The organism is uncultured Roseibium sp. (genome assembly GCF_947496995.1).
Taxonomy (GTDB): domain Bacteria; phylum Pseudomonadota; class Alphaproteobacteria; order Rhizobiales; family Stappiaceae; genus Roseibium.
This window is the reverse complement of record NZ_CANMFD010000002.1, coordinates 172,318-287,660: the sequence shown is the minus strand read 5'-3', so window position 1 is coordinate 287,660 and position 115,343 is coordinate 172,318. Positions and strand designations below refer to the sequence as shown.

The following is a 115,343-nucleotide window of genomic DNA, read 5'->3' as shown; positions in this document are numbered from 1 at the left end:
CCGACAAAGGAAGGTGAAGGCTCGGCGGCGACGGCCGTGGCCATTGTGCAACCAAGCCCTAAGAGAACCGCCAGCCCCCGTCCCAACCACTCCATTCCACCTCCCGTCCGCCAGACTTTCATTGGCAATAGCCCGTGGTTGTCACCGGCTGGTTCGCAAAAGACCTATGTTCCCGGCCGGATGTCACCTCTGTTTTTTCAAGACGTCCAGGTCGGCGCGCAGTGTTTCCAGTTCCCGGGCAAGATGCGTTTGTTCCGGTTGTGCAGTGTCGGGCTTGGCAGAAGCAGTATCGGAGATTGCAGCGTCCGCGGTGGCCTCCTCGGCAAGTCCACGTGTGCGAAGGGACTGTTCGAACACGGCCCAGACCGTCAGGAACAGACCTGCTATCACGGGACCGACCACCAGCCCGACAGCTCCGAAGGTTGCAAGGCCGCCAAAGGTGCTGATCAGAACAAGAAGGTCGGGCATCCGCGTGTCGCGCCCGACCAGGATGGGCCGCAACAGATTGTCGACGGTCGTCACCACCAGCCCCGTCCAAATGGCGAGTCCTGCAGCCGCGACCAGGTGCCCGTTCGCCACCAGCACGATTATGCCCGGGATCAGAACCAGCGTCGGGCCGATGCCGGGGATCACGGAAAACACCGCCATGACGCATCCCCAGAACGCCGCGCCCGGCAACCCGGCGATCCAGAAGCCGAGACCGCCCAGAACGCCCTGGGCGACACCGATCAGGAATGTTCCCTTGATGGTCGCCCGGCTGATCGAGACAACCCTGTCGGCCAGTTTATGCTGGACGTCCGATGGCAGTCCGGAATGGATCAGCATCTGCTGGAACATGTTCGATGTCTGTGGCAGGAAAAACACCATCGCATAGAGCATGATGAAGATGTTCAGAAAGAATGTGACAGTGCCCCTGGTCACCTGAGACAGGGCCGTTACGAAAAAATCGGCGATCTGGCCTGCCGCTTGCCCGACCTTTTGAGCAATCGTCGCACCAAGCCCGGCGACATCGACCTCGAAGGGGAGCCAGCCCGGCAGGGCCTTCTCGATTGCTCCGATATCGACGGTCTCGAGCCAGACAGATGTTGTCTGGGCAACGCCTGCCGCTTGCTGCACCCCCAGGACGATCACCGCGCCGAGCGGCAAAAGCACACCAACCGACAGGAGAATGAGCGTGATGCCGACCGCTACGCCCTTGCTGTGTCCGGTGCGCTCATAAATCCAGCGATAAAGCGGCGCTGACATTGCGCTGAAAACGGCTGCCAGAAAAAGAGCGATCAGATAGTCCCAGATCAAGCCCAGAAAGGCAGCGCCTGTCGCCAGGGCGAGCAACCCGATCAGGAACAGCTGGAAGTGTGCCTTGTCGCCCTGTTTTGCGTCCGGCATGACGCGCTCACTTTCCATCGTGCAGTGTTCCCCCTCGCGTCCGAACACACGGAATATTCTGAAGTTTAACCTTTTTTCGCCAGGAACCCTAAGGTAATGTCGACGCTTGATTGCGAAGGAAATTATCCATGCCCCGCGCTTCCGTTCTGAGGGACGAAATTTCACAATTGAAGGTGGACTCCGAGACAAAGCGCAAGCCGCGTCGCCAGCGCGCGAAAAAACCGTCGGCTGAAATTCCCGAAACTCCGCACGAACCTGAACCGGACGAAATGCCCGGGAAGGACGAACTCGGAGAACTCGCGCATAAACTGTCGGATCTCGTCGAAAACGCGGGTGAGGAAATCAGGGAACGCCCGGTCACCGCCGTTCTGGGAGCGCTCGCTCTCGGGGTCGTGATCGGCGCGCTTCTTAAACGATAGGAGGGCTTCATGGACAGTTTCGTTCGCACCATGCGGATCATCTGGCGCGCGGAGCTTCTGATTATCGAAGCGAAGATCAGCGTCGCCACCAAGCGGATCGGAGCCACGGCTTTTGCCGGTCTGATCTGCGTCTTCGGCCTCGGAATGCTCAATGTCGCCGGTTTCTTCGCGCTGGAAGAAAAATGGGGGCCGGTCTATGCCGCCCTAGGTGTCGCGGTTGCCGATTTCCTGATCGCCGCCCTTCTTGTTCTGTGGGCTTCGCGGTTGTCGACCGGACCCGAACTTGATCTGGCCCGGGAGGTCCGGGACGCAGGCCTGCAGGAACTGGAGGCCAGGGCAGGTGACATTCAGGACGAGGTTGAGGCCGTCCGGGACGAATTGCTGGCGGTAAAGAACAGCCTGGTGAATTTTTCCCGCAATCCGCTCGATGGAACAATTCACGCTCTGCTGACCCCGATCCTGACGTTGTTGATCAAGTCGCTCACCAAGGGAAAAGACTGAGCCGGGCAACGCCCTTGCTGTGAGCTTTCAGATGCGCGCTTACGCACCGAACGCCTGTTATCGTCCTGAAAGGCCGGAGCCGCGTCGGGAGAGAAGGACGAAAGCCACGCTGGTCCGCGGAGAACTGTCACGGTTCAACGGTGCTCTGATCCTTGAAAACAGAAAACCCGAGGGCTCCTGAGACTAGGCTCACCGCTTTCCTTGCCAAATCTCAGTTCAGTAAAGTGTTCGCTTGTAATCGGTTTCCAGATTGTCCTCTATCCTGCGCATCTCATGATCATCATCGGGAGCGCCTGTCGTCTGATCGAGAATGATCCTTGCAAGCGACGGCAATTCGCTTCGGTCCTGGAATTGTTTCGGATCCCACAACTGAGAGCGCCGGAATGCCTTGGCGCAATGCAGGAAGACCTCCTTCACCTCGACCACGATCGCAAGTTTGGGAAGCCGGTCCTGGACGCTCATGCTCTTGAGCAACTCCGGGTCAGTCACCAGACTGGCTTGCCCATTGACGCGCAGCGTGTCGTCAAACCCCGGCACGATGAACAGCAGTCCCACGCTGGGGTTGGCGACAATATTCACCAGACTGTCGAGGCGATTGTTGCCGGGTCGCTCCGGTATCGCCAGCGTGTTCGGCCCAAGAATTTGAACAAATCCCACAGGATCGCCGCGCGGACTGACATCGGCTCTCCCGTCCGCATTCTGGGTACCGAGACATATGAACGGCGACCGCCTGATGAAGGCTTGCGCATGCTCATCGAGAGAGGTCTGGCACTTTATGGCAGCGAGGGGAGAGACTTCCGGAAACAGGCTTCGGAGCGATTCCTCATCCGAAATGACAAACTCGGGATCACCCTTGAACTTCTTCACGATGCTGCCTTTCGAAACTCTGGACCCGGACGGCTCAACTCCATCAGCATGGCACAATTTGAACGCAGCTGCGTTCCGGGTGCGCAAACAATTTTCAAATGCCACTCAGCCCAAGAATGAGGAGCGTACCTCATATTATGAACTACAGGCATTTCATGGGGGCAATCAAGTCGTTGAGCAAAGAAAACGAGAGCTGTGCAATAGGCTGATGCACACGTACACAGCTACCAGGAATAACGCGTTCGCCAGTCACTGGCGATCTATGGACCTGATTTGATTCATCAGATGATGGAAGCAAGTGAGTTCAAAATGCAGAAAGCCTGTACTTCTCTTCTACGTATCAATGTCTTATGGAAAAGTTTGGCTGGGGAACCTGGAATCTCAAAGAGAAAATAAGATGGTGTAAAAATTTCAATAAGTTAGGCTAGGTCGCCTTCCCAGAGTGGGGGAAGACTGTGGGGTTGTCAACATTTCGTCGATAGCAAGGGCTAATAGGAGACAACACCCCACTGGAGCATCATTTCGATCGGCGTTGTCGACATTACTCAACCAAAGCGTTTATTGGGTCTTCTGTTGACCTATTTCAAATTCTGTCGCAAACATCGGCCGAAATCTCCCCACCTCGTGGTAATCTGAGCGAAAATTGTCCGATTTGCACGTTGATGAAAGAAATAATCACACTCGAGCAGGTTATCGTTTTTAGTTGGAGGGAGAGCGCCGAGGCGCATTCTATGCCGATGAGGTGAGTGCCTTGCTCCGGAAAAAACACGCACCTTTTCCGGCGCAGCGTAGAAGATGCAGGCATTGGTGACCCAACTACGCGCCTGATCGGTTTTCAGCAGTTTTCCGTGGAAGAATCAGACACAGCCGAAACTTCCTAGTGTCGCCTGGGACGAATCGTCTTTAGCTAACTACGTCCAGTTGAGTATTCAAAAATTACCATTAGGCACCCCAGTTGAAGGTTGACATTATGCAACCAGCAAGAAATTGTCAGAAATTTATGACAGCGATGTTGGGGGCAACGTTCGAATGAATGCATTAGCAGTATTTCCAATCGCCGACGCGACACATCAGATCATTCAACTGGGCGAAAGCACGAACTATCTAATCACGTCTTCACACTCCGAACCACTCGAAATCAGTGCAAAGTCCGATCAGGTCAAATCACTAAGTAGTCTGTTGCGAGGATCTCTAGCGGACATTTGCAGACGCGGCTACGACTTCGTCGATGAGCCGCTCCCAGATCGAGAAGCGGCTTTGCTTGAAGTGGCACAGATTGGACGAAGCCTTTTCAAGGCGCTAATGCCGGAACCTGCTCACCGGGATTGGTTTCGAAATGAGATTAAGGATGGAGATACCATAATCCAGGTCATGAGTACGGCAGTCTCAGTACCTTGGGAAGCGCTATATTTGGCAGAAGAGCTTAGCGGCATCGCGCACGTTGAAGAGTTTCTTGGGTACAAATCGCGTCTAATCCGAAATGCGTTCAACAAGGGCCAGCAGCCATTTGCTCCCGGCGACTCCGTGCTGAGTAATGGTCAGATCGGAATGGGGATCGTCGAGGACGATCAGCTCGACAGTGTCGGGGTAAACAACGATTCTCAGATACTGAATGTGGCGCGAAAGGGCACTGCGATCAAAGAATTGCACCTTGGAAAGCTAGAGCAGAGTAATTGTATTTTGCCTATGGCAAACTTTTTGGCGAGCGAGGATCAACCTAAGCAGATCGTTCACTTTGATTGCCATCTTGAAGTCAGAGTCCATGCTGACACTCCTGTCATCCAACACTCGAAGGTTCGTGTCACAGAAAAGGTACTTATTCACTACAACGACTTTGCGTCAATGCCGCTGACGAACGGCCCTTTTGTCTTCTTCAATGTTTGCTATGGGGGCTCCGTCCAGTCAGTGTCGCTTGAGAGCTACGCTTCACTATTCCGACAAAACGGCGCAAGCTGTGTTGTGACCAGCGAGACAAAAATAGGCGACGGTTTTGCTGCGATGTTCGCGGGAGCGTTTTACGCTTGTGCGTCAACCGGAAAATCCGTCGCGGCCGCGTTGATGGAGGCGCGGAAATGGGTGCTCAACCACCATCGCAATCCATCGGCTCTCTTTTATACGATGTACGCCTTTCGAGACCGACTCCTTCCGGTAACCAGTGTGCCCGCTGGAGAAAGGCAAGAGTTCTCATCCAAATGTGGGTTTCGGGCTGAAATGGAGCAACCCGCAGCATGAATGTGCATTTCAACACTGCCTGCAACTTACCTGTTTTCGATGTCGCAGCTGGAGAGGCGGCGGGTCGCGTTCAACTCGACGAACACGTGTTTGGAGAAACACCAAGGACGGACATCATCCACCGAGTTGTTCGATGGCAGATGGCCAAACGTTTTAACGCGTCTAAAGAAATACTTGGCAGATCGGACGTCGCCGGTACTGGCAAGAAGATGCATAAGCAGAAGGGTACCGGGAAGGCACGTCACTCTTCAGCAAAAGCACCACAGTTCCGAGGTGGCGGCAGAGCGTTCGGTGGTGTTGTAGTGCAAGCTGAGAGCGGCCTACCCAAGAAAATTCGCGCGGCCGGCCTGCGCCATGCCCTCTCGTCTAAGGCGCTAGAAGGCGAACTCATAATCGTGCAGAATCTCGCTATCTCAGAGCATAAGACGAAGGTAGGCAAGGAAGCGCTCCGACGATTGGGTGTCGAAGGGAAGCGCTGCTTGATCGTATTTGGAAATCATGTCGATCTTAATTTCGCGTTAGCCACTCGAAACATTCATAACGTCGATTTGCTTCCTGTCGGCGGTCTCAATGTCTACGATATATTGAACCATGAACGCTTGTTGCTATCGCGAGAGGCAGTGGAACATTTGGATGAGAGGTTTTGGGGTACTAGTGCCTGGAGTTCGCGCCCAGCCGAGCTTCCTGATTCTGTACGTGTACCAAAAGTACCAAGCAAGGGGAGCGGCACAGAGCAAAAACCTCGGGAGAGTCGTTCCACAGTCAAACGTGAGCACAGCCGAGATAAACGCAAATCCGCTGAAGTTGGCAGGAAATCTCCTGCCAAGGTTCTATTGGACCTCGCTAGTGAGGAAATTTCAGCACGGAGGGAAGCCATGAAAACGTTGGTCGCCAGTCCGAGTAAATTCAACAAGTCCGATCTAAAGGCGCGTCTTCTGCCGGTTCTGCTATCAGACAATTTTGCAGAGGCAAAGGAGGCTGCAGTCACGCTAGCCAGGGTAGTTTACCCCCATCACTATACCAATTTCAGCGAAGATGCCGTCAGCTTAGAGGATGCATATCTTTACAAAGTCAGGATCGATGTTGAGCAGGTTCTACGAGAAGAAGGTGTCCTTTGCTTCACTTATGCGGACACGGTTCAGCGCAAAGGCGAGGATGTTGTCATCGAGTTACGCCTGAGCCCGGAGTTGCCGTTCGAATTGGATGGCAAACCTGCACGCGTCGATAACCCGGCTTGGCTAATCCGGGAACCCAAGTTCAACGTAGTTGTTACCGGGGCGCAGGATACTAAGATCGACTGGTCTGAGGAAAAGGGCACAGATCATGCCAAGGCCTTGCTCAAATGCAATGTCCCTGAATTCGGAGTAAACAAGCTATTTTTTGATTTCTTCGTCGACAACAGATGGATCAGTCGACAAGAACTCGTGGTCTAGTCGTCCACGAAGGAAATGAACGCATTCCCTGTGGACTCGGCCTCTTCGAGGAAGATAGTGCGCGGACCTTTCTTGCCGATTTCATCATCACCTCGGACATCGACCCATCCGCTCGGCAGGTTGAGACGCCAATAGTCTCCATCAGCGACAAGCTCGTGAAGCTCCACTCCAATAGTGAGTAATTCCTTGGACTTGTAAATGATGGAAGTGCCCACGGATTTCTTGGTTGAAAGTGTTGCTGAGGCGTCGGCCAGCTCGGTCGAAGATACATCGACCTCAATGTTGTTGTTATCGGCGTTCGTCGCAACAACCTCTAGTTTGTTGGACTTTACAAGTGCTGTGACGAGGTAGAGCTTGTCTCCCTCTCTCATCAACGATTGTTGTGGATCCACGGTACTAGATTTAAGCCATTCCGAAACGGCTTTCAGTTTGCCCGACGTTTTTCTACCACCCTTCACTTTCACCTTGGCGGAACTAGCAGTCGCGTAAGCCGACTTAAGTTTCCCCGATGCCTTCATGCCCAATCTAGAAGCAAGCCCCTCAATAAATGAGACAACTGTGCCAATTTTCACGGCAGATGAAAACGAGGTGTCAAAGGGAGCGAGGTCAACCTGCTTCTTTTCCACGTCGAACGGACGGTCTGATGCGAAAATTTCCTCAATATTCACGGGAGAAAATGTCCGGTCATTTCTTGAGATCACCAAATCTCCGATTTGAATCCCCGTGCGTGGCCACTTCAATAGGTTGAGGCTATGCTCCTGAACAAATACTCTTAGGACAGGGTCGGCAGAATTCCTGTTGCATTCAAACATGCATTACCTCCAGAAAACATTGCAATTTACTACCAGAAGGAGAATTCGATTGAAAGACCATTCGCGACAGGATTGGGCCAAGTGGCTGATTGGCGAACACTCAAACTCAGATGGCCACCGATGGGATCGGCTACGAAACCTCGGTGAGGTGCGGCGGATACCGAGATCTTCCGATAAGTATTGCGAGGCACTTTGGGCTTTTATTTCACGTATTTTCCAAAGAATTCGCAGTGACCTACATCCCGAATTTCAAACACCGCCTACCCAGCAGGTCGTATGAAAGTTTTTTCGTCTTTTGTTACATTTATGTAGTCGCCATCATCAATCGGCCGATAGTTCTAGTATGTTGACGAACCATTGCCCATATTCCTTTTGCCGGACGGCGCTCTTGGGCACCAGTTCCAGGGACCAGTTTTGGCATCAGTTGGTCGAATCGACTGAGAATGTGGATCTATTGATTCGATTATCTCAATGATATCAATGACTTGAGAAAAAGTTTGGCTGGGGAACCTGGATTCGAACCAGGACTAACGGAGTCAGAGTCCGTGGGTCTACCGTTAACCTATTCCCCAACGCGGCCCGGGAACCGGGCGAGCTGTTACGGCAGTTGTCAGGCTGGAAGCCCTCTGCAGCAACGAGTGTGCCGCATATACATCCATCATATTCCCGATTGCAAGGGCCGGTTTCGACTTTTTTGTGAAATTGCAGCCCTCAGGCCAGTTTCGCAAAAGCCAGGATCTTTCGTCGGCTGTTATGTGCTTTTCCATCGGCGGCCAACCTGTTACAGTTTTGTCAACGAAAGACATGGTCCCCGGCAGCGCCCCGTTTACGGCCGGTACGCCGGGACCTGAAAGGCACAAAGTGACTCAGTCAGGTCAGGAACCGCCCGAGAACGGGCGTCGTACCGCTGACGTGTCCGGCAACAGCGGAACTCCGCAGGAGTTCAAGGGACCGGGCAGACGGCGCCGCAAGCGTCGCTCAGGCCAGGGCCCCAAGGGCAAGGCGGCAGCGCAGGAAAATGCCGCCGCAACGGGAACGCCCCAGGGGGCAGGACCTGTTCAGGCCCAAGCTGTATCCGGAACCGTCGAAACCACCAGCCAGCCGCCGGCGCAGCCTGTCGCGGACGGCGGAACCGCGTCCAATCCGGGAAAACGCCGCAAGAAACGCCGTCGCGGGCGCAATCCCGCGCATGCCGGAAATGACGGCGCGGTCAACCGGCGTCCGCTGTCAGCGAGCGATGATGGAGACGCGGCACAAGGCACTGACGCTGCGACCAGCCTGAAAGGCAAGAAAGCGGCGCGGCGCAGGGGGCGGCGCAGACGGCAATCCGTGAACGGCGCTGCGGACGGTGCTCCTTCCGAGGCCCGCGCCACGCCGGACACCGGATCTTTGCGTGACAAACCTTCCCATGCTGGAGGCCCGGCAAATGCAGTGCGTGAGCCGTCCGCCCGGGACGCCGATATCCGCCTGGCGAAAAGCCAGGAAAAACAACCTCGCACGAACTGGAATGGCGTTGCGAAAGACCGAGCCAGAAACGGGCATCACCGTGGATCGCTTTATGCGGCGCTGGATCTTGGAACCAACAATTGCCGGCTGCTGATTGCCCGTCCTGAAGAACGCGGATTTAGGGTCGTGGACGCCTATTCCCGCATCGTCCGGCTGGGCGAGGGGGTCGGGTCCAACAAACGCCTCGGTGAGGCCGCCATGGACAGGGCAATCGATGCGCTGGCGAATTGTCATCGCAAACTGGCGGACAGGGGAGTTTCCCGCTCGCGCCTGATTGCGACGGAAGCCTGCCGGGCCGCAGAGAACGGGGCCGAATTCATCGAGCGCGTCCAGTCCGAAACAGGGCTCGCACTGGAGGTAGTCAACCGCGAAACGGAGGCTCGTCTGGCGGTTGCCGGCTGTGCGTCGCTGGTCGATCACGACGCGGACGGTGTCATCCTATTCGATATCGGCGGCGGCTCCTCGGAAATCGTCTGGCTGGACCTGCGCAATCGCTGCGGCGCGCGCGGCTACGCCCTGACGCGCTTTATCCGTTCCTGGATTTCGCTGCCGGTCGGTGTGGTCAATCTTGCCGAACGCCACGGCGGTGTGCATGTCACGCCGGATGTTTTCGAAGACATGGTCGAGGATGCCGCCGGGCATCTGGCGTCCTTCAACCTCGCCAGCAGTCTCACGGAAGCCATTTCCTCCGGAAAGGTGCATATGCTCGGCACTTCTGGGACCGTCACGACCCTTGCCGGCGTGCATCTCGGACTGAAGCGCTATGACCGGCGCCGGGTGGACGGAACCTGGCTCGAGGACGGCGATGTCGGCAGAATGATTGATCAGCTTCGCGATATGCCCTATGAGGCGCGCGTCGAGAACCCGTGCATCGGCGCGGATCGTGCCGATCTCGTATTGGCCGGCTGCGCCATCCTGGAAGCCATCCGCCGCCGCTGGAGCTGCTCGCGGCTGCGCGTCGCCGACAGGGGATTGCGCGAGGGAATTTTAACGGAATTGATGTCGGCCGACGGCGTCTGGACCCACAGGAAGTGCGGCAACCGTCAGGATCGCGGCCGTCAAAGGAACAGAGCATGAGCGGGTCTAAAAAAGGCACCGGTGACCGGGGGCTGCACGTCAAGGTGAAGACATCGGCCGGCCGGCGCGAATCGTCCACCCGCTGGCTGTCGCGCCAGTTGAACGACCCCTATGTGCGGCGTGCGAAAATTGACGGCTACAGGTCAAGGGCAGCCTACAAGCTCATCGAAATCGACGACCGGCACAAGGTTCTGAAGCCCGGTTACAGGGTTGTCGATCTCGGCTGCGCGCCAGGCGGCTGGTGCCAGGTGGCCGCGCATCGGGTGCAATCCAGCCTCGACGCGCCCAAGGTGGTCGGCATTGATTATCTCGACATGGATCACGTGCGCGGTGTCACCTTTCTGAAAAAGGACTTTCTCGACGACGACGCACCGGCGGCGCTGATGGAAGCTCTGGGCGGCAAACCGGACGTGGTCCTGTCGGACATGGCGGCCCCCACGACCGGGCACAAGCAGACGGATCATCTGCGCACGACTCACCTGTTTGAAATCGCCATCGATTTCGCCCGCCGAAACCTGGTGCCCGGCGGGTCCTTTCTGGCGAAGGTCTTCCGAGGCGGGACCGAAAATTCCCTGCTGCTGGATCTCAAGCGCGAGTTCAAGACCGTTTCGCACCTCAAGCCCCCGGCCAGCCGCAAGGAAAGTCCGGAGCTTTATGTGATCGCCAAGGGGTTCCGCGGCAGCGACCTTGAACAGGATTGAACGGCAGCACTTTGCCTGGATGCAATCCAGCTGATTTGTGTTCATGGCAAGCAAACCGAATGAAAAGCAAGGCCAGGGCTCTTTTCATTCTGTCACCTGCGTGTTATTGACCCGCGCCAACTTCTCCGGCACAGCCGAAGCGACTCGAAAGATGCAGGCTTTATAGACAGGCCGGCGTCGCTATCATTTTTTTAAAAGGGGAATTGGCAATGGCATCCTTCTTTGTCCCACCGACCGGACAGCAAGCCCTGACCTTCGACGATGTCCTGCTCATCCCCGGCCATTCGGAAGTCATGCCGGGCCAGGTTGATCTGCGCACCAGGGTCACCAGGGAGCTGGAACTCAATATTCCGATCCTTTCTTCCGCCATGGATACCGTCACCGAAGGCCGCCTCGCCATCGCGATGGCACAGGCCGGCGGCATCGGCGTCATTCACCGCAATCTTTCTCTGGACCAGCAGGCCGAGGAAGTCCGCATGGTCAAGAAGTTCGAATCCGGCATGGTCGTCAATCCGCTGGTGATCGGACCGGAGGCGACCCTGCAGGACGCCCTGAACCTGATGAAGCATTTCGGCATCTCGGGCGTGCCGGTTGTTGAAAACGGCGGCTCCGGCGGGCAGGCAGTGGGAAAACTGGTCGGCATTCTGACCAACCGCGACGTGCGCTTTGCGTCCAACCCGGATCAGAAAATACACGAGTTGATGACCCGCGATAATCTGATCACGGTCAGCGACAATGTCAGTCAGGAAGACGCCAAGCGGCTTCTGCACCAGAACCGCATCGAAAAGCTTGTCGTTGTCGACGAAAACCGGAACTGCATCGGCCTGATCACCGTGAAAGACATGGAAAAGGCGCAGCTCAACCCGAATGCGTCCAAGGACGCGCAAGGCCGTCTGAGGGTCGCTGCGGCGACCAGCGTCGGCGAGGAAGGGTTTGCCCGGGCGGAACGTCTGGTCGATGCCGGTGTCGACATGGTTGTGGTCGATACTGCCCACGGCCATTCCCAGAAGGTTCTGGATATGGTCGAACGGGTGAAGAAACTCTCCAATTCCGTTCAGGTTCTGGCAGGCAACGTCGCGACGTCGGAAGGCACAAAGGCCTTGATCGATGCAGGCGCAGATGCCGTCAAGGTGGGCATCGGGCCCGGATCGATCTGCACCACGCGGATCGTCGCCGGTGTCGGCATGCCCCAGCTCACGGCCATCATGGAAGCGGTCAATGAAGCCGGCAAGCACGGGGTTCCCGTGGTCGCCGATGGCGGCATCAAGTTTTCCGGCGATCTGGCCAAGGCGATTGCTGCCGGAGCCGCATCGGTCATGGTCGGCTCGCTGCTCGCCGGCACGGAGGAAAGCCCCGGCGAGGTCTACCTGCATCAGGGCCGTTCGTACAAATCCTATCGCGGCATGGGCTCGGTCGGCGCCATGGCGCGCGGTTCTGCGGACAGGTACTTCCAGGCCGAAGTACGCGACAGCCTGAAACTCGTTCCTGAAGGAATCGAAGGCCAGGTCCCCTACAAGGGAGCGCTCAGCAGTGTGCTGCACCAACTGGCCGGCGGTCTTCGCGCCGCCATGGGCTATGTCGGCGGCAAGGATATTACCGATTTTCAGGAAAGGGCGCGTTTCGTGCAGATATCCGGCGCGGGTCTTCGCGAGAGCCATGCTCATGACGTGACGATCACGCGGGAAAGCCCGAACTATCCTTCCAACGTTTGATAGCATTATATTCGGTGCGGACCGATTGCGGTCCAACCCCAAGGGATCAGTATGAAAGATGGCGGACGCCTCGCGGCGGCAATAGAAGTCTTAACCGAGGTCGAAACCCGCCACAGGCCGGTTCAGATTGCCCTGCGCGACTGGGGAGCGGCACACCGTTTCGCCGGTTCCGGCGACAGAACCGCCATCGGCAATCTCGTCTTCGATGCCCTGCGCAACAAGGCGTCGCTCGCGGCCGCCGTCGAGGACGGCACACCGCGCTCCCTCATTCTGGCAACCTATGCCCTCACGTGGGAAAAAGGTGTTGCGGCTCTTGCCGAGGCGCTGGCGCAGGACCAGCACGCGCCGGACGCCCTGACGGATGAAGAACAGGGCAGGCTCGCAGCTCCCGGAAACGGTGTACCGGCGGAGCATGCACAAGCTGACGTCCCCGAATGGCTTTGGCCTGGCTTTCAGTCCGTATTCGGTGACCGGGCCGTCGAGGAGGGCAGAGCGCTTGCACAGCGCGCGCCGGTCGACCTCAGGACCAACACCCTGAAATCCGATCGCGAGAAGCTTCTCAAACGCCTCGCGCATACGGGCGCCCAGGCGACGGCCCTGTCACCTGTCGGCATGCGCATAGAAGCCAAACCCGGATCCGGCCGCGTGCCGCATGTTCAGGCCGAGGAAGGATATCGCAAGGGCTGGTTCGAACTTCAGGACGAGGCCAGCCAGCTTGCCGCCCTCCTTGCGCAGGCAAAACCGGGCGAACAGGTGCTGGACTACTGCGCCGGCGGCGGGGGCAAGACGCTCGCGCTCGCGGCTGCCATGCAGAACAAGGGGCAGCTCTACGCCTATGACGCCGACAGGCTGCGCCTGGCACCGATCCATGAACGCCTTCAACGGGCCGGCGCCCGCAATATTCAGGTGCGCGATCCGGCAAGCACCAATCTGGAAGACCTCGTGGGTCAGATGGATCTTGTCTTCATGGACGCGCCTTGCACGGGAACCGGCGTCTGGCGCCGCAGGCCCGATTCGAAATGGCGTCTGGCCGAAAAGGCTCTGGCAGACCGCATCGAGGATCAGCGCCACGTCCTGGAAAATGCCAGCCGTTATGTAAAACCGGGTGGCCGCCTCGTTTATGTGACCTGTTCCGTATTACCGGCGGAGAATGAGGACCAGGCTGAATGGTTCCTGGAAACCACGCCCGACTTCAAACCGGTGTCGGCGCTGGAAGCCTGGAAAGCAGTGCTGCCGAAGGCGCCGGAACCGCGCTACGTCACCGAGCGCGGAGACCTGCTGATGACACCGGCATCCACGGGAACGGATGGGTTCTTCGTGGCGATCTTTGAACGCAGCCACTGACCGCAGCTTCATTAAAGCGGGCTTACGACCGGTCCTGACGTTGAAGGCCGAGCACATTCGGAACCTGGTCATCTGCGCCAGTCAGGCCTTCCACAGCGGGTGCCTCGATCTTGTTCGACCGGAGCGTGGTTTTCCCTTTAGGAGGGCTCGGATCTTTTGATCCGGGCTCGTCGAGCTCGGTCTCATTGGAGGCCGCTGTCAGCGGTGCCTTCGCAAGCTTTCCGCCGTTTTCCTGAGCCGTGTCGGAAGATTGCGCGGCCTCTTCTGACAATCGGGCCGCTTCATTTTCAATCAGAGCTTCGACGAAGCGTTTTATATCAGGCTCAAGACCCTTGCCCGCCGATAGCGCCGTCAGGACGGATCGAGCCTGGTTGGAATATTTAAGGGCTGCAAGACCCGCGCCCAATGCGTTGAGCGGTCCCTGGGCTGTCTCGTCCAGGTCATGCGCGGTGACCGCATGTTTCAGTGCAGTAACGGGACGTCCCAGTTTGCGCGACAGCACGCTGAGCCGGACCAGTACCGCTACGGAGCGGGGGCTGAGCCTGAGCGCTTCTTCTGCCGCTTCGCGGGCATCCTCAAGGTCACCCTTTCCCGCGAGCGCATCCGACAGCATTTCCATGGGGAGCGGATCTGCTGGTATCAGGCTGTTTGCCCTGATGGTCAGCTCGATGACTTCATCGAAGCGCTTGCGGCGCAGCAGGGTTTCCGACAAGCCCAGCAGAGCGGGGACATGATCGGGCGCGGATTTGAGCGCCTTGCGATAGGCGGCGATCGCCGCAGAGGTCTGGCCGGATTTGTCTTGTGTTTCCGCAAACAGCGTCAAAACCGGTGCCGAGTCCGGCAGCAGGCTCAGCAGATGCCTGGCGTGAGCTTCGGCTTCGGCAGGTTTGTCGTCCTTGAGAAGAACACTCGCCAGCCCGAAGAGCGCATTTCGGTTGTCGGGCGCCTGGTCAAGAACTTCCGTGAAGTTCTGCCTGGCATTGGCGATGTCGCCGAGAAGAAGATGGCAATTGCCGAGGCTCGCACGGGCGCTCAGGTGATCGGGTTCTGCGAAGACGATCCGGCGCAATTGTGACTGGGCTTCTTCCAGATAACCTGCCTGGAGAAGCGCACTGGCGGTCCGGTAGGCAATTTCCATGTCCTGGGGCGAGAGTTCCTGCGCCTTGAGGTAGGAAACCAGCGCTTTGTCGAGGTCGCCGGCATTTTCCAGCGCCTGGGCTTCTTCAAACGCTTGTCGGGCAGCTGCTGTCATTCGATATTCGGTTCCTAGAGCACCTGCTCCCGTCTCGTCCCAAGGTATGAGACGCAGGGCAAAGGTCAGCCTAGGGAGCGCGGCCGCACGGGTCAAAAGCGAAATTCGATCGTGCACAGCTTGTCCGCCGATTTATTTGCCGGACAGGCAATTCGCCGACGAACCACGCGCTGGCCCGCAGTGCTCAAAAAATGCTGTGAGAGACCGGCAACAGCGTGAATTTGAGGTTCAATTTGACGGAAAGACCGGTTAGAAGCTGGCCATGACCCAGCATGATCGTCTTCTCATCATCGATTTCGGTTCTCAGGTGACCCAACTGATCGCGCGTCGCCTGCGCGAGTTGAACGTCTATTGCGAGATACATCCCTATCAGAATGTCACGGACGCGTTTTTGAGCGAATTCGCGCCAAAGGCCGTGATTTTCTCCGGTGGCCCCGACACCGTCACCAGGAAGGACGCGCCGCGGCCACCTGCTTCCGTCTATGATCTGGGCGTTCCCGTTCTGGGTATCTGCTACGGCCAACAGGTCATGATGCAACAGCTTGGCGGACAGGTCGAAGGCGGCAAGATTTCCGGCGGCGGCGGGACGGCCGAGTTCGGCCGGGCCTTTGTGACCCCGGCCGGCCAGCCGCTAGATATTCTCAAGGGCTGGTTTTCCGAGGGCCGGGAACAGGTGTGGATGAGCCACGGCGACCATGTGAGCCGGCTTGCTCCGGGGTTTGAGGTCTTCGGAACCTCGCCGAACGCACCTTTCGCCATAACCGCCGACACGAGCCGCAACTTCTACGCGGTCCAGTTCCACCCCGAAGTGCATCACACCCCCAACGGCAAGACCATCTACGAGAACTTCGTCAGGTTGGCCGGTTTCACCGGCGACTGGACCATGGGCGCCTATCGGGAGGACGCAATCGCGAAGATCCGCGAACAGGTCGGCGACAAGAAGGTCATCTGCGGGCTTTCCGGTGGTGTCGACAGTTCGGTGGCGGCCGTCCTGATACACGAGGCAATCGGAGACCAGCTCACCTGCGTTTTCGTCGACCACGGACTGCTGCGTTTGAACGAGGCGGACGAAGTCGTCTCCATGTTCCGGGATCACTACAACATCCCGCTGATCCACGCCGATGAAAAGGACCTGTTCCTTGGGGAACTGGACGGCCAGTCCGACCCGGAAACCAAGCGCAAGATCATCGGCCGGCTGTTCATCGACGTCTTCCAGAAACACGCCAACGCGATCGAGGGCGCTGAATTCCTCGCCCAGGGAACGCTCTATCCGGATGTGATCGAAAGCGTCAGTTTCTCCGGTGGACCGTCCGTAACCATCAAGTCGCACCACAACGTCGGTGGCCTGCCGGAAAAGATGGGCCTGAAGCTGGTCGAGCCGCTGCGTGAACTTTTCAAGGACGAGGTGAGGGCGCTTGGCCGGGAACTCGGCCTGCCGGATCATTTCATCGGACGCCACCCGTTCCCCGGACCGGGTCTCGCCATCCGCTGCCCGGGTGAAATCACACGTGAGAAGCTGGAAATTTTGCGCAAGGCGGATGCGGTCTATATCGATCAGATCCGCAAGCATGGTCTGTATGACGACATCTGGCAGGCCTTCGTTGCCATTCTGCCGGTGCGCACCGTTGGCGTCATGGGTGACGGCCGTACCTATGATTACGCCTGCGCACTGCGGGCGGTAACGTCAGTGGACGGAATGACCGCCGATTATTTCCCCTTCTCTCATGAGTTTCTCGGCGAGACCGCGACCCGCATCATCAACGAGGTGCAAGGGATCAACAGGGTGACCTACGACATAACCTCCAAACCTCCGGGCACCATCGAGTGGGAATGACCCGACTGGGCTCACGGTCCCTCCTGATTTCGAAACGGGCGAGTGTCTTTGCGGAGAAGACCTTCAGTGAGCGCGCCCGAACGCGGGACGGCGCGAACGAATGCGCTGTCCGGACCACGACGAGACATTGATCGGCAATGTTGTTGATCTGACCAAGCACGGCCGCTACCAATTCTCTATGACATCGAATCCAGCTGCCATCAAAAACAACCGCTGCCTTCGTAGCTCGAGCGGATTGCGCAAGTTCACCTATGTTCTCGCTGTCGCTGTGGTTGGATTGATCATCGCGACCTTCGCGCCACGTGAAGCCGAGGCCACGGAAGCAGAGTGCATGAAGCAGGGCTTCAGTTGTGCCAATCTGGTCTATCGGGGCTTCACCTATCCATACGCGCGGGAAGACGGCTCCTATCTTTATGTGAATGATGGCATTTATCCGTATGTGGATGTGACCGACGATCTGCTTGGCGACTCGACAGTCAGGCTGCCGGACAATTCGGTCATGGCCGCCTCCGCGCTGTTGGAAGCGCTCGGCATTCCGGTCAAGGCGGATGACAAGATCACACCGGTGATCGGTTTCGGTTCCAATCCCGCTCCGAGCCAGTTGGCAAGGAAATTCGAAGCGAAGAACTTCGAGGCAGATGTCGTGATCCCGGTCATGAAGGGAACGCTGCAGGATTTCGATGTCGTCTGGACGCCGGCGTTCGTTTCCTACGGATCCATGCCCTCGACGATTACCCCGTCTCCCGGGACTGTCGTCGATGTATGGGTTACGTGGCTGAACAGCGAAGAACTCAAGATCATGGGAGATTCGGAGCATTCGAACGTCACCGAACGGCCGCTCTATGTGCAAACGACGATTGCCGGTGCGAAATATGCTTTCGAGGGTCCGGACCCGGAGGCGATGCAGGTCTATATTTCCTGCTTCGGTCCGTTGAAAGTCGACGGAAAAATCTATTCGGTGAGCGCGGTTCCGGCAAAGGGCAGACATCTTCCCGAGGCGACGTCCTCCGGAGCGATCGAGAAAGTCCTTCCCGCGCTCGGGTGGAAGGAAGGCGTCCTCGAACTGCTCTACGACAACATCGTCTCGCCTGAAAACCGCGCCGAACGCACGACAGTGCTGAAACCCTATGGTTCCTTGCCACATATTCCAGGCGCCAAGGGGCTTGAAGCATGCAAGGCCAGCCGAACCGGTCGAGCGGACCCCTATTGAGAATTGGACACCTTCTGGATGTACGCTGAGAAATGGTCAAACAAGCGCTGACGCCGGATTGTTCGAACTGTGCCGCACTGTGCTGCGTCGTCTTCGCTTTCGACAAATCGGAATCCTTCGCGCTCGACAAGGCCGCAGGAGAAATCTGCGTCAATCTTGATGACTGTGGACAGTGCCGGGTCTTTGCAAAGCGGCAGGAGCTCGGTTTCAAGGGCTGCATCGCCTATGACTGCTATGGGGCCGGGCAGCGTGTTACCCAGGAAGTCTTCGGTGGCAGAAGCTGGCGGGACGATGCCGGGCTGACGGTGAGAATGGGCGCGGCCCTGTCGGTCATGCGCCGAATTCACGAGCAACTTGTGATGCTCAGGACGGCAGGCAATTTCCCGCTGGAGCCGGAGGAACGCAAATCCGCCCGCTCCCTTGAAGAGCGCCTGTCTCCCGCAGAGGGCTGGACGGAAGAAAGTCTGAGGGGGTTCGAAATCGATGCGGTCTCCCGTGCAATCGCGACGTTCCTGCGCAGTCTCCGACACCATGTGGATGGTGCGGCAGGATCCGGAAACTGATCAATTTTAAAGCGCTTGAACACCTTGCCCGCAATCAATTGCACACACGAGACCCTAACGAGCGCAATTGATGCAGAACGCAGCGGCGGGATCGGCTTTCAGGCGTTTCTCGGCAATGACTTCGCCGCATTGGGCGCAATATCCGTATTCGCCGTTTTCGAGACGCTGCAAAGCAGAGTCGATACGTTGGATGTGGGTGCGGCGTTGTCGCTCCGCGGCTTGCGCCATGGCCTGACCCTGAAGGGCGTCCATGCGCGACAGTCTTCCGACCGATTGCTGATCGAGCGTCACCGTTGCCCGGGCCTCTTCGGAAATCTCGCTCAGAGACATCAGTTCGGCCTTAAGCTTCAAAAGCTCCGCTCGTACCGTCTTCTCATCCATCGCTCGTCACCTCCGATGAAGGAGAATGACGGCGGAGGTATGCCAGTGCAAGCGGGGCTGTCGGAGGCGCGCGTTTCGCAGAGCGTTACTTTGTGAGAGGTTCGATCGCCGCCTTTTCCTCTTCCAGCATTTCTTCATGGTGTTCCTGGGCCTGAACCTCGATGAACAGCCGTGTCACCTCCGGCATTTCCATCTTTATTGTCCGCTCCAGCGAATAGATGGTTTCCTCGACGGTTCCCGCCGTCACTTCGTCGATGAAATCCACCGACAGGGCAAGCAGAACATCCTTCGGGCCCCGGTGGAGCGTGCGGATTTCGTTGAGGTTCTTGATGGCCGGCGTTGCGCCGATGATGGCCTCGATCTTCGCAAGAACTTCCGGAGCGGCTCCTTCTCCGATCAGCAGCCCCTTGGTTTCATAGGCAAGCAGGGCCGCGGTGGCCGCAAGGATAACACCAATGGTGATCGACGCTGCCCCGTCAAGCCATGCAAGGCCGAGATACTGCACGCCCAGCAGCCCGAGGAATGCCACCACAAGCCCGAGCATGGCGGCGCTGTCCTCGAACAGCACCGTAAAGACCGTAGGGTCCTTGCTGTCGCGCACAGCGGCCATGATCGACTTCTTGCCGCGTACCTGATCGAATTCCTTGTAGGCGATCCACCAGGCCACAGCCTCGAAGCACATCGCCAGCGAGAGCACGATATAGGCGACATAAGGGCTGGAGACCGGGTGAGGGTGAAGAACCTTCTGAATCCCCTCGTAGATCGACACTCCGGAGCCGACCGCAAAGATCAGGATCGCAACGACGAAAGACCAGAAATACAGCTCGGCCCCATAGCCGAAGGGGTGTCTCTGGTCGGCAGGCTGCTTCGCTTTTTTCAAGCCGTAGAGCAGCAGTCCCTGGTTGCCGGTATCGACGAGAGAGTGAATACCTTCCGAGAGCATTGCGGACGAACCGGTATAGGCGGCCGCGGCAAATTTGGTGACGGCAATCAGGGAATTACCGACAAGCGCAGCGTAGATCACCTTTTTAGACCCATGTCCGGCCATTAACGTCTCCCGAGAATTGAATGTTTCAATACAACTGTTGCGCCGAAGCCTATGACGCATTCGTGACTTTGATCAAGCTGGTATCCTTCGCAAACTCTTCAAGCACCCATCAGTTCAATAAAAAGGGGATGAATTTCAAATGTATCGCAAGGCCGTTTTGCCGTTCACGCTTCTCGCGATTGTTTTCAGCTGGCAGCCGGTTCTCGCCGACGAGGTCGAAATTGTCGGAGCAACCGCGAAGAAGTCAGGAAGTGGCTGGACCTTTTCGGTAACCCTCAGACACGCAGACACCGGCTGGGATCACTATGCCGATCTTTGGCAGGTCGTGTCTCCCGAAGGCGACCTTCTGGGAGAACGCGTGCTCCTGCATCCCCATGTCGATGAGCAACCCTTCACGCGGTCCCTGTCAGGCGTAGAGGTTCCCGAAGGTATCGACGAAGTTGTCATCCGGGCGCGCGATAGCGTTCACGGCGTGTCGCCACAGGAATTCACGCTGCAACTGCGCTGAACAGCCACCTTGTCAGGATACGTTTGGAAGCACGCGAAATGTCTCTGTTTACCGGGCCATGAAGGCCAGCACGCCGTCGGCGACAAACTGGACGGATAGCGCGGCCAGGAGAACGCCGAGAAGGCGTGTGATGACCAGTTGGGCCGTATCGCCGAGCAGCCGTTCGATCTTGTCTGCCAGCAGGAACGCTCCGAGACAACTGGCAAGAATGACCGCGATGACACCGCCGAGACCGGCATAGGCAAGGGTATCAGGAGCTTCGCCGGACAGAAGTATGATTGCTGAAATTGCCGCCGGACCGGAGATCAGCGGGATGGCAAGCGGGAAGATCGCCAGTTCATTGATCGTGCGGTGATGCGCATCCGTGGTTTCGACGGCCTTTTCGGCTGTCTCGGCCTTGCGTTCCTGCCGTTTGCCGAAAATCATTTCGATCGCGATCAGGAACAGCAGAATACCCCCGGACACCCGGAACGCGGTGACGGAAATGCCCAGAACGGTGAGAACCGTCTGGCCGGTGGCGTAAAAAACCAGAAGGATTGCCGCTGCGGTGAACACCGCGCGGATTGCAACACGCCGCCTGTCGGCGCGGTTCATTCCCGCGGTCACGGCCAGGAACATCGGAGCAAGCCCGACCGGGTCTATGGTGACGAAAAGCGTCGCGAAGGCATTGATGAAATAGTCGAGCATTTCGTATCCTCTGGGCCGGTTTTCAGGCGCGATTCTTGCTTTTCTATAGGGGTTTTCACAGCACAGCGACCCACGCGGCGAAAAACATTTTCACGCCCTGTGCATACTCCTTGTAGGGCATTGATTCATAAGACTTATAAGTTAGGCGGAAAAGCGCTCCAAATTTGGAGCGGCACGTTGAATCGGATATAAAAGAGCAAGCAATAACAATGAAATGAGTGTCTTCCTTGGCTGACCAGGACAACAGCACCCCTTCCGACGGTCTTCCGTCCGATATCAAACCGATTTCCATCGTCGATGAAATGAAGCGCAGCTATCTCGATTACGCCATGAGCGTGATCGTATCCCGCGCGCTTCCCGACGTGCGGGACGGCCTGAAACCGGTTCACCGGCGCATCCTCTATTCGATGCATGAAAACGGCTACGAGTGGAACAAGCCCTACAGGAAATCGGCCCGCGTGGTCGGTGACGTCATGGGTAAATACCACCCGCACGGTGACAGCGCCATTTATGACGCCCTGGTCCGCATGGCGCAGACCTTCTCCCTGCGTCTGCCGCTGATCGACGGTCAGGGCAACTTCGGGTCCGTCGACGGCGACCCGGCTGCAGCCATGCGCTACACGGAGTGCCGTCTGCAAAAGGTTGCGCACAGGCTTCTGGATGACATCGACAAGGACACGGTCGACTTTCAGGAGAACTACGACAACTCCGAGAGCGAACCTGTCGTTCTGCCCTCCAAATTCCCCAATCTTCTGGTGAATGGCGCTGGCGGTATCGCCGTCGGCATGGCAACCAACATTCCTCCACACAATCTGGGCGAAGTGATCGACGCAGCCATAGCGATCATGGAAAACCCGAATATGACCCTGGAGGAACTGCTCGAGATCGTTCCGGGTCCGGATTTCCCGACCGGCGGCATGATCCTCGGCCGGTCCGGCATACGCAGCGCATATGAAACCGGCCGCGGTTCGATCATGATGCGTGCCAAGGTCGACGTGGAGGAAGTCCGCAAGGATCGGACCGCGCTGATCGTTACGGAAATCCCGTATCAGGTCAACAAGTCGAGCATGATCGAGAAGATCGCCGAACTGGTGCGTGACAAGCGCGTCGAGGGCATCTCCGATATTCGTGACGAGAGCGACCGTTCCGGCATGCGGGTGGTGATCGAACTGAAGCGTGACGCGGTGCCGGATGTCATCCTGAACCAGCTTTACCGCTTCAGTCAGCTTCAGACATCGTTTGGTGCCAACATCGTTGCCCTGAACAGCGGCAAGCCGGAACAGATGAACCTGTCCTATATGCTGCAGGCATTCGTATCGTTCCGCGAGGAGGTCATTCAGCGCCGGACGCGGTTCCTTTTGAAGAAGTCGCGTGACCGGGCTCACATTTTGGTCGGTCTGGGTATCGCGGTCGCCAATATTGACGAAGTGATCAAGCTGATCCGCAGTGCGCCCGATCCGGCGACCGCCCGGTCTCAGCTGATGGAACGCAACTGGCCCGCCCATGATGTGGAAGCCCTGATCCTGTTGATCGACGATCCGCGCCACATGGTCCGGGAAGACGGCACCTACAAGCTTTCCGAAGAACAGGCGCGTGCCATCCTCGAACTGCGGCTGCAGCGCCTCACGGCCATGGGCCGCGACGAAATCGAGGAAGAACTGAACAAGATCGGTGCGGAAATCTCCGATTTTCTCGACATTCTCAGTTCCCGTGCCCGCATCCAGGAAATCGTCCGCAACGAGATGCTGGAGATCAAGGAAGAATTTGCAACACCGCGCCGGACCGAGATCATCGAGGGCGGCCCGGATTTCGATGAAGAAGATCTGATCCAGCGCGAAGACATGGTCGTGACCTTCTCCCATGGCGGTTACATCAAGCGGGTTCCGCTTGCGACCTATCGTGCCCAGAGGCGCGGCGGCAAGGGCCGGTCGGGAATGGCGACCAAGGACGAGGATTTCGTCACCCGTCTCTTCGTGGCCAACACCCATACGCCCGTACTGTTCTTCTCCTCTCGTGGCATCTGCTACAAGATGAAGGTCTGGCGCCTGCCGCTTGGCGGCCCGACCTCGCGCGGCAAGGCCCTTATCAACATGCTGCCGCTTGAACAGGGCGAACAGATCACCTCCATTCTTCCGTTGCCCGAAGACGAGGACAGCTGGGCAAATCTCGATGTGATGTTCGCGACCGTGCGTGGCACGGTGCGGCGGAACAAGCTGTCCGACTTCGTCAACATCAACCGGAACGGCAAGATTGCCATGAAGCTGGAAGAAGGTGACGGGATCGTCGGCGTGGATACCTGCTCCGAACATTCCGACATCATGCTGACCACCAATTTCGGTCAGTGCATCCGCTTCCCGGCCACGGATGTCCGTGTCTTTGCAGGGCGGAACTCGGTTGGCGTGCGCGGCATCAGGCTTGCTGATGGCGACAATGTCATCTCCATGCAGATCCTGCACCATATCGATGTCGACGCGGAGGAGCGGGCCGCCTATCTGAAGCTTTCAAGAGCGATGCGCGGCGAAGCCGACGACGGTGCGACTGGATCCGACGAAGAAGGCGTGGTTGCCGGGGATCTGCCTCAGGAGCGCTATGCGCAGATGAGTGCGGCGGAACAGGTGATCCTCACCATTTCCGAAAACGGCTACGGCAAGCGCACGTCATCCTTCGAATACCGGGTGACGGGCCGAGGCGGGAAGGGCATCACGGCCATGGCTGTGAACGACCGCAACGGCGGACTGGTCGCATCTTTCCCGGTTGAGGACAGTGATCAGATCATGCTGGTTACCGATGGCGGCCAGTTGATCAGATGTCCCGTCCACGGCATCCGGATCGCCGGCCGCGCGACGCAAGGCGTGATCGTCTTCAAGACGGCGGAAGGTGAAAAGGTCGTCGCGGTCGAGGGCCTTTCCGAGGTCGATGAAGAAGACGATCTCGACGAAGACGGCGCTGCAACTGCAGAAGGTGGCGAAGCCTCTGAAGCGGGTGGTACTTCCGACGCAGGCGAAGACCCGAAAGGGGAAGAGGGTGAAGCTCCGGAAAGCTGATTTCCGGTAACTCCCCCATACTGAAACGACAACAGCGGCCAGGAGAACCTGAGCCGCTGTTTGCCGTTTTGGGATTGGGAAAAGCTGTCAGTTCGTTGACGGATACCGCGCGAGGATCGTTTCATTCACGGTCAGAGCCCGTTTTTCAACGGTCACGAAGGACACGTTGCGAACCTTGCCAGCCCCACTCAGAGCGGCAGCGCAATCTTCACTCCAGGCGCCCCAGGTCTGCGATTTGCAGCTCGTCTCAACGGCAGCACTGGCAACACGATCCGTCTTGGTTGCCGACAGTCCCTGTGTCGCATGGCTGTTCAGGCCCTCCGCCTGGGAAGCGTTGCCCGGATGCATGGTGATCATCCCGGCAGCTATCATCGTGAGCAGGGCCAGGACAAACACCATGGCCACCTTCAGATGTGCGGACGGGTCGGTTGCGTTGACCGCGATTGAAAACGGTTGGAACCCGCTCCTGTTGCCGGTCGGGTCGATTGTATCATAGCCTTTCATCGTACTGGCTCCTGCTCACGCCATCTATTTTCGATGACGCCACTCTGTCCCATTGATGAAAAGCCCGATGTGACGACCGTCACACAATGTCAGTTGGTGGGAAATGGCCGTTTCCGACCGGCTTTTCCTTGTGAGCTTGCGGAAGGCGGAGTAAGGAAGGGGCCATGAATCGTATCGCTCTCTATCCTGGGTCCTTTGATCCGGTTACCAACGGCCACATGGACATTCTGCGCCAGGCGCTGGCCCTGGCCGACAAGGTTGTGGTTGCCATAGGCATTCATCCGGGCAAATCCCCCCTGTTTTCCTTCGAGGAACGGGTGGAACTGATCCATGCTTCCGCCAATGCGGAATACAACCCGCAAGAGGCTTCGCGGATCGAGGTCATTTCGTTTTCAAATCTCGTCATTGAGACCGCCCGCGAGCAGGGGGCGACGTGTCTCGTCCGCGGCCTCAGGGACGGGACGGATCTCGATTACGAAATGCAGATGGCCGGAATGAACGGAACTCTTGCGCCGGACATAAAGACGGTATTCCTGCCCGCGTCTCCGAACGTCCGCCACATCACGGCCACCTTGGTGCGTCAAATCGCAAGGATGGGCGGGGAAATTTCCGCGTTCGTACCTGAGCCGGTCACGGAACCCTTGCGCCGCCGGGCAACCGCCGGCACCTGACAGGAACTTCAATCTCTGACCTGAATCGTAGGAGTAACCAGTGTCACGCCTTTTTAGACTGTTTGCCGTTCTGGCGTCCCTGATCGTTCTTCCCGTTGCTGCGGGCGCGCAGGGAACCGATCTGGAAAATACCCTTTATCTGGATCTCAAGGATGGCCGGGTTGTCATTGAACTGCGTCCGGATCTGGCACCCAACCATGTGGAACGGATCAAGAAACTCACCCGTGAGGGGTTTTATGACGGCATCGTCTTCCACCGCGTGATTGATGGCTTCATGGCACAGACCGGCGATCCCACCGGAACAGGCATGGGCGGTTCCGAAGAGCCGGACCTGAAGGCGGAATTCAGCCAGGCGCCTTTCAAACGGGGCACCCTCGGCATGGCACGGGCAGCCAGTCCCGACAGCGCCAATTCACAGTTTTTCATCATGTTCTCCGATGGCGACTGGCTGAACGGCCAGTACACCGTTTTCGGGGAAATCACCGACGGCATGGAATATGTCGACAAGATTGCTAAGGGCGAACCGCCCGCGAATCCCGACAAGATCGTCAAGATGCAGGTTGCCGCGGACGCGCAGTAATACCGGCTGAAACAAGCCCGTTGTTCAAGAATTCAAGGAGACTGAATATGGCCGACATCAAGGATGCGGAAAACACTTTGCTCATGGACACCAGCCAGGGCCAGGTTGTCATTGAAATGAAACCGGACCTCGCACCGGCCCATGTCGCGCGCATCAAGGAACTTGTCCGCGATGGCTTTTATGACGGCATCGTCTTTCACCGGGTGATCGACGGCTTCATGGCACAGACGGGCTGCCCGCAGGGCGTTGGCACCGGCGGTTCCGGGCAGAAGCTGAAAGCCGAATTCAGCAAGGAAAAACACACCCGCGGCACCTGCTCCATGGCCAGGTCCTCTGATCCCAATTCCGGCGACAGCCAGTTCTTCATCTGCTTCAACGAAGCTCCTTGGCTTGACGGTCAGTACACCGTCTGGGGCCAGGTGATCGAGGGAATGGACAATGTCGACAAGATCAAGCGCGGCGAACCGGTCGCCGATCCGGACAATATCGTCTCGGTGAAGGTTGCTGCTGACGCAGCCTGAGGCATAAAAGACGGAAGATCCGGCGATGACCGGACCAGGCAGCGCGGATCCGGTATCCGCGCTGTTTTTTGTCTTCATGTCCGCGCCGGTTGACCTTGACCTGATCGCCCTTTATGAGCCGCTGACACTTGAATGCGGTGATCCGGAAGGCACTCTTTCCGATTGGAAGCCGCTCACCTCACGAAGATACGGCTTGAGCAGAAGCGCCATGCGCGTCGAACAGTTCGATTTTGACCTCCCCAACGAACGGATCGCGCTCCGGCCCGCCCGGCCGCGTGACGCTGCGCGCATGCTTGTCGTGCGTCCCGGAAGCCAAGATCTTCTGACTGACGGAGGGGTGCGCGACCTGCCGGCGCTCCTGAATCCGGGTGATGCGCTGGTCTTCAATGACACACGGGTCATTCCCGCCCAGCTCGAAGGCAAGCGCTTGCGCGGCGAAGTCGTTGCCGGCATCAGCGTGACTCTGCATCTGCGCACTGATCCTGGCAGTTGGCGGGCTTTCGTGCGCCCGGCCAAAAAGCTCCAGGCGGAAGATACCCTCGTTTTTGAAAACGAAAATGTCGTCCTGACGGCCAGGGTCGCGGAGAAGGTCGACGGCGGGGAGGTCCTGCTGGCTTTTGATCGCGCGGGACCGGAACTCGATACCGCGATCGCCGCGGTCGGACATATTCCCTTGCCTCCTTACATCGCCCACAAGCGCGCCGAAGACGAACAGGATCGGCAGGACTACCAGACGATATATGCAGAAAAAGACGGGGCGGTGGCCGCCCCGACGGCGGGCCTGCATTTCACGCCGCAGCTCATGAAGGCTCTTGATGAGCGCGGCATCGAGCAGCACCGCGTCACGCTGCATGTGGGGGCGGGAACGTTTCTGCCGGTCAAGGCCGACGACACGCAGGATCACAAGATGCACGCGGAATGGGGCGAGGTGTCGGAAGAAACGGCGCTTGCGCTTGCCGCAGTCAGGAAACGTGGCAACAGGGTCGTCAGTGTCGGGACCACGTCGCTGCGCATTCTTGAAAGCGCAGCGCAGGAAACCGGCTCGATAGCACCATTTTCCGGAGAGACATCGATCTTCATCACCCCCGGATACCGTTTCAGGGCCATCGATGCCCTGATGACCAATTTTCACCTGCCGCGCTCGACCCTCTTCATGCTGGTTTCCGCGTTTTCCGGCCTGGACAACATGCGCGCCGCCTATGCCCATGCCATCGCCGAGGGCTACAGGTTCTACAGCTACGGAGACGCCTCTCTGCTGTTTCCGCAAGACGGCGCGCTATAGGAAATTCCGCTATGTCCGAGAACGAAAAGACCTTCGGTTTCAAGCTGCTCGCCACGGACGGGAACGCCCGGCGCGGTGAAATCACCACGCCTCACGGCATCGTGCGGACACCTGCTTTCATGCCGGTCGGGACCCAGGCGACGGTCAAGGCGATGTATCCGGGGCAGGTGCGCGAGACCGGCGCGGATGTGGTTCTCGGCAATACCTATCACCTGATGCTGCGGCCGACCGCAGAGCGGGTGGCAAGGCTGGGCGGTTTGCATACTTTCATGAACTGGCCGCACACCATCCTGACCGACAGCGGCGGGTTTCAGGTGATGTCACTGGCCCAGTTGCGCAAACTGGACGAGGACGGTGTCCGCTTCCAGAGCCATATCGATGGCAGCAAACACCATCTGACACCGGAACGGTCTGTCGAAATTCAGGGATTGCTCGGATCTGACATCCAGATGCAGCTCGACGAATGCATCCGCCTGCCCAGTCCGAAGGAAGAGGTTCAGCGGGCCATGGAGCTGTCGCTGCGATGGGCCGAGCGGTCAAGAGCACAGTTCGAACGCATGGGCGGCCCCGGCAAGGGGCAGGGGCTCTACGGCATTGTCCAGGGCGGCGATCAGCCCGACCTGCGCATCCGCTCTGCGCAGGAACTCGGCAAAATGCCGTTTGAGGGCTATTCGGTGGGCGGTCTTGCTGTCGGGGAACCTCAGGACGTCATGCTGGCGATGCTGGACATCACGACGCCGGTCATGCCGGTGGACAAGCCGCGCTATCTGATGGGCGTGGGAACGCCCGACGATCTGCTGGAAAGCGTGAAGCGCGGCATCGACCAGTTTGACTGCGTCATGCCGACCCGCGCCGGACGGCACGGGCTGGCCTATACCCGTTTCGGCAAGGTGAACCTGAAAAACGCCCGACACCAGGACGATCCTCGTCCTTTGGACGAGCAAAACAGCTGCCCCGCGGCCAGTATCTACAGCCGTGCCTACCTGCATCATCTCGTGCGGTCAGGCGAAGGCCTTGCCGGCATGCTGCTGACCTGGAACAACATCGCTTATTATCAGCAGCTCATGCAGGGCATGCGCGATGCGATCGATGCCGGAAGCTTCGAGGATTTCTACGCCCGGACGAAGGAAGACTGGGCCCGAGGCGATATTCCGGCTCTCTGAACGCTATCGATTCAGGCAGAAAAGCCGTCGGATGCAGTGAGATAACAGCCTGAAATTCGCCAGGAGCCATCGGACTGCTCCTCAAAGCTGTAGAGCGCCAGCCAGTTTTTGCCCTTCGGTCCCGTCACATAGACTTCCTGCGTCGGTCCGATCTTGGTCATCAAGGATCGCCCGAATGTAACGCTTTGGGGTTTGTAGACAGGCTGGTAGCCTTGTCGGACCATCTCCATGAAGAATTCCGGGGTCTGGAACCGCTGCTTCAGGGAATTGGCGGCAAAGGAGAATGCCGCCCCGGCATCGTCCGTCGCGAAGGCATTCATCTGGTTCTTGATGATTTGCTGAAACGCGCCGCTATCGAGCCCGTCTTCACTGTGTGCCGCACCGGTCAGCAAAAACGTGCCGACAGCTGCTGCGGCAGCCAACTTCCGGAAATGAGCCTGAGCCATGATCGGTATCTCCTTTCTCGAAACACCGATACTATACGGCCGAATTCAATTTCCGGTTTTCCGATTTCGCAATAATCCCCCAAATCGACCACTCGAAAGATTGAATGTATTCTTCGAAATACACAGAGGAAAACTGATTTCCCAGCTTACCTTTGAGGCTTGGGGACGAAATTACCCAGTAAAGTCAAAGCCTCCAGAGCCGGATCCCGTCGGGCACGGAAGTGCGGTCCAGAAGCGCGGGAATGTCGGCAACAAGGCCGGCTCCGTTTTTCATCATTCCTGTCAGGTACCGCCAGACAGGTTCGTCCTGTAAGAATTGCCGATGCGGAACCGCCAGAACAACAGCATCGGCGCCTGTCAGAGCATCCGGTCCGGAAAGAGTGATTCCATATTCGCGCGACACATCTTCGGGATCTGCCAACGGATCGTGTACCAGAACCTCGGCACCGAATTTCCGCAGCTCATCGATCAGGTCGACCACCTTGGAATTGCGGGTGTCGGGCACATCGGCCTTGTAGGTGAGGCCCAGAACCACGATCTTCGCCGGCACCGGCAATCCCAGCTTGACGCATTCCTGAATGATCTTGCCCGCAACAAAGGCCGGCATCGCTTCATTGGTGCCGCGTCCGGCCAGAATGACCTGCGGGGTCATGCCGATCTCGTTGGCCTTGTGGGTGAGGTAGTAGGGGTCGACCCCGATACAGTGTCCACCGACCAGGCCCGGTTGAAACGGGAGGAAGTTCCATTTCGTTCCGGCGCCCTCAAGCACGTCACGGGTATCGATCCCCATCTGGTGGAACAACATGGCCAGTTCGTTCATCAGGGCAATGTTGAGGTCCCGCTGGGTGTTCTCGATCACTTTGGCCGCTTCCGCGACCTTGATCGACGGGGCGAGATGAATGCCCGCTGTTACGACCGCGCCGTAAAGATCGGAAAGTGTCCGCGCAGCCTCGCCGGATGATGCGGAGACGATCTTGGTGATGTCCGAAAACCCGCGCTGAGTATCGCCAGGGTTGATGCGTTCGGGGGAATAGCCGACTTCAAAGCCCTGGCCAAGTGTCAGGCCCGACTGCTGTTCCAGGATCGGGACGGCGATATCTTCCGTCGCGCCGGGAAACACAGTCGATTCAAAAACGACGATCGCGCCGTGTTTCAGGTTGCGGCCGGCAATTGCCGCTGCATTTCTGAAGGGTGTCAGGTCCGGGCGTTTCGCCTGATCGACAGGCGTGGGAACCGCAACGATCAGGATATCGCGGTCCTTGAGATCTACCTCGTTCGCGGAAAAAGCGAGGGTCGCTTGGGAAAGATCATCTGAAGTCACCGAAGCCGTGCTGTCGTGGCCGTCTTTCAGTGCCTTCAGCCGGTTCTCGTTGATGTCGAAACCAAGAACGTCGAAACCCTTGGCCGCGAAGGCGGTCGCCACGGGCAGTCCGACATAGCCGAGGCCGACCACGGCGATCTTTTTGGACAGGAGAGAGGTTTCGGACATGGAGCTTCCTGAAAAGGAGTGGGCCGGATCGCAGCACAGGATCCGGCCCACTCCTAATCGGTTCTACAGACTGATTTCAAGGGCTCAGGCTTCGTAGAGGTGCTTATTCGGCGGCCAGTGGCTGCTTGATCATCTCTTCCATGAACGGAACGAGCTGCTCGGCCAGTTTCGGATCGTCCATGCCGAAGGCAATGTTCGCACTCAGGAAACCGGCCTTGTTGCCGCAGTCGTAGCTGCGTCCCTCGAACTTGAGCGACGCGAAGTGTTGCTCCTTCATCATGGAGAGCATGCTGTCGGTCAGCTGGATCTCGCCACCGGCACCGGTGTCCTGGCTTGACAGAAGATCGAAAATCTCCGGCTGAAGAATATACCGGCCGGTAATCATCAGATTGGATGGAGCCGTTCCGGGCGCCGGCTTCTCGACCATGTTTGAAATCTTGCTGGCATTCGCCGAGATCCGGTCGGAAAGCTCGACAATGCCGTAGTTTTGCGTCTGGTCTTCCGGAACTTCTTCAACGGCAATGATGTTGCCGCCGGTGTGTTCATACAGATCCACCATCTGTTTCAGACAGCTGACTTGTGACTTGATGATCACGTCGGGAAGAAGAATGGCAAAAGGCTCGTCGCCGATGATATCGCGCGCACACCAGATGGCGTGCCCGAGGCCGAGCGGTGCCTGCTGACGGGTAAAACTTGTGGAACCGGGCTGCGGTCGGTGTTTTTCCAGGAGTTCCAGCGCGGCAGTCTTGTTTCGTGTTCTCAACGTGTCTTCGAGTTCGTAAGCGATATCGAAGTGGTCTTCGATCACATGCTTGTTGCGGCCGGTCACGAAAACGATGTGCTCGATGCCGCCGGCACGCGCTTCATCGACGACGTATTGAATGATCGGACGGTCGACAATCGTCAGCATTTCCTTAGGAACAGCTTTCGTCGCTGGCAGAAACCGGGTGCCAAGTCCTGCGACAGGGAGCACCGCCTTGCGGATGGGTTTGTTCATGTGACGCCTTCCAAATTCGAACCTAACGGCTTCTATACCCAATTGGCCTTAAATTGCAGACCCGTATCATGAATTTACATTCATGCATCCGGAATGCGGCGGCCGACAGGCAATTTGCGCACTCTCAAAAAAATATTACCCGCAAAATAAGACTGTTTAAAAAGCCATATAAAAATATGTCCAGCGACAGACTTCGATTTTGCCGGTAATTCATTTGTGCAACGCAATAAAATCATCAAACCCATGGCAAAACAATGGTCAGGAGTAAAAATGTGGCAAATCGGCATTTAAATCGATTTAACGGCTATGCGACAAACACAGGCGGGATGTTGCGGGCGGGCGAAAAGAACGCTATGGAACACGCAACTTCATTCAGGCACCCGGTCGCATGCTGAAAGGCTGTTGTCCGGACGAAATCCGCCCAGAAAACATTGGTGAAAAATGACCCAGGCAAACCGCGTTGTTTCCGTTGGAAATGTGACATTTGACAATGGAGCTGCGTTCAGCCTCATAGCGGGTCCGTGCCAGATGGAAAGCCGCGAACACGCCATGGAATGCGCTGCGGCCATCAGGGAAATCACCGACAGGCTCGGCATCAGCACGGTATTCAAGACGTCCTACGACAAGGCGAACCGGACGTCCCTCTCGGGAAAGCGCGGGATGGGCATGAAGGAGGCGCTGCCGATATTCGCCGAAATCCGTGAAACCTATGGCATGCCCGTTCTGACCGATGTCCACGCCCCGGACCAGTGCGCACCGGTAGGCGAAGTTGTCGACATCCTGCAGATACCGGCTTTTCTCTGCCGCCAGACGGACCTCCTGATTGCCGCTGCGAATACCGGAAACGTCGTCAACGTGAAAAAAGGTCAATTCCTGGCCCCGTGGGACATGAAGAACGTTCTCGCCAAAGTGACCGAGTCCGGCAACCCGAACGTTCTTCTGACCGAACGCGGCGCCAGTTTCGGTTACAACACGCTCGTCAGCGACATGCGGTCGCTGCCGATCATGGCTGCGACCGGTGCCCCGGTTGTCTTCGACGCAACCCATTCCGTCCAGCAGCCCGGCGGGCAGGGGGCTTCCACGGGCGGTGACCGCACCATGGTTCCCGTGCTTGCCCGCGCCGCGGTCGCGGTCGGTGTTGCAGGCCTGTTTATCGAGACCCATCCGGATCCGGACAATGCGCCGTCGGACGGGCCGAACATGGTTCCGCTGAAAGACCTTGAAGCCCTTTTGAAGCGTCTGAAGGCGCTTGATGATGTTACAAAGGCTCCGGAGGGTGCGGCCGGGTAGTTATTTGAAGCCGCGCATTTGGGCGGCATTCTCATGTGGTGCAGCCGCTCCGGCGGATAGGAAAAGCGCCGGGCGACCGTCCGGCAGATTGTCAGTTCAGGTACATGCGATAGGGAGTTCTTTCCATGACCGCCATTATTGATGTTATCGGCCGTCAGATCTTTGACAGCCGCGGTAATCCGACCGTCGAAGTCGATGTCTTCCTCGAGGATGGCTCCTTCGGCCGCGCGGCTGTGCCTTCTGGCGCATCCACCGGCGCGCATGAGGCCGTTGAGCTGCGCGACGGCGGCGATCGATTCATGGGCAAGGGCGTTCAGAAGGCCGTCGATGCGGTCAATGGCGAGATCTTCGAGACGGTTGGCGGTCTTGAGGCCGAAGACCAGTTGCAGATCGACCAGGCGATGATTGATCTCGACGGCACCCCGAACAAGGCACGTCTCGGCGCCAACGCCATCCTGGGCGTTTCCCTTGCAGTGGCCCGCGCTGCCGCGCAAGCTTCCGGTCTGCCACTCTACCGGTATGTCGGCGGGACATCCGCCCGCACCCTGCCGGTTCCGATGATGAACATCATCAACGGTGGCGCACATGCCGACAACCCGATCGATTTCCAGGAATTCATGATCATGCCTGTTGGCGCTGACAGCTTCAGCGAGGCAATGCGCATGGGAACGGAAATCTTCCACACGCTGAAAAAGGCCCTTGGCGCCGCCGGCCATAACACCAATGTCGGCGACGAAGGCGGGTTCGCGCCCAACCTGGATTCGACCGACACCGCGATCGGATTCGTCATGAAGGCAATCGAGACCGCCGGCTACAAGCCGGGCGAAGATGTCTATCTCGCACTCGACGCCGCTTCGACGGAATTCTTCAAGGACGGCAAATACGCCCTGGATGGCGAAGGCAAGTCGCTGGCACCGGACGAAATGGCCGGTTACCTGGCCGATCTCGTCGCCCGCTACCCGATCATCTCCATCGAAGACGGCCTGGCCGAGGACGACTGGGACGGCTGGAAAGCCACCACGGACCTGATTGGCGACAAGTGCCAGCTCGTCGGCGACGACCTGTTCGTGACCAATTCGGAGCGTCTGCGCAAGGGCATCAATATGGGTGTCGCCAACTCGATCCTGATCAAGGTCAATCAGATCGGCACCTTGTCCGAAACCCTTGATGCGGTGGAAACCGCTCACAAGGCAGCCTATAGCGCGGTCATGTCCCACCGCTCCGGCGAAACCGAAGATGCCACCATCGCCGATCTTGCCGTCGCCACCAATTGCGGACAGATCAAAACCGGATCACTTGCGCGCTCCGACCGGTTGGCGAAATACAATCAGTTGCTCCGTATCGAGGAAGAGCTTGGCCTGCAGGCCATCTATGCCGGCAGGTCCATCCTGAAGGGCTGATCGCTCCAGGGAGTTCAAAACGAAAAAGCCCCGGACAATCCGGGGCTTTTTTTGTGCCGTAGCGTTTCGGAAAATCAGACCGCAGATTGCGCGTCCTGGTCTGTCCGGGTTTCTTCCGCATGCAGCAGTGCGGCAGCAATGGTCTCTGCCTTTTCCGCACCGGCAAGAACGAAACGCCCGTCGATGATGAAACAGGGAACTCCTGTGATGCCGGCTGCCTGCGCATTGGCGATCTCTGCCTCGGCCTTGTCGAGGTCGGTATCGGTTTCCAGAAGCTGTTCCACAAGATCGGATTGCATGCCGGCTTCTTCGGAAATCCGGACCAGCGTCTCCGATTTCGTCAGATCCTCTCCCTTGAGGAAGTAGGCATCGAACAGACGCTCGACGATTTCGTCCTGAAGATCGTCGGCGCGTGACCACAGGATCAGTCGGTGGCAATCGAGCGTATTCGGCGAAAGCCTGATGGCGTCGAAGGCAAAGTCGATACCTTCTTCCAGACCCGCAGCCTTGATCTGACTGTAGAAGCTGTTCGCCTTTTCAATGACTCCGAACTTGTCACTGAGATATTTCTTCCTGTCCTTGCCCGTTTTAGGCAGGGACGAATCCAGCTGGAATGGATGCCAGCGAACCGTGACGTTCAGTTGAGGAACTGATCTCAGGGCCGTTTCCAGGCGTCTCTTGCCGATAAAGCACCACGGGCACATGACATCGGAAACAACGTCAACGGTCAAAGGAGGAAATTCGGTCATTCATGATCCCGTGTCTGAGCTGGCGCTTATGCATATCCATCGATCTTTCATGCACAATTACATGAAAGATCGATTCAATCCAAATATCGGGGCGAAATCAGGGCAAGACACATGGCGGTTCATGTGCGGCATTTGCCGCAGAAGCCACGGCACCGGGATGCAGATATCAAGATCAACTACTGGAGCACCGTATGAGCGAGGATCGCGTTGATCCTTTTCTGCAGCCGGGCGATGCCTGCCTCGTTCTTGAGAACGGCCACCGGCCCGAAGTCGCGCACCAGACATACCAGATCCTCGTCGCGGCTCGTCGCGTCGGCAATCGACAGCAAGGTGGCGTTGAATTCTTCGAGCTCCTGAGAAGTGTTGATAGAGAGGCCGAAGTTTTCCGGTTCCAGACGCATTTCCCAAAGGTCCAGACCGCGCACGGCAAGCGCATCGCTGCAGGATTCAAGATACGCGGTGTAATCCGTCACGCCGAGACCACCTTCATGGATCCGTTGCCGGAGCCACAAGTGGCTTTCCGCCAGAATTCTGTCCGCCAGACGACGGCGTTTGCCAAAGCGGATGGCGGACTTCAGCCGACGGGACAGTGTTTCCTTGCGGTTCTCGCCCACCAGAACATCCGATGCGCCGTTGCGGAACAGCTGCACCAGATCCTCTTCCCGCTCGCAGACGGCCAGTACCGGAAGCCCTGCAAACCGTGCGTCCCGGCGGATCTGCTGCATGTAGTCGATTGCATCGTCAAACGCCGCATCGACCACGACAGCATCGAAGGCCCGCTTCGACATGAACTCCACGGCCATGTTTCCGTCAAAGGCACCGACGACTTCGACCTTCTGATCACTTGCGTCCTGCCATTCCAGAAAACGGCCGCTCAACCCAACAACCAGAAGGCTGCTCGACCCTGAATGATGGGGTGCGGTCCCAAAACCCGGAATCCGGCCGAAAATCCTGCGGCGAAGCTGCGCCTCTTCCGAACGCAGGAGCGCGCGCTGGTGAATGCAGATCAGCATCAAAAGAATGTCGTCGGGGACGATACGGTCGATTATGGCTGTCGCGCGCAATCCTTCCGGCAGCGCACTGTCGCTGCCGGTGAGCACGTAGAACGGAACCTCGCAGACGAGTGTCTGTATCTGTGCCTGCAGCCAATCGAAAAATTCGTCTTCCTGACCGGGTTCCAGGCAGGTCACATCGACGACGATCGCTGCCGGCAGAGCGGTCGGAAGCGGACTGCGCCGTTCGAACATCTTTAAAAGGGCGACATCCAGATCTTCCGGTTCGTCGCCAGTACTGTTCCGTTTCGGTCGCCTTCCTGCATACCAATATGGCCCACGCCAGGAAAGCGAGGTTTCAACATCCATTCCAGTTCCCCACCTATGCCACAGCGGAAGCAGGCAGCCGCTGCGTACGCATGGTCAATCGCTCTCGGGAAATCGACCCATCCGCATTCCTTGGCAACGATTGTAAAATCAGCACACGATGCGGGATCTTGGCAAGGTCAACACCTTCCGCATCGAGATAAGCAAAGAAGGCACCGGCATCCGGCACCTGACCCTGCTCAGGTACCAGGGCCGCGTACATCCTGGCGCCAAGGATCGAATCCTCGACGACAAAGGCGGCAGCTTCCTTCACTCCCTCGTACTCGGCGTAAATGAGATCGACCGCGTCGAGATTGCCCGTACCCAACGCGTATTTTCCGGGAATGCCGAACCCGGAAATGCCCCCTTCAACCAGTTCCACGCTGATGTTCGTGTTCAGGAAGCCGGTCTCATTCCATTGAACGCTGCGATTTTCTCCGTTGATAGTATGCCAGCCGACATCGGGAACCATTGGTCCCTTGACAAGAAGAGCCGGCCCGAGGCCCTCCGCCGCGTCGGTAACTGAAATTTCCAGAAGGGTTGGCCCGCTTTCACACCCGTTCGGCCCGCAATGCTTTCCCAGCGCCATCGCTTTCATCTTGGCGGAAGGTCCGCGCGCCTTCGCCAAAAGGGCAAATTCATCGGCGATATGAAGGTCGACAAGCCTCCGGCGGGCAACGAAGGCTGTCGGATGTGGCGCAGCTATGTTCCAGGCCGCCAGTATCGTGGTCTTGTGGTCGCTCAGCTTCCGGTCAAGTGTCTGGGCAAGCGGGCCGGGCGTTATCACCACGTCCGCCTTCACGTCGTTGGCATGGGTAGCCAGGTTTGCAAGAGACGTGGGGTGATGCAGATGCAACGTCCCTCCGGTCCGCAGCCAGGGGACCAGCCCACCGCCAAGTCCAGTCAGACCGCTGAGGGAATAAGGGACCAGAAAGCTGCTCCCTTCGCCGATATGCGCCTCATCGATGACCATCTGCGCGGCCGAAATCCAGTGATTGTGGCACCGGGTGACAGGAACATTTTCCTCGCCGCTCCGGCTCCAGCAGATTGTCGCCGTGTGATTGGCGGGCTCGGGTCGTTGACTCGGTTCGAATTCGAGCCCATCACCCATTTCCGCCAGCATCGGCCCGAGTTCGATCAGACCATCGGGAATGTTCTTGCCGAGGCCAAAGACGAAGCGCAGCGAAAACAGGTCCCCCGCCACGTCCCGCGCAGCGACACCAACGTCTCTGGTCTCGACGCGATCGGCGGCAATGAACCCCTTCGCACCGATGGAATTGAGCGCCTCAAGCACATTTTTCTGGCGCCAGTGGAGCGGCAGGGGGGAGATGATCAGATCCGCGCGCAAAGCCGCGAGAATTGCAATCACGGCGTCCACGGTGTTGGGAGCCTGCACCCCTATGACATGATCGGTGGCAAGACCCACTGTCCTGTAGAAGGCCGCAAGGCGGTCGATTTCACGATCCGCCTCTTCATAGGTCACCTGGCGCGGGGCTCCCCCGGTCCAGACCTCACGGTCCGGCGCATCCGCAATCGCAAGGCGTGTCGGGTGTTCCGCCGCCGTTTGCCGAAAGAGTTCGTCCAGCGGCAAATCGGACCAGGCTCCGCTGTCATGATGCTCTTTGGAAAGACTTTCTTGGGTGACTTTCATTTTTTCTTTCGTCCATTGGTCCGATTAACGTGCCGTGGAAGACCACCACGTGTCGTATTCGTGTCCATAGAGGGAATGCGTCGGGGGCGGTGAAACCTGGGTCCAATAGGCGACCCAGTCGTCGGATACGTGATACAGGGGAACGGCATAAGCACCTGAAATCAGAACACGATCGAAGGCGCGCACGGCGTCCACGAACTCCTCGCGGCTGCGGGCTCCGACAATCGCATCGATGAGGGCGTCGATGGCCGGGTCCTTGGCGCCCACGAAATTGAAGGACCCTTCGGCATCCGCGGCCTTTGACGACCAGCGTCCATACTGTTCCGCCCCGGGAGAAAGCGATGCGGTCCATGTGTTGAACACCATGTCGAAATCGCGCTTCGTTCTGCGATCTTCGAATTGGGAAGGATCGACACTGCGGACATTCGCGTCGATCCCCAGAAGTTCCAGCGTGCGGATATAGGTGAGCGCAAGTTTCTCCTCGTCCTCGTTTTTGGCAAGGATTTCGAAGGCCAGCGGCTCACCGGTTTCTTGGTGAACCAGCTTCCGGTCTTTCAAGCCGTATCCGGCCTTGTTGAATTCAGCCAGTGCCGCCCGCAGCACCTTCCTGTCCCGTCCGGAGCCATCTGCATCGGCCGGACGCCACGTTCCGGCCATGACCTCCGGATCGACAGCCTCGGGAAACGGCGCAAGCAGCTCTTTTTCCCGCGCGCTGGCAGGACGGCCAATCGACGACAGCTCTGAATTGTCCCAATAGCCGGCCGTGCGCGTATAGAGTCCATGATAGAGATTGCGGTTGACCCATTCGAAATCGAACAGCATACGCAAAGCCTTGCGCACGTTCGGGTCGCTCAGCTGCTCCCGCCGTGTGTTGAAGGCGATGCCTTGCATCGCCGCAGGGACACCGAGCGGCACGTCGAGTTTCACGACATCACCATTCTCGGCGGCGGGAAAATTGAACCCGGTCGCCCAGCGAGCCGGATCGCGAAATTGCAGCGCCTGGACGAGACCTTTCTTGAACGCCTCCTGCAGCGTGGTCTGATCGCGGAAATACTCGACGCGGATCTCATCGAAATTGTCGAACCCGGCTTTGACAGGGAGGTCTTTCGCCCAGTAATCGGGATTTTTCTCGTAGACGACCACCCGGCCTGGCTCAATTGTCTTGAACGTGTAGGGACCGGAGCCGACCGGCGGGTTCAGGGAGGACTTGTCGAAAGTCTCTGCGTCGGTGTGTTTGCTGGAATAGATCGGCGCCAGAGAGATCAGCAACGGCAATTCCCTGTTGTCGCCGTTTTCGAACACCAGCTTGAGCCGATTGGGTCCGGTTATCTGCTTGTCGACAATAGACGCATACCAGTTCCGGAAAGGCGGGCGGCCCTTGTCGCGAATGACATCGAGAGAAAAGATAACGTCTTCAACGGTCACGGGAGACCCGTCCGAGAACTTCGCATCCGGATTGAGCTCGAACTCGATCCATTCGCGGCTATCGGGCATGCGCACCCGTTGAGCCAGCAGTCCGTAAAGCGAAAAGGGCTCCGCGTGGGAGCGTACCATCAGGCTTTCCAGGATGTTGTTGCCCATTTCCCGTTCGCGCATGCCGCGCGCCGAGGTCCAGCCTCCCTGAACGATGAAGGAATTCAGACTGTCGAAAGTGCCTTGCACACCGAGGGTGATGGATCCACCCTTCGGGGCTTCTGTGTTGGCGTATGGGAACGGCTCGTCGGGACCGAGGGCAGGGGAACCATGCATTGAAATGGCATGGGTCCATGGAATGTCTTCATCTGCCGCAAATGCGGGAAGCAACCCCGATGCCACGCAAAGAAGTGCCGACATCAAGGCAAGCGGCCGGATGCTGCAGTATTCAAAAAGATACTCGGTAACTCTGAAGAAACGCATGACCACCGTCCGAGATTCTGTTGATTCTCACCTCTCAGACTACCACAGGGTTAAAGGGGACGCGCCTGGTGCAAGAGACAAACAGCAAGATATTCAGTTTTGAATCGGTGATTTGACGTGCGTTGCAAATCGGTCACCCTCTTGCCCAAATTAGCTGCCTTACCATGTTTTGACGGTTTGAATGATCTCACGGGCCTTGCGGTTAGGTCCGGAATGCCCCAGAACAACGCGAAAGTATCGCACACGCACGATTGAGGACGTTTCGATGAAGAGTGTTTTGAAAAGAGGATTGTTCGGATGTGCCGCGGGTGCGTTCGTGGCCCTATCTTCTTTTGCTGGTGCTCCCGCAATCGCCCAGGAAGAAAAGAGCCCTTGGACGAAAGCGTGTAACACCAATCCGAATACGCAGAAGGAAATCTGCTTCATATCGATCGAACTGCGCACCAATACAGGTCAGTTCCTGAGCAATATCGCCATCCAGGAGACGGAAGGCGAGGCGCGCAAGAAGCTGCTTGTTGCTGTTCCCACAGGTGTTTTGCTCCAGCCGGGACTGCGCATCCAGATCGACGACGGCAAGCCGGTGCAGGCCAAATACAGCATTTGCGCACCCAACGCCTGTTATGCGGAGCTGGCCATCGACGACAGCTTCATCAGTGTGATGAAGCAGGGCGGCGAAATGCGGGTGGCTCCCTACAATCAGCAGGCCAAGGAAATCGTCTTCAAGATGACACTGATCGGTTTCACCAGTGTCTATGACGGCGAGCCCATGAACCTTGCTGATCTGCAGAAGCGCCAGGAAGAACTGCAGAGCGAACTGCAGAAGCGCGCCGATGAAGCCCGTCAGAAGCTGATCGACGCTCAAAAGCCGAGTCAGTAAACCGTGAATTTGAAGAGCGACCGACGCACCGTCACATGGATGCGCCGGTTGCTCTGGCATTTCACGGGTACGCATTTGTTCATCGCTTGATTGAACAAACGAAAGACGACTGGCACAGCCAAAATACAACAAAGGCCGGAACAAGCGTTCCGGCCTTTGTTGTATTGCACTGACGTGAAACGGAAACGACCGCTATCAGGCGCGATTATGATTTCCGGCCAAACCTTTCCCTTATTGATGATCGTCCCCAAGGGACAGAATCTGGCCGGAACACATCCTGTAGGAGGTGGCCAGGGAAATAATTTTCGACCAATCCAATTGTCACGCCCGCTGAAATAGTGTCTTTTTTTTCCGGTACCAATAGCGTGTTACAAACAGGAAATTTGATGAAACGTTTTTCAATCTTTGTCGTACTGGCGATGTTCTTGTTGCCGGTACGGCCCATCCTTGCTTCGCCGGATGTCGATTTTCCGCAGGAAGGCCAGTCATACGGTGGCAAGGTCCGAAGCGGTCCGGGCATGCAATACCAGCAGGTCGGCAGCCTGTACGAAAATGATCGTATCCTCATCCTCAACGCGACAGGCGTCATGATGAATGGCTACGAATGGTTCCAGATCCGGTATGGCAACGGACGGACCGGCTATCAGTGGGGCGGGCTTCTCTGCTCGCAAAAGCCCTATCAGACCATTTACCAGGTATGCGCACCCCGGCAGTCCGCATCTAACAGGCCGGTAACGAACTCCGCCCCTGCGCAATCGCAGGTCAATGGTTACAATGCCTCCCAGGTCTTCCATTCTGGTGGCAGCTTTTCGCAGGCCGGCGGTGGCCAGTGGGAAGAACTGAATGACCAGGGCCGGGTCGCCTTCCGTTTTCAGGAGCAAAACAGAGACGAGTGGTCGGTCTATCTTTTTGATGCGTCCCGCAACGTTTCATTGCAGCTGGACCTTCATCGAAAACAGGTCCTGTACGGGATCGGCAATCAGGGAAAAACGCCCTTGTATGCCATCACCAATGCAATAGCCGACGTCGTTCCACAGGCGAACACGAATGTTATCCATGTTCAGTACACCTGTCCGGAGGGGCTTCCGCTCGATGTGACGTATTACAACGAAGGCGATGGATATCTTCTGTTCGGCTACGACAGTCCGGAAAAAGTCCGGCTTGATCAGGTTCCGTCAGGGTCCGGAGCCCTCTACAGCAATGGTCGCTACAGCATCCATTCAAAAGGCGATTCCGTCGCGATCACGACGCCCGGCGGAACAGACGTCTGCCATAAGCTGTAGACCTCAAACAGGCATCAAGACGCCGCGGAAGCACTCCGCGGCGTTAAATCTGCGCGACAGGCTATCTTGCGCCGGGTTCTTTAATGAATTTCGACGCTGCGCGGCAAATACGATCCATCGGTCTGTTCTTCGAAAATCTCTTCAACCTGGGGATGGCGCACCGGTTCGCCGGTTATGTCCGGCTCCAGGTTCTGCTCGCTGACATAGGCGACATATTCCGTCTCCTCGTTCTCGGCAAGGAGATGGTAGAAAGGCTGGTCGCGGAGAGGACGCACATCTTCAGGGATTGCGTTCCACCATTCTTCCGTGTTGCTGAAAGTCGGGTCGACATCGAAAATCACACCCCGGAAAGGGTAAATCCGGTGCCGGACGACCTGGCCAATTCTGAATTTTGCCGTTCGCATGGTTACTCGTCCGCCTACTGCATGCAATGCCGGGATAGCCTGTCCACGACGAGCTTGCAAGCGTTGCAACATTAAACTTTACACACCGAGCCTTGCGATTTTCTAAAGACCGTAAACGGCGGCAAGCTCTGCATCCTTGGAAGCAACGAGTTTAGCCAGGTCAACAATCACCTTGGCTTGCTTCCAGGTTGCATCGTCCTGCATTTTCCCGTCGATCATGACGGCTCCCGTACCGTCCGGCATCGCTGCGAGTATCTTTGCAGCAAATGCAACTTCGGCCGGGTCCGGCGAGAAAACCTTCTTCGCGATATCGATCTGGGTCGGATGCAGCGACCATGCCCCGAGGCACCCCATCAAGAAGGCATTGCGGAACTGGCTTTCGCAGGCTTCCGGGTCGGAAAAGTCTCCGAAAGGACCGTAGAAAGGTTTCAGGCCGCAGGACAGGCAGGCATCGACCATCTTGCCGACGGTATAGTGCCACAAATCCTGCTGATAGACTGCCCGCGTGCCGGTCCCTTCTGCATCCGCAAGGACCGCGTAATCGGGATGCCCGCCACCGACGCGGGTTGTTTTCATGCCTCTCGAGGCAGCAAGATCCGCAGGTCCCAGGCTCATCCCGTGCATACGCGGGCTTGCCGCGGCGATCTGTTCGACATTCTTGACCCCCTCAGCCGTCTCCAGGATCGCGTGGATCATGATCGGCCTGGAAAGTCCCGCCCGGGCTTCCAGCTGGGCCAGCAGCTGATCAAGGTAATGAATGTCCCAGACGCCTTCAACCTTTGGCAGCATGATGACATCGAGCTTGTCGCCGACAGCCGGCACGATTTCCATCAGGTCGTCGAGGAACCACGGACTGTTGAGACAATTCACCCGGGTCCAGAGACCGGTTTCACCGAATTCATTGTCCTTGGCCATCTGAATGAAGCCGGCGCGGGCTTCCGTCTTGGCATCTGCGGGGATGGCATCTTCAAGATTGCCGAGAACCACATCCACCTTGTGAATGAGATCCGGCACCTTCGCACGCATCTTTTCGATGTGCGGCGGCACGAAATGGATCATGCGCTCCAGGGAAACGGGCGGCTCCCGGAAAGGCACCGGAGCACCAATTGCGAGCGGTTTGTAAAACGCACCTGGGGTCTTCATGTGTCCGCGATCCTCCGCTAAAGAAAAAAGATCTATAGCGCTTATGTTGCGCCGCAACTATGCACCGAAAGGCGAAAGTGCAGTTTCTTCCGGGGAGGGCTGTCAATTCCCGGAACTGGCGATCTTGCCGGCAGCTGCCCGGCGGGCCTGTTTCTGGGCCGAGGACTTGCCCGGGGACGCCCATTTCTTGTGGATCCACATCCACTGTTCCGGATATTCGCGGATCCAGCTTTCGAACATGGCATGAATTTGCGTTGTCGTCGCTTCGATATCCGCCTGCCGGTCCTCTGTCACGGGAAAGGAAATGGCCCGACCTTCGATCCGGAAATTCACGCCTTTTTTGCGAATGACGCGGCCCACGACGATCGGAACATCGCAGGACCGTGCCAGCGAGGCGGGGACCGGCGTGGCATAGGCCATGCGGCCAAAAAACGGCACCTGAATTCCCCGCGTTTCCCGCAGATCCGCCATCATCGCGACGACACCGCCGTTTTTCAGGGTCGTAAGCAGTTTTCGCGCCGTCCGATGCCCCTTGGACAGCAATCCGCCCTTGTAGAGATCCTGTCTGAGCGCGCTGAGTTCTTCGTCGGCCTTCGGATTGCGCAGCGCCTGGTAAACTCCGGTGATCGCGATTCCCTTCTCGACCGCCGGCTGGACGACGAGTTCCCAGTTGCCGCTATGGAAGGACACGAACAGACAGGCACGCTCTCCATTGAGTACTTGCGCGGTGATCTCGTCGACGTCAGTTTCGAAACGGTGCGGCTGACGCAGTAACCTGTCGATGTGGAAGGTTTCGGCTGTCACACGGCCAAGGTTCTCCCACATGCCGCGGACGATGGCTTCCCGTTCCCCGGCGCTCAGGTCAGGCAAGGCGTCTTCGAGATGGCGAAGCGCTCTTTTGTGCCGCGCATTAAAGGGCGCCAGTATCCGCCACAGGAACCCCATCACGCAGGAAGCGACGTCAACCGGGATGAGACGGAACAGCCAGATCGCAGCCTTGAGCGCGAGACCTTCCACCCAGTTCTGGAATGCGATCAGTCTCGGTGCGTTTCGCTGTCTTTTCTTCCGTGACATCAGGAACAGGTGCTTTCATCTTCTGTGCCATTTGTCGACGAAAAGGCTCACTCCAACCATGTGCGCCGGAAAGCGCACTTGCGATGCGGCCGCAGACCTGATTGGAATGCGGATCGCTACGCCAATCCGCCGGCAAAGCGTCCCATAGCCAAGCAGGACGTAAGAAGCAAGCACCATAACGGACACAAACCCTCTCACACGAATTACCCTACCTTGTCTTGGGAAGTAGAATGCAGAACGTCATTACACTGGCCTTGCCGTTTTTCGGGTTGATCCTGTTGGGATTCGCAGCCGGAAAAATCCGGAATCTGCCGGAAGCGGGCCTGAGCTGGATGAATTTCTTCGTCGTCTACCTTGCCCTTCCGGCTCTGTTCTTCCGTCTGCTGTCCGAAACGCCGTTCGAGGAACTGGCCAACCTGTCGTTCATCAGCGCGACAACGTTCACCACTTACATCGTCTTCGCGATTTCCTTCTGCATCGGTGTCATGGCGACCCGCGGAAGCATCGCCGAATCCACGATCCTTGGCATCGCGGGCGCCTATTCCAACGTCGGTTACATGGGGCCGGGCCTGACGCTCGCCGTCCTTGGAGAACAGGCGACGGTCCCGACCGCGTTGATCCTGGCGTTCGACAACGCGCTGATGTTCATCCTGGCACCCTTGCTGATGGCGCTGGCGGGCACTGACGATGAATCCTTTCTCATCACGCTGAAAAAGATCCTGTTCAAGATCTTCACGCATCCCTTCATTCTGGCAACCATTGCCGGTGTTCTGGCCGCCGCTCTGAAATTCCAGCCACCGACGGCAATAGACACAATGCTCAGATATCTCAGCAGCGCCGCAGCACCCTGCGCGCTGTTCGCCATGGGCGTGAGCATAGCCCTCAGGCCGGTCGGACGCATTCCGCTGGAAATGCCGCTGGTCCTGTCGGTGAAACTTGTCCTGCACCCGATCCTGATATTCCTGCTGCTGAGCTGGCTCGGCGGTTTCGATCCCAACTGGGTTGCGACCGCCGTGCTCATGGCCTGTCTGCCTCCAGCCACGAATGTCTTCGTCATCGCGCAGCAATACGGTGTCTACGTCCAGCGCGCGTCGAGTTTCGTGTTGTTCGGCACGGCGGTTTCCATCGTCACGGTCACGGCCTTCATCTGGGCGCTAACCAGCGGTTTCCTGCCACTGCGCTGAAGGGTATGATTGGGAAACGTCAGGACAGACTCACTTCAGGACCACCGCGCATGACTTCCCACACCGATGTCCAGTCAGTCCTCGACAGTTACCCCGACGCCTTGAAAAACGCCTTGCTGGACTTGCGGCAGCTGATCAGGGACATTGCCAATCAGAATGCCGAGATCGGTACGCTTGAAGAAACCCTGAAATGGGGGCAGCCGAGCTTTCTGACTGTCAGACCCAAAACCGGCACCACGATCCGCATCGACCGGGACACGTCGAAAAATGGCGATTATGTGCTCTATGTGAACTGCCAGTCGTCGCTGGTGTCGGAGTGGCGGGCGCTTTTTCCGCATCTTCACTTCGGGGGAGACCGAAGCGTCCATTTCAGGCTCTCGGACCCGCTTCCTGAAAACGAATTGCGTCAGATTATCACCATGGCACTGACGTACCATTCCGGAAAACGCAAAGCCGCCAGGAAATGATATCGCCGGTTTGATCAACGGGTTTACCTGTTGAGGGTGAACCCGCTGCCTGGTGCCATGCCTTCGCGCATCAACAGTCGCCGGAAGGGGCCGACCTTTCCGGCCAGATACATCCCGGCACCACGTGCAAGCTGCACCGGCAGAAAGCCGGTAAGGAGCGACCGGTTCAGGAGATCAACCGCCTGCGTTCTGGTGCGGACATCGCTCTTCCGGTTTGTCTCGTAGGATTTCAGGACATCCGGGCCGCCGATGTCCTGTTGCCGCGCGGCTGCCCTTGTAAGCACCTTGTCCAGATCAGCGATATCGCGAAGCGACAGGTTCAGGCCTTGGGCGCCGATTGGCGGAAAGACGTGCGCGCTCTCACCGACAAGCGCCACACGGTCGCCAACCAGGCGCGTCGCGGAGAGACCTGACAACGGAAAGCTTTGAGGCTTGGAGATAAGCTTGAACCTGCCGAGGATGGAATGCGCACGCCGCTCCAGCTCCAGTTCAAGCAAGGCATCTTTCATTTCCAGCAAGCGCTCGGCGCCATCGACGCTTTCAACGCAGACCAGCGACGACTGGCGGCCGGGCAGGGGAACAAGCGTGAACGGACCGCTCGGCGTGTGAAACTCCGTCGAAATGCCATGGTGGGGCAGGCTGTGTTCCAAGTTGAGCACAAGTGCGGCTTGAGGGTAGGACCAATGCCTGACATCGATGCCCGCCGCTTCGCGAACCAACGAATTGCGGCCATCTGCGGCGACAACGAGCCGCGCTTCGATAGTCTCTCCGGTCTTTGCATGAAGGACGGCACTCTGCGGCTGAAAGTCCACCTTGGTCGCCGTGCTGTCGAACACGGTGATATTCTTCGCCGATCCGCAATATTCTTCAAGAACCGCATTAAGATTACTGTTCAAGATATTGAAACCAAACTCTTCCAGCTCCAGTTCGGAACTGTCGAAGATGACTTCCGGTGCCCGGATCAGACGGCGGGTATCGTCTATCATCCGCATTTTCCGGAGCTGTGCGGCGTTTTCGCATATTTTCGGCCAGACACCGATTTCCTCAAGAAGCAAGATGGATTTCTGCCACAGCGCGGTCGTCCGGCCATCCTGCCCAACACCGGCCGGGGCGACCAGAGCGGTGGAAAATCCGCTTTTGGCAAACATCAGGGCGGCGATACGTCCCGATGGGCCGCCACCCACAACTGCTATGTCGAAGATTTTCGTCTGTTTTGTCTTTGCCATGGTTCCAACCGGATCAACGCGTCGATCTGAAAGTTCGTCTACCCGCAAGTGATTGTCTTTTTGCAGCACATTTGCAACGGGACCAAAGCACGCATCTGCAGGTCAGGTCCGTTCTCATCAATCTGGGGCACCGCGACTGGATGACAAATATCAATTTCCGAATGCGCCAATACGGTTACTCGATTGACAGGATGAACCCGGCAAAGTGAAACTCTTTCCGACATGAAACATGCTTCCAGTCCGCTGAACGACGAAAGCCAGGCAGGTATGGACGCCGGTGGCCGGGCATGGCCGCTGGTTCTGGCGTTTGTTGCCGTGTTGTCCATCAGCGGCTGGGCCTACCTGATCGCCATGGTCGCCGACATGGTTCCGGTCATGGACATGAGCCAGGCCGGTCCGGGCATGGGCGTGCTCAACCGGTTCAATCTTTTCAGGGACCTGTCGCCGGACGCCAGGGCGGCTCTCGCCGTCCTCTGCCTTCCGGCAGGCGCGACGTTCGGTATGCCGGGAACGGAGATGACCCTTGCCGATCTCGTCAGAATATTTCTGATGTGGGTCATGATGGCCGTGGCGATGATGTTGCCGACGGCCGTGCCCATGTTGAGGTCCTATTCCTCACGCTTGTCCGCTCAGGGCGGCAAGGCCGGCGCATCGGCTCTTCCCGTCGTTTCGGCTGCGTTGGGTTATCTGCTTGTCTGGATTGCCTACGCACTTGTGGCGACACTCGCTCAATGGCTGCTTTTTTCTCTCGGTGCCCTGTCGGAGATGATGGCTCCGGTGAGCCTGGCCTTGACGACGTCGGTTCTTTTTGTGGCCGGCCTCTACCAGTTCACACCCGCCAAACAGGCCTGCCTGCGCAGGTGCTGGTATCCCCGATGGGTTGGCGGCGGGGAGCCCGGACAATTGCTCTCAGGTTTCAGGGAGGGCGTGATCCAAGGACGGGCATGCCTTGGCTGTTGTTGGGCGGTGATGACGGTGATGTTCGCCGTCGGCATCATGAATATCGTCTGGATCGCCTTGCTTGGCGGCGTAATGGCGCTTGAAAAAACCTTTCCCAGCCGCATCTTACCGGCGGCAATCGGCGTTTTCCTGATCCTCTGGGCAGTTTTTCTGGCGTCGACAGTGCTGCTGGCCGCTGCACCTGCCTGACCGTCGACCGGCGAGTTTTTGCACGTTTTCGGTCTGAAAGCGTAGCGGGACTGTTTTTTCGGTTCACACTGTCATACGATTGCAATAAATGATTGCCCCAGCACCTGTGAATTTGCTGGGCGGGGAATGAATTAATCAATCCAGGCGCTGTTTAAAGCTGAACCTTGCTCTGGCCTATAAATAGGGAAACCCCGTGACAGATATTACGCCAGGCAAAGAGGCGCCGGAACCGGTCCTGTTTCTGATCCATATCCTGACCGCATCAGGAGCGCCGATTGCCCTGGTCGCTCTGCTTGCGGGTGCTCAGGGGCGGTGGTCGGAAATGTTCGCCTGGCTTGGACTGGCGTTTTTCGTCGACGGGATCGATGGCCCGCTCGCCCGGCGCTACAATATCGCCGAACGTCTACCCCGCTGGTCGGGAGCGGCTCTCGATTTTGTCATCGATTATGCGACCTATGTGTTCCTGCCGGCTTTCGCGCTGTCCTGGAGCCTTATGCTGTCACAGCCCTGGAACTGGATTTGCGGCGGTCTCGTCGTTTTCACGGGCGCGCTCTATTTTGCCGACAACGGCATGAAGACACCGGATGGGTCCTTCAAGGGTTTCCCGGCCGGCTGGAACATGGCCGTTTTCGGCCTGATGGTGCTGTCGCCGTCAGAAGGGTTCACCATCGCATTCGTGCTTCTGTGCTGTGCCCTGACTTTCGCGCCCGTGCGGTTCGTTCACCCGGTCCGCGTTCGCCGCTGGCGGATGCTGACCTTGCCGGTCACCTTGTTGTGGATGGGCCTTGCCGCACTGGCAATCTTGAACGAAATGTCACTCGACGGTGTTTATGCGCTGATATTTACAGCCGCGAGCCTGTATCTGTTCTCGGTTTCCGCGGTACAGCAACTGCTTGACCGGGTTGATTGATTTTCTTCCGACGCATCACATAATCTAAACAGAGGTAGCCATGCTGGCCTGGGTAACGGATCCTCAGATCTGGGCAAGTCTCGTGACCCTGACGGTCATGGAAATCGTGCTCGGCATCGACAACATCGTCTTCATTTCGGTGATCGTCTCGCGCCTGCCGGCCGCCATGGCGCATCGCGCCCGGCAGATCGGGCTCACGCTGGCGCTGGTTTTCCGCATCGCACTGTTATCCGTACTGACGTGGCTGGTCGGACTGACGGCACCGCTCTTCAATCTCGGCGACCATGCCTTTTCCTGGAGGGATGCGATCCTGATCGCCGGTGGCCTGTTCCTGCTGTTCAAGGCCACCCACGAGATCCACAACGGGATCGAGGGAGAAGGCGAGGAGGGCGCTCCTCGTGACATCAAGATGAGTTTTGCGGCCGTCATCGCCCAGATCATCGTCATCGATCTTGTTTTTTCCGTGGATTCCATCATCACCGCGATCGGCATGGCCGAGCACATCGAGGTCATGGTCGCCGCTGTCGTCCTGGCGATGATCGTGATGTTCATTGCCTCGGGACCGGTGGCCACGTTCATCCAGAAGCATCCGACCACCAAGATGCTGGCCTTGTCTTTCCTGCTTCTTATCGGTGTTGCGCTGATCGCTGACGGTCTGGGTTTTCACATCCCGCGCGGCTATATCTATTTCGCCATGGCCTTTTCGGCAGGCGTTGAAATCATTAATGTTCTTGCCAAACGAAATCGTCGCAAGACAGACAACAACTAACGGCAGCCACTGCCGCGGAGGATTAAATGGTTCACGCAATCCGAGTACACGAAACCGGTGGTCCGGAGGCAATGCGCTGGGAACAGGTCGATGTCGGCGAGCCTGGCCCCGGCGAAGTTCGTATCCGCCAGACCGCCGTCGGTCTGAACTTCATCGACGTCTATTTCCGCACCGGTCTCTATCCCGCGCCGAATGGAACGCCGTTTAGCCCCGGTAACGAAGGGGCAGGGATCGTCCAGACCGTCGGAGAGGGCGTCACGCACCTGAAGCCGGGCGACAGGGTGGCCTATGTCGGCCCGCTCGGAGCCTATGCGCAAGAACGCGTCGTTCCGGCCGACCGGCTCGTGATCGTTCCCGATGCCATCGACGACAAGACTGCAGCCGGAATGATGCTGAAGGGGATGACCGCCCAGTATCTGCTGCGACAAACCTTCAAGGTCGGTCCGCAAACGACGCTTCTGTTTCACGCGGCTGCCGGGGGTGTCGGCCTTATCGCGGGACAGTGGGCGGCTCATCTTGGTGCCACTGTCATCGGGACGGCGGGATCGGACGAGAAGATCGAACTCGCCAAGGCTCATGGCTACCAGCACATGATCAACTACCGGACGGAAAACTTCGCCGAGCGCGTAAAGGAGATCACCGCTGGCAAAGGGTGTGATGTCGTTTACGATTCCGTCGGCAAGGACACCTATCCGGGCTCGCTCGATTGCCTGAAGCCGCGGGGCCTCTGGGTCAGTTTTGGCCAGTCTTCCGGTCCGATCACCGACTTCAACCTGGCGCTGCTGGCACAGAAGGGCTCGCTCTACGCAACCCGGCCGACCCTTTTCAACTATATCGCCAGCCGGGAAGATCTGGAGAGTACGGCAGGCGAACTGTTCGACGTCGTCGAAAAGGGGATTGTCCGGATCGAGATCAATCAGGAATACAGGCTTGCCGACGCAAGTCAGGCGCATCAGGACCTGGAAAACCGCAAGACCACCGGCACCACGGTTCTGATCCCCTAGGGCGAACCAACAAAGATGCGTTCCGGCCGGTCACAGGATCTCTCGCGAAATCTCTACACCCCCGCCATGCGGTATTTCATGGCCGCGGCGGAGGCCGGTTCGATCCGTGCCGCCTCGCGTGAGTTGAATGTTGCCTCCTCTGCCGTCAACCGGCAGATCCTGTGGCTTGAGGAGGCCCTCGGACTGCAACTCTTCGACAGGGTGGCCCGCAGGCTGCGGCTCTCCCAGGCCGGAGAACTTCTGCTGGCCCACATCAGGCGGACCTATTCCGATTTCGATGGCACCGTGGCTGAACTCGATGCCCTGAAGGGCCTGCGCCGGGGCACGGTTTCGATTGCTTCGGTGGAGAGCGTCGCGGAAAAGCTGTTGCCGGCAATCATAAGCAGCTTTCGGAAAAGCTATCCGGGCATTCATGTCAATGTCGCCGTGTCCTCGTCCAGGGAAGCGGCCCGCAAGGTGGGGGCGGCAGAGGCGGATGTCGGCTTCACCTTTGATCCGCCCGAAACATCCTCTCTGACAATCGCCTTTCAACATGATCTCGTGATCGGCGCGCTGATGTCACCCGCTCACCCGCTTGCGGGAGAAAAAATGCTCAGCCTGCAGGATTGCCTGAAATATCCCGTCGCGCTTCCGGCCGAGGGGCTTTCCCTTCGCACCCGCATCGATGTGGTTCGTGCCCGGATACCGGGCGCCTCGCGAACCTATGTGGAGGCCAATTCCCTGCGCCTGATGCGCGCTCTTGCCAGGGAAGAGGATGTGATCGGTTTTCAGACGCGCATCGGCTGCGAGGACGATCTGGCGGCCGGTGCGCTGGTGTTCAAACCCTTGTCGGATGGGCCGCTTCAGCAAGACCGTTTGTGTGTGGTAACTTCATCCCTGCGCGCCCTGGCTTTGGCTCCGGGCATGTTTTTTGATCATGCCGTGTACGCCTTGAAGGATCATCTACCGTCACTTGATGCCAAATAGGCATCATCAAGATCTCAAATGAGCGCTTTGGTTCCACGGCTTTTTAAGGCACATTTTTTGCGACAGTTTTGTGGCGCGAGACAATCAGGCTTCCAATCGCTTGCGATGTGAAGACTGAAAGCTGATCGGGTTTATGGCGACTGAGTGTCAAGGTGGTGTTCGATTGAACTCAGCCTGGGTGCTTCAGCCGCGCGAGGGAGAAAACCATATGGGGCGTTTGACGACGCACGTTCTGGATACCGCACTCGGCAAACCGGCCAGGGGTTTGAAGATTGAACTCTGGGCTCATGGAGCCGCCCCGGAACTTATCTCGACCCATGAGACCAACGAAGACGGCAGGGTCGACAGCCCGATCCTTGACGGCGCCGCATTCGCGACCGGCAGGTACGAGTTGCGCTTTTTTGCAGGCGATTATCTGCGCAAGACCTGTCAGTCCTTGCCCGATCCATTGTTTCTGGACATTATTCCGATCCGGTTCGGCATCGCCGAAGCCGACGGGCACTATCATGTGCCGTTGCTGCTGTCTCCCTTCAGCTATTCAACTTACCGGGGGAGCTGAGAAATGCGCGAAACCATACGCTTCCTCAAGGGCGGTGAGATCGTCGAACTGGACGATGTCGGCCCGACCGATACCGTTCTCGACTACCTGAGGCTCCGCCGCCGCGAGACGGGAACGAAGGAAGGGTGCGGTGAGGGTGATTGCGGCGCCTGCACCGTGGCGCTCGGTCGTCTTGTCGATGGAAAGCCGGTCTACCAGCCCGTCAACAGCTGCATTCAGCTTCTGGGCATGATCGACGGCGCCGAACTGGTGACCGTCGAAGACCTGACCAGTGACGACCGGCTGCATCCGGTTCAAGCCGCAATGGTCGCCTGCCACGGCTCGCAATGCGGTTTCTGTACACCCGGTTTCATCATGACCCTCTTCACGCTGTATCATTCAGAGGGCCAGGAGAAATCCCGAAAGACCGTGAACGAGTGGCTGGCGGGAAATCTTTGCCGCTGCACCGGTTATCGCCCCATCGTAGAAGCTGCTCTGGAGGCCTGTTTCGATGCGGCAGACGACGCTTTTTCCTGGCGCGCTAATGAAACCCGCGAAAAACTTCAGGCACTTGCGGACAGCCGGGACGTCTTTATCGGCGACAGCGAGCGTTTCTTTGCCTCGCCATCGTCTCTTGACGGACTTGCGGCACTCTATGCCCAGCACCCCGATGCAACGCTCGTGGCCGGTGCGACCGATGTCGGTCTCTGGATCACCAAACAATTGCGCGACCTGCCGAGAATGATCTGGCTTGGCCGTATCGAAGGTCTCGACCGGGTCGAAAGCAGCCCTTCAGGCGTGCTGATCGGCGCCACGGCAAGCTACCAGGCCAGTGAAGAAGCCATGAGCGACCTGTCGGCCGATCTTGGTGAACTCTGGAAACGCATCGGCTCCAAACAGGTTCGCGCGTCAGGAACGGTTGGTGGCAACATCGCCAACGGGTCTCCGATCGGCGATACGCCCCCGGCGCTGATCGCCCTTGGAACCACACTGGAACTGCAGACAATCGACGGATCCCGCGCGCTGCCGCTGGAGGAATTCTTCATCGACTACGGCAAGCAGGACCACAAGCCGGGGGAATTCGTCGTCGGTCTTTTCGTGCCGCGCCTGTCCGGCAATCAGACATTCCGGTGCTACAAGATCACCAAGCGCTTCGATCAGGATATCTCCTCGGTCATGGGCGCTTTCCGTTTCACACTGGAAAACGGCGTGATCCGCGAAGCGCGCATTGCCTATGGCGGCATGGCTGGTATCCCCAAACGGGCCGCAGGCGCGGAAGCCGCGTTGACCGGAGCCCTGATGGACGATCCATCGACATGGGGCGAAGGCATGCAGGCTTTGCTGACCGATTTCACGCCCTTGAGCGACATGCGGGCCAGCGCGGAATACCGCATGGAAACCGCAAGAGCGCTTCTGGCCAAGGCCCTGATGGAAATCAGCGGAACGGCGCCGGAAGACATTCGTGTCCTGGCACAGCGGGAGGCAGGCAATGACCGCGCCGCTTGAACACCTCGATCTGACAGGCCCTTTGAAGCAGGTCCGCAAGCCTCTGCCGCATGACAGCGCGGAAAAACATGTGCGCGGCACCGCCGAATATATCGACGACATGGTGGAGCCTGTCGGCACCCTTCATGTGATCCCCGGTTGGGTGAAAGATGCCGTGCGCGGCAGTCTTCAATCCATAGATCTGGCGGACGTCAGGTCGGCTCCGGGCGTGGTTGAGGTGCTGACCGCCGCAGACATACGCGGGATCAACGATTGTTCTTCCGCCTTCGGTGACGATCCGGTTCTGGCCGAGAAGGAAATCCTGTTCAACGGCCAGGTGGTGTTCGCTGTCATCGCCGAAACCCGCGAAGCCGCGCGCAAGGCGGCGCTCAAGGCAAAAATCGACGTCACTCCTAGCACGCCGATCCTGACCCCGGACGATGCGGTGGATGCCGACACCACGGTCATGCCCGACTATCAGTTCCGCCGCGGATCGCCGGAAACAGGTATGCCTGCCGCAGAGGAGGTGCTCTCCGGCACCATGTATATCGGCGGACAGGAGCATTTCTATCTCGAAGGCCAGGTCGCCATGGCCCTGCCGCAGGAAGACGGCGGCATGCTCGTTTATTCCTCCACCCAGCACCCGACGGAGATCCAGCACACGGTTGCCAAGGTTCTCGGTGTGCCGGATGCGGCGGTAACCGCGGAAGTGCGCCGCATGGGCGGCGGGTTCGGTGGCAAGGAGTCCCAGGCCAATCAATGGGCTGCTCTTGCGGCGCTTGCCGCACAAAAGACCGGCAGAGCCTGCAAGATCCGTCTCGACCGGGACGATGACATGATCATGACCGGCAAGCGGCACGATTTCAAAGTCGAATGGAAGGTCGGACACGACGGTTCCGGCAAGATCCGCGCCGTGGACATCCAGTTTCTGGCGCGTTGCGGTTATTCCGCCGATCTTTCGCTCGGCGTCAACGACCGCACGATGTTTCATGCGGACTCGAGCTATTTCTATCCGGACGCGCTGATCCGCTCGCGTCGGCTGCGCACCGACACCTGTTCCAATACCGCCTTCAGGGGGTTCGGCGGGCCGCAGGGCATGCTTGCGGCGGAGCGGATGATCGACGCCATCGCCATCAAGACAGGCAGGGATCCGCTCGAAATCCGCAAGCTGAACTTTTACGACGAGGAGCACAATCTCACCCCGTACGGCATGCCGGTGGAAGAGCACGAGCTCATGCACGATCTCATTGAAAAGATCGAGGAAAGCTCGAACTACTGGAACCGGCGTGAGGAGGTTGCACGGTTCAACTCCGAAAACGCCGTCCTTAAGAAGGGACTGGCCCTTACACCTGTGAAATTCGGCATATCCTTCACCCTGAAACAACTCAACCAGGCTGGCGCGCTCGTCCATCTTTATACGGACGGTTCGGTTCATCTGAACCACGGCGGCACGGAAATGGGGCAGGGGCTCAACCAGAAGGTTGCTCAGGTCGTCGCCGAGGAATTCGGAGTGACGCTCGACAAGGTGCGGATCACGGCAACCAACACGTCGAAAGTTCCCAATACCGCTCCGACGGCCGCCTCCTCGGGCACGGACCTCAACGCCATGGCTGCCCGCAAGGCTGCGCGGGAGATCAAGGACCGGCTGATTGCCTATATCGGTGAGCAGTACCAGTGCGGACCGGAGGCAATCCATTTTGGCGACAACAAGGTGCTCGTCGGCGAACAGTCATTTTCGCTCGCCGAGATCGCCAAACAGGCCTTCGTCGCGCGCATTCAGCTGTCGCATGCCGGCTACTACGCCACGCCGGGAATTACCTGGGACAGGGAAAGCGTTACCGGCAGGCCGTTCTTCTATTTCGCCTTTGGTGGCGCCTGCGCCGAAGTCACAATCGACACGATGACCGGCGAGATGAGTGTGGACCGGGTGGATATCCTTCACGATGTCGGCCACTCGCTCAATCCCGCCATCGACCTTGGACAGATTGAAGGCGGTTTCGTGCAGGGGATGGGCTGGCTGACGACCGAAGAACTGGTCTGGGACGACAAGGGCCGTCTGCGCACGCATGCCCCGTCAACCTACAAGATCCCGACCGCGTCCGATGTGCCGGAGGATTTCAGGGTCGATCTCTATGAGGGCAACGGCAATCCGCAGGCGACCGTCTACCGCTCCAAGGCGGTCGGCGAGCCGCCGGTCATGCTTGCAAATTCCGTGTTCTGCGCCATCAATGACGCTGTCGCCAGTCTCAATCCCGGCGAGGTGCCCTCGCTGGATGCGCCAGCAACGCCTGAAGCGATCATGAAAGCGGTTCAGGACATGCGCAGGAGGAAAGCGACGCAGTGAAGATCTGGGGGCACATCGCGGACAGCCTGAAGCATGGCAAGGCTTGTGCCCTGGTCACTGTTGCCCGGGCCGAAGGCTCCACTCCCCGGGAAGCGGGCGCACGCATGGTGGTCGGGCCCCAGTCGACGTTTTACGGGACGATTGGCGGCGGAACCCTGGAATTCGAGGCAATCCGGCGCGCAGCAAGGGCTGCAGGCACAGGGGAGGCCTCGTTTGCTTTGCAGTCCGTTTCCCTTGGCCCCGATCTTGGCCAGTGCTGCGGTGGACGCGCGGAACTCGCAATTGAAGTGTTCACGCCGGACGCTCTGAAAACTGCGGAATTTCTGGCGGATAGGGAAGCGGAAGGAACGCCGTTTACCACCGTGTCCAGGCTGGATCTCGCCGGCACGCTGAACCGGAAGATTGTCGAGATAGTTCCGTGTGATGCCTTCAACATTGAAACCGGTCCGGAAATCGGCATGCGTGTGCTGACGGAACGCTTCGGCGCGAACTTCCGTCCGCTGTATCTTTTTGGTGCCGGCCACGTCGGCAAGGCTCTTGTCCTGGCGCTCGCACCCTTGCCCTTTTCCGTTACCTGGATCGACAGCCGGGCGGAACAGTTTCCCGGTCCGGTGCCGGCCAATGTCAAAAAAATCTGCGTTCGCGAACCCGCATCCCTTCTGGATCAGGCGCCCGAGGGAGCCTTCGTTCTGGCAATGACGCATTCCCACGCGCTTGATGAAGAAATCATGGCACGCGCCTTGCTACAGCAAAGGTTCGCCTATTGCGGTGTCATAGGCTCAAAAACCAAGCGCGCCAGGTTCCAGAAGCGTTTGAAATCGAGAGGAATAGACGTCTCACTTATCTCGGAAATGGTCTGTCCGGTCGGGAATTCGGCAATAAAATCAAAACACCCGGCTGCGATTGCCGCCGGTATAACCGTCGAACTTCTTGAACGGGACGAGGCCGGTCATCAACAAGCCGCAGCAGGCAAGGGGCTTGCACAAAATATACCATCTGGTCAATAAAGCGGCAGACGCTCGGGGGGCGGCGTGTCAGAAACAATCCTTTCAGAGGCAGACACTCACATGGTTCAGCAAACGAGATCCGGTATGGACGTTCTGCTGGACGCAAGAGGACTGACCAAAAGATTCGGCGACATTCTTGCCAATGACAAGGTGGATCTTGTCATAAACAAGGGTGAGATCCATGCCCTTCTGGGCGAGAACGGCGCGGGGAAATCCACGCTGGTCAAGATGTTCTATGGATCCCTGGAACCCGACGGCGGCGAAATCCTGTGGCAGGGACAAAAGGTCAGCATCGGCAATCCTGCGGCAGCGCGCGAACTCGGCATCGGCATGGTCTTTCAGCATTTCTCGCTGTTCGAAGCCCTGACCGTTGTTGAAAACATTGCTCTTGCCCTGCCGAACCCGGGCAGGATGACGGAGCTTGCGAAGCGGATTGAATCCGTTTCCGTAGACTACGGTCTGCCGCTCAATCCCTCCGACATCGTTGCGGATCTGCCAGTCGGCATCCGTCAGCGCATCGAGATTGTCCGCTGCCTTCTCCAGGAACCGCAGCTTATTATCATGGATGAACCGACCTCGGTTCTGACACCGCAGGAAGCGGACCTTCTGTTTCTGACCCTGCAACGCCTGGCAAGCGAAGGCTGTGCGGTGCTTTACATCAGCCACCGGCTGGAAGAGGTCCAGCGGATCTGCCACCACGCAACCATTCTGCGTCACGGCAAGGTGGTGAGTGAATGCAATCCTGCGAACGAGACCCCGGCGACGCTTGCCAGCATGATGGTCGGCGCAGATGTCGCGTCCGTCAGTGCCGGTGCCCAGAAACCGAAGACCGGCGAGATCCGGCTTGGATTGAACAACCTCTCTGCAAAAGCGGCCAGCCCGTTTGCAACCGCGCTGAACAGCATATCGCTTGAGCTCCACGCGGGCGAAGTCGTGGCGATCGCCGGTGTTGCCGGAAACGGACAAGGCGAACTCTTCGACGCCATATCCGGCGAATTGCCGGTGGCGCAGGAGATGGTTCGCATCGACGGGAAATCCTGCGGCTCCAGAAGCATCACCTGGCGGCGCAGGCAGAAGGCGGCCTTTGTACCCGAAGAACGTCTCGGCCATGGAGCCGTGCCGGGCCTGAAACTGTCGCAAAACATCGTACTGACCCGCCACGCCACCGGTGACAGACTTACCGGTGGAGGGTTCGTATCCACTGCGCGGGCGAATGCACTGGAAAAACACATCAAGCAGGAATTCGATGTGCGCATGTCCCATGACGATCCCGAGGCACGCTCCCTTTCAGGAGGAAACCTTCAGAAATTCGTCGTCGGCCGCGAACTGGACCGCCGGCCCGGCGTGCTTGTGGTCAATCAGCCGACCTGGGGTGTCGATGCGGGCGCTGCGGCCCTGATCCGCCAGGCGTTGATCGATCTTGCCAGGTCGGGCTCCGCCGTCCTTGTGATCAGCCAGGACCTTGATGAAATTTTCGAAATCGCTGACCGGATCGCCGTGATATCAAGAGGTTATCTGTCTGCCGCCGAACCTGCGGAAGATATGAACCGGGAGCGTGTCGGTCTTCTCATGGCCGGTGGTGCCGAAGCGCAGGGGGAGGTGGCCTGATGCGCCTGGAACTGGTCAAGAGAAAAGAACGCAGCCAGAAGATGGCCTTGCTGTCACCGATCATCGCCATCGGCCTGACGGCGCTGGCAGCGGCACTCATCTTCGCGATTTCCGGTCACAACCCGCTTGTCGGCCTCTACAAGTTTTTTGTCGAACCGCTTACGCAGGAATGGTCCCTGCAGGCAACGATTGCCAAGGCGACACCCCTGGTGCTGATCGGATGCGGACTGGCCGTCTGTTATCTCTCCAACAACTGGAACATCGGCGCGGAGGGCCAGTTTGTCGTCGGGGCCCTGTTCGGATCGGCGCTGCCTATCCTGCTTCCCGAATTCGAATCCGGCGCAACCCTGCCGCTCATGCTGATATTCGGTGCCGTGGGTGGCGCCCTTTGGGCGCTGATCCCGGCCGTCCTCAAGAACTGGTTCAACACCAACGAGATATTGACCAGCCTGATGCTTGTCTATGTGGCAAGTCTGGCTCTGGACTATCTCGTACGTGGGCCCTGGCGCGATCCCGATGGCTATAACTTCCCGGAATCGCGAATGTTTTCCGACGCCGCGACCGTTCCGGACGTATTCGGCGGGGCCATGAGCCTGTCGACACCGATCACCATCGTCATTGCGCTCATTCTGGCTGTCGTTCTGGCGAAAACACTCAAGGGCTTCGAGATCAGGGTCATGGGCGAAAGCCCACGTGCCGGCAGCTTCGCCGGTTTCTCGGCAAAGCGCCTGACGCTGTTTTCCTTTGCCCTTGCGGGCGGTCTTGCAGGCCTTGCCGGGACAATGGAAGTGTCCGGTGGGCTCAACCAGCTCCTTCCGACCATCTCGCCGGGCTACGGCTTCACGGCAATCATTGTCGCCTTTCTGGGGCGGCTGAACCCGATCGGTATCATTATCGCCGGTTTTGTACTGGCGCTTTCCTATATCGGCGGTGAGGCCGTGCAATCGGCAATGGGCGTGTCCAACAAGATCGCAAGCGTGATTCAGGGACTGCTGCTGTTCTTCGTTCTCGCCTGCGACACGCTGATCCTCTACCGCATCCGGTTTGTCTCGCATCATGCACCGGCAGGGGAGGCCTCCCATGTTTGAAGCCGTTCTTCTCACAGTCATAACGGCGGCGACACCGCTGTTGATCGCAGCTGTCGGTGAACTCGTCGTCGAACGCTCCGGCGTTCTCAACCTTGGCGTTGAGGGCATGATGATCATGGGCGCGGTGGTCGGCTTCGCGGTTGCCAACCAGACCGGCTCCGGCACGCTCGGCGTGGTGGCGGCCATTGCTGCGGGGATGGCCATGTCGGCCCTGTTCGGGTTCCTCGTCCTGTTCCTGGTGGCCAATCAGGTGGCAACCGGCCTGGCGCTGACCATACTGGGCATCGGCTTCTCCGGCTTGATCGGCGAGGCCTTCATCGGCGTGCCCGGCTTGAGAATCCCCAGCCTTTATATTCCCGGACTGTCGGACATACCGTTCATCGGTCCGGTCTTTTTTCAGCAGGACGCGATCGTCTATCTCGGGTTCGCCCTGGTCGCCGGTGTCGCCTATACGCTGTTCCGGACCCGTCTCGGCCTGGTTCTGCGCGCTGTCGGAGACAATCACGCCTCGGCGCACGCGCTCGGCTATTCCGTGATCAAGGTCCGGTTTCTGGCGGTGCTCTTCGGCGGAGCCTGCGCCGGCCTTGCCGGAGCCTACATGTCGCTTGCCTATACGCCGCAATGGGTGGAAAACATGACAGCGGGCAGGGGCTGGATCGCGCTTGCGCTGGTGGTGTTTTCCTCGTGGCTGCCGCTGCGCGTGGTTGCCGGCGCCTATCTGTTCGGCGCGGTCAGCGTTCTCAACCTTCATGCACAGGCCCACGAAATGGTGAATATCCCGTCGCAACTGCTCTCCAGCCTGCCGTATCTTGCGACGATCCTGGTGCTTGTGCTCATCTCGGCAAACCGCAGACTGACGCTGGTCAACACACCGGCCTGTCTGGGCAAGCCGTTTGTTCCAGACCGGTAAACCTCCCGGTAGCCGGTCAAGTCCACATCCCGCTGCGATCCGGGAATGGACTCACCGCCTGATCGCAACAGAAAGTTTAAACAACAGGGGAATGAACCAAATGAAATCTCTTTTGAAAGCAACCGTCGCCGCTTTCGCCTTGGTGGCCGCCGGCTCCGCAGCGAGTGCTGCCGATGTAAAGGCCTGCTTCATCTATGTCGGACCGATCGGCGACTTCGGCTGGTCCTACCAGCACGATCAGGGCCGTCTTGCTGTTGAAGCGGAATTTGGCGACAAGGTCGAAACCGCCTATCTGGAAAGCGTTCCGGAAGGTCCTGACGCAGAACGCGCCATCGAACGCTTCGCCCGCGAAGGCTGCAACATCATCTTCACGACGTCCTTCGGCTACATGAACCAGACCCTCAAGGTCGCCAAGAAGTTCCCGGACGTGAAATTCGAGCACGCGACCGGCTACAAGACGGCCGACAATGTCGCGACCTACAATTCCAAGTTCCACCAGGGCCGTTACATCATCGGCCAGATCGCGGCTAAACAGTCCAAGACCGGTGTCGCCGGCTACATCGCTTCCTTCCCGATTCCGGAAGTTGTCGCCGGCATCAACGCCTTTCTGCTTGGCGCACAGTCCGTCAATCCGGACTTCAAGCTGAAGGTCGTCTGGGTCAACACCTGGTTCGATCCGGGCAAGGAAGCCGATGCCGCCAAGGCACTCGTCGACCAGGGCGCCGACATCATCACCCAGCACACCGATTCCACGGCGCCGCTGCAGGTTGCTCAGGAACGGGGTGTTCATGGCTTCGGTCAGGCGTCCGACATGATCAACTTCGCCAAGGACGCTCAGTACACCGCGATCATCGATGACTGGGCTCCCTACTACGTTGAGCGCGTGCAGGAAGTTCTCGACGGAACCTGGAAATCGGAAAGCACCTGGGACGGCCTTGCTGAAGGTCACGTCGTGATGGCGCCCTACACCAACCTGCCGGAAGACGTGGCCGAGATGGCGGAAGCCACCGAAGCCAAGATCAAGGGCGGTTGGGAGCCTTTCACCGGCCCGATCACCAAGCAGGACGGTTCGGTCGCAGCGGAAGATGGCGTCCCCCTCGATGACGGTGCGATCCTCGGCATGAACTGGTACGTCCAGGGCGTTGACGACAAGCTGCCGCAGTAAACCCAAATACGCCGGTCCGGAACCTTTTTCCGGACCGGCACCTCCGAACCTCAGTAAACACGGACGCGCGACCTATGACCCTTGCCTTCGCAATGGACTGGCTGAACCTGCTTTTCAGATGGGCACATTTGATCGTCGGCATCGGCTGGATAGGCACGTCCTTCTATTTCATCGCACTGGATCTTTCCCTGCGCAAACGGGAAGGCATGAAGGAAGGCGTTCTGGGCACGGCCTGGGAAGTGCATGGCGGCGGTTTCTATCACGTCGAAAAATACATGACCGCGCCGAAGGAACTGCCCGATGACCTGATCTGGTACAAATGGGAAGCCTATCTGACCTGGGTAACCGGTTTCGCGCTTCTTGTCGTCCAGTATTATTTCAATGCCACCGCCTACCTGATCGACCCGAGCGTCTTGAGGCTCATGCCAAGTGAAGCGATCCTCATTTCCGTGGCGTCTCTGGGCGCCGGCTGGCTCATCTATGACAGGCTGTGCAAGTCCCCAATCGGCAGGAACACGCCGTTGTTGTCGGTTTGCGTCTTCATCCTGATACTCGGCGCCGCCTATATGTTCACCCACGTCTTTTCCGGACGTGGCGCGCTGATCCATATCGGCGCCTTCATCGGCACGATCATGGCCGTGAACGTCTTCGGCGTTATCATTCCCAATCAGAAGAAGATCGCCGCAAGTCTGATGGCGGGCGAAGCGCCGGATCCCGCATTGGGAGCTATCGGCAAGCAGCGCTCCGTCCACAACAACTACCTGACACTTCCGGTTCTCCTGATGATGGTGTCCAACCACTATCCGATGCTGACAGGACACCCGCACGCGTGGCTTCTGGTCGCGCTGGTTCTTATCATCGGCGGCATGGTGCGCCACTTCTTCAACCGGCATGACGCCGGTGACGAGCTGGGAAAATTCTGGTGGTCGCTTCCGATTGCCGCTATCGCGACGATTGCCGCCATCGTCATGACAGCGCCGCGCGACTTTTCCGGATCGGAGACAGTCAGCGATGCCACTGTTCTGCAGATAGCCCAGACCCATTGCGCTATCTGTCACTCCGCCAACCCGACCTACGAGGGCTTCGACGAAGCTCCCAAGGAAATCGAACTCGATACGGTCGCGAACCTGCATCGTTACGCGGATCTCATCATGGCTCAGGCCGTACAATCCGACGCAATGCCGCTTGGAAATGAAACCGGAATGACGTCTGAAGACCGGGCTGTTCTCGGTGCCTGGATCAGCCAGCAGAAATAGCACCCAGCCATGATCGCCATTGACCGAATAAATGAAATGGACCTGGAAGCCTTCCTGGCCGCTTTTGGCGATGTTGCGGAACATTCCCCATGGGTCGCCGAAGACGCCTTCTGCAAGGCGCCGTTCGCTGACCGGGAGGACGTCATAGCCGCTTTCGAAGCCGCCATGAATGCAGCGCCGGCAGAGCGGAAATTCGCTCTTGTGCGAGCGCATCCAGACCTTGCCGGCAAGGCTGCACTCGCCGGTGATATTGCCGAGGATTCAAGGCGCGAGCAGGCTGGAGCCGGACTGAACACCCTGTCTCGTGAAGAATTCGACCGTTTCACGCAGCTTAATACACGCTACAAGTCCAAATTCGGCTTCCCCTTTATATTTGCAGTCAAGGGAGCCACGAAACATATGATCCTGGCAGCCTTCGAAGACAGAATTTCGAATTCATCCGAGGAGGAACTGAAAACAGCGCTTGCGCAAATCGCGCGTATTTTCCGGTTTCGACTTGAAGACAGAATTAAGTAAAGACAGAAATACTACTCTTACCTTAAATAGAATAATTGCCATTTGATCGCCATGGTTTATTGATAAAATTAAGATTGGAGAGAGTTCCAATTTACGCTATTCATGACCTTACGTAAGATAAGGAAAATCAATTGACCGGGAGGGTCAATAGTGCTCCGGAAGCTTACGGTTCTTCTTTTTTTTCTAACGCTGCTCAACCTGACCTCTGCGGCCATGTCGCAGGATCAGGACAAGATAGTTCTGACGGTCTCCGGAAAGATAGCGACCGGCGATACGGCGGAGTTTTCAATCGGGAAACTGGAGGCATTGCCCCACACGACGATTGAGACCGCAACCCCCTGGCACGATGGCAAGGTAACGTTTGAAGGCGTTCTGTTGAGCGACCTGATGAACCGGATTGGCGCAGTAGGCGTAAACGCGGAAGTCACCGCGCTGAATGACTACCGGGCTGTAATCCCGGTGTCGGACTTCAAGGCCAGCAATCCGATCCTCGCCTACAAGGCGAATGGGCAATACCTGACCATCCGCGACAAGGGGCCCTTGTTCATCATCTACCCCTACGACGACCACCCGGAAATGAAAACCGAGATCTTCTACTCCCGTTCTGTCTGGCAGGTCAGAACGATCGTGATCGAGTAAGGACGGGTCAATGCAGCGCAGTTACTCTTGGCACTGGACTGTATTGTGCTCCTTCCTGATCGCGCTCTTCGTGTTCTGGACCTGTTTTTACGCGTCAGATCCCCTGGAACAGGAACAGGTAAGGTCCCTGGAATACGAAACAGTGTGGTCGGCGACCAACGGCCGCAACGAATTTTACAAATACACCACAAGCCTTTCCAGGTACCTGGAGTCCGGCAAACCGGCGGACCTCGAAGATGCCCTGTTGAAATACGAAATTTTCATGGGTCGGATGGACCTGTGGGCGGCCGGCAGTTTCAAGGATTACCTGGCGAAGTCCCCCGGATCACGCGAAGCCTTCGAGGCTCTCCTGGCGGGTGCGGAGGATCTGGCACCCCATATGCAGGCCATCGAGACCGCGCATGCCGAAACCTTGAACACGATACTGGACGACATGTCGGCAAGGGTCGAGACGATTGCCGGCACTTCCTATCAATCCAGTGTTCGGCGCTTCGGCGAGGAAAGGCAGGCTTTCCAGGACAGGCTGATGACCGAGAAGCGGATTGTTCTGGGTCTCCTGATCCTTGCAACCGGCCTGCTTGCGGTTGTCATGCGCCAGAACCGCGTCCTGACGCTTGCCAATGACACTATAGCCGTCGATGCGCAGCGACTGACCTTCATGGCCAAGCATGATGCCCTGACGGCTCTTCCCAACCGAACGCTGCTCAGCGAATACATGACCAAAGCCAGGACCCATCTGGCTCCCGACGAAATTCTGCTTGCCATCGCGCTCGACCTCGATGGCTTCAAGGCCATCAACGATACGCTCGGGCATGCCGGCGGCGATGCGCTTCTGGTCGCGCTTGCGCGACGATTGAAAGAATTCGTTTCCAGCCATCCGGGCAGAAATCTCGCTGCCCGGGTCGGCGGGGACGAATTCATCCTCGTCTTCCGGACCCGCGCAGATGCCATAGACATCGAGACGACGATCGGTGCCCTCGCAAGCCAGTTCAACACCCCCCTAGAAACCTCGATCGGCAGCATGCTTGTCGGCACTTCGATAGGGTATGCGGTCGCCGACAGCAGGCAGGGGATCGGCTATGTCATCCTGAACGCGGATATCGCCCTGATGGAAGCGAAGGTGACAGGCCGCGGAGCCGTAATGCATTTTGCCGAGCCCATGCGGACACGACTGGAAAGAAGGTTGCAGATCGAACGGCATCTTCCCAATGCATTACGCAATTCGATGATCCAGCCGCACTACCAGCTGCAAGTCAACCTAGCCACCGGCGAGCCGATCGGAATAGAAGCACTTGCCCGATGGACCCACAACGATATCGGCCTTGTGTCGCCCACCGAATTCATTCCGATCGCGGAAGCCAGCGGCGACGTGATCGAACTGGGGCGGTTCATGCTCAGATCCGCCTGCCGCGACATCCAGCTTCTGCCCGACCACATTCACGTATCCGTAAACCTGTCGATGATTCAGTTGGTGAACGACGATATTGTCCACCTCGTCACGTCGACCTTGCAGGAAACCGGCCTCCGGCCCGAGCGGCTGAAACTGGAGATCACCGAAAGCATGTTCATGCAGAACGTCGATTTCGTCTCCAGTGTTCTCAACAGGCTTCAAAAGCTCGGGGTATCCATTTCCCTTGATGACTTCGGCACAGGCTATTCCGCCTTGAGTTACCTGAACAAGTTTAAATGGGATGAGCTGAAGGTGGACCGGTCTTTCGTCACCGCGTGTGACGATTCACCCAAGGCCCTCAAGGTCGTCAAGGTCATCAAATCGCTGGCGGACACCATGAATGCGGCGCTTCTGATTGAAGGCGTGGAAACCCGGGAACAGGTCGAAGCCTTCAAAACGCTCGGCTGTCTCTACGGACAGGGTTATTTTTACAGCAAGCCAAAACCGATCTTCGAAATCCACCGGTTCTTCTGCGACGTGGAACCACCTCTCAATGCGGTTGCTCTGAACTGAACCGGGAAACCAGCCTGATCGGGCGGGCGGAACCGCCCACCCGATCAGTTCCGATTAGGCGTCTATCGAACCGGACTCACGCCTCATTGTGAAATATCACCCTGAGCAAGACGCTCCGTCAGAATGTCGACGAGATCCACATCCTCCCTTCCTGTGAGGGAGACGTAAGTGAATGTCATGGTTTCGCGTGCCTGAACCATGGCGCCGGGGTAAGGCATATAGACCAGTTCGCGCGAGGCAAAGGCGGGAGACGCCGTGCCAACCTGCCAGTTGCTGACGATACTGGCATCGACCAGATGCTGGGTCAGGCCATCCGTGCCGGGCCGGTGAAACGGAATAGCCGCAAGGCGCAGATAACTGGTCTTGTCATCTGCCGAGCGGAAACCTTCCACAAAGCTTGCCGCAAGTGCCTGAATTTCTTCTGCCGCCTCCGCATCCGAGGTCCCGTGAACATGAGAATGCAGATGATCCGATCCGGCATGATTGTGCCCGTGCGAATGTGCATGGTCATGCGGGTGATGATGATGATGCGTGTGGTGTTCGTGTGCCATGATCTCACATCACCTCCGGACCGGCCGGAATCGAGACCGGCTTGTCGATGATATGCTTGTGCGCACCCATCTTGCCGTGAGAGACCAGCGTTCCGAGCACATCCACGATGACGCGGGTGGCGAGCAAGGCGGTAATATCCGAACAGTCGTAAGGTGGAGAAACTTCCACGACCTCAAGGCCGCAGATGCCTTCCTTGGCGACCAGGGACACAAGCTCCAGCGCCTCGCGCGGCAGGAACCCGCCCGGTTCCGGCCAGCCGGTTCCCGGAACGAACCCGCAATCCACACTGTCGATATCGAACGAGATATAGACTGCATCCGCATCCTTCCAGGCCAACTCCAGCGCCCGGGCGGCGGTTTCGGCCAGTCCCAGTTCCTCAACGTCGCGCATGGTGAAGATATTGGTGTTGCGTTCGCGGGCAACCTCGACACCTTCGCGTGGCACCTGCCAGCCGCCGATACCGATCTGAACCAGGTTCACCGCCGGAACATTGACCAGATCCGTTGCATGGAACCACGGCGTCGTGTGCATGCGCTCGTCGAGATCCTTTTCCTGGATGTCGATATGCCTGTCGAAATGCACGATTCCGATGCGCTTGGAGGTGCATTGCGCGATGCCGCGCACACAGGGAAAGCCGATTGAGTGATCGCCGCCGATCATGATAGGCAGCGCTCCGGAGGACGCGACATGCGAGACGGCGCGTGTGATCTGGTCGAAGGTCTTTTCGATATTGGCGGGAATGGTGAAGATGTCGCCGACATCGCACAGGGTCATCTGTTCGCGCAGATCAACGCCCATTTCGTAATTGTAGGGCGTATAGAGCGCGGAGATCTTCCTGAGCCCTTGCGGTCCGAAACGTGTGCCCGGCCGGTAGGTCGTCCCGCCGTCAAAGGGAACCCCTATGACAGCCGCATCATAAGCGCCAACCTGGGTGACATCCTCGATGTAAGGCGCTTTCAGGAAGGTATTGATGCCCGCGTAGTGGGGGAGCTCGCCACGTGCGAACGTCGGTATGGATTTGTCCGTCAGGCAGTCGGATCCCGTAAGACCCATGCGCAGCGCCCAGGCTTTCTCCTTCTCCCAAGCAGCCGAGGGCAGGGTACCTTCCTTTTCCGCCGCCTTCCAGCCGCGCAACTGAAGCTTGTCGAAATCCGGATGATGACGGCGTTCCGCCGGTTCGCGCTGAACAGGTCCGGCAGCCCTGTGCCGGGTCATCGGGCCGTTGCGATCAAACAGTGTCATGAACGTTCCTCATGAGGGTTTGGTGTTTGAAAACCCGAAGAGAGCGCAGTCTTCGGGACGTGGATGGTTTCCGCGATTTCCTCAGGCAACCGGCCAGATTTCATCTCCGGATCCGATAGCGGCAAATCGTAGGTGATCGTGGCTCCATAGGCTTCGGGTGCCTGGGGATCGTGCCGGACCTTGTCGAAGACGAGCAGGCGGGTGCCCAGCTTGAAGGCTTCATGGATATCGTGGGTCACCATGAAAACCGTCATGCCGAATTCGTCCCAAAGCCCGAGCAGAAGCTCATGCATATCGAGCTTGATTCCCGGGTCGAGCGCGCCGAAGGGCTCGTCGAGAAGCAGGATGCCTGGCTTTTTCACCAGTGCCTGAGCAATGGCGAGACGTTGTTGCATGCCGCCGGAAAGCTGCGCGGGATACCGGTTCGCGGCATGAGACAAACCGATCCGGTCAAGAAGGGCTTCTGTCTCGGTCAGCGCCTTTTTCCTTCTGGATCCGAACAGGCGGCCCGTGAACGGCGCTGCCGCGATTTCCGAAGCCAGGACCAGGTTTTCGGCGACCGTCAAATGCGGAAAAACGGAATAGCGCTGAAATACGATGCCGCGGTCTGGTGTCGGTTCCGGCGGGAGCGGATGACCTTCCATGAGGATCTGCCCCCGACTGGGATGTTCCTGGGACAGCAGCATTCTCAGGAAGGTGGACTTGCCGCAGCCGGATGCTCCGACAATGGTGCAGAAGGTGCCTGCCGTTACATCGAGGTTGACCCGTTCCAGGATCGGGGCCTGGTCGTATTCCTTGAACACGCCTTCCACCGAAATGATCGCGTCCTTGCTCACAGACTGTCCCCCTCCAGATGCTTCCAACGGAAGGCGACACGCGAGAGAACACGCAGCAGATAATCCATGATGAAGGCAAGCAGCGTGATCCAGGCGACATAAGGCAGGATGATATCCATCGCCATGTAGCGCCGGACCAGGAAGATGCGGTAGCCGAGCCCTTCCGTCGAGGCGATGGCCTCTGCGGAGACCAGGAAGATCCATGCCGGAATAAGGCCGATCCGCAAGGCCATGATTGCCGCCGGCAGAACGGACGGCACGATCACCCGTGTCGCTATTTGCCAGCTGGACGCCCCCAGCGTCTCGGCCTTGATGATCAATTCCCGGGGTATGTCGAGCGCTGCCTGGGCAACAGACCGGATCATCACCGGCGCTGTGCCGACCACGATCAAACCGATCTTTGCGGCTTCTCCCAAGCCCAGGATGATGAACAGGATCGGCAGGATCGTAATGGGCGGTATGAGGGAAAACGCTGCAACGAAAGGCGCGAGCGCCGCCTTTCCATAGGGCAGGGTCCCCATGGTCAGGCCGATGACAAGCGCAAGAAGCGTGGAAATTCCAAGGCCTGCACCGATCCGCATCAGACTGGCAAATGTGTCCTTCCAGAGCAGAAGTTCGCCGTTTCTCCGGTCCGGCTCGAACGCCATCTTCTCCATCGCATTTGCCATGGACTGGAGCGATGGCAGCAGCCTGTCTGACGGGTTCTCGGCGAGCCGGGCCTGACTGGCGATGGTATAGACGATGATGAGGATCAGAAATGGCAGAAGGCCCAGCATCAATGCTGTTGTGCGGCTCGGCTTGCGGTTGATCAGGCGCATGCCGTCTCGCTTCCTGCAACAGTGAGAGCCTGTTCCTCAAGCCAGGGATGGGTTGAAAGCCTGATGATCCAGCCTGTCGGCGTGCGCTCGCAAAGCGAAATCGCCAGACTGGCCTGCCATAGCAGATGCTGGCGGCTGCGGGCCTCCGTTTCGCTATAGAGATCGATCCCTGCCGGCGCGTCGCCACGCGGCTTTACCTGGACACCCCAGTCGCCGGACTGCAGGAAAATGCCGTCGATGCCGGTGCAATCCGCCGGGAGAAGTCCCGGTTCCGGGGCAGACCCGGACACCCGTTCCCAGTGTTCGGTATAGTCTTCCACGATGCCGGTCTCGACAATGAAATCCTCGCGCTCGAACCGCATCCGGGCGACATCGAGCGCGGTGCCGGGATTGAGATCGAACAAACGCGACCAGGTGCAGATCGGTCCTTCCACTCGGGTAACGCCGCAAAAGCCTTCCTGTCCGGCGATAAAGGCCAGTTGGTCGTCGCTGCATTCCTCGATTGACGTTACGCCTGAGAAATCCGGCCGGTCGTCAGGAATGCGCAGGTCCGCATGCCAAAGTGGCGCCTGGAGCCAATAGACCTTTGCCGGCCGGTCGTTCGTCAGGCTGCCGGCGCCGCGCCGCTCCAACAGGGTGCGGTGCCACAGGCCCTGCCAGCGCTTCGGCAGCTCCATCATCCGCTCAAGCATCGGCATCGGCCTTCTGCCGGGCCGCCTGTCCGAAAGAGGACAATTCCTTCGCGCCTTCCGGCAACCCGATCTCTCCGCGCTTCTGCTTTTCAATGAGATAGGTAAAGCTCTGCATGGTCTGCGCCAGAAGATGGTCCCCAGCCTTGATCGGCCCGAAATTCGGCTTTTCATTTTCCGCGACGAACGCGGGCAGGGGCTCCACCACGGTGTCATAATCGCAGGCGAAGAACAGCGGGAAGGAATAGCGTTCTTCCTTCACCTTGCGTACCCGGTGGGACGTGGCGACGAAACGACCGTTGGTCCAGACTTCCATCATGTCGCCAATGTTGACGACATAGGCGTCGGGCAGGAGAGGAACGTCGATCCAGTCCCCCGCTCCGTTCATGACTTCCAGACCGGGGGCGGTCGGCAAAAGAAGCGTGAAGCACTCGTAATCGGTGTGCGCTCCGATGCCCGGACTGTCGCTCGCTTGCGAATTGAAGGGATAATGGAGAAGCCGAAGCTGACTCGGCGGGCAGGTGACGTATTTGTCGAAGAACTCTTCTTCTTCTCCAAGTGCCAGAGCGAAGCCATGCAACAAATGGCGGCCAAGGTCGAAAACGGCGTCATAATAGGTGCTGACCGCGGACTGGAAGCCGTCAAGCACCGGCCACTGATTGGGCCCCAGGAACGGGGTGCCGGATTTCACCAGAGCATGATCCGGCGGGATTTCCGGACCCAGATCGAGAGCCTCCTTCGTATCGCCCTTGCCGTCCGCCATGACTTCTTCGCCTGGAGGGACATAACCGCGATGGTTCGGCGACTTACCGATGTAGATCTCCATCTTCTCCTGTTCGGAGAGCGCGAAGAACTGCTTTGTTTGATCTATCAGACCGCTGCGCACGTCCCGCGAAACCCTGTGTCCGGTCACGTAGAGAAAACCGACTTCCCGTGCGGCCTTTCCGAGCGCCTCGGCGGCGGCGAGCCGATCCTGTCTGCTTGCAGAATAAAGACCGGAAACATCCACCACAGGAAGTTCGGTGAAGGCGAGTGGCGATCTGGAAGCCATGAGGAAGCCCCTATGATTGTGGTTCAGGGATACTGGGAGGGGCGGCACGGCGGCCATTTCGGCCGTGCCGCCCGGCTTTCAAGATCAGAGCGCGCCCTTGGCTGCCATCTCGACAAAGGAATTGTCGAAACGCAGTTTCACGTTGCTGCTGTCGCCGAACACCGAACCATCAGCGAATTCGATGCCCACGAATTCCGCTGACTGGGCGCCTTCACCCAGAATGCCGTGATCGAACAGGAAGGTGGCGACGAACTTCATCGTCTCCTTCAGCTTGTCATCACTGGTGAAGGCGAGCAGGTCGTCCGGCTGGTAGAAAAGTGCAGTTGCCGCGAGCTGTGCCTTGTAACCTTCAAGGTCGGTCCCCGAGGCAGCCGCCATCGATTCAAGCGCCGCCGTGCCTTCCGGCGTATCCGATGCCATCAGGGCAAGAACCTCGAACCAGGCGCCGGCAAGCGCCTTGCCGAGGGCAGGATTGTCCGCCAGCGTTTCCGTGTTGACCATCATCGCGTCTATGATTTCGCCCGGGATTTTCGAGCTGTCGTAGACCATCTCGCCTTTTTTCGTTGAGAGAATTTCCGACAGCATCGGGTTCCAGGTCGCAACCGCGGTGATATCCGCATTGTCGTAGACCGCCAGCATGTCCGCGTCGGACGTATTGACGACGGTGATGTCCTTTTCGCTCAATCCGACGCTCTCCAGAGCGCGGGCGAGGAAGTAATGGGAAACCGACAGCTCGACGAGATTGACGTTCTGCCCCTTGATCGAGGCGAGGTCGCCGCCTTCCTTAAGAATGAGACCGTCATTGCCGTTGGAATAATCGCCCGCGATCAGAACGGTCGTGTCGACACCGCCGCCGGACGGAATGGAAAGGGCGTCCATGTTGGTCATCGCGCAAGCGTCGTATTCGCCGGCCGTGTACTGATTGATTGATTCGATGTAGTCGTTGAACTGGGTCACTTCGACGGTAATGTCGTATTTGTCGGCCCATTTCTTCATGATCCCGGATTCGGAGATGTATCCCCAGGGCATCCAGCCTGCATATATCGTCCAACAGACCTTGAAGTCTTTCTTTTCTTCCGCCTGACTTGCGGACAATGACAGCGGCGACAAAAGCGCTGCGGCGAGGAGGGAAGCTTTGGCAATCGATTTCAGCATCTAGGCGCAACTCCTGTTTTGAGCCCGGCCATGGAACGGCCTGGCTTGCGTCATCAGGTTCTTGCGCACGGCCGGGAGCAGGTTCGCGCGCGCGAAACCTCGTGCAGTTGTCTCCCGGGTTTTTATCCCGCCGTGTTACCGGACTATGTTGGCTTGCACCCTTGCCCGGCTTGCACCTCTCGGTCCTGCGTCGTTGCCGACCGGATCCCTAGGCGCGCTGCACGCAAACTACAAAGCAAGTGCGATGCCAGTTCAAAGGAAGAGGTTTTTTATTCAATCACATCAAAGAGATGGAGCTACCAAGCAAAATCGCGTCAGGGAATTCGAAAATAGAGTGGTTAAAAATTCAGCATGTTCTAACCCTATGTGTTCAAGGATCAGTCATGCCTAATCAGCGAGCGGTTGAATCTCAAACGTCAGACATCCCGCAGGCATGCCGGCGCTGGCAGTCTTTTGCGGTCCTGAAACCAGTCAAGCCGCAAAGGAGCAGATCTGAAGCAACGGGGCCAGGTGCGCGTCGCTGAGGCCCAGGCAACAGGAATGCGCCAAGAGAAGGAATGCCGTCAGCGCGGAGCCGGTTCCAAGAGCAAGAAGAAGAGACGGGTCGCGGGCGATGGCCTGCAAACCGGTTTCCGGCAAAACGTCAGCACGTTCCATATCATGTCCTCCAATTCGGCCGCACGGCACCATCGGTGCCACAGCCTACGACCTATTCGGTCTCGTTTCCATTTTTCAGGTTTCAACAACCTGCGCATCTTCACTGTCCAGATCGTGTAGGCGCTGGTTTTTCCTTCGCAACAACAGTAGTTCGGCCAGAATTGAAAGAGCGATCTCTTCCGGTGTAATTGCCCCGAGATCGAGACCGGCCGGTCCCTTGACGCGATCGAGATCGTCCGGTGCGACCCCCTTGTCCTTCAGCTTTGCCTTGAGCGTTTCCAGTTTCCGCCGGCTGCCGACAAAGCCGATATGGCGCGCGGGCAACTTGAAGGTTTCTTCAAGAGCCGCCAGATCGCCGCGCCCCTGCGTGGACACGACGACATAGGTCTCCGCATTGCCCGGGTTGAAGCTGTCGAATCCGGCGGACTTGTCGATACCTGCTGGAAAGGCATCGAGATCTTCCGGAAGAGCACAAACCGTAATGTCGAACCCGATGGTTCGCGCCTGTTGCGCCAGGGCGACGGCCACCGGGCTCGCCCCGTAAACAACCAGAACGGGGCGGGGCAGAACCGGCTCGATGAAAATGTCCATGGTCCCCTGACTTGGGCACATGTTTCTGGCGAACTGAACACCTTCACGCTCATCGCCCGGTTCGACACCGAGCTCGGCGAGCAGATCTCCCGGCTGGATGGAAATCAATCTGGTTTCCCCGTCGTCAAAGGCTGCCTTGGCAGCCCGCAGGACGGCGCCCCTGGCGCATCCGCCGCCGATCCAGCCTGCGACGATGGCGCCGTCCCGGTTTATGACGGCTTTGGCGCCGGCCTTTGCCGCGGTGACCGATATGGTGCGCACCACCGTGGCCAGCACAAAGGGTTCGTTGTCATATTGCAGACGGCTCATCAGTTCCGACAGATCGACGCCGGCCACGGGTGTGGATTTGGACGGTGTCACGGGCACGGCATGTTTCATTTCAGCGTCTCCCATGGCTCAAAGCTTCGCCAGATAAGGTTCAAGGGCAGCCAGGCTGTCGAGATTATGTGCCGGGGCAAAGAGATCGACATGCGGCAGCGCTGCCTGCATGCCGCCCGTTGCCGGCGTGTAACCTTCCCAGCCGATCAACGGGTTGAGCCAGGCAATCCGCCGGCAGCGGCGTCTCAGCCGGGCCATTTCCTCCCCCAGGATTTCCGGTGCCCCCGTATCGTATCCATCGGACAGGATCATTACGCAGGTTCGCGAGTGAATAACCCGGGCCGCGTGAAAGCGGTTGAAATCCGCAAGGGCTTCGCCGATTTTCGTCCCGCCTCCGACGCCTTGCGCCATCAGTCCCATGCGGTCGAGCGCGCGAGCGGCGTCCCGCTCAGACAGGGCGGAGGAGACATGCACCAGACGGGTATGAAACAGAAATGCCTCCGCCTCGCGGAAGTTGTCCAGGATACCGTGCACGAAGCGGGTGAAGACCCCGGTGTAGTTGTTCATGGACCCGGAGGCATCGAGCAGGATAACCAGTCTGAGCTGCCGGGACCGCGGCCCCTTGTGGATCAGCTCGATCGGCGTGCCGCCATGGGCGATGGAATGACGGATCGTCCGGCGGAGGTCGAGCCTGGGGCCTTTTCGTTTCTGCCGGTCCCTGCGGGTCAGCCGCACGCGCATGGAGCGCGCCAGTCTTTCCGCAAGATCATGCGCTTTTTCCAGAGCTTCCGGATCGTGAATGTTGCGGATATCGACCTGACCCAGGTTCTCGGCGATGCTCGCGCCTTCCCGCCGGCCGGAGGGTGTCTCGCCGGTGTCCTCGTCTTCCTCGCCGGGCTGGCGCTCGACATCCCCGGCAATCGTCTCCTGACGGTTCCCCTGGGCGTCGACCAGTTCACGAATTGTCTTTGTACCCTTGCGCGTGTTGGAGCCGCTCACCTTGACCCCCGACTTCACACCGCGCCCTGTCCAGTAGGCATCGAAAATCTCGTCGAAACGCTGCCAGTCCGACAGGCGTCCGCAAAACAGCGAGCGATAGGCGGCCCTCAAGCTGCCCGAGCGGTTCATGATCGGCGTGTTGAGCAACCGAAGCGCATCGTTCGTCTCAGCCAGCCCCACCTTGAAGCCGCTGTCGCGCAGCGAGCGGACAAACCCTGCCAGCCGATACCGCAGTATGGCACCGATATCCTCGACAGTGTCCAGCGGCAGGGCGGTCATCGTGTCACGCCACCTTTCCCAGAAGCCGGTCGGTAACCTCGGGCGAAACGCGGGCGCGGTCTTCGCGGGTCTTGAGGACACAGGCCAGCGTATCGAAGACGAGTTCGCGGCTGTCCTGCAGGTTTTTTGCTCCAAGTCCCAGGAGGGCAGCCGCCCAGTCTATGGTTTCGGCGACGCCAGGCACCTTGGCAAGATCCTCCTTGCGCAGCTTGCCCATGAGTTCTGCAATCTGCAGGGCAAGCGCCGCGTCGAGCCCCTCGACCCTTGACAACAGGATACGCGCTTCCCGGTCCGGCGTCGGGTAGTCGACATAATGATAAAGGCAGCGCCGGCGCAGGGCATCCGACAGCTCGCGAGTCCCGTTGGAAGTCAGCACGACGCGTGGAATGGATGTCGCCGGAACCGTGCCGAGTTCAGGGATAGACACCTGGTAGTCCGACAGGATTTCCAAAAGGAAAGCTTCGAATTCCTCGTCCGCACGGTCGATCTCGTCAATCAGAAGAACGGGCGGCTGCTCTTGCCGGATAGCGGCCAGCAGCGGGCGCTCGAGAAGGTATTTTTCGGAAAAGACCGCTTCTTCCACGGTTTCGGCATCCTCGCCGGAACCTTCCCGCGCCTTGATTGCGAGGAGCTGGCGCTGATAATTCCATTCATAGATGGCATCGGACCTGTCGAGCCCTTCGTAGCACTGAAGCCTGATCAGGGCTGTATCTTCAAGCTTGGCGAGCGCCTTGGCAACCTCGGTCTTGCCAACGCCTGCTTCACCTTCCAGCAAGAGCGGACGATCCAGCATTTCGCTCAGAAGCAAGGTTGTCGCCAGTCCCTCATCGGCGACATACCCCGTTTCCGCCAAAGCGGTTGCCAATTGTTCCCTGGTCTTCGTCATAAGGTCCGTTCTCTTCAAACCTCCGGTTCGTTACTGCCGGACCTGAGCCGGCACTCCACGCCGTTGCTCTGCCAGGTCTGATCCATCTGGATACATGGCAGGGTAGCGGCACGGATCCCATGGTGGTCCCATGGTAGGACGGGGCAGGAGAGGTTCTGATGAAAAGCCTCTCCTGAATTTTGGGGTGGCGAGGACCGCCACTCCAAGGTCACCCGTGTCAGCCGTGCGCGCCGAGGTTCTTGGCGGCCTGCCAGAGGCGCCAGGCGTCATGCGGCATCTGGATATGCGTGCTGCCCAGGAACTGGAACGCATCGTTCACGGCGTTGGAAAACGCCGGAACTCCACCGACATTCGGGCTTTCGCCCACGCCCTTGGCTCCGATCGGGTGATGCGGACTTGGCGTGACGGTATGGTCGGTCTCCCAATGCGGCGTTTCCACCGCTGTCGGTATGAAGAAATCCATGAAGGACGCGCCCATCACGTTACCGATCTCGTCGTAGCGGATTTCCTGTCCCATCGCGATGGCGAATGCCTCGGTCAGACCGCCATGGACCTGCCCCTCGATAATCATCGGGTTGATCCGGGTGCCGCAATCGTCCAGCGCATAGAAACGCCGGGTTTTAGCGACGCCGGTGTCGACATCGATATCCATGACGCAGAAATAGGCGCCGAAGGGATAGGTCATGTTTGGCGGATCGTAGTAACTCACCGCTTCCAGACCCGGTTCCATGCCCGGAGGCGGGGCGTGATAGGCCGCCCAGGCAATTTCCTTCATGGATTTGCGCGCCTGCGGGTTGCCCTTCACCTGGAAACCGTCAATGTCCCAATCCAGATCGTATTCGGAAACTTCCAGCATATGCGCGGCAATCATCTGGGCCTTGTTGCGGATCTTGCGCGCAGCAAGGGCGATGGCGGCACCGGCAACCGGCGTGGAGCGGGACCCGTAGGTGCCCAGGCCGTAGGGTGCCGTGTCCGTGTTGCCTTCCTCGACCATGATATCCGCGGCCGGAATACCGATCTCCGTGGCGATGATCTGCGCCCATGTGGTCTCGTGACCCTGGCCCTGGGACTTGGTGCCCATCCGCGAAATCACCGAACCGGTTGGATGCACGCGGATTTCCGCGCTGTCGAACATGGCCACGCCGAGGATGTCGCAGTTCTTCGAAGGCCCAGCCCCGACGATCTCGGTGAAGAAGGACACACCGATGCCCATGATTTCACGGGTTTCCCCGCGCCTGAAAGCTTCCTGCTTGGCCTTCTGCTCGGCTCGCAGTTCACGGTAGCCGATCGTGTCCATCGCCTTGTGCATGGCGGTGTGATAATCGCCGCTGTCATATTCCCAGCCGAGCGCCGACTGATAGGGGAACTGTTCCGGCTTGACGAAATTCTTGATGCGCAGGTCCGCCGGATCCATGCCAAGCTTTTGCGCCAGAATATCCATCGCCCGCTCGATGCAATAGGCTGCTTCCGTCACGCGGAACGAGCAGCGGTAGGCAACTCCGCCGGGGGCCTTGTTGGTGTAGACGCCGTCGACTTCAAGATGCGCCGTCGGAAAGTCATAGGACCCCGTGACGATGTTGAAGAACCCGGCCGGCCACTTGGACGGATCGGCACAGGCGTCGAAGCCGCCGTGATCGGCAAGAACGTGAACCTTCAGACCGGTTACCGTTCCGTCGTTCTTGGCGGCGATTTCCGCAGTCATGTGGTAGTCGCGGGCGAACGACGTGGTGGAGAGGTTCTCCATCCGGTCTTCAACCCACTTGATCGGCACACCTGTCACGATCGACGCGACGATGGAACAGATATAGCCCGGATAGGCTCCAACCTTGTTGCCGAACCCGCCGCCGATATCCGGTGCAATCACGTGGATCTTGTGTTCCGGGATCGTCGACAGCAGCGAGGCCACCGTGCGGATCACATGCGGTGCCTGGAAAGTTCCCCAGACCGTCAGCTCACCATTGACCTTGTCCATGGAGGCAACGCACTGGCAGGTTTCCAGGGGGGAGGGGTGCGTACGGTGGTAGGAGATCATCTCCTTGATGGTGACGTCGGCTTCGGCGAAGGCCCTGGACGTTTCGTCCTTGTCACCGACTTCCCAGGTGAAAATGTGGTTGTGATGCTTGCGCGGTCCGTGTGCACCCTCAGTCTTGCCTTCAAGATCGGGACGAAGGACAGGCGCATCGGCGTCCATGGACTTGAAGGGATCGACCAGAACGGGAAGCTCTTCATATTCGACTTCCACAAGCTGGATGGCATCGTCGGCGATGTAGCGGTTCTCCGCGACGACAAACGCCACTTCCTGGTTCTGGTAGAGCACCTTGCCGTCGGCCAGAACCATCTGCACGTCGCCAGCCAGTGTCGGCATCCAGGCAAGATTGACGCCCTTGAGGTCTTCAGCCGTCAGCACCGCGATCACGCCCGGAAGTTTCAAAGCTTCGGTCGCATCGATCTTGGTGACCTTGGCGTGGGCATAGGGCGAGCGAACGAAGTCGCCGAAAAGCATGCCGGGCAGTTTCAGGTCATCGACATAATTGCCCTTGCCCTGGGTGAACCGGATGTCTTCAACGCGCTTGCGCTTGCAGCCCATGCCTTCAAGGGCGGCTTCGCGCTGTTCCCGTGTCGGGGTCATGTCATTCATTCTGCAGCCTCCTGAAAATCAGTGCCGTTCAGCTTGGCCGCGGCATACTGGATGGCCTTGACGATGTTCTGATACCCGGTGCAGCGGCACAGGTTTCCCGAGATCCCCATGCGGATTTCGTCTTCCGTCGGGTTCGGGTTTTCCTGCAAAAGCGTGTGGGCGCGCGTGATCATGCCCGGTGTGCAGAAGCCGCATTGCAGCCCGTGCATCTGGCGGAACCCTTCCTGAAGCGCAGACAGCGTGCCGTCCGCATTGGCCATGCCTTCGATGGTGGTCAGTTCCGCGGCATTCGCCTGGACGGCAAACAACGTGCAGCTTTTTACCGACATGCCGTTCATCTCGACGGTGCAGGCACCGCAATGAGACGTTTCGCAACCGATATGCGGGCCGGTCAGGTTCAGGTCTTCCCTGAGAAAATGGATAAGAAGCGTGCGTGGCTCGACGAACCGCTGCACCTTCTTCCCGTTGACGGTCATTGTGACCGGGATCTGTTCAATATCACTCATCTTGTCTCTCCCTCAGTCCCGGTCTCAGCTTCTGGCCCGTTCAGCGGCGCGGGCAAGAGCGCGCTCCACCATGATACCGGCCATTTTTGTGCGGTATTCCGCGGGACCCCGGCCATCGGAGGCCGGCTGGGTGATGGCTTCGGCGGCCGCGACCGCGCGTTTGATCGTCTCTGCATCCAGTGTCGAGCCGGTCAGGATCTGTCCGGCTTCACTTGCAAACAGCGGCGTGTCGGCAACGTTGGTTAGGGCGACGGAGCACATGCTGACAGTTCCGCCGTTCATCGTCAGAACGATGGCAGCAGCAGCAGTGGCGTAGTCACCGACCTTGCGCTTCAGTTTCTCATAGGCGTAGCCGTGACCTGCGGCGGGAACCGGAATTCGAACCGACGTCAGGATTTCTTCCGGAGCCAGCGCGGTGAAATAGGCGGCCTCGTAAAAGGCGCGCGCCGCGACCTGACGCTCACCGTCCGGGCCGGTCAGTACATAGGACGCGTCCAGGCACTGCATCAGCGCCGGCATGTCGTTGCCCGGATCGCCGTTGGCGACATTGCCGCCGAGTGTGCCCACGTAACGGATCTGCGGATCCGCGATCAGCCGGGAGGTTTCACCGATGATCGGCAGCTTTGCGCTCAGAAGGTCCGAGGCGATCAGTTCATGCTGGGTTGTCATGGCGCCGATGGTGATCGTGTCGCCATCTTCCGATATGCCCTTCAGGGTGGCAATGCCGCCCAGATCGACAAGATGTTCGGGCGCTGCCATGCGAAGCTTCATCATCGGGATCAGGCTGTGTCCGCCCGACAGCGGGCGCGCCTCATCTCCGTGATTGGCCAGAATGGCGACTGCTTCGGCCACCGACGATGGCCGGTGATAGGTGAATTCACCAGGGATCACGTCTCTCTCCTCCCTCAAACGACCCTTGCTGGAAGGATCGAAACCGGACTGTCGGCCCACTCAATCGGTTCGCGTACCAGGGCCGATGACGCGCTGCCACCGAGGAGGCGACAATTCGTCACGTAGGACCAAGGTTGCGGAGATGTGCAGCGCACACTCAAGACGCCATGCACTAACAGCATGCGTGATTACACGGATGACGGGATTTTTCGCACGAAATGCGGTAGCTTTGCTGCCATATTTTTCAGGCGCTTGTTTGCATGAGCGACAAAAGAATAAATAAATCAGATTATTACAAAGAAAAATAAAATCTGAAAAACACCACTTTATGGTGTAGGTACTTTATGTGGTTCTGCACGAACAGCGTCGAACCGGGCGATCGTCTGAAGCGTCTTCCGTTTGCCGGAGCTGAAAAACAGTTTACTGCGCTGCAGCAGCAGGTTCCTGCGACGTGGCGTTTTCGGCAAGTGACATGAGGCGAGTCCTGACCCGCGCCCATCTGGACCGGCTGACTGGCACAGTCTGTCCGTTCTCTCCGGCAAGAACGAGCACACCGCCGTCACCGGAGCGTCTGAAACTGTCCACATGCTTCAGATTGACGATATGGCTGCGATGCACCCGGTTGAAGGTCTTCGGGTCAAGCTGCTGTTCGGCTTCGCTGATCGACAGCGGGCAGAAGAACTCCCGGTTGCCGTCATATATTCTGGTGTAATGCGCATCGGCGTGAATGACGTGGATATCGGAAACGCCGATCTGCGTTTTCTGGCCATCCCGCTCGATCGGCAGCATGCGCTTGGCCGATGATGATGTCGTGCGCACGGGAACTGCCGCGGACTGCAAGCCGGCTGCCGATTTGGCAGGCAGGGAAGGGGCAGCTTCCTGCGTCATCAAACTGTCGCCTGAAGCCTCGGTTTCCGGCTGATCCGGCTCATTCTCCAGCCGATGCATTTCATCGGTTTCCTGAGCCGGCACCAGCGCCAGAAGAAACAGCCCCGAGACGAGAAACGCCACGCAGGAGACAAGAATTGCCAGCATGCCGGGGCTCAGGGAGGGCGCCCGCAATGCGGAAGAAGGCTGCAAGACATCATATGTCAGACCGGCCATGGCGGTGTAATGCATGGCCGATATGGCAAGGGCCAGCACGACAGCGGAAAAAACAATCGGCGGGCGCCGTCCCAGTCCGAAAAGCAGCCACATGGCAAGTCCGGCAGCGTTGAAGGCAATCAGGAAACTGGCAAGGATGTAGGGCGGATCATGGCGCATGAGCAGCGATTCATGCAGCGCATACATGCCAAGATAATGCATCGTGCAAATGCCGCTTCCCATCACAAAGGCAGAAAGCCCGAGACGGACAGGGGTCAGGCGGCCGTTGCTTGCCGCAAACACCGCTATGCCGACCACCAGCACGCAGACCAGAAACGACAAAAGGGTCGGGAGAACCAGAAAATCGACCGCCACGGGCAACCGGGCGGCCAGCATGCCGACAAAATGCATCGACCAGATCGCCAGCGCCAGCGTCAGCGCAGCACCCGCCAGGAGCAGCCGCCGGCGCGGTGCAACAGCTTGCCGGATCTGAACCACTAGGCTCAGCCCGACGAAACTTCCCTGAAAGGCCATCAAGAGCGATAGTGCAACGAGCCAAGGCTCGTGCGTCACTGACATGCCGACACTCTCCTCCCAAATGTCATGACATTCCGAAGCAGCGGAATCCTCAATGACAAATGATAGGCGAAACTCTCAGGAGCGGCAAATAGCCATTGTGATGTTATTGCCGGTGCGGCCCACACGCAGCAAAGTGCCGGAAGGCGCCGGAGTACGAGCCCTATCCGTTAGGTATCCCTTCAGCCGATCCGGCTGAGGACGCTATCCGCCCAGCGGTCGGTCGCGGCACCGACACAGTCGTGGATGGAATCAACCGCGATCACGCTGCCAAGCGCCAGTCGCCCCAGCAGGCTCAAACCATGCTGAACTTCGCCGTTCCGGCCGACAAGCTGACCGTCTGCTTGGGTTTGCGCGCCAAGCCCCTCCGCGACAGCGCAGATACGGCCTTCGTCCATCAGACGCGTGATCAGCGGGTCGTCCGATTTGTCCAGAGCCGGCGGAGGCATGACCGCGTCAATCATGACGGATGCGGTCACCAGGGACCCATCCTCCTCAAGCCGCCATCCGTCGGCAATCAGCTCGATATCCGGATCGTCCGCTGCGCGCAGGTCGACCACCTTGGCTTCGATCAACATGAGAAGTTCTCTCGCGGAACGAAGTGGCGGGCCATAGGAATAGCGTTTCAGACCTTCGTCGAAACCGATCAATGCGCTGGCGGTTCGCGCCTCGACCCGAGCCGGATTGAACCCGCGCCGCAATGCATTCTGCCACTTGCGCCAAAGCTGGCCGATCACGAAACCCGGTGAGGGCGGCAGAAGGCCCTCGGCCATGTCTATACCCTCCCGCAGAACCTCAATCGGGGACCGGGTCTCCTGTGCGCCGGGATTGTCCCGTTCGATCTCGAGCCATTTTTCGACAGCTTTCTGATCGGCTGAAGAGCCGCTTGCCTCCAGAATACGCATCGCCGGGACATGGAACGCCTCGCAAATGGCGACCAGCGCGTCCTCGGGGCTTGCAACAAGCGCCTTGGAAAGAGCCATTTCAAACGCCCTGGTTTCTTCCGGTGTCGGGTCGAACGCGTTATCCAGATCGACATTGGCCGGTTTCGGGAATGGCGGAAAGCCGTCCAGAGAAAAGGGCAGAATTCTCAGAGGTTCACGACCGGATCTGTGATACTCGCCACCTTCAAAATGCCCACCCATGCCGCAGGTCAACAGCCGCAGGACATCCAGCGTGGAAAGCCCCAGACCGCGAATGGCCACTGTACGCCCCGACCACTCTTGGGCTGCGGAAAGCAGAGCGTTTGCGGGATAGGCGGCGATCAGCTCGCCCTTGCTGTCATTTGCATGGCTCTGCCAACGCGCCAGTTGCTCGTCCGGCACGGTGTCCGGTTGGCCCTGTGTGAGAAGAACTTCCGCATAGGGACCAAAACGCTCTCCTTTTGCCTCAATCCACCAGCCGTCGTTGCCACTGGAGACCCTCTGCACCGTCGCGAAATGCTGCGTCATATGAAAACAGCGCGCATTGTCGGCAAGATCCTTGAACCGGGCGGAAAGATAAAGACCGAGACCGGCGCGCGCCGGAAAGACCTCTGGATCAGCATCGAGAGGTTCGAATTCAGAGAGTTTCCCAAGGCTTGAACCGGCAAAGCCCGGCGATCCCAGAGAAACCTCGCGGAGCGGAAGATTCAACAGACACAGTTCGCTTTGATCGGGACTGAAGTTCGGACCGGCTCCCGCCTGGGCGACCGGGTCGAAGATATCGACATCTATCGGAAAGCCGCTTTCCTCGACCCGTTCGGCTAGTGCCTCGAGAGCACCCAACCCGCGCGGCCCCATGCCGACAACTGCGATGCGCGGTCTGCTCTTTGAAAATGTCATGTGAAGTATCTCACCACCAGTTTGCCGTCTGCCTGGGCCGCAAGTTCGGCTATTGAGTTACGGCCGAACCCAAATGGTGGTCGAGCATCGGAGAACAGATGCCTGCGTGGAGCCAAATATGACACTCCGGACGCACCGGTTTGATACACAAACGCGCGTCGCGCCGTTTGGTTCCATAAGAAAGTCGGTTTTCAGATGATTTTGTGGTGTTTGATCATAAAAGAAAAATGGCGGTGAGGGTGGGATTCGAACCCACGGTACGCTCTCACGCACGGCGGTTTTCAAGACCGCTGCCTTAAACCACTCGGCCACCTCACCGCAGGCAGCCGCGTTCGGAAGAATGCCTGCTGCCGATCCTCCGTTTCCTTCGTCTTTGAACGAAAGTCAAGAGCGCGCATTCATCGTCCGTGTTCGGGTCGTGGAATTCGTGTGGAAGGTCTTGTCCGGCGACGTGCCGCACCTTCGGTTTGTTCCGGTACCGGACGCTTGCAGGGGCAGGGCTTGCGCTGCGGGACCGGAACAAAACCAAAGGGCAGGGGCCGCCGGTCCGGTGTCGTGGGCAGGGTTTTGAACCGGCGGCCAATGCTGGAGGTGGGATCCAGCAATGCAGATGACTGAGCAGTCATCGGCAACATGGTGAATCTACGCGGATCGGTCAGGTGTGAATGTGATGTAGGTCACATAGCAACCTATTGCCGAATTTTGGCCGACTGTGCCCTGCATGCAACACGCTGAAACGGCCGGTCACTCAACGCAAAAAGGGCGTGTTTTCCGATACTTGGAGACAGAACCGGCAGGTCTGTCGAATGGCTGACGGCAGAAAGGTGGGAGTTGTTGAAATGAAAGCGGCGTGGAGCCTCGACGGTCGGTTTACTTTGAAGTAATAAAAATACGCTTTAGTAGGCAGATTGCGAGACTCACGGCGGGGGCAGTGCGTCTTGCGGGGAATGATCGATAGATCTGAAATGCCTGTGAACCGACGCGGATCGAACCACGCGCCGGAATGTATCGCGTGAGTCGCGGGGCCGCCGGCGCGTAATTGAGTAGGACGGCAGTATGGATGGGATAGACGGGCAATCTTGCCAGGCGGTAGTCCAGGGGACAGACCACGTGGCGGAAACGTCTTCAATGAAATCCTCCGAAGCGCGATTCAACAGCGGTATCTGGGCCCAGATGCGGACAGGGCTGATGATCATCGCCGCGGTGTCCGTAGCCGCAGCCTGCAGCAGCACCACCCAGGAAACCGCCAAGTTCAGCCCGAAAAAATACGGCGTCAAAGGCAGCCCGCGCATGGTGGCCGCCGGCAAACCAGTGCCGAAAGGCGGCGGACGTTACGTCGTCGGCAAGAAATACAAGATTGCCGGCAAGTGGTACTATCCAAAGACAGATCCGAACTACAAGAAAACAGGACTGGCCTCCTGGTACGGGCCGACATTCCACGGCCGCAAGACTGCCAACGGCGAGATCTTTGACCGCAACGCCATCACCGCAGCACATACGACGATGCCTTTGCCGTCCTATGCGCGCGTAACCAACGTGGAAAACGGCCGTTCGATGGTCGTTCGCGTCAACGATCGCGGACCATTCCATGGTAACCGCGTGATCGATCTATCTGAACGGGCAGCCACGATGCTCGGCACCAAGACTGCCGGTGTCGGCAAGGTCAAGGTTGAATATGTCGGCAAGGCTCCCCTGCACGGCCAGGACGAAAGCTTCCTGATGGCGTCCTATCGCGGACCTGGTGCTGTGGAACCGGGCACGACACGTCCGGGAACCATGATCGCCCAGGCGGAACCGCAAGTTATTCAGGCAGCCCCGACCGTCGTCTTTGGCAATGTTCCGGCACCTGCAACGCGTCCGTATCTGGCCGCGGCACCTTCCGTTGCCGCCTATCAGGCGCAGAGCCCCGCGAGCCTGACAGTTGCGTTTGACCCCGCAATTGCCTTTGAGGCCGGCAGCCCGACCATCAAGGTCGCATCCAACAACAGGTTTGAACCGGTGAGCTCCGCTTACACCGCCGGTCCTGCGCCTGCCCAGGGAACCCTCGGTGTTCTGCGCGTACCGGCACCAGGCACGCCGACCGGCCTCATTGATGGCAGCGCGATATCCTCCTTTGCCGCCAACAAGCGTATTTCCGAAGCCCACGCCTTGCTCATCACCACGTCCTCATCCGGACTGTCGATGCGCGAGCTGGCAGCCAGAGCCACTGCGGAATAAACAGCAGTCCGATTTCAAGGGACTGCTGTCTGTTTGCCGGCTGGAAGGCGCTACGGTCTAAATCTGGATGAACTGTCGACGGGTGAAAGAACTCAGATGCGTTCAGCAAGATCCGGAAACTCACTGAGAAAATCACGCCATGCTTCCTTCGGTACTGTTCTCCGAGTAATTGCCGTTGCAGGACTTGTTGCTTTCGCATCGGGACAGGTCTCGCCCCTCAACGCTGCCGAGGCCATTGCCACGAAGGCGCCGAAAGCGTTCCTCTACGAACCGGCATCCGGAACAATCCTATACGCCAAGGCGCCGGACGAACCGTTCGCGCCCGGATCGCTCGTCAAGGTGATGACGGCCGCAACTGTCTTTCAGGCACTGAAGGACGGCGAGATGCAGCCGGACCAGCTTTGCAAGGTGAGCGAACACGCCTGGCGGACGGGCGGAGCGCCCTCAGGCCGCTCCACCATGTTCGCCGCCATCAAGTCCGAGATCTCCGTGGACGATCTTCTCAAGGGCCTGCTCGTCCACAACGCCAATGACGCTGCAATTGTTCTGGCCGAGTGTCTCGACGGATCCGAGGAGGCCTTTGCCGCGCGAATGACACGGCTGGCGCACTCCATAGGCATGACAAACAGTCAGTTCTCCAACCCGACCGGCCACGAGAGCCAGCCCGCACGCACCACCGTGCGCGATCAGACGCGCCTCGCCGAATATATCCTCGAGAGCCATCCGCAACGTTATGCGCTTTTTTCCCTGCCGGAATTCACCTGGAACAAGATCTTCCAGCGCAACAAGAACCCGCTTCTGGGTGAAATCCGCAATCTGGACGGTCTCGGCGGCGGCTCCGACCCCACGGATGGTTACGCCGGTCTAGGGTCGGTCAACCGCGACGGACGCCGGGTGATTGCGTCGGTCGCCGGTCTGACATCCGACAAACACAGGCTTCAGACCCTGCAGGAAGTCATCGAAGGCGCCTGGGAGTTTTTCGCCGTTCAGACGCTCTTTTCCTCAGGTGACGTGGTTGCCGAAGGCAGGGTCTTCGGCGGCACGAGCGGCAGCGTACCGCTTGTGGCGCGCAAGGACATCGACGTCCTTCTCGCCCGGGGCGGAACACTGGATTACCGCATCCGCGTGGTCTACGAGGGGCCGCTCGTCGCGCCGCTTGAAGAAGGCAGGCCGGCAGGAGAATTGCAGGTCATCGGCAAGGACGGCGTCGTCTACAGGGCGCCGCTGGTCACCGGCGCGTCCGTCGCTCAAGGGACCTTGTTCGGACGCGCAGTGGACGGCCTTCAGGAACTGCTCTTCGGATGGATCGGATAGAGATATCAACATCCGCCCCAAGACCTGATATGAGTCGGCCGAAACATTTCTGAACAGCCTCGCAATCGGAGCCGAGATCAGGTGCCTGGACATTTCATAACTTTCGAGGGCGGTGAGGGGGCCGGGAAATCGACCCAGATCGCCCGCCTGAAAGTCTATCTGGAAAGCCTCGGGCAATCTGTTCTGGTCACCAGGGAGCCGGGAGGTTCGCCGGGTGCGGAAAAGATACGCGCGCTTCTGTTGTCAGGCGAGGTCAAGGACCTTGGCCCGAGAGGGGAAGCGATGCTCTTCGCCGCCGCAAGGGCGGACCATGTCGATACCACGATCAAACCCGCCCTTGATCGCGGCCAATGGGTGCTGTGCGATCGCTACGCCGATTCCACCCGAGTCTATCAGGGCGAGGCCGGGGTCGACACGGATTATCTGAAACTTCTCGAAACAACTGCGGTCGCCGGTGTCCGCCCGGAGCTGACTATCCTGATCGACATTCCCGCGGAAATCGGCCTGAAGAGAGTGGCGCGCCGCTCGCAGACCGATGATAGCGGCGGCCCGGACCGCTTCGAGGGCGAGGCGCTGAACGTCCACGAGCGCCGTAGAAGACTGTTCGTCGAACTGGCAAAGGAAGAAGCTTTCCGCTTTGCGGTCGTCGATGGCACGAAAGATCCCGAATACGTCGCAACCGCCATTCGCAAAGCTGTGAGCGACAGGTTCGCCGGTGAATTGAACACCGCCGACGATGCGCAGGCAGTGACGCGCAAGGAGGCCCGCTGATGGCGCGCTCTCAGGATCTTGCGGTCCGGCCCGAAGTCGATGTGCTGCCCGGCTTTCCACCGCCGCACGAAAAAGACCGGCTGATCGGGCATGAAGCCACCGAACGGGCTCTTCTCGACGCCTACCGCTCCGAGCGTCTTCATCACGCCTGGATCCTCGGCGGTCCGAAGGGCATCGGCAAGGCGACGCTGGCCTTTCGCTTTGCACGGTTCGCCCTTGCCCATCCAGACCGGTTTGGCGCCGATGTCGCCGCTGCGCAGGATCTGTCCGTACCCGCCGATCATCCGGTCGCCCGCCAGCTGAAAGCCGGCGGTCATCCCAATGTCCTGCATCTGCGCCGGCCCTGGGACGACAAATCCAAGCGGTTCAAGTCGGACCTGCCGGTCGATGAAATCCGGCGCACAGTGTCTTTTTTCGGCACCACAGCCTCCGCAAACTCCTGGCGCATTTGCATTGTCGATGCCGCCGACGATCTGAACATCAGTTCGGCCAATGCGCTTTTGAAAATCCTGGAGGAACCGCCGGAACGCTGCCTGTTCCTCGTGCTCAGTCATGCGCCCGGACGGTTGCTGCCGACGATCCGCTCGCGCTGCCGGCGTTTGGATCTTTCGCCCTTGAGCAGCAACGATATTTCAAACGCCCTGCGTGATCTGGCACCCGACAGCATTCCGGCTGAAGACGATCTGCGTGAAATCTCCGAAGCCGCGGATGGAAGCCTGCGCGCGGCGATCACGCTTTTGTCGGGAGACGGTCTGACCATCGCCAAGGGCTTGAAAAAGCACGCCGAAAACGCCGAGAAGCTGGACCTGGCGGCAGTCCACGCACTTGCCGATCTCATCGCCGCGCGCGGCCAGTCCGACAACTGGGAAAGCTTCCAGCATATCGCCCGGATCTGGCTGCACGAACGCATGCGGCGCGACCTTGCCAGCGGCGTTCGCAACGCTTACCCGCTTGTGGAACTGTGGGACAGGACCAACAAGGCCATCAGCGACGCAGACGCACTCAATCTAGATAGAAAACAGGTGGTTCTGGACTTCTTCCTGGCGCTTCGTACCGCCTGATCTTCTCCGGTTGACAGAACCGCTGTCAAATGGCTGCTTTTGAAAACCTGCGGCCACCATCTTGGGATTTTTTCAGTTTCCGGCTATCAAGTCGCGCTGACGCACAAATTCCGAACGCCCCGCACACAGACCGATTTCTGGACCATTCATGCTCGTTGACAGCCACTGCCATCTCGATTTTCCCGATTTCGACGGCGAGCGCGCCGAACTGATCGACCGCGCCGCGCAGGCAGGTGTCCACCTGATGGTGACGATCTGCACGCATATCCGCAAGTTCGATCAGGTGCGCGCCATCGCGGAGGAATTCCCGCAGGTCTATTGTTCGGTCGGCACGCATCCCCATAACGCTGGAACCGAGCGCGGCATCCCCGCCGACGAGATCATCGCGCTGGCGGCTCATCCCAAGGTGGTTGCCATCGGCGAAGCCGGTCTCGACTACTTTTATGACAAGGCTCCCCGTGATGCCCAGGCCGAAGGGCTGCGCATTCACATTGAGGCCGCACGTCAGACCGGCCTGCCGCTGGTCATCCATTCCCGCGATGCCGACGACGACATGGCCGCAATTCTGCGCGAGGAAATGGGGAAGGGGGCCTTTCCGGCCCTCCTGCACTGTTTCTCCTCCGGCAGGGAGCTTGCCATGACCGGGATCGAGCTTGGTCTTTACGTATCCTTTTCCGGCATCCTGACCTTCAAGCGCTCCGAGGAACTGCGCGACATTGCCCGGGAGCTTCCGGCGGACCGGCTGCTCGTGGAAACCGACGCGCCCTATCTCGCTCCGCAGCCCAGGCGCGGCAAACGCAACGAGCCGGCCTATACCGCCATGACCGCCGCCGTACTGGCTGAAACGCGCGGCGTGTCCGAAGAGGAAATCGCCCGGCAGACGACCGAAAACTTCTTCCGGCTGTTCCGCAAGGTACCGCAGTCGGCTCTCAACACGCAGGCTTCGCACGAATGAGCGTCGTCTTCACGATCCTCGGTTGCGGGTCTTCCGGCGGCGTGCCGCGCATCGGCAACGACTGGGGCGACTGCGACCCCGATGAGCCTAAAAACCGGCGCTCCCGATGTGCACTTCTTGTGGAAAAACATGGGGAAAACGGGTGCACAACCGTGTTGATAGACACCGGCCCGGACATTCGCGAACAATTGCTCAGAGCCGAAATCTCTCATCTGGACGCGGTCCTTTATACCCATGAACACGCCGATCATCTGCATGGTATCGACGATCTGCGCGCCTTCATGGTGCGCTCCGGCAAGAAGATGCCGGTCTTCATGGACGCCTCGACGTTCGAGCGCGCCTATCATGCCTTCAGCTATTGTTTTGAAACACCGCCCGGCTCCAATTACCCGCCGATCCTGGAGCATCGTCTCATGGAACCCGGCACCCCGGTAACGATCACGGGGGAAGGTGGTCCACTGACGTTTCAACCCCTTGCAGTCACCCACGGCGACATCGATGCGCTTGGATTTCGCATCGGCGATACCGCCTATGTCCCCGATGTCTCCGATATCCCGTACGCAAGCGTCAACACACTGAAAAAACTTGATTATCTCATCCTTGACTGCCTGCGCCGCCGTCCACATCCCAGCCATTTCTGCCTGGAAGACTCCCTTGCCTTGACGTCGAAATTGGCCCCGAAAAAAGCCGTTTTCACCAATCTTCACAACGATCTGGACTACAGGAGCCTTTGCCGGGAACTGCCGGACAACATCGAGCCGGCTTATGACGGCATGCGCATTGTCTGTCCGTAAACATAGAAACCTGAAGCGATAAAGCTGTTGCCGGACAAACCCCGCTACAAGATCCCGACAGAAGACCGGCTGACCAGATCGGCGGTCTATTACCTGGAACGCTATGCATCGTCGGCGGCCAATTTGCGCAAGGTGCTCGAGCGCAAGGTCCTGAAGGCCTGCATGGCCCATGAACGCGATCCGGGCGAATTTTCCGAAATGATCGATACCGTTGTGGAAAAGTGCTGCCAGAGCAGCCTGGTGAACGATCTGACATACGCGGAAACAAAGGTCGCCGGCCTCAGACGCCGAGGTGGCTCGCAACGCAAGATCGAGGCGAAACTGAGCGCCAAAGGCGTCGACCGGGAAACCATCCGCACGGTCCTGGAAAACGATGCCCGGGACGATCTCGGCGCCGCATTCATTTTCGCAAGACGCCGTCGGCTTGGCCCGTTTAGAACCGATAACAAGGACCGCCGCGACAAGGACATGGCCGCACTATGCCGCGCCGGCTTTTCCTACGACATCGCACGCCGTGTCATTGACGCCACGGACGAAGACCTTGCCGCGCATGAAGCCAGGGGCTGAGCATGCGTGTCAAACCGACGGCAAGACACACCAGCGGCGCCGAAAGCCATCAAACCTGACGGGAACAAGACAACCCACTGATCGCACGGCCATATTGGCTATCTATAAATGTTCCATAATATTGATTATGCGAAATTGATATGTAAGCCGGGCACATTACGAACTTCGACAAAGGCGCCAAGCTGCCTGCTCTGTCTGGCGGAACTCGTCACCATTCTCGTTAGTGACAACTTGCAACCGGCCCAGTTGCTAGGCTAATTCAATTTCAACATCAGCGATCGGTGACCGATACTGAAATTCATACTGTGCTGCTGTGTGTATCCGGGGAAACAGATGCAAGAGCACAAGCTTGCCGTTTATACGTTCAATCAGTTCGTTGCCCCGTATCAGTCGGAACAAATCAGCGGGTTCAGAGAAGCTGAACCGGGAACATTCTTCACCCTCGAAAATGCAGAAGGATTTATTGCGCGTTCCGGCTACGATGGCGAGGACGGCTCACCAAGTTGGGGTGAGCAGGTGTTCCCTGACTGCTGGTCGAACAGCAACGGGGACGGTTGGGCGCCCTCAACGCTCTCCCTCTGGTCCTCCATCGAAGCACTTATGGCTGCGACCTACCAGGGACCGCATGGACGAGTGCTGCGGCACGGCAAGGACTGGCACGTCTCGGCGGACCATATTCCCGAGTATGTCCTATGGTGGGTAGAGGACGGAAACAGGCCGGACTGGACAGAAGCTGTCGAACGCTTCGAGACATTGATGGCTGAGGGTCCAGGCCCAACCGCATTCACTTTCAAGAATGCGTTTGATCCCGGTGGAAGGCCTTTCAAGCCGGATCTCGGAAAAATGAAGGATTTCGCGAGACAGAATGCCCGGCGGGTCTGACAGGCTCAGTTTCGGTCCTCTCATTTCCGCCAATGCGTGCTCCAGCCAGCAGGTGTTCCCCGCTTTTCGATATCTCGGGGTTGCGAGCGTTTCCGCCTTGCTTTCTGCCCTGCCCGCAGCGGCAAACGTTGACCGTATGAGCGCCGATGTTGCAAGGTTCACAGATGGAACGCTGTATTTTTTGTGAGATCGCCGCCGGCCGCCTGCCTGCCACAAAGGTCTATGAGGATGAATTTGTCGTAGCCTTCTTTGACCGGGCGCCGGTCGCTGAATACCACACGCTCGTCATCCCGAAACAGCACGCCACTGACATTTTTGACGTAAACGACGACAATGTCCGCGCTCTGGCATCCGCGATAAGAACGATCTGCCGGACCTATCGTAGCGCTCTCGGTATCGACAACCTGCAGATCGTCTGCAGCAATGGCGCAGACGCGCAGCAGGATGTGTTTCACCTGCACTTCCACATTGTGCCGAGAACCCGCCTGGACGGACAGGACATTCTCTGGAAACCTGATCACTCGATTGCCGAGCGGTTTGGAGAGTTGCTTTCAAGGCTTGAAAAGGCACAAGAGACCCGTTGAATCTTGTTACAAGTTATTGTTTTATATAATTATTTGTCTTATTTCAATTCCTGTTTCGTCCCTCTAAGCCTATGAAATGCAGTATCCTGGATTCCGCGTACAGCCGCTTCGCTGACCTTGCTCAACCTTCATATCGCACATAGGCGAAACGCTTGCTGTCCGGCGCCCACGAGGGAACATTGATCGTCCCCTGCCCTCCATGCAGCGAACAAAGGATCTGCGGCGCCCCACCGTCGGCCGGCATGAGCCGCAATTCCACACTCTTGCCGCCCGGGTGCCCTTTGGTGCCGCCTTCATAGGCCAGGTAGACCACCTTTTGACCGTCCGGCGACGGGTGCGGGAACCAGTTGACCCGTTCGTCGTCGGTCATGACCTCCAGCCCGCTGCCATCGGGACGAATGCGCCAGAGCTGGACCGAGCCGGCCCGCTCGCCGTTGAACCAGATCCACTGCCCGTCCGGCGTATAGTCCGGTCCATCGCAATGGTCAAAGTCCGAGGTGACCTGAAACTCCTCTCCCCCGTCCACGGGGCACGTAAAGATCTGATAGGTCTCGTCGCGCTTGGCCGTATAGGCAATCGTCCGGCCGTCCGGCGCATAGCCGTGCCAGTAGGACGGCACCTTGTCAGTCACTCTTTTCGGTGTGCCGCCCGTGGCGGGCAGAATGTAGATGCAGCTTTCCGTGGTTTGAGAAGAGTCACTGATCACCAGCTTCGATCCGTCAGGAGACAGACCGTGATCATTGTTGAGCTTGTCCGCAAAGCCGGTGTCGATCTCAGCAAGGCCCGGGTCGGCCAGCGCAAGCCTGTAGAGCCTGCCGTCACCATTGACGATCAGCTCCAACCCGTCACGGGTCCAGTTCGGTGCCTCGAGATGACGGTCGGCGGCTAGGACGACGGTTTCGGAGCCTGTTTCGATATTGAATGTGCAGACAAAACTTTTCATGGCTCAATTCCTCATAGACCCGGGTGAATGCCGCGTCGCCTCGCCACCGTCGAGCCCGGTTCGCAATCGAGCACCAGTCAGGCACAGTCGGCGATCATTTCCTTGAAGGAATTACCGTGGAAACCGCCCCTCCCCCAAAAAACAGCATATTGCCCGAACTCACCATAGTTTCAAAAACTTGAGGAGCAACTCAGGCGACCAGAAGCCCTTCGACCGACAGAAACCAGTCGTTCAGGCTTCGAAACACTTCATCGGGGCATTCCAGTGGGGGGCAGTGTCCGCAATTTTCGAATTCGAGATAGGCCGCCGACGGGAGAAGGCGATGCATTTCCCTGGAATTTTCCGGCGGAATGATCTCGTCGTTTTTTCCCACCGCTATCAGAACGGGACAGGGACAGCGGCCAAGGTCCGGACGCGAATCCGGTCTGGAAAGAATGGCCTGGGTCTGGCGCTCCAGCGCCGACAAGCCAAGGGTCTCTGACGATTGCACGATCGCCTCGATCAGTGAAGGATCGGCGCTGTCCGGATCGAACAGGCAGCGTTTCATGTTCCGGGTCTGATAGCTTCGCATGCCTTCCGAGCGGGCCACGCTCAGGGCCTCCGTCCGCCGCGGCCGTGAAAACGCGGATTCCGGCGCGGCGGTGGTGGCGATCAGCGTCAGGCTGAGCAATCTTTCCGGCCAGCGACGCAGGATTTCAAAGGCGACATAGCCCCCCATGGACCAGCCGACCAGATGAAACCTTGGCGGAAGTTGACCGATGATGCGTTCGCCCATGCCGAAGATGGTGTCTTCGAACTGATGTCCCCTGGGAACGGTGACCGGATACTGACGTGCCAGCCTGCCGAGAAGATTGAGCCAGGAAATTCCGTCGGCCTGCAGCCCGGGGATGAGAACAACGGATTCAGGCATGCAGCGAACCCTTTTCAGTTTCCGCATTGAGCCGAAGACAGGCCGCGCGGTGTTCGGCTTCCGCCGGTTGACTGGACGGCACGGTGTTTGCGCACTCCTTGATGGCGATCGGGCAGCGTGTTCGAAAATGACAGCCGGACGGTGGCGACAGAGGGCTCGGCAGCTCTCCGCGAACTTCCGGCCTTGCGTGCCGTGCCGAGGGAAGCGGATGCGGTACTGAGCCCAGAAGCATCCGCGTGTAAGGGTGCCTGGGATCTGAGAACACTTTTTCCGTCGGGCCGATTTCCACGATCCTGCCGAGATACATGACCGCAGTGCGGTCAGCGATGTGATTGACCACGGAAAGGTCGTGAGAAACGAACACCATGGCCAGGCCCATGCGCTCCTTGATATCAAGCAGAAGATTGAGGATCTGCGCCTGGATGGAGACATCGAGCGCCGAAACCGGTTCGTCCGCGATCAGGACATCGGGTTCCGCCGCGATCGCTCTTGCAATGCCGACCCTCTGGCACTGCCCGCCGGAAAGCTCATGAGGAAACCGGTCCAGATGGTGCCCGGAAAGGCCCACCTGTGCAGCGAGATCCTCGGTACGGCGGCCGATCGAAACCGCATCCAGGCGGGTGAAATTGGTCAGGGGTTCGCTGATGCTGGCACGCGCCGTCATGCGCGGGTTCAGCGATGCCACGGGATCCTGAAAGATCATCTGAATGTGGCGGCGCCGGGATTTCAGTTGCCCCGGAGCAAGCCCCGACCAGGAGGCGCCGTTGAGCCGGACTGAACCGGCGGTGGGGTGGTCCAGCGCCATCATGATACGGGCCAGGGTTGACTTGCCGCAGCCGGATTCTCCGACGAGGCCCAGGGTCTCCCCTGCTCTCAGGGAAAGGTCGACATGATCGACCGCGCGCAAATGATGGCGCGGACGACCGCTGGCCAGTCGGCCGACGGCAAAGTCCCGTGAAACGCCGTCAATATCGAGAACCGTTTCACTCATCTCCAGGCCCTCACGATAGAGTTCTCCGCAAGTTCGGCGTAAACCGACGCGTGTTCGAAACAGCGGGTGGAATGCCCGGTTCCCAGATCCGACGGCTGGGGCACCTCCTGACGGCATCTGGAACCGGCAAAAGCGCAGCGTGGCGCGAATGCACAATGGTCTGCAGCACGCGCCAGACGCGGAACGCTGCCGGGAATTTCCTGAAGACGCCCCTGGTGGACCTGGCCGTCTGACGGCAGGGAACGCATGAGACCGGCCGTATAGCCGTGCGAGGGCCGGCGGAAAACCGCCTCGACGGGACCGTCTTCCACAATGCGGCCGGCATACATCACGGCCACACGGTCGGCCGTTGCCGCTACAACACCCAGATCATGCGTGATCAGAACGACGCTCATGCCGAGATCAGTGCGCAGTTCGTCTATAAGCGCCATGATCTGCGCCTGTACGGTGACATCAAGCGCGGTGGTCGGTTCGTCCGCAATCAGGAGTTCCGGTTCACAGACCAGTGCCATGGCGATCATCACCCTTTGCCGCATTCCACCGGAAAGTTCGTGCGGATAAGCATCTAGCCGGCGGGCCGGGTCGGGAATGCGGACGAGATCCAGCATCCGCAAGGCCTGTTGCCGTGCCTGCTTCCAGCTGAAGCCCCTGTGCCGGCGAACGACCTCCCCGATCTGGAAGCCAACGGTATGGACCGGATTGAGCGACGTCATCGGGTCCTGGAAGATCATGCCGATCCTGTTGCCGCGAATTTTACGCAACGCGCTCTGCGAGGCCCCGGCGAGATCCATGTCCCCCAACCGGATATCGCTGGCGCTAATTTTGGCAATGCGTTTGGGAAGCAGTCCGAGGATCGCCATCATCGCGGCACTCTTGCCGCACCCGGATTCGCCGACAAGGGAGAGAATTTCGCCCTGTTTCACGCTCAAGCTGACATTGTCGAGCGCATGAAGGGCGGTCTTGCCGCGTCCGAATGTCAGACTGAGATTTCTGACCGTCAAAACGGTATCGGAAGTCTTCATGTCAGATGCTCCGTGCCATTTTGCGGGGATCGAGCGCATCCGACAGCCTGTCTCCCAGAACATTGGTCACCAGCACGAGAAGCGACAGAAGCACCCCCGGGTAGACCATCAGCATTGGATAGAATTGAAAGAACTTGCGCGCATCGGCCATCATCCCGCCCCAGCTCGGAATGTCAGGAGGTGTCCCCACCCCCAGGAAACTCAGCACTGCGGAGGCGATGATCGCCGAGGCTGCCGCATAGGTTGCCTGCACGATCACCGGCGCGACCGTGTTGGGAAGAATGTGCTTCGTCACAAGCTTCATACCTCCGGTTCCGACCGAAACGGCCGCGTCGACATAGGGCTGTTCGCGCACCGACAGAACCACGGAGCGGACCAGCCGTACCATGCGCGGAATTTCCGGGATGGAAATCGCGATGATCAATGTCGTCAATCCGGGCTGCAGCAGGGCAGCGAGGGCAATGGCGAGCAGAACCGCGGGAATTGCCATCATTGCGTCGATGACCCGCATGACAAGCGCCCCGCCCACCCGGTTCATCCCGGCGAATATCCCGATGGCTACACCGGGAATGGCCGACAGAATGGCGACGCAGACACCGACAGTCAGCGACATGCGCGCACCGTTCATCGCCCGGGCAAAGACATCCCGGCCAAGGTGGTCCGTCCCCCAAAATGCCTCGAAAGACGGTGGCCGGAGGCGTTGCGCGGGATTGATGGCAGTTGGATCGCCGGCGAGGAAAGGCGCCAGGACGGCCATTGCCAGGAAACCGAGCAGGATCAGGGAACAGATCAGGGTCCACGGCTCACGGGCCGCCTCCAGCAGCGCTTCCAGCGTTGGATTGCGCCGTTCGGGAACCGCTGCGTTGGCGTTCAATCGAATGTCTGAATCGCTCACGGCCATCTCAGCCCCTTATCCGCGGATCGATAAACGCATAACTCAGATCGACAAGAAGGTTGATGAAGATGAGAGCTACGGAGAAGAACAGGATGACGCCCTGGATCACCGGATAGTCGCGCCGCGTGACCGCATCGACGGTCAACCGCCCGATGCCGGGTATGTTGAAGACGGATTCCGTCACCACAACGCCGCCGACCAGCGTCGCAAAGCCGATACCGATGACGGTGATGACAGGAACGCCCACGCTCCTGAGTGCATGCACGAACAGGATCCGCGGCGCACCGAGCCCCTTGGCATGTGCCGTGCGGATATAGTTTTCACCCAACGCTTCCAGAACGGAGGCGCGCGTGACCCGGGCGATCAAGGCAGAGAAGACAAAAGCCAGGGCAATTGCGGGAAGCGTGACGCTGTTGAGCGTCGCGATCCAGCCGTCGGCGAGCCATTTGTAGCCTTGCACCGGGAAAAGCCTCAACTTCACGGCAAATAGATACACGAGAAGATAGGCGATCACGAAGACCGGTATGGAGAACCCTGCAACGGCAATCCCCATCGAGATGCGATCGATAATGCTGTTCGCCTTCCAGGCCGAGACGGCGCCGAGCGGCACCGCGACCAGCACGGTCAACAAGAGCGTGACGAAACTGAGGACCAGTGTCGGCTCGATCCTTTGCGCGATCAGTTCCGTCACCGGTTTGCCGGAATAAATGGAGTTGCCAAGGTCAAACCGCAAAGCATTGCCAAGCCAGATGCCGAACTGCTGCACAAGCGGAAGATCCAGATGGAGCCGTGACCTGATTTCAGCAACCTGGGACGGCGTGGCGTTGTCCCCGGCCAGCAGGATAGCCGGATCTCCAGGCGTGATGTGAGCCAGGGAGAATATGAACACTGAAACCAGCAGAAGCGTGGGTATGCCTGCCAGGACACGGGCGGCAGCGTAGCGGATCATCAATTCAATTCCTGAATGGAACCCAAGACCAACCTGATTTTACAGGAAAGCGTATGAAAGCGGAAAATGAGACAAGCACTGGCGTATCGAGACCTTTTCGACAGTCGATTGAACCCAGAAGCCAGATACGGCGTGTCCGGACCGCAGCTTCAGCCGCCGCGGTCCGGCTTCAGCCTAGTGCGTCCGTTCCAGGTTCCAGAAGAAGGGAACCGGCCCGTCGATATAGCCTTTCAGATCCGTTGAGAGACCGACCGAAGGAAACGCCTGGCCAAGCGGGACGTAGCTGACGAGATCATGGGTGATCTCCTGCATTTCAGTCGCCAGCTTCTTGCGCTCTTCCTCGCTCGTTGCGACAGCGAACTGTGTGCGCAGCTCCTGCAGGCGCTCCGAGCAGGCCCAGCCGAACCAGGCATTGTCGCAATCGCCGGACACATAGACATTCGTCATGGGATTGGACTGGTCGACAAACCCCCAACCGGTGAAGAAAACGTTCCAGCCGCCATTCTCGACCGGTTCCTTGCTTGCCCGCCGGGTCGCGACAGTCGCCCAGTCGGTCGGCTGCACATCGACATTGAAACCGGCCTCTTTCAGCATCGGTGCCAGCACCGAATAGAAATTATCCTGTGAAGCAATGTCCGTGACGTGCATGATCAGCACGGGCGTGCCGTCATAACCGGCCTCTTCAAGAAGTTTTCTTGCTGCCTCCGGATCGCGTTTCAACACCCGGTCGGTGTTGATATCGCTCGCGTAGGGCGTGTCGCAGAAAAACACCGCCGCGCATTCCAGATAACTGTCGGTGGCATCACCGAAAGCGGCCTGAAGGAACGGCGTCTGCTCGACGGCGAGCTGCAGGGCATGCCGGATCTTGGGGTTGTCGAATGGCGGGTTGAGGTGGTTCACCACAAGCTGCGCGGAATTGCCGGACTGGCGCGCCGCGACAGTCTTCGCGGTCTCCACGCCGTCGAAAAACATCAGCATGTCGGCCGGAACTTCCTCAATCCAGTCGATTTCACCGGCGATCAGCGCATTGATCGCTGTCGCAGTATCCGGAATATATTGGATCTCCACCTTATCGAAATGGGCGACCTTCCCCCCTGCTGCCAGGCTGGCCGGTTCACCGCGCGGCACATAGTCGTCGAATTTTTCAAAGACGACGATGCTCCCCGGGACCCATTCATCCGGCAGCAGCTTGTAGGGACCGGAACCGATCGGTTCGGTGACCGCCTCACTTGCAGGTTTGGCCGCCTGCTCGGCAGGCATGATGACCGGAACGTTGGACGAGATCTTGCCGAGCGCGTCGAGAACCAGTCCCCAGGGCTCATTGAGTGTAAGAACGATCGTCTTGTCGTCCGTAGCTTCCAGGCTCGCCGTCTTTGAGAACAGAATCTTGCCGAGACCGTCGACGGTTCCCCAGCGCTTGATCGAAGCAACCGCATCCTCGGCCGTCACCGGCGAGCCGTCGTGAAACTTCAGGCCGTCGCGAAGCGTGATGGTATAGACGAGCCCGTCGTCAGAGACGTCGGCTCCCTCGGCCATTTGCGGTTGGACCTTGTAGTCCTCGTCCATCGCAAACAGCGTATCGAACATCAGATACGAGGCATTGCGGATGGTGAAATTGGTCGTTGAGATCGGGTCAAGAACATTGACGTCGCCGTTCATGCGAAGGCGTAACGTTTCTTCGGCCGATGCGGCCTGAGCCGTAACCATAAGCACTGCAAGTCCGACTGCACGGAATAGATGTCGCGGCACTTCACTATCCTCCCTGAAAGTGTCCACAAATCGTTTCGCGCTAACTCCTCCCCCGGTTCGACTGATTAAATCACACCGGCCCATCAGAAACACGAAACGTTACGCATGATACCGTGCAGTTAAACAAATGCAACTCCTTTTCCGGCGACAATCCTTGATAAATCCGTTAGTTTGGGGAAAATAAAGACGCGAACCGTTACGCGTTAACACGATAAACGAGAGAAAATGGCCACCATCCGCGACGTCGCGCGCCTTGCAAACGTTTCCCCAACCACAGTGTCCGCGACACTCACCGGCTCAGCGCCGGTCAGTGAGGAACTCAAGAAGCGTGTCTGGGAGGCCGTCGAGAAGGCCAACTATCGTCCCGACCCATTCGCGCGCAATCTGCGCATGGGTGTCTCGACGACCATCGGCTTCGTCGCGCCGGACATCGCAGCGCCCTGGGTCTCCCATCTCGCCAAGGCAGTCCAGAGATCGGTCGCTGACCGGGGATACAATATGCTTCTGGCCAGCAATGAAGACGATCCCGAACGCGAAATGGCCGATATTGCGCTCATGATCAGTCATCGTGTCGCCGGTCTGATCATTGCCCCCACAAGTCTTGGCGAAGGTTACGCGGAGCGTTTCGCCACCGCCGTTTCCTGCCCCGCCGTGCTTGTCGACCGCGTCGTGGCGCCGGAGAAGTTCGATGCGGTCGCCGACGACAACGACCTCGGCGGCACTCTGGTGGCCGAATATCTCCTGCGCCTCGGCCACAAGCGCGCGGCAATGCTCGTCGGCCGCCCGGGCATCTCGGCCTCCTATGAACGCTTTGACGCCGTGAAGGCCGCCTATGCGAAAGCCGGCCATCCCATGGACGACCGGTTCGTCTGCCACGCGGTGCACACGGCCGATATCGCCTATTCCGAGGTTCAGCGTCTCATGTCGCAGCCCCAACGGCCGACCGTTATCATCTGCATTTCCAATCCGCAGGTGCAGGGAACGATGGCTGGTTTGAAAAACATGGGTTTGAGAGTGCCCGACGACGTTTCTGTCATCAGCTTCGACGGGTTCAACCCGACGGAAGGCTGGGACCCGTCAATCACCTGTCTTGTGCAGGACACGGCAACACTCAGTAACATCGCGGTCGACCGCCTGCTCGCCCGCATGGATGACAAGGACGGTCTGAAAAGCGAGGTTTTCCGCATCCGGCCTCGCATGCGAATCGGGACATCCTGCGCGCCACCGACCGCCTGAAGTCGTGGCTTGAACAGTTTTCCGACGCGCAGGGTAGAAGTGCCAGTCTGAAGTCAGGCAACCTTCATTCCGAACCATCTGAATTCATACCAGGATAGCTGACACAGATGGCAACCGGCGACAGCTGGAATGCAGAAAATCCGTTCGGTTTGATGCCGATCAATATCCCGTCGCCATACCCATCTAATATCCTCTCGAAAAACAAGAGCGCTTGGACTGTCGCCTCGCCGAGAGCGTAGTGCTTCGGATCCCGCTTCCAGCCGTGCCGTCTGGTCGGGCGATCCGGTGCCTGGGGTGATCGTCGCGTCTGTTACCGGAGACCATTGTGAAGAAAGCTGTCCTGCCTGCCCTGCCTGCCACCGCTGTCCATTCGATCATCGAGCGGCAACTGTCTGCAGCGCTCGCGGAAGCGGGGGACCGCGATGACAGGATGTTCCTGATTGCCGACCGCTTCCATCATGCTGCGCTCGCTGCCATGACACTCGGGATTTCGCCGATCAGCCTCCTGCAGGCCTGGCAGGACTGGATGCTGCATCTGGGTATCTCTCCCGGCAAGCAGCAGCAGATCCTGAGGCAACTTGGCCGAAAGCAGATCCGGCTCGGCAAGTATGTCATGGATTGCGCGCTGAACGGCGAGGAGACAGATTGCTGCATTCAGCCACCGCCCCATGACCATCGTTTCAAGTCTCCGGCCTGGAAGAAATTCCCCTTCAATATCTACGCGCAGTCTTTTCTGCTGACCGAGCAATGGTGGCATGAAGCGGCCATGGGTGTGAGCGGCGTCACAGCCCAGCATGAAAGGCTTGTCGAGTTCTACACCCGGCAATTTCTGGACGTGTTCTCACCTGCCAATTTCGCGCTCACCAATCCGGATGTGATCGAGGCGACGTTCCGGGAAGGCGGCGCCAATTTTCTGCGCGGCCTGGGCTACATGCTGAGCGACGCGATGAAGGCCGCTCAACCCCAGCAAGAGGATACAGCGTTCAAACCCGGCGTGAATGTCGCGATCACCCCGGGAGAAGTGGTCTATCGCAACGACATCATCGAGCTCATTCAGTATACCCCGACAACGGACACCGTTCAGGCGGAAGCTCTTCTGATCGTTCCCGCCTGGATCATGAAATATTACATTCTCGACCTTTCACCGGAAAATTCGCTCATCCGCTATCTGGTTGCACAAGGCTTCACGGTGTTCTGCATATCCTGGATCAACCCGGACGAGAGCCACCGGGATGTCAGCCTGGAAGACTATATCGACCGCGGCGTCATGACGGCACTTGATGCGGTTGAAGCGATTACCGGATCCGAAAAAATCCATGCCGCCGGGTATTGCCTCGGAGGGACATTGCTGGCGATGGCCACTGCAGCGATGGCACGCGACGGGGACGACCGCATCCGGAGCCAGACCATGCTCGCCGCCCAGGTAGACTTCGACGAGCCGGGCGAACTCGGCCTGTTCATGGACGAGAGCCAGCTTTCCTTCATCGAGGACGTGATGTGGCTGAAAGGGTATCTGGATCAATGGCAGATGGCCGGAGCCTTCCAGATGCTGCGCTCACAGGATCTGATCTGGTCTCGCATGGTGCTGGAATACCTCTTGGGCCAGCGCCCTGGCACCAACGATCTGATGGCGTGGAACGCGGATGCCACCCGCATGCCCTACCGGATGCATTCGGACTACCTGCGCCAGCTCTACCTCAACAATGATCTCTCCCAGGGACGCTACAAGGTTGGCGGTCACGATGTCCATCTTGAGGACATCCGCGTTCCCGTTTTCGCAGTCGGCACCACGACCGACCATGTCGCGCCGTGGAAATCGGTCTTCAAGCTGGTGCATCTGTTCGACACGGACGTCGATTTCATCCTGACCTCCGGCGGACACAATGCCGGCATCGTTTCCGAGCCAGGTCATCCGCACCGCAGCTATCGCAAGCTCTTTTACAAGCACGGCGGCCCGCATCCGAATGCGGACGATTGGGCGGAGCAGGCAGAGGTCACGGACGGCTCCTGGTGGCCGCAATGGAGCGACTGGCTGACACGGCAGTCCTCGGGAACCGTACCGGCCCGGGCCGTGGGCAATCCTGAGCGTGGTTATCCTCTGCTTTGCAAAGCTCCCGGCACCTACGTGAAAATAAAGTGAGACCGCGTTCAAGATAGCCGCGCGGCAACCGCGGCCCGGTTCAGGTCTCCAGCATTCGCTCACGCAGAACGATGAAGAGACCGCTCAAGATGATGACCCCGGCGCCGATATAGGTGGCCAGATCGGGGATTTCGTTCCAGATCAGCCAACCGAGCACCGACGCCCAGATCAAGCCGCTGTAGTCGAAAGGCGCCACAACAGCCGCCGGGGCAAAGCGAAAGGCTTGGGTCATCATGGTGATGCCCGCCGTGCCGAACAGCGCAATGGCGAAAAACAGCCAGGCATCCTCGAGCCTGAGGTCGACCCAGACGAATGGAACCAGCACCGCACTGAGCAGGCCTCCTGCACCGACAAGATAGACCATCAGCGTCCAGACGCTTTCACGCGGATCGACCCAACGGGCGCTGATCATCAGGAATGCGTACAGGACCGCGGTTCCCACCGGATACAGTGATGCAGTCTGGAAAGTTCCCGTTCCGGGACGCACGATAATCAGCACACCCACAAAACCGACAACGACGGCGAACCAGCGTCGCCATCCCACCTGTTCACGCAGCAGAACGGCGGAGAGCGCTGTCATGAAAATCGGAGCGGCGAAGATAAGCGCGGTGGCTTCGGCAAGTTCGAGAAGACTGAGGCCGGTAAAAAAGAGCGTCGCGGCGCCAAGCCAGAGAACGCCGCGCAGCAGATGCGCCGCCGGCCGGTAGGAACGCAGCGCCGGCGGTCCACCCATCTTCAATGCAATCAGTATCGCGATGGGCAAGGCGATCAAATTGCGCACAAAGAGGATCTGTATCGGGTGATATCCCGCGGTCAATGTCTTGGCGATGGCATCATTGACACACAGACAGGCAACGCCTGCACACATCAATAAAATACCTGTGCTCACCTGGGACCGCACGCCTGCGGAAGCTGAAATCATGGGTCTCTTCCTGGAGCATCCTGAGTTCGATTGACCGCACAGAAGTTGAGCTGACGCTTCAAAAATCGGTCATTATTCTCACCCTTGATCACGTTCGATCGAGAGTCTTCAATGCAGGTAATGGCCTGCACCTAATCACCGGAACCGGCCCGCCACAAGCGGCCAGAACTTCATTTGCGTTCGCTGTCCAAGCTGAGGAGCGATACCCGCATCGATGAAACATCGTGTGAGCGCTGTCGCGTTATGATCGAACGGCCGTTTCGAGCGCGGTTCCGGGTGCGCTGGGCTAAGATCGCCAGGACATAGGCTGCTCAGGGCCGTCTGGAGCGTGCGGCTCCAGAATTCGTCAATCGGTCATCTGTCCGGAACGGCCACGCATCTTCTTGATCTGGCCGCGTTGTTTCTTGGATTCCAGCCGCCGTTTTTTGGAGCCCAGGGTGGGTCTGGTGGCCTTGCGCGGCTTCGGTCTTTCCGATGCTTTCCGCAGCAATTCCAGAAGCCGTTCCAGAGCGTCTTCCCTGTTGCGCTCGCGTGTTCTGTGCCTGTCCGCCTGAAGCAGGATCTCTCCATTCAGTGTCAGACGGCTGCCGGCAAGCTTCGCAGCGCGAGACTTGACATCCGCCGGAAGCGTTTCGTTGCCCTCCAGATCGAAGCGCAGCTGGACCGCGGTCGAAACCTTGTTGACGTTCTGACCGCCCGGCCCGGAAGCCCTGACAAATTCCTCGGACAGATCGTCTCGTGAAATATAAAGCTGTCCCGTGACCGGAATCCGGGAGGAAATCTTGAAATCGGACGGTTCGTCCGTCATGCGCCCGGATCGCCTTCCCGCGGCCATTTCAGGCCGGCGCCGTTCAGGATCAGCGAGGTCACGGCGGCCACGGTTGACTGGTGAAAGTCCGGATCGCTCAGATCCGTCCCCGTCAGCGCCCTGATCTGAACCGAGAAATCCGCGTAATGCTGTGTCGTCGCCCAGATGGTGAAAATCAGATGAACCGGATCAACCGCGTCCATTCTTCCGGCTTCGATCCAGTCCTTGATGACCTGGCTTTTTTCCAGAACAAGGCGTTTCAGATCCGTTTGCAGAACGGGCAGGATCTGCGGCGCGCCCTGCATGACTTCATTGGCAAACAGCCGCGAGGCTTCCGGAAATTCCGCCGACAATTCGATCTTCTGACGAATGTAGGCGGCAAGTTCATCCGCCGGATCACCAAGCGGATCGAGTGTTTTGAGAGGCGTCAGCCAGATCTCCAGAATATGGGCAAGCGTCGCGTTATAGATCGATTCCTTGGAAGAAAAATAATACAGCAAATTCGATTTCGACATGCCGGCTTCGGCAGCAATGCGCTCAACCGTTGCGCCAGAAAATCCTTTTTTTGAAAATTCACCCAGTGCGGCTTCGAGAATCAGCGACCGGTTCTTTTCCTGTATTCTGCTCAGTCCGACTTGCTTGGGTGATGCAGGCGATTGCCCGCTGAGACATGTCATCAGTAAGTCCACTTCCCCGGCGGCGTACCGCCCTTCCCTTGCCGGTTTTCCGGGACTGAACACCCCGTGATCGGCGGTTTCTGGCCGGTCTCAACCCACTCCGCAGGACAATGACCAGAAATTAGCCATGTCGAACGGATTTGCATCTTGACCATTTGGTCAAATCACACCTAGGGTAAATTGACCAGGTGGCCGGAAGGCTAGACGATCCGAAAAGGCCCTGCAATGGGGATGTCTTGTAGGAAAGTCCGGTTACAGTCATCATAAGGAAACCCGGAAAAACCGGGACGGGCCCACAGGCCATCCAGAGACAGTCGGCGGTGACAAAAGGCAAAAGCCTGCGTGAAATCGCCGGGAACAGACGTGGGGAGAGGATTTGAGCTGCCGCACCGCCCTGACGAGAGCGGAGGCTGCGCCATGCCCTCTTTTTCCTGCAGAAACCGAAAGCCGGCCCCACCAAGAGGCCGCAAGGAGGACATATGTCAGCACCGGCATCTCCGGCAGCACAGAGCCAGGCTGCAACCAACAATCTCGAAGCCTTCTGGATGCCGTTCACGGCCAATCGCCAGTTCAAGCAGGCTCCCCGGATGTTTGTCGCGGCCAAGGACATGCATTACACGACTTCGGACGGACGCCAGGTCCTCGACGGTACGGCCGGATTGTGGTGCTGCAATGCCGGTCATTCCCGCCCGAAGGTGGTGGAAGCCGTGCAGCGGCAGATAGCCGAACTCGACTATGCGCCGGCCTTCCAGATGGGGCACCCCAAGGCCTTTGAACTGGCCGCCCGTCTTGCGGCCATGACGCCCTCGCCCCTTGACCATGTCTTCTTCACCAATTCCGGGTCGGAAAGTGTCGATACCGCGCTGAAAATCGCGCTCGCCTACCAGCGCGCCATAGGCCAGGGCACACGCACACGGCTGATCGGCCGTGAGCGGGGCTATCACGGCGTCGGCTTCGGCGGCATTTCGGTCGGCGGCATCGTCTCCAACCGCAAGACTTTCGGCACCATGCTCACCGGCGTCGACCACATGCGCCACACCCACGATCCCGAGCGCAACGCCTTCACGCGCGGCATTCCGGAAAACGGCGCGGAATATGTCGAAGACCTGATCCGCATCATCCAGCTGCATGACCCGTCCACGATTGCCGCGGTCATCGTCGAGCCCGTGGCAGGGTCGACCGGTGTCCTGATCCCGCCGAAGGGCTATCTGGAACGCCTGCGCGAGATCTGTACACAGCACGGCATCCTGCTGATCTTCGACGAGGTCATCACCGGTTTCGGCAGGCTCGGCGCACCTTTCGCGACGGATTTCTTCGGTGTGACCCCGGATCTGATCACCACCGCCAAAGGCTTGACATCCGGTGTCATCCCGATGGGCGCGGTCTTCTGCTCGGCCGATATCTACAATGCGTTCATGACCGGGCCGGAGCACATGATCGAGCTGTTCCACGGCTACACCTACTCGGCTCACCCGCTCGCCTGCGCCGCAGCGCTCGCCACGCTCGACACCTATGAGGAAGAGGGTCTTCTGACCCGCGCCGCCGACCTGGCGCAATACTGGGAAGACGGCCTGCACTCCCTGAAGGATTGCCCCAATGTCATCGACATCCGCAATCTGGGCCTGATCGGCGCGATCGAGTTGTCGCCAATCGCGGGTGAACCGACCAAACGGGCCTTCTCGGCCTTCCTGAAGGCCTATGACGACGGCCTGCTGATCCGCACGACGGGCGACATCATTGCCCTGTCGCCGCCGCTGATCATCTCGAAGGACCAGATCGACGAACTATTCGGCAAACTGCGCGATGTGCTGCACGCCATCGACTGACGGCAGACACGCCGCGCATGTTACGCACTCACCGCGATAGTATCCTTCCATGGAGCGAAATCTGATGAGCAGACAAAAGGCCACCGCCAGCCAGCTTATCGATGACGACAGGGTCAGGGTCACCCGGTTCGACTTCGCACCAGGCGCTGAAACCGGCTGGCACCGGCACGCGATGGATTACGTCATCACTGCCCTGACCGAATGCCGGATGACACTCGAGGAAGCAAATGGCGAAACGCGTGACGTTGTCGTCCCAGCCGGAACCGTTTACCGCCGGGACGAGGGCGTGGAACACAATGTGATCAACGGCGGGGACATCCCCATGTCCTTTGTCGAAATCGAACTGAAGTAACAGGAAGGTAAGCCAATGGCAGCTCCGGGCGAAAATCTGAGAATCAATGCTGACCGGCTTTGGGACAGCCTGATGGAAATGGCCAAGATCGGCCCGGGCGTTGCCGGTGGCAATAACCGTCAGACGTTGACGGACGCCGATTCCGAAGGCCGCAAGCTTTTCCAGAAATGGTGTGAGGACGCAGGCCTTTCCATGGCTGTCGATTCCATGGGCAACATGTTCATGACCCGCCCTGGCACCGATCCGGACGCCCTGCCCGTCTATGTGGGTTCCCACCTCGATACTCAGCCGACTGGCGGCAAATATGACGGCGTTCTTGGCGTTCTCGGCGGACTGGAGATGGTCCGGACGATGAACGATCTCGGCATCAAGACCAAACACCCGATCGTGGTCACCAACTGGACGAACGAGGAAGGCACACGTTTTGCGCCGGCCATGCTGGCTTCCGGCGTCTTTGCCGGTGTCCATACCCAGGACTGGGCCTATGAGCGTGAAGATGCCGAAGGCAAGACATTCGGCGACGAACTGAAACGCATCGGCTGGGTCGGCGACGAGGAAGTCGGCGCCCGCAAGAACAAGATGCATGCCCTGTTCGAGCTCCACATCGAACAGGGACCGATCCTGGAAGCCGAAGGCAAGGAAATCGGTGTCGTTACACACGGCCAGGGCCTGTCCTGGACGCAGGTCACGGTAACCGGCAAGGACAGCCACACCGGCTCCACGCCAATGCCAATGCGCAAGAATGCCGGCCTTGCCATGGCCCGCATTCTGGAACTGGTCGACGAGATCGCCTGGTCGCATGCCCCTCATGCCGTGGGTGCTGCCGGTCACATCGACGTCTATCCGAATTCGCGCAACGTGATTCCCGGCAAGACTGTCTTCACCATCGACTTCCGCTCCCCGGACATCACCGTGATCAAGGACATGGAAGACAGGCTGAAGGCCGGCGGCAAGAAGATCTGCGACGACATGGGGCTTGAAGTCGAATTCGAAAAGGTCGGTGGTTTCGACCCGGTGGAATTCGACAAGACTTGCGTCGAAGCGGTTCGAAATGCCGCCGAGCGCCTCGGGTATTCCCACCGGGATCTCATTTCCGGCGCCGGTCACGATGCCTGCTGGGTCAACAAGGTCGCCCCGACGGCGATGATCATGTGCCCCTGCGTCGATGGTCTGTCACATAACGAGGCCGAAGAGATTTCCAGAGACTGGGCCAAGGCCGGAGCAGACGTATTGTTCCATGCGGTGGTCGAGACGGCGGTGATCGTGGAATGAGGAAACTCGTGTGAACTGGTCCCGGCTCGGGTCCGGGACAGCGCAGAAGTAAACGGTTGCCGTCCCTGACCTGATCCGGGACCTGAGCCGGAACAAACAACGAAAAACGAGGGAAACAGCAATGGCGAGCAAAGTGATCAAGGGCGGCACGGTTGTTACCGCCGACCTTTCTTACGAAGCCGATGTGAAGATCGAGGACGGCAGGATTGTCGAAATCGGCCCGAACCTGTCCGGTGACGAGACGCTGGACGCGACCGGTTGTTACATCATGCCGGGCGGCATCGATCCGCACACCCATCTGGAAATGCCCTTCATGGGCACCTTCTCCTCCGACAACTTCGATTCAGGCACACGCGCGGCGCTCGCCGGCGGCACCACCATGGTGGTCGATTTCGCCCTGCCCTCTCCCGGTCAGTCACTGCTGGAAGCGCTGCAGATGTGGGACAACAAGTCCTCCATGGCGCATTGCGACTATTCCTTCCACATGGCGATCACCTGGTGGGGCGAGCAGGTTTTCAACGACATGCAGACCGTGGTTCAGGAACGCGGCATCAACACCTTCAAGCACTTCATGGCCTACAAGGGCGCCTTGATGGTCAATGACGACGAGATGTTCGCTTCCTTCTCGCGCTGTGCGGAACTCGGCGCCCTGCCGCTGGTCCACGCGGAAAATGGCGATGTCGTCGCGACCCTGCAGCAGAAACTGCTGGCGGAAGGCAACAACGGTCCTGAGGCGCATGCCTATTCCCGTCCGCCGGAAGTGGAAGGCGAAGCCACCAACCGGGCCATCATGATCGCCGACATGGCCGGCGTGCCGGTCTATATCGTTCACACCTCGTCCGAACAGGCCCATGAGGCCATCCGCCGGGCACGCCAGAACGGCATCCGCGCCTATGGAGAACCGCTGATCCAGCACCTGACGCTGGACGACAGCGAATACAGGCACTCCGACTGGGATCATGCCGCCCGCCGGGTCATGTCGCCGCCCTTCCGCGACAAGAAGCACCAGGACAGCCTCTGGGCCGGTCTTGCCTCCGGCTCGCTGCAAGTGGTCGCGACCGATCACTGCGCCTTCTCCACCGACCAGAAGCGCACCGGTGTCGGCGATTTCACCAAGATCCCGAACGGCACCGGCGGGCTTGAAGACCGCATGCCGATGCTGTGGACCTATGGTGTCGGCACCGGCCGCCTGACGCCGAACGAGTTCGTGGCCGTCACGTCGACCAACATTGCCAAGATCCTCAACGTCTATCCCAAAAAGGGCGCCATTCTGGTCGGAGCGGATGCGGATCTCGTCGTTTGGGACCCGGAAAAGGAAAAGACCATTTCCGCCTCCAGCCAGCAGTCGGCCATCGACTACAACGTCTTCGAGGGCAAGAAGGTCAAGGGCCTTCCGCGCTATACGCTCACCCGTGGACGCGTTGCCGTGGAAGACGGAACGGTCAACCCCGAACAGGGTCATGGCGAATTCGTTTCCCGCAAGCCTTTCCAGGCAGTCAACAAGGCGCTCAGCACCTGGAAGGAACTGACCGCGCCGCGAAAGGTGGAACGCAGCGGCATTCCCGCCAGCGGCGTATAGGAACAGGCCTCCCCATTTCGGGGAGGCGCATTTCCGTGAACCTTGCTTACGGGTTTGAACCGCGCCGAGGCATGCAAATCCGAGTATACTCGGCGCTGAAGAACAACATTCGACTTGGCCCAGGAAACACATGACCGCACTTGCCGGCGCAAAGGACACCGAGATGGTGGATAACCACAAAAGCGCAAGCCCGGACCGGGTGATCGATATTGAGAAGCTGTCCCTCACCTTTGAGACCGGGGACGGTCCGGTGCATGCTCTTTCCGATATCGACCTGAAGATCGAACAGGGAGATTTCGTCTCCTTCATCGGCCCTTCGGGTTGTGGCAAGACCACGCTGCTCAGGGTCATCGCCGATCTGGAAAAGCCCACCGCTGGGTCGATCACCGTCAACGGCGTCTCCCCGGAGGAAGCCCGGCTCAATCGCGCCTATGGATATGTCTTTCAGGCGGCCGCGCTGTACTCCTGGCGGACGATTGCCAACAATGTGGCCCTGCCGCTGGAAATAATGGGACTTTCCAGATCCGAGCGCCAGGAACGCATTGCCAGAAACCTGGAACTGGTGAACCTTACCGGCTTTGAAAAGAAATATCCCTGGCAGCTTTCCGGCGGCATGCAGCAGCGTGCCTCGATCGCCCGGGCCCTTGCCGTCGAGCCGGATCTCCTGTTGATGGACGAGCCCTTCGGTGCGCTCGACGAAATCGTTCGCGACCATCTTAACGAACAGCTGCTTCAGCTCTGGGCGAAGACCAGCAAGACCGTCGCCTTCGTCACCCACTCCATTCCCGAAGCGGTGTTCCTTTCCACCAAGATCGTCGTCCTGTGCCCGCGTCCGGGCCGGATCTATGACGTCATCGAAAGCGACCTGCCGCGCGAGCGCACGCTCGACATTCGCGAGAGCCCGGAGTTTCTCAAGATCGCCCACCGTGTGCGGGAAGGATTGAAAGCGGGGCATTCCTATGAGGATTGAACGTTGCCAGCCTTGCTCTCCCCAGCCGAGCTCTGCTTCCTCTGTTGAACTGGAGACATTCGACCTCGGAAGTTCCCTGGGATTGGATCTCACGATCGAGCCCCGGCGTGACCAGGGGTACATGGACGCATGACTTCGACCGCCCTCGCCCCAAGCCGCAGTCTGAACCCTTTTGCCGGCCTCATGTCCGGGACGACCGGACCGGTGATCGTCGTCGTCCTCGCAATCATCGGCGCCTGGTATATTGGCGCTGTTGCGCTGAACACGCCGTTCCAGCTCGACACTTATGAACGCGCGGACCGGACCAATGTCCCTTTCAGTGAACTTGTGTCCGATACGCTCGCGCAGGAACGGCCCGTGCTGCCCGCTCCGCATCAGATCGCCGTTGAGATCTGGGAGACGACCGTCGAGAAGAAAATCACCTCCAAACGCTCGTTGATCTATCATTCGGGCATCACGCTTTCCTCTGCCCTGTTGGGTTTTCTCATCGGCACGACGCTCGGCATTCTCCTTGCCGTCGGGATCATCCATTCCCGTGTCCTGGAAAAATCCCTGATGCCGTGGATCATCGCGTCGCAGACAATTCCGATCCTTGCCATTGCACCGATGATCATCGTTGTTCTCAACGCTGTCGGCATATCCGGGCTGTTGCCCAAGGCGATGATCTCGACCTATCTGTCCTTCTTCCCGGTTGCAGTCGGGATGGTGAAAGGTCTGCGCTCACCGGAAGTGATCGACATGGACCTCATGCACACCTATTCGGCGACCCGCGTTCAGACTCTCTGGAAGCTGCGCCTGCCCTACGCCGTGCCGTATCTGTTCACCTCCATGAAGATCGGCATGGCAGCCTCCCTTGTCGGCGCAATCGTTGGCGAATTGCCGACCGGAGCCGTTGCCGGGCTCGGGGCACGTCTTCTGTCGGGGTCGTATTACGGCCAGACACTGCAAATCTGGTCCGCCCTGATCATGGCCGCGTTTCTGGCAGGCTCTCTGGTCGCGCTGATCGGGCTGGTTGAAAAACTTGCGTTGAAACGCATGGGGATGACGCGATGAGCACCCGAATCCTTTCCAAAAGCCGGCTGGATATCTCCGCCCTGCTTGCCTGGCTCGTCGTCGCACTGGTGATCGTCGGGCTGTTCAGCACGATTTTCACCCCCGATATCGGCGTGATGGACGCGCCACGTCTTGCGCTTTGCCTGGTCCTCCTGGCCATCGCCGCCGTCCGCTATGAACTCGGTTTCATGCGCAATCGTTTCGGAGATGTCATGCTCGGGCTGGTCACGGCCTTCGCAACCTGGCTGCTCATAGATACAGTATCGAACCATCCGGGAGACGCCGCACTCGGTTTCTGGGCTCTGACGGCCGCCGCTTGGGCCTCCGCCTGGTTGTTCGTTGAACGTCTTGCCTCCTGGCAGATTGCGTCCAAAACCGCGTCAAGGCTCACCAACCTTGCCATTCCCGCCCTCTTCGGCATCACCCTGCTGGTCCTCTGGCAGATCATTGTCACAGGTGCGGGGGTTCCCAAGGTTCTGCTGCCCGCGCCAACCGAAATCTGGCTGCGCCTGATTAACTCCGTACCGACCCTGTGGGCAGATTTCCGCCAGACGTTCCTGAAAGCGGTACTCGCGGGGTATGCCATCGGCTGCGGCTCGGCGTTCCTGACAGCCGTACTCGTCGACCGGGTGCCGTTCCTGCGCCGCGGCCTGCTGCCCATCGGCAATCTGGTCTCCGCGCTGCCGATCATCGGCGTTGCCCCGATCATGGTCATGTGGTTCGGCTTCGACTGGCCGTCAAAGGCTGCCGTCGTCATCATCATGACCTTCTTCCCGATGCTGGTGAACACGGTCTCCGGTCTCGCCGCTTCGGACCCGATGCAGC

At 58.7% G+C, this 115,343-nt stretch carries 104 protein-coding genes, 2 tRNA genes and 1 pseudogene (2 of these 107 only partly in view); 59 read left to right on the top strand and 48 right to left on the bottom strand.

Annotated features, from left to right (window positions below):
• Both Q1B40_RS09985 and Q1B40_RS09980 read right to left on the bottom strand, forming a co-directional pair.
• A protein-coding gene (locus tag Q1B40_RS09985) for a multiheme c-type cytochrome (RefSeq protein ID WP_299813275.1) crosses the window boundary here: on the bottom strand, nt 1–44 show its start. It extends 1,855 nt beyond the left edge of the window; 44 of the gene's 1,899 nt are visible here — the first part of the coding sequence; it begins with the start codon at nt 42–44; its stop codon lies off the left edge, out of view.
• Nucleotides 45–183: 139 nt separating this feature from the next.
• Nucleotides 184–1,404, bottom strand: a complete 1,221-nt coding sequence (locus Q1B40_RS09980; protein ID WP_299813272.1) for an AI-2E family transporter — start codon at nt 1,402–1,404, stop codon at nt 184–186.
• Between the two features lie 110 nt (nt 1,405–1,514).
• Here Q1B40_RS09980 and Q1B40_RS09975 point away from each other — a divergent pair, with 110 nt between their 5' ends.
• Together Q1B40_RS09975 and Q1B40_RS09970 are read left to right on the top strand one after the other, a co-directional pair.
• On the top strand, nt 1,515–1,805 hold the full coding sequence (locus Q1B40_RS09975; RefSeq protein ID WP_299813269.1) for a hypothetical protein: 291 nt from the start codon (nt 1,515–1,517) through the stop codon (nt 1,803–1,805).
• Between the two features lie 9 nt (nt 1,806–1,814).
• Complete coding sequence (locus tag Q1B40_RS09970) at nt 1,815–2,306, top strand: phage holin family protein (protein WP_299813266.1); 492 nt, start codon at nt 1,815–1,817, stop codon at nt 2,304–2,306.
• 216 nt (nt 2,307–2,522) lie between these two features.
• On the opposite strand, the gene Q1B40_RS09965 is transcribed toward Q1B40_RS09970, so the two are convergent.
• Nucleotides 2,523–3,173, bottom strand: a complete 651-nt coding sequence (locus Q1B40_RS09965) for a pyridoxamine 5'-phosphate oxidase family protein (protein WP_299813263.1) — start codon at nt 3,171–3,173, stop codon at nt 2,523–2,525.
• 1,029 nt (nt 3,174–4,202) lie between these two features.
• Between Q1B40_RS09965 and Q1B40_RS09960 the strand changes: the two genes are divergently transcribed.
• Together Q1B40_RS09960 and rplD are read left to right on the top strand one after the other, a co-directional pair.
• Complete coding sequence (locus tag Q1B40_RS09960; protein ID WP_299813260.1) at nt 4,203–5,405, top strand: CHAT domain-containing protein; 1,203 nt, start codon at nt 4,203–4,205, stop codon at nt 5,403–5,405.
• Nucleotides 5,402–6,049 (top strand): annotated as a pseudogene (gene rplD, locus Q1B40_RS09955) (50S ribosomal protein L4); the annotation flags it as partial. The gene Q1B40_RS09960 and the pseudogene rplD, both read left to right, overlap by 4 nt.
• Nucleotides 6,050–6,834: 785 nt before the next feature.
• On the opposite strand, the gene Q1B40_RS09950 reads toward rplD, so the two are convergent.
• Nucleotides 6,835–7,650 (bottom strand): hypothetical protein, encoded by an 816-nt coding sequence (locus Q1B40_RS09950; RefSeq protein ID WP_299813257.1) that lies wholly within the window; start codon nt 7,648–7,650, stop codon nt 6,835–6,837.
• A gap of 498 nt (nt 7,651–8,148) precedes the next feature.
• Nucleotides 8,149–8,222 (bottom strand) — tRNA-Gln (locus tag Q1B40_RS09945).
• Nucleotides 8,223–8,511: 289 nt separating this feature from the next.
• On the opposite strand from Q1B40_RS09945, the gene Q1B40_RS09940 reads away from it, so the two are divergent.
• The 4 genes from Q1B40_RS09940 to Q1B40_RS09925 all read left to right on the top strand — a co-directional run bounded on the left by Q1B40_RS09940 (nt 8,512) and on the right by Q1B40_RS09925 (nt 13,990).
• Nucleotides 8,512–10,233: a Ppx/GppA phosphatase family protein gene (locus Q1B40_RS09940; protein WP_299813254.1), complete on the top strand. Its 1,722-nt coding sequence runs from the start codon at nt 8,512–8,514 to the stop codon at nt 10,231–10,233.
• The gene (locus Q1B40_RS09935; RefSeq protein ID WP_299813251.1) at nt 10,230–10,934 is read left to right on the top strand and encodes an RlmE family RNA methyltransferase; all 705 of its coding nucleotides are present in this window, start codon (nt 10,230–10,232) and stop codon (nt 10,932–10,934) included. Before Q1B40_RS09940 ends, Q1B40_RS09935 begins: the two co-directional genes overlap by 4 nt.
• A gap of 209 nt (nt 10,935–11,143) precedes the next feature.
• Complete coding sequence (gene guaB, locus Q1B40_RS09930; RefSeq protein WP_299813247.1) at nt 11,144–12,646, top strand: IMP dehydrogenase; 1,503 nt, start codon at nt 11,144–11,146, stop codon at nt 12,644–12,646.
• Between the two features lie 51 nt (nt 12,647–12,697).
• Nucleotides 12,698–13,990, top strand: a complete 1,293-nt coding sequence (locus Q1B40_RS09925; protein ID WP_299813244.1) for an RsmB/NOP family class I SAM-dependent RNA methyltransferase — start codon at nt 12,698–12,700, stop codon at nt 13,988–13,990.
• 22 nt (nt 13,991–14,012) lie between these two features.
• Here the strand turns inward: Q1B40_RS09925 and Q1B40_RS09920 are convergent, their stop codons facing one another.
• Nucleotides 14,013–15,242: a tetratricopeptide repeat protein gene (locus tag Q1B40_RS09920; protein WP_299813241.1), complete on the bottom strand. Its 1,230-nt coding sequence runs from the start codon at nt 15,240–15,242 to the stop codon at nt 14,013–14,015.
• A gap of 262 nt (nt 15,243–15,504) precedes the next feature.
• On the opposite strand from Q1B40_RS09920, the gene guaA reads away from it, so the two are divergent.
• The 3 genes from guaA to Q1B40_RS09905 all read left to right on the top strand — a co-directional run bounded on the left by guaA (nt 15,505) and on the right by Q1B40_RS09905 (nt 18,849).
• Entirely contained in the window at nt 15,505–17,076 is a 1,572-nt protein-coding gene (guaA, locus tag Q1B40_RS09915; protein WP_299813238.1) for a glutamine-hydrolyzing GMP synthase, read from the top strand.
• Nucleotides 17,077–17,311: 235 nt separating this feature from the next.
• On the top strand, nt 17,312–18,286 hold the full coding sequence (locus Q1B40_RS09910) for a hypothetical protein (RefSeq protein ID WP_299813235.1): 975 nt from the start codon (nt 17,312–17,314) through the stop codon (nt 18,284–18,286).
• Between the two features lie 32 nt (nt 18,287–18,318).
• The gene (locus tag Q1B40_RS09905) at nt 18,319–18,849 is read left to right on the top strand and encodes a hypothetical protein (RefSeq protein WP_299813232.1); all 531 of its coding nucleotides are present in this window, start codon (nt 18,319–18,321) and stop codon (nt 18,847–18,849) included.
• Nucleotides 18,850–18,903: 54 nt separating this feature from the next.
• Here the strand turns inward: Q1B40_RS09905 and Q1B40_RS09900 are convergent, their stop codons facing one another.
• Both Q1B40_RS09900 and Q1B40_RS09895 read right to left on the bottom strand, forming a co-directional pair.
• Nucleotides 18,904–19,230, bottom strand: a complete 327-nt coding sequence (locus Q1B40_RS09900) for a TraR/DksA C4-type zinc finger protein (RefSeq protein ID WP_299813229.1) — start codon at nt 19,228–19,230, stop codon at nt 18,904–18,906.
• Nucleotides 19,231–19,315: 85 nt separating this feature from the next.
• Nucleotides 19,316–20,278, bottom strand: a complete 963-nt coding sequence (locus Q1B40_RS09895) for a cation diffusion facilitator family transporter (protein WP_299813226.1) — start codon at nt 20,276–20,278, stop codon at nt 19,316–19,318.
• A 139-nt stretch (nt 20,279–20,417) separates the two neighbouring features.
• Between Q1B40_RS09895 and Q1B40_RS09890 the strand changes: the two genes are divergently transcribed.
• Nucleotides 20,418–20,786, top strand: coding sequence for a hypothetical protein (locus tag Q1B40_RS09890; RefSeq protein WP_299813223.1), 369 nt, complete (start codon nt 20,418–20,420; stop codon nt 20,784–20,786).
• 48 nt (nt 20,787–20,834) lie between these two features.
• Here Q1B40_RS09890 and Q1B40_RS09885 read toward each other — a convergent pair whose 3' ends face one another.
• A complete protein-coding gene (locus Q1B40_RS09885) occupies nt 20,835–21,473 on the bottom strand; it encodes a MarC family protein (RefSeq protein WP_299813220.1) in 639 nt (212 codons plus the stop codon).
• A 218-nt stretch (nt 21,474–21,691) separates the two neighbouring features.
• On the opposite strand from Q1B40_RS09885, the gene gyrA reads away from it, so the two are divergent.
• Complete coding sequence (gene gyrA, locus Q1B40_RS09880; RefSeq protein WP_299813217.1) at nt 21,692–24,517, top strand: DNA gyrase subunit A; 2,826 nt, start codon at nt 21,692–21,694, stop codon at nt 24,515–24,517.
• 87 nt (nt 24,518–24,604) lie between these two features.
• Here gyrA and Q1B40_RS09875 read toward each other — a convergent pair whose 3' ends face one another.
• On the bottom strand, nt 24,605–25,021 hold the full coding sequence (locus Q1B40_RS09875) for a phosphopantetheine adenylyltransferase (RefSeq protein ID WP_299813215.1): 417 nt from the start codon (nt 25,019–25,021) through the stop codon (nt 24,605–24,607).
• Nucleotides 25,022–25,185: 164 nt separating this feature from the next.
• Between Q1B40_RS09875 and coaD the strand changes: the two genes are divergently transcribed.
• The 5 genes from coaD (at nt 25,186) to tgt (ending at nt 29,238) form a co-directional block, all read left to right on the top strand.
• Nucleotides 25,186–25,692, top strand: a complete 507-nt coding sequence (gene coaD / locus Q1B40_RS09870) for a pantetheine-phosphate adenylyltransferase (RefSeq protein WP_299813212.1) — start codon at nt 25,186–25,188, stop codon at nt 25,690–25,692.
• 82 nt (nt 25,693–25,774) lie between these two features.
• A complete protein-coding gene (locus tag Q1B40_RS09865; RefSeq protein ID WP_299814884.1) occupies nt 25,775–26,272 on the top strand; it encodes a peptidylprolyl isomerase in 498 nt (165 codons plus the stop codon).
• 47 nt (nt 26,273–26,319) lie between these two features.
• Nucleotides 26,320–26,793 (top strand): peptidylprolyl isomerase, encoded by a 474-nt coding sequence (locus tag Q1B40_RS09860; protein ID WP_299813210.1) that lies wholly within the window; start codon nt 26,320–26,322, stop codon nt 26,791–26,793.
• A gap of 208 nt (nt 26,794–27,001) precedes the next feature.
• Nucleotides 27,002–28,075, top strand: coding sequence for a tRNA preQ1(34) S-adenosylmethionine ribosyltransferase-isomerase QueA (gene queA / locus Q1B40_RS09855; protein ID WP_299814881.1), 1,074 nt, complete (start codon nt 27,002–27,004; stop codon nt 28,073–28,075).
• 11 nt (nt 28,076–28,086) lie between these two features.
• On the top strand, nt 28,087–29,238 hold the full coding sequence (gene tgt / locus Q1B40_RS09850) for a tRNA guanosine(34) transglycosylase Tgt (RefSeq protein WP_299813207.1): 1,152 nt from the start codon (nt 28,087–28,089) through the stop codon (nt 29,236–29,238).
• 11 nt (nt 29,239–29,249) lie between these two features.
• Here the strand turns inward: tgt and Q1B40_RS09845 are convergent, their stop codons facing one another.
• From Q1B40_RS09845 to galU, 3 genes are all read right to left on the bottom strand, one after another.
• A complete protein-coding gene (locus Q1B40_RS09845) occupies nt 29,250–29,684 on the bottom strand; it encodes a DUF4864 domain-containing protein (RefSeq protein ID WP_299813204.1) in 435 nt (144 codons plus the stop codon).
• A 184-nt stretch (nt 29,685–29,868) separates the two neighbouring features.
• Nucleotides 29,869–31,173, bottom strand: a complete 1,305-nt coding sequence (locus tag Q1B40_RS09840) for a nucleotide sugar dehydrogenase (protein ID WP_299813201.1) — start codon at nt 31,171–31,173, stop codon at nt 29,869–29,871.
• Nucleotides 31,174–31,276: 103 nt separating this feature from the next.
• Nucleotides 31,277–32,170 carry a UTP--glucose-1-phosphate uridylyltransferase GalU gene (galU, locus tag Q1B40_RS09835; RefSeq protein WP_299813198.1) on the bottom strand — a complete coding sequence of 298 codons (894 nt, stop codon included), beginning with the start codon at nt 32,168–32,170 and terminating at the stop codon, nt 31,277–31,279.
• Nucleotides 32,171–32,611: 441 nt separating this feature from the next.
• On the opposite strand from galU, the gene kdsA reads away from it, so the two are divergent.
• Together kdsA and eno are read left to right on the top strand one after the other, a co-directional pair.
• A complete protein-coding gene (gene kdsA, locus Q1B40_RS09830; protein ID WP_299813195.1) occupies nt 32,612–33,460 on the top strand; it encodes a 3-deoxy-8-phosphooctulonate synthase in 849 nt (282 codons plus the stop codon).
• Between the two features lie 125 nt (nt 33,461–33,585).
• Nucleotides 33,586–34,860: a phosphopyruvate hydratase gene (gene eno, locus Q1B40_RS09825; protein WP_299813192.1), complete on the top strand. Its 1,275-nt coding sequence runs from the start codon at nt 33,586–33,588 to the stop codon at nt 34,858–34,860.
• A 74-nt stretch (nt 34,861–34,934) separates the two neighbouring features.
• Here the strand turns inward: eno and Q1B40_RS09820 are convergent, their stop codons facing one another.
• From Q1B40_RS09820 to Q1B40_RS09805, 4 genes are all read right to left on the bottom strand, one after another.
• Nucleotides 34,935–35,609, bottom strand: coding sequence for a DsbA family oxidoreductase (locus Q1B40_RS09820; protein ID WP_299813189.1), 675 nt, complete (start codon nt 35,607–35,609; stop codon nt 34,935–34,937).
• 176 nt (nt 35,610–35,785) lie between these two features.
• Nucleotides 35,786–36,856, bottom strand: a complete 1,071-nt coding sequence (locus Q1B40_RS09815) for a hypothetical protein (RefSeq protein WP_299813186.1) — start codon at nt 36,854–36,856, stop codon at nt 35,786–35,788.
• A 127-nt stretch (nt 36,857–36,983) separates the two neighbouring features.
• On the bottom strand, nt 36,984–38,618 hold the full coding sequence (locus tag Q1B40_RS09810) for a class I adenylate-forming enzyme family protein (RefSeq protein ID WP_299813183.1): 1,635 nt from the start codon (nt 38,616–38,618) through the stop codon (nt 36,984–36,986).
• Nucleotides 38,619–38,642: 24 nt separating this feature from the next.
• Nucleotides 38,643–40,514 carry an extracellular solute-binding protein gene (locus Q1B40_RS09805; RefSeq protein ID WP_299813180.1) on the bottom strand — a complete coding sequence of 624 codons (1,872 nt, stop codon included), beginning with the start codon at nt 40,512–40,514 and terminating at the stop codon, nt 38,643–38,645.
• A 316-nt stretch (nt 40,515–40,830) separates the two neighbouring features.
• Here Q1B40_RS09805 and Q1B40_RS09800 point away from each other — a divergent pair, with 316 nt between their 5' ends.
• Both Q1B40_RS09800 and Q1B40_RS09795 read left to right on the top strand, forming a co-directional pair.
• Nucleotides 40,831–41,391 (top strand): invasion associated locus B family protein, encoded by a 561-nt coding sequence (locus tag Q1B40_RS09800; RefSeq protein WP_299813177.1) that lies wholly within the window; start codon nt 40,831–40,833, stop codon nt 41,389–41,391.
• 386 nt (nt 41,392–41,777) lie between these two features.
• Nucleotides 41,778–42,674, top strand: a complete 897-nt coding sequence (locus Q1B40_RS09795) for an MliC family protein (RefSeq protein ID WP_299814877.1) — start codon at nt 41,778–41,780, stop codon at nt 42,672–42,674.
• Between the two features lie 80 nt (nt 42,675–42,754).
• On the opposite strand, the gene hspQ is transcribed toward Q1B40_RS09795, so the two are convergent.
• From hspQ to Q1B40_RS09780, 3 genes are all read right to left on the bottom strand, one after another.
• Entirely contained in the window at nt 42,755–43,078 is a 324-nt protein-coding gene (gene hspQ, locus Q1B40_RS09790; RefSeq protein ID WP_068411706.1) for a heat shock protein HspQ, read from the bottom strand.
• Nucleotides 43,079–43,180: 102 nt separating this feature from the next.
• Nucleotides 43,181–44,221, bottom strand: coding sequence for a CoA ester lyase (locus Q1B40_RS09785; protein ID WP_299813163.1), 1,041 nt, complete (start codon nt 44,219–44,221; stop codon nt 43,181–43,183).
• Between the two features lie 102 nt (nt 44,222–44,323).
• Nucleotides 44,324–45,295, bottom strand: a complete 972-nt coding sequence (locus Q1B40_RS09780) for a lauroyl acyltransferase (protein WP_299813161.1) — start codon at nt 45,293–45,295, stop codon at nt 44,324–44,326.
• Between the two features lie 230 nt (nt 45,296–45,525).
• Here Q1B40_RS09780 and Q1B40_RS09775 point away from each other — a divergent pair, with 230 nt between their 5' ends.
• Together Q1B40_RS09775 and Q1B40_RS09770 are read left to right on the top strand one after the other, a co-directional pair.
• On the top strand, nt 45,526–46,479 hold the full coding sequence (locus tag Q1B40_RS09775; RefSeq protein ID WP_299813158.1) for an AEC family transporter: 954 nt from the start codon (nt 45,526–45,528) through the stop codon (nt 46,477–46,479).
• A gap of 50 nt (nt 46,480–46,529) precedes the next feature.
• Nucleotides 46,530–46,946 (top strand): DUF1801 domain-containing protein, encoded by a 417-nt coding sequence (locus Q1B40_RS09770; RefSeq protein ID WP_299813155.1) that lies wholly within the window; start codon nt 46,530–46,532, stop codon nt 46,944–46,946.
• A 23-nt stretch (nt 46,947–46,969) separates the two neighbouring features.
• Here Q1B40_RS09770 and Q1B40_RS09765 read toward each other — a convergent pair whose 3' ends face one another.
• Entirely contained in the window at nt 46,970–48,172 is a 1,203-nt protein-coding gene (locus Q1B40_RS09765; RefSeq protein WP_299813152.1) for a UbiH/UbiF family hydroxylase, read from the bottom strand.
• Nucleotides 48,173–48,394: 222 nt separating this feature from the next.
• On the opposite strand from Q1B40_RS09765, the gene Q1B40_RS09760 reads away from it, so the two are divergent.
• The 17 genes from Q1B40_RS09760 (at nt 48,395) to Q1B40_RS09680 (ending at nt 67,489) form a co-directional block, all read left to right on the top strand.
• A complete protein-coding gene (locus tag Q1B40_RS09760) occupies nt 48,395–49,321 on the top strand; it encodes a DUF2182 domain-containing protein (protein ID WP_299813149.1) in 927 nt (308 codons plus the stop codon).
• 193 nt (nt 49,322–49,514) lie between these two features.
• A complete protein-coding gene (locus Q1B40_RS09755) occupies nt 49,515–50,231 on the top strand; it encodes a CDP-alcohol phosphatidyltransferase family protein (protein WP_299813146.1) in 717 nt (238 codons plus the stop codon).
• 40 nt (nt 50,232–50,271) lie between these two features.
• A complete protein-coding gene (locus tag Q1B40_RS09750) occupies nt 50,272–51,000 on the top strand; it encodes a TerC family protein (protein WP_299813143.1) in 729 nt (242 codons plus the stop codon).
• 26 nt (nt 51,001–51,026) lie between these two features.
• Nucleotides 51,027–52,004: a quinone oxidoreductase gene (locus Q1B40_RS09745; RefSeq protein ID WP_299813140.1), complete on the top strand. Its 978-nt coding sequence runs from the start codon at nt 51,027–51,029 to the stop codon at nt 52,002–52,004.
• Between the two features lie 15 nt (nt 52,005–52,019).
• The gene (locus Q1B40_RS09740; protein ID WP_299813137.1) at nt 52,020–52,970 is read left to right on the top strand and encodes a LysR family transcriptional regulator; all 951 of its coding nucleotides are present in this window, start codon (nt 52,020–52,022) and stop codon (nt 52,968–52,970) included.
• Nucleotides 52,971–53,178: 208 nt separating this feature from the next.
• The gene (uraH, locus tag Q1B40_RS09735; protein ID WP_299813134.1) at nt 53,179–53,529 is read left to right on the top strand and encodes a hydroxyisourate hydrolase; all 351 of its coding nucleotides are present in this window, start codon (nt 53,179–53,181) and stop codon (nt 53,527–53,529) included.
• A gap of 3 nt (nt 53,530–53,532) precedes the next feature.
• Nucleotides 53,533–55,014: a xanthine dehydrogenase small subunit gene (gene xdhA / locus Q1B40_RS09730; protein ID WP_299813130.1), complete on the top strand. Its 1,482-nt coding sequence runs from the start codon at nt 53,533–53,535 to the stop codon at nt 55,012–55,014.
• A complete protein-coding gene (xdhB, locus tag Q1B40_RS09725; protein ID WP_299813127.1) occupies nt 54,998–57,337 on the top strand; it encodes a xanthine dehydrogenase molybdopterin binding subunit in 2,340 nt (779 codons plus the stop codon). Before xdhA ends, xdhB begins: the two co-directional genes overlap by 17 nt.
• Nucleotides 57,334–58,344 (top strand): xanthine dehydrogenase accessory protein XdhC, encoded by a 1,011-nt coding sequence (gene xdhC / locus Q1B40_RS09720; RefSeq protein ID WP_299813124.1) that lies wholly within the window; start codon nt 57,334–57,336, stop codon nt 58,342–58,344. The genes xdhB and xdhC overlap by 4 nt, the downstream gene beginning before the upstream one ends.
• A 60-nt stretch (nt 58,345–58,404) precedes the next feature.
• Nucleotides 58,405–59,952, top strand: a complete 1,548-nt coding sequence (locus tag Q1B40_RS09715; RefSeq protein ID WP_299813121.1) for an ABC transporter ATP-binding protein — start codon at nt 58,405–58,407, stop codon at nt 59,950–59,952.
• The gene (locus Q1B40_RS09710; RefSeq protein ID WP_299813118.1) at nt 59,952–61,040 is read left to right on the top strand and encodes an ABC transporter permease; all 1,089 of its coding nucleotides are present in this window, start codon (nt 59,952–59,954) and stop codon (nt 61,038–61,040) included. Before Q1B40_RS09715 ends, Q1B40_RS09710 begins: the two co-directional genes overlap by 1 nt.
• Nucleotides 61,033–61,950 (top strand): ABC transporter permease, encoded by a 918-nt coding sequence (locus Q1B40_RS09705; RefSeq protein WP_299813115.1) that lies wholly within the window; start codon nt 61,033–61,035, stop codon nt 61,948–61,950. Before Q1B40_RS09710 ends, Q1B40_RS09705 begins: the two co-directional genes overlap by 8 nt.
• Nucleotides 61,951–62,050: 100 nt before the next feature.
• Nucleotides 62,051–63,115 (top strand): BMP family ABC transporter substrate-binding protein, encoded by a 1,065-nt coding sequence (locus Q1B40_RS09700; RefSeq protein ID WP_299813111.1) that lies wholly within the window; start codon nt 62,051–62,053, stop codon nt 63,113–63,115.
• A gap of 74 nt (nt 63,116–63,189) precedes the next feature.
• On the top strand, nt 63,190–64,371 hold the full coding sequence (locus Q1B40_RS09695) for a urate hydroxylase PuuD (protein ID WP_299813109.1): 1,182 nt from the start codon (nt 63,190–63,192) through the stop codon (nt 64,369–64,371).
• A gap of 9 nt (nt 64,372–64,380) precedes the next feature.
• Nucleotides 64,381–64,887, top strand: coding sequence for a 2-oxo-4-hydroxy-4-carboxy-5-ureidoimidazoline decarboxylase (gene uraD, locus Q1B40_RS09690; protein WP_299813107.1), 507 nt, complete (start codon nt 64,381–64,383; stop codon nt 64,885–64,887).
• 150 nt (nt 64,888–65,037) lie between these two features.
• Nucleotides 65,038–65,526: a molybdopterin-dependent oxidoreductase gene (locus Q1B40_RS09685; protein ID WP_299813105.1), complete on the top strand. Its 489-nt coding sequence runs from the start codon at nt 65,038–65,040 to the stop codon at nt 65,524–65,526.
• 10 nt (nt 65,527–65,536) lie between these two features.
• Complete coding sequence (locus Q1B40_RS09680) at nt 65,537–67,489, top strand: bifunctional diguanylate cyclase/phosphodiesterase (RefSeq protein ID WP_299813102.1); 1,953 nt, start codon at nt 65,537–65,539, stop codon at nt 67,487–67,489.
• A gap of 83 nt (nt 67,490–67,572) precedes the next feature.
• On the opposite strand, the gene Q1B40_RS09675 is transcribed toward Q1B40_RS09680, so the two are convergent.
• From Q1B40_RS09675 to Q1B40_RS09595, 17 genes are all read right to left on the bottom strand, one after another.
• Complete coding sequence (locus tag Q1B40_RS09675) at nt 67,573–68,040, bottom strand: hypothetical protein (RefSeq protein ID WP_299813099.1); 468 nt, start codon at nt 68,038–68,040, stop codon at nt 67,573–67,575.
• A gap of 4 nt (nt 68,041–68,044) precedes the next feature.
• Nucleotides 68,045–69,256 (bottom strand): agmatinase family protein, encoded by a 1,212-nt coding sequence (locus Q1B40_RS09670; RefSeq protein WP_299814874.1) that lies wholly within the window; start codon nt 69,254–69,256, stop codon nt 68,045–68,047.
• 23 nt (nt 69,257–69,279) lie between these two features.
• Nucleotides 69,280–70,119: an ABC transporter ATP-binding protein gene (locus Q1B40_RS09665; RefSeq protein ID WP_299813096.1), complete on the bottom strand. Its 840-nt coding sequence runs from the start codon at nt 70,117–70,119 to the stop codon at nt 69,280–69,282.
• Complete coding sequence (locus tag Q1B40_RS09660) at nt 70,116–70,937, bottom strand: ABC transporter permease (protein WP_299813093.1); 822 nt, start codon at nt 70,935–70,937, stop codon at nt 70,116–70,118. Before Q1B40_RS09660 ends, Q1B40_RS09665 begins: the two co-directional genes overlap by 4 nt.
• Nucleotides 70,928–71,635 carry a hypothetical protein gene (locus tag Q1B40_RS09655; protein ID WP_299813090.1) on the bottom strand — a complete coding sequence of 236 codons (708 nt, stop codon included), beginning with the start codon at nt 71,633–71,635 and terminating at the stop codon, nt 70,928–70,930. The genes Q1B40_RS09660 and Q1B40_RS09655 overlap by 10 nt, the downstream gene beginning before the upstream one ends.
• Nucleotides 71,622–72,677, bottom strand: a complete 1,056-nt coding sequence (locus Q1B40_RS09650) for a 2-oxoglutarate and iron-dependent oxygenase domain-containing protein (RefSeq protein WP_299813087.1) — start codon at nt 72,675–72,677, stop codon at nt 71,622–71,624. Before Q1B40_RS09650 ends, Q1B40_RS09655 begins: the two co-directional genes overlap by 14 nt.
• Nucleotides 72,678–72,761: 84 nt before the next feature.
• Nucleotides 72,762–73,829, bottom strand: coding sequence for a putative urea ABC transporter substrate-binding protein (locus Q1B40_RS09645; RefSeq protein ID WP_299814871.1), 1,068 nt, complete (start codon nt 73,827–73,829; stop codon nt 72,762–72,764).
• A 474-nt stretch (nt 73,830–74,303) separates the two neighbouring features.
• Complete coding sequence (locus Q1B40_RS09640; protein ID WP_299813084.1) at nt 74,304–74,489, bottom strand: hypothetical protein; 186 nt, start codon at nt 74,487–74,489, stop codon at nt 74,304–74,306.
• A gap of 75 nt (nt 74,490–74,564) precedes the next feature.
• Nucleotides 74,565–75,458 carry an XdhC family protein gene (locus Q1B40_RS09635; protein WP_299813081.1) on the bottom strand — a complete coding sequence of 298 codons (894 nt, stop codon included), beginning with the start codon at nt 75,456–75,458 and terminating at the stop codon, nt 74,565–74,567.
• A gap of 18 nt (nt 75,459–75,476) precedes the next feature.
• Nucleotides 75,477–76,676, bottom strand: a complete 1,200-nt coding sequence (locus Q1B40_RS09630; RefSeq protein ID WP_299813078.1) for a VWA domain-containing protein — start codon at nt 76,674–76,676, stop codon at nt 75,477–75,479.
• A 4-nt stretch (nt 76,677–76,680) separates the two neighbouring features.
• Nucleotides 76,681–77,562, bottom strand: coding sequence for a MoxR family ATPase (locus tag Q1B40_RS09625; protein WP_299813075.1), 882 nt, complete (start codon nt 77,560–77,562; stop codon nt 76,681–76,683).
• 217 nt (nt 77,563–77,779) lie between these two features.
• On the bottom strand, nt 77,780–80,200 hold the full coding sequence (locus Q1B40_RS09620; RefSeq protein WP_299813072.1) for an aerobic carbon-monoxide dehydrogenase large subunit: 2,421 nt from the start codon (nt 80,198–80,200) through the stop codon (nt 77,780–77,782).
• Entirely contained in the window at nt 80,197–80,697 is a 501-nt protein-coding gene (locus tag Q1B40_RS09615; RefSeq protein ID WP_299814868.1) for a (2Fe-2S)-binding protein, read from the bottom strand. The genes Q1B40_RS09620 and Q1B40_RS09615 overlap by 4 nt, the downstream gene beginning before the upstream one ends.
• A 33-nt stretch (nt 80,698–80,730) precedes the next feature.
• Nucleotides 80,731–81,597 (bottom strand): xanthine dehydrogenase family protein subunit M, encoded by an 867-nt coding sequence (locus Q1B40_RS09610; RefSeq protein WP_299813069.1) that lies wholly within the window; start codon nt 81,595–81,597, stop codon nt 80,731–80,733.
• 420 nt (nt 81,598–82,017) lie between these two features.
• Nucleotides 82,018–83,259 carry an MHYT domain-containing protein gene (locus Q1B40_RS09605; RefSeq protein WP_299813066.1) on the bottom strand — a complete coding sequence of 414 codons (1,242 nt, stop codon included), beginning with the start codon at nt 83,257–83,259 and terminating at the stop codon, nt 82,018–82,020.
• A gap of 179 nt (nt 83,260–83,438) precedes the next feature.
• Nucleotides 83,439–85,079, bottom strand: a complete 1,641-nt coding sequence (locus Q1B40_RS09600) for an FAD/NAD(P)-binding protein (RefSeq protein WP_299813063.1) — start codon at nt 85,077–85,079, stop codon at nt 83,439–83,441.
• 228 nt (nt 85,080–85,307) lie between these two features.
• A tRNA-Ser gene (locus Q1B40_RS09595) sits at nt 85,308–85,397 on the bottom strand.
• 810 nt (nt 85,398–86,207) lie between these two features.
• On the opposite strand from Q1B40_RS09595, the gene Q1B40_RS09590 reads away from it, so the two are divergent.
• From Q1B40_RS09590 to Q1B40_RS09550, 9 genes are all read left to right on the top strand, one after another.
• A complete protein-coding gene (locus Q1B40_RS09590) occupies nt 86,208–87,296 on the top strand; it encodes a septal ring lytic transglycosylase RlpA family protein (RefSeq protein ID WP_299813060.1) in 1,089 nt (362 codons plus the stop codon).
• 96 nt (nt 87,297–87,392) lie between these two features.
• Complete coding sequence (locus tag Q1B40_RS09585) at nt 87,393–88,610, top strand: D-alanyl-D-alanine carboxypeptidase family protein (RefSeq protein WP_299813057.1); 1,218 nt, start codon at nt 87,393–87,395, stop codon at nt 88,608–88,610.
• An 81-nt stretch (nt 88,611–88,691) separates the two neighbouring features.
• Nucleotides 88,692–89,381 (top strand): dTMP kinase, encoded by a 690-nt coding sequence (gene tmk / locus Q1B40_RS09580; RefSeq protein ID WP_299813055.1) that lies wholly within the window; start codon nt 88,692–88,694, stop codon nt 89,379–89,381.
• Nucleotides 89,381–90,442 (top strand): DNA polymerase III subunit delta', encoded by a 1,062-nt coding sequence (locus tag Q1B40_RS09575; protein ID WP_299813052.1) that lies wholly within the window; start codon nt 89,381–89,383, stop codon nt 90,440–90,442. The genes tmk and Q1B40_RS09575 overlap by 1 nt, the downstream gene beginning before the upstream one ends.
• A 148-nt stretch (nt 90,443–90,590) precedes the next feature.
• Complete coding sequence (locus tag Q1B40_RS09570) at nt 90,591–91,397, top strand: TatD family hydrolase (RefSeq protein WP_299813048.1); 807 nt, start codon at nt 90,591–90,593, stop codon at nt 91,395–91,397.
• Nucleotides 91,394–92,191, top strand: coding sequence for an MBL fold metallo-hydrolase (locus Q1B40_RS09565; protein WP_299813045.1), 798 nt, complete (start codon nt 91,394–91,396; stop codon nt 92,189–92,191). The genes Q1B40_RS09570 and Q1B40_RS09565 overlap by 4 nt, the downstream gene beginning before the upstream one ends.
• A gap of 27 nt (nt 92,192–92,218) precedes the next feature.
• Nucleotides 92,219–92,758, top strand: a complete 540-nt coding sequence (locus tag Q1B40_RS09560) for a regulatory protein RecX (RefSeq protein WP_299813042.1) — start codon at nt 92,219–92,221, stop codon at nt 92,756–92,758.
• A 333-nt stretch (nt 92,759–93,091) separates the two neighbouring features.
• Nucleotides 93,092–93,640: a DUF3291 domain-containing protein gene (locus Q1B40_RS09555; RefSeq protein WP_299813039.1), complete on the top strand. Its 549-nt coding sequence runs from the start codon at nt 93,092–93,094 to the stop codon at nt 93,638–93,640.
• Nucleotides 93,641–93,786: 146 nt separating this feature from the next.
• Nucleotides 93,787–94,224 (top strand): HIT family protein, encoded by a 438-nt coding sequence (locus Q1B40_RS09550; protein ID WP_367279114.1) that lies wholly within the window; start codon nt 93,787–93,789, stop codon nt 94,222–94,224.
• 121 nt (nt 94,225–94,345) lie between these two features.
• On the opposite strand, the gene Q1B40_RS09545 is transcribed toward Q1B40_RS09550, so the two are convergent.
• From Q1B40_RS09545 to Q1B40_RS09515, 7 genes are all read right to left on the bottom strand, one after another.
• Nucleotides 94,346–95,167, bottom strand: a complete 822-nt coding sequence (locus Q1B40_RS09545) for a hypothetical protein (protein WP_299813033.1) — start codon at nt 95,165–95,167, stop codon at nt 94,346–94,348.
• A 190-nt stretch (nt 95,168–95,357) separates the two neighbouring features.
• On the bottom strand, nt 95,358–96,077 hold the full coding sequence (locus Q1B40_RS09540) for an alpha/beta hydrolase (RefSeq protein ID WP_299813030.1): 720 nt from the start codon (nt 96,075–96,077) through the stop codon (nt 95,358–95,360).
• On the bottom strand, nt 96,070–97,068 hold the full coding sequence (locus tag Q1B40_RS09535) for an ABC transporter ATP-binding protein (protein WP_299813027.1): 999 nt from the start codon (nt 97,066–97,068) through the stop codon (nt 96,070–96,072). Before Q1B40_RS09535 ends, Q1B40_RS09540 begins: the two co-directional genes overlap by 8 nt.
• A complete protein-coding gene (locus tag Q1B40_RS09530) occupies nt 97,065–98,090 on the bottom strand; it encodes an ABC transporter ATP-binding protein (RefSeq protein WP_299813024.1) in 1,026 nt (341 codons plus the stop codon). The genes Q1B40_RS09535 and Q1B40_RS09530 overlap by 4 nt, the downstream gene beginning before the upstream one ends.
• Before the next feature lies 1 nt (nt 98,091).
• A complete protein-coding gene (locus Q1B40_RS09525; protein WP_299813021.1) occupies nt 98,092–98,985 on the bottom strand; it encodes an ABC transporter permease in 894 nt (297 codons plus the stop codon).
• 7 nt (nt 98,986–98,992) lie between these two features.
• Nucleotides 98,993–99,934 (bottom strand): ABC transporter permease, encoded by a 942-nt coding sequence (locus Q1B40_RS09520; protein WP_299813018.1) that lies wholly within the window; start codon nt 99,932–99,934, stop codon nt 98,993–98,995.
• A 174-nt stretch (nt 99,935–100,108) separates the two neighbouring features.
• A complete protein-coding gene (locus Q1B40_RS09515; protein ID WP_299813015.1) occupies nt 100,109–101,683 on the bottom strand; it encodes an ABC transporter substrate-binding protein in 1,575 nt (524 codons plus the stop codon).
• Between the two features lie 225 nt (nt 101,684–101,908).
• Between Q1B40_RS09515 and Q1B40_RS09510 the strand changes: the two genes are divergently transcribed.
• Both Q1B40_RS09510 and Q1B40_RS09505 read left to right on the top strand, forming a co-directional pair.
• Entirely contained in the window at nt 101,909–102,919 is a 1,011-nt protein-coding gene (locus Q1B40_RS09510; RefSeq protein ID WP_299813012.1) for a LacI family DNA-binding transcriptional regulator, read from the top strand.
• A 325-nt stretch (nt 102,920–103,244) separates the two neighbouring features.
• A complete protein-coding gene (locus Q1B40_RS09505; RefSeq protein ID WP_299813009.1) occupies nt 103,245–105,059 on the top strand; it encodes an alpha/beta fold hydrolase in 1,815 nt (604 codons plus the stop codon).
• Between the two features lie 40 nt (nt 105,060–105,099).
• On the opposite strand, the gene Q1B40_RS09500 is transcribed toward Q1B40_RS09505, so the two are convergent.
• From Q1B40_RS09500 to Q1B40_RS09490, 3 genes are all read right to left on the bottom strand, one after another.
• Nucleotides 105,100–105,981, bottom strand: coding sequence for a DMT family transporter (locus Q1B40_RS09500; RefSeq protein ID WP_299813006.1), 882 nt, complete (start codon nt 105,979–105,981; stop codon nt 105,100–105,102).
• A 346-nt stretch (nt 105,982–106,327) separates the two neighbouring features.
• Nucleotides 106,328–106,789, bottom strand: a complete 462-nt coding sequence (arfB, locus tag Q1B40_RS09495) for an alternative ribosome rescue aminoacyl-tRNA hydrolase ArfB (RefSeq protein WP_299813003.1) — start codon at nt 106,787–106,789, stop codon at nt 106,328–106,330.
• Nucleotides 106,786–107,466 (bottom strand): TetR family transcriptional regulator C-terminal domain-containing protein, encoded by a 681-nt coding sequence (locus tag Q1B40_RS09490; RefSeq protein WP_299813000.1) that lies wholly within the window; start codon nt 107,464–107,466, stop codon nt 106,786–106,788. Before Q1B40_RS09490 ends, arfB begins: the two co-directional genes overlap by 4 nt.
• A gap of 479 nt (nt 107,467–107,945) precedes the next feature.
• Between Q1B40_RS09490 and Q1B40_RS09485 the strand changes: the two genes are divergently transcribed.
• The 7 genes from Q1B40_RS09485 to Q1B40_RS09455 form a co-directional block, all read left to right on the top strand.
• Nucleotides 107,946–109,292 (top strand): aspartate aminotransferase family protein, encoded by a 1,347-nt coding sequence (locus tag Q1B40_RS09485; protein WP_299812997.1) that lies wholly within the window; start codon nt 107,946–107,948, stop codon nt 109,290–109,292.
• Between the two features lie 64 nt (nt 109,293–109,356).
• Nucleotides 109,357–109,644 (top strand): cupin domain-containing protein, encoded by a 288-nt coding sequence (locus tag Q1B40_RS09480; protein WP_299812994.1) that lies wholly within the window; start codon nt 109,357–109,359, stop codon nt 109,642–109,644.
• A 15-nt stretch (nt 109,645–109,659) separates the two neighbouring features.
• Nucleotides 109,660–110,916: a Zn-dependent hydrolase gene (locus tag Q1B40_RS09475; RefSeq protein ID WP_299812991.1), complete on the top strand. Its 1,257-nt coding sequence runs from the start codon at nt 109,660–109,662 to the stop codon at nt 110,914–110,916.
• A gap of 121 nt (nt 110,917–111,037) precedes the next feature.
• The gene (hydA, locus tag Q1B40_RS09470) at nt 111,038–112,495 is read left to right on the top strand and encodes a dihydropyrimidinase (RefSeq protein WP_299812988.1); all 1,458 of its coding nucleotides are present in this window, start codon (nt 111,038–111,040) and stop codon (nt 112,493–112,495) included.
• Between the two features lie 163 nt (nt 112,496–112,658).
• The gene (locus tag Q1B40_RS09465; protein WP_299814865.1) at nt 112,659–113,465 is read left to right on the top strand and encodes an ABC transporter ATP-binding protein; all 807 of its coding nucleotides are present in this window, start codon (nt 112,659–112,661) and stop codon (nt 113,463–113,465) included.
• Between the two features lie 183 nt (nt 113,466–113,648).
• Nucleotides 113,649–114,518 (top strand): ABC transporter permease, encoded by an 870-nt coding sequence (locus tag Q1B40_RS09460; RefSeq protein WP_299814862.1) that lies wholly within the window; start codon nt 113,649–113,651, stop codon nt 114,516–114,518.
• On the top strand, nt 114,515–115,343 hold the 5' portion of the coding sequence (locus tag Q1B40_RS09455; protein ID WP_299812985.1) for an ABC transporter permease. It continues 317 nt past the right edge of the window; only the first 829 of its 1,146 coding nucleotides appear in the window; the start codon lies at nt 114,515–114,517; its stop codon lies beyond the right edge, outside the window. The genes Q1B40_RS09460 and Q1B40_RS09455 overlap by 4 nt, the downstream gene beginning before the upstream one ends.

Bases quoted from the DNA above. Each gene is read 5' to 3' on its own strand.
- Q1B40_RS09675 (WP_299813099.1), bottom strand. From the start codon at position 68,040: ATGGCACACGAACACCACACGCATCATCATCATCACCCGCATGACCAT.
- Q1B40_RS09885 (WP_299813220.1), bottom strand. From the start codon at position 21,473: ATGCTCGACTATTTCATCAATGCCTTCGCGACGCTTTTCGTCACCATA.
- Q1B40_RS09490 (WP_299813000.1), bottom strand. From the start codon at position 107,466: ATGACATGTCTCAGCGGGCAATCGCCTGCATCACCCAAGCAAGTCGGA.
- Q1B40_RS09795 (WP_299814877.1), top strand. From the start codon at position 41,778: ATGAAACGTTTTTCAATCTTTGTCGTACTGGCGATGTTCTTGTTGCCG.
- Q1B40_RS09920 (WP_299813241.1), bottom strand. From the start codon at position 15,242: ATGACAGCAGCTGCCCGACAAGCGTTTGAAGAAGCCCAGGCGCTGGAA.
- Q1B40_RS09970 (WP_299813266.1), top strand. From the start codon at position 1,815: ATGGACAGTTTCGTTCGCACCATGCGGATCATCTGGCGCGCGGAGCTT.
- Q1B40_RS09485 (WP_299812997.1), top strand. From the start codon at position 107,946: ATGTCAGCACCGGCATCTCCGGCAGCACAGAGCCAGGCTGCAACCAAC.
- Q1B40_RS09875 (WP_299813215.1), bottom strand. From the start codon at position 25,021: ATGAAAGGCTATGATACAATCGACCCGACCGGCAACAGGAGCGGGTTC.
- Q1B40_RS09820 (WP_299813189.1), bottom strand. From the start codon at position 35,609: ATGACCGAATTTCCTCCTTTGACCGTTGACGTTGTTTCCGATGTCATG.
- Q1B40_RS09630 (WP_299813078.1), bottom strand. From the start codon at position 76,676: ATGACCGCCCTGCCGCTGGACACTGTCGAGGATATCGGTGCCATACTG.
- Q1B40_RS09760 (WP_299813149.1), top strand. From the start codon at position 48,395: ATGAAACATGCTTCCAGTCCGCTGAACGACGAAAGCCAGGCAGGTATG.
- Q1B40_RS09620 (WP_299813072.1), bottom strand. From the start codon at position 80,200: ATGAATGACATGACCCCGACACGGGAACAGCGCGAAGCCGCCCTTGAA.
- Q1B40_RS09545 (WP_299813033.1), bottom strand. From the start codon at position 95,167: ATGAAAAGTTTTGTCTGCACATTCAATATCGAAACAGGCTCCGAAACC.
- Q1B40_RS09480 (WP_299812994.1), top strand. From the start codon at position 109,357: ATGAGCAGACAAAAGGCCACCGCCAGCCAGCTTATCGATGACGACAGG.
- Q1B40_RS09670 (WP_299814874.1), bottom strand. From the start codon at position 69,256: ATGACCCGGCACAGGGCTGCCGGACCTGTTCAGCGCGAACCGGCGGAA.
- Q1B40_RS09650 (WP_299813087.1), bottom strand. From the start codon at position 72,677: ATGGCTTCCAGATCGCCACTCGCCTTCACCGAACTTCCTGTGGTGGAT.
- Q1B40_RS09750 (WP_299813143.1), top strand. From the start codon at position 50,272: ATGCTGGCCTGGGTAACGGATCCTCAGATCTGGGCAAGTCTCGTGACC.
- Q1B40_RS09680 (WP_299813102.1), top strand. From the start codon at position 65,537: ATGCAGCGCAGTTACTCTTGGCACTGGACTGTATTGTGCTCCTTCCTG.
- Q1B40_RS09520 (WP_299813018.1), bottom strand. From the start codon at position 99,934: ATGATCCGCTACGCTGCCGCCCGTGTCCTGGCAGGCATACCCACGCTT.
- Q1B40_RS09815 (WP_299813186.1), bottom strand. From the start codon at position 36,856: ATGTTCGAACGGCGCAGTCCGCTTCCGACCGCTCTGCCGGCAGCGATC.
- Q1B40_RS09895 (WP_299813226.1), bottom strand. From the start codon at position 20,278: ATGGCCGGACATGGGTCTAAAAAGGTGATCTACGCTGCGCTTGTCGGT.
- Q1B40_RS09975 (WP_299813269.1), top strand. From the start codon at position 1,515: ATGCCCCGCGCTTCCGTTCTGAGGGACGAAATTTCACAATTGAAGGTG.
- Q1B40_RS09600 (WP_299813063.1), bottom strand. From the start codon at position 85,079: ATGACATTTTCAAAGAGCAGACCGCGCATCGCAGTTGTCGGCATGGGG.
- eno (WP_299813192.1), top strand. From the start codon at position 33,586: ATGACCGCCATTATTGATGTTATCGGCCGTCAGATCTTTGACAGCCGC.
- Q1B40_RS09475 (WP_299812991.1), top strand. From the start codon at position 109,660: ATGGCAGCTCCGGGCGAAAATCTGAGAATCAATGCTGACCGGCTTTGG.
- hspQ (WP_068411706.1), bottom strand. From the start codon at position 43,078: ATGCGAACGGCAAAATTCAGAATTGGCCAGGTCGTCCGGCACCGGATT.
- Q1B40_RS09960 (WP_299813260.1), top strand. From the start codon at position 4,203: ATGAATGCATTAGCAGTATTTCCAATCGCCGACGCGACACATCAGATC.
- Q1B40_RS09465 (WP_299814865.1), top strand. From the start codon at position 112,659: ATGGTGGATAACCACAAAAGCGCAAGCCCGGACCGGGTGATCGATATT.
- Q1B40_RS09655 (WP_299813090.1), bottom strand. From the start codon at position 71,635: ATGCCGATGCTTGAGCGGATGATGGAGCTGCCGAAGCGCTGGCAGGGC.
- Q1B40_RS09980 (WP_299813272.1), bottom strand. From the start codon at position 1,404: ATGGAAAGTGAGCGCGTCATGCCGGACGCAAAACAGGGCGACAAGGCA.
- xdhA (WP_299813130.1), top strand. From the start codon at position 53,533: ATGCGCGAAACCATACGCTTCCTCAAGGGCGGTGAGATCGTCGAACTG.
- Q1B40_RS09635 (WP_299813081.1), bottom strand. From the start codon at position 75,458: ATGAAACATGCCGTGCCCGTGACACCGTCCAAATCCACACCCGTGGCC.
- Q1B40_RS09500 (WP_299813006.1), bottom strand. From the start codon at position 105,981: ATGATTTCAGCTTCCGCAGGCGTGCGGTCCCAGGTGAGCACAGGTATT.
- tgt (WP_299813207.1), top strand. From the start codon at position 28,087: ATGTCCGAGAACGAAAAGACCTTCGGTTTCAAGCTGCTCGCCACGGAC.
- Q1B40_RS09585 (WP_299813057.1), top strand. From the start codon at position 87,393: ATGCGTTCAGCAAGATCCGGAAACTCACTGAGAAAATCACGCCATGCT.
- Q1B40_RS09530 (WP_299813024.1), bottom strand. From the start codon at position 98,090: ATGAAGACTTCCGATACCGTTTTGACGGTCAGAAATCTCAGTCTGACA.
- guaA (WP_299813238.1), top strand. From the start codon at position 15,505: ATGACCCAGCATGATCGTCTTCTCATCATCGATTTCGGTTCTCAGGTG.
- Q1B40_RS09805 (WP_299813180.1), bottom strand. From the start codon at position 40,514: ATGCGTTTCTTCAGAGTTACCGAGTATCTTTTTGAATACTGCAGCATC.
- Q1B40_RS09935 (WP_299813251.1), top strand. From the start codon at position 10,230: ATGAGCGGGTCTAAAAAAGGCACCGGTGACCGGGGGCTGCACGTCAAG.
- Q1B40_RS09780 (WP_299813161.1), bottom strand. From the start codon at position 45,295: ATGTCACGGAAGAAAAGACAGCGAAACGCACCGAGACTGATCGCATTC.
- Q1B40_RS09570 (WP_299813048.1), top strand. From the start codon at position 90,591: ATGCTCGTTGACAGCCACTGCCATCTCGATTTTCCCGATTTCGACGGC.
- uraH (WP_299813134.1), top strand. From the start codon at position 53,179: ATGGGGCGTTTGACGACGCACGTTCTGGATACCGCACTCGGCAAACCG.
- coaD (WP_299813212.1), top strand. From the start codon at position 25,186: ATGAATCGTATCGCTCTCTATCCTGGGTCCTTTGATCCGGTTACCAAC.
- Q1B40_RS09715 (WP_299813121.1), top strand. From the start codon at position 58,405: ATGGTTCAGCAAACGAGATCCGGTATGGACGTTCTGCTGGACGCAAGA.
- Q1B40_RS09900 (WP_299813229.1), bottom strand. From the start codon at position 19,230: ATGGATGAGAAGACGGTACGAGCGGAGCTTTTGAAGCTTAAGGCCGAA.
- kdsA (WP_299813195.1), top strand. From the start codon at position 32,612: ATGACCCAGGCAAACCGCGTTGTTTCCGTTGGAAATGTGACATTTGAC.
- hydA (WP_299812988.1), top strand. From the start codon at position 111,038: ATGGCGAGCAAAGTGATCAAGGGCGGCACGGTTGTTACCGCCGACCTT.
- Q1B40_RS09605 (WP_299813066.1), bottom strand. From the start codon at position 83,259: ATGTCAGTGACGCACGAGCCTTGGCTCGTTGCACTATCGCTCTTGATG.
- Q1B40_RS09660 (WP_299813093.1), bottom strand. From the start codon at position 70,937: ATGCGCCTGATCAACCGCAAGCCGAGCCGCACAACAGCATTGATGCTG.
- queA (WP_299814881.1), top strand. From the start codon at position 27,002: ATGCGCGTCGAACAGTTCGATTTTGACCTCCCCAACGAACGGATCGCG.
- Q1B40_RS09640 (WP_299813084.1), bottom strand. From the start codon at position 74,489: ATGGAACGTGCTGACGTTTTGCCGGAAACCGGTTTGCAGGCCATCGCC.
- Q1B40_RS09555 (WP_299813039.1), top strand. From the start codon at position 93,092: ATGCAAGAGCACAAGCTTGCCGTTTATACGTTCAATCAGTTCGTTGCC.
- Q1B40_RS09785 (WP_299813163.1), bottom strand. From the start codon at position 44,221: ATGAAGACCCCAGGTGCGTTTTACAAACCGCTCGCAATTGGTGCTCCG.
- guaB (WP_299813247.1), top strand. From the start codon at position 11,144: ATGGCATCCTTCTTTGTCCCACCGACCGGACAGCAAGCCCTGACCTTC.
- Q1B40_RS09765 (WP_299813152.1), bottom strand. From the start codon at position 48,172: ATGGCAAAGACAAAACAGACGAAAATCTTCGACATAGCAGTTGTGGGT.
- arfB (WP_299813003.1), bottom strand. From the start codon at position 106,789: ATGACGGACGAACCGTCCGATTTCAAGATTTCCTCCCGGATTCCGGTC.
- Q1B40_RS09695 (WP_299813109.1), top strand. From the start codon at position 63,190: ATGACCCTTGCCTTCGCAATGGACTGGCTGAACCTGCTTTTCAGATGG.
- Q1B40_RS09775 (WP_299813158.1), top strand. From the start codon at position 45,526: ATGCAGAACGTCATTACACTGGCCTTGCCGTTTTTCGGGTTGATCCTG.
- Q1B40_RS09810 (WP_299813183.1), bottom strand. From the start codon at position 38,618: ATGAAAGTCACCCAAGAAAGTCTTTCCAAAGAGCATCATGACAGCGGA.
- Q1B40_RS09535 (WP_299813027.1), bottom strand. From the start codon at position 97,068: ATGAGTGAAACGGTTCTCGATATTGACGGCGTTTCACGGGACTTTGCC.
- Q1B40_RS09740 (WP_299813137.1), top strand. From the start codon at position 52,020: ATGCGTTCCGGCCGGTCACAGGATCTCTCGCGAAATCTCTACACCCCC.
- Q1B40_RS09770 (WP_299813155.1), top strand. From the start codon at position 46,530: ATGACTTCCCACACCGATGTCCAGTCAGTCCTCGACAGTTACCCCGAC.
- Q1B40_RS09550 (WP_367279114.1), top strand. From the start codon at position 93,787: ATGTTGCAAGGTTCACAGATGGAACGCTGTATTTTTTGTGAGATCGCC.
- xdhB (WP_299813127.1), top strand. From the start codon at position 54,998: ATGACCGCGCCGCTTGAACACCTCGATCTGACAGGCCCTTTGAAGCAG.
- Q1B40_RS09890 (WP_299813223.1), top strand. From the start codon at position 20,418: ATGTATCGCAAGGCCGTTTTGCCGTTCACGCTTCTCGCGATTGTTTTC.
- Q1B40_RS09575 (WP_299813052.1), top strand. From the start codon at position 89,381: ATGGCGCGCTCTCAGGATCTTGCGGTCCGGCCCGAAGTCGATGTGCTG.
- Q1B40_RS09860 (WP_299813210.1), top strand. From the start codon at position 26,320: ATGGCCGACATCAAGGATGCGGAAAACACTTTGCTCATGGACACCAGC.
- Q1B40_RS09565 (WP_299813045.1), top strand. From the start codon at position 91,394: ATGAGCGTCGTCTTCACGATCCTCGGTTGCGGGTCTTCCGGCGGCGTG.
- Q1B40_RS09905 (WP_299813232.1), top strand. From the start codon at position 18,319: ATGGTCAAACAAGCGCTGACGCCGGATTGTTCGAACTGTGCCGCACTG.
- Q1B40_RS09625 (WP_299813075.1), bottom strand. From the start codon at position 77,562: ATGACGAAGACCAGGGAACAATTGGCAACCGCTTTGGCGGAAACGGGG.
- Q1B40_RS09745 (WP_299813140.1), top strand. From the start codon at position 51,027: ATGGTTCACGCAATCCGAGTACACGAAACCGGTGGTCCGGAGGCAATG.
- uraD (WP_299813107.1), top strand. From the start codon at position 64,381: ATGATCGCCATTGACCGAATAAATGAAATGGACCTGGAAGCCTTCCTG.
- Q1B40_RS09700 (WP_299813111.1), top strand. From the start codon at position 62,051: ATGAAATCTCTTTTGAAAGCAACCGTCGCCGCTTTCGCCTTGGTGGCC.
- Q1B40_RS09460 (WP_299814862.1), top strand. From the start codon at position 113,649: ATGTCCGGGACGACCGGACCGGTGATCGTCGTCGTCCTCGCAATCATC.
- Q1B40_RS09710 (WP_299813118.1), top strand. From the start codon at position 59,952: ATGCGCCTGGAACTGGTCAAGAGAAAAGAACGCAGCCAGAAGATGGCC.
- Q1B40_RS09840 (WP_299813201.1), bottom strand. From the start codon at position 31,173: ATGTCCGAAACCTCTCTCCTGTCCAAAAAGATCGCCGTGGTCGGCCTC.
- Q1B40_RS09845 (WP_299813204.1), bottom strand. From the start codon at position 29,684: ATGGCTCAGGCTCATTTCCGGAAGTTGGCTGCCGCAGCAGCTGTCGGC.
- Q1B40_RS09950 (WP_299813257.1), bottom strand. From the start codon at position 7,650: ATGTTTGAATGCAACAGGAATTCTGCCGACCCTGTCCTAAGAGTATTT.
- Q1B40_RS09590 (WP_299813060.1), top strand. From the start codon at position 86,208: ATGAAATCCTCCGAAGCGCGATTCAACAGCGGTATCTGGGCCCAGATG.
- Q1B40_RS09510 (WP_299813012.1), top strand. From the start codon at position 101,909: ATGGCCACCATCCGCGACGTCGCGCGCCTTGCAAACGTTTCCCCAACC.
- Q1B40_RS09705 (WP_299813115.1), top strand. From the start codon at position 61,033: ATGTTTGAAGCCGTTCTTCTCACAGTCATAACGGCGGCGACACCGCTG.
- Q1B40_RS09925 (WP_299813244.1), top strand. From the start codon at position 12,698: ATGAAAGATGGCGGACGCCTCGCGGCGGCAATAGAAGTCTTAACCGAG.
- Q1B40_RS09540 (WP_299813030.1), bottom strand. From the start codon at position 96,077: ATGCCTGAATCCGTTGTTCTCATCCCCGGGCTGCAGGCCGACGGAATT.
- galU (WP_299813198.1), bottom strand. From the start codon at position 32,170: ATGAACAAACCCATCCGCAAGGCGGTGCTCCCTGTCGCAGGACTTGGC.